96 protein-coding genes and 6 pseudogenes (2 of these 102 only partly in view) are annotated in these 115,343 nt (G+C 61.0%); 53 read left to right on the top strand and 49 right to left on the bottom strand.

Annotated features, from left to right (window positions below):
- Together Q7C20_RS09705 and putP are read right to left on the bottom strand one after the other, a co-directional pair.
- Nucleotides 1-1,038, bottom strand: the 5' portion of a protein-coding gene (locus Q7C20_RS09705) for a type VI secretion system tip protein VgrG (protein ID WP_375066952.1). Its footprint begins 1,014 nt before the window's first position; 1,038 of the gene's 2,052 nt are visible here — the first part of the coding sequence; its start codon is at nucleotides 1,036-1,038; its stop codon lies beyond the left edge, outside the window.
- 204 nt (nucleotides 1,039-1,242) lie between these two features.
- Nucleotides 1,243-2,727 (bottom strand): sodium/proline symporter PutP, encoded by a 1,485-nt coding sequence (gene putP / locus Q7C20_RS09700; protein WP_375066951.1) that lies wholly within the window; start codon nucleotides 2,725-2,727, stop codon nucleotides 1,243-1,245.
- Between the two features lie 461 nt (nucleotides 2,728-3,188).
- Here putP and putA point away from each other — a divergent pair, with 461 nt between their 5' ends.
- Entirely contained in the window at nucleotides 3,189-7,142 is a 3,954-nt protein-coding gene (gene putA / locus Q7C20_RS09695) for a trifunctional transcriptional regulator/proline dehydrogenase/L-glutamate gamma-semialdehyde dehydrogenase (RefSeq protein ID WP_375066950.1), read from the top strand.
- A gap of 213 nt (nucleotides 7,143-7,355) precedes the next feature.
- Entirely contained in the window at nucleotides 7,356-9,158 is a 1,803-nt protein-coding gene (locus Q7C20_RS09690; protein WP_375066949.1) for an acyl-CoA dehydrogenase, read from the top strand.
- Between the two features lie 3 nt (nucleotides 9,159-9,161).
- On the opposite strand, the gene Q7C20_RS09685 is transcribed toward Q7C20_RS09690, so the two are convergent.
- A complete protein-coding gene (locus tag Q7C20_RS09685; RefSeq protein WP_348058095.1) occupies nucleotides 9,162-9,455 on the bottom strand; it encodes a cell division protein ZapA in 294 nt (97 codons plus the stop codon).
- On the bottom strand, nucleotides 9,452-9,682 hold the full coding sequence (locus Q7C20_RS09680) for a hypothetical protein (RefSeq protein ID WP_348058093.1): 231 nt from the start codon (nucleotides 9,680-9,682) through the stop codon (nucleotides 9,452-9,454). Before Q7C20_RS09680 ends, Q7C20_RS09685 begins: the two co-directional genes overlap by 4 nt.
- Before the next feature lie 277 nt (nucleotides 9,683-9,959).
- Here Q7C20_RS09680 and Q7C20_RS09675 point away from each other — a divergent pair.
- From Q7C20_RS09675 to selO, 5 genes and pseudogenes are all read left to right on the top strand, one after another.
- Nucleotides 9,960-10,682, top strand: a pseudogene (locus Q7C20_RS09675) (MCP four helix bundle domain-containing protein); the annotation flags it as partial.
- A gap of 30 nt (nucleotides 10,683-10,712) precedes the next feature.
- Nucleotides 10,713-11,585: a methyl-accepting chemotaxis protein gene (locus Q7C20_RS09670; RefSeq protein WP_375066982.1), complete on the top strand. Its 873-nt coding sequence runs from the start codon at nucleotides 10,713-10,715 to the stop codon at nucleotides 11,583-11,585.
- Nucleotides 11,586-11,817: 232 nt separating this feature from the next.
- A complete protein-coding gene (locus Q7C20_RS09665) occupies nucleotides 11,818-13,560 on the top strand; it encodes a potassium/proton antiporter (protein WP_348058089.1) in 1,743 nt (580 codons plus the stop codon).
- A 57-nt stretch (nucleotides 13,561-13,617) separates the two neighbouring features.
- A complete protein-coding gene (gene mscK, locus Q7C20_RS09660) occupies nucleotides 13,618-17,001 on the top strand; it encodes a mechanosensitive channel MscK (RefSeq protein WP_375066948.1) in 3,384 nt (1,127 codons plus the stop codon).
- Between the two features lie 48 nt (nucleotides 17,002-17,049).
- Nucleotides 17,050-18,513: a protein adenylyltransferase SelO gene (selO, locus tag Q7C20_RS09655; protein WP_375066947.1), complete on the top strand. Its 1,464-nt coding sequence runs from the start codon at nucleotides 17,050-17,052 to the stop codon at nucleotides 18,511-18,513.
- A gap of 3 nt (nucleotides 18,514-18,516) precedes the next feature.
- Here the strand turns inward: selO and Q7C20_RS09650 are convergent, their stop codons facing one another.
- Both Q7C20_RS09650 and Q7C20_RS09645 read right to left on the bottom strand, forming a co-directional pair.
- Nucleotides 18,517-18,918, bottom strand: coding sequence for a transcriptional regulator (locus Q7C20_RS09650; RefSeq protein ID WP_348058083.1), 402 nt, complete (start codon nucleotides 18,916-18,918; stop codon nucleotides 18,517-18,519).
- A complete protein-coding gene (locus Q7C20_RS09645) occupies nucleotides 18,915-19,211 on the bottom strand; it encodes a type II toxin-antitoxin system HigB family toxin (RefSeq protein WP_375066946.1) in 297 nt (98 codons plus the stop codon). Before Q7C20_RS09645 ends, Q7C20_RS09650 begins: the two co-directional genes overlap by 4 nt.
- Nucleotides 19,212-19,436: 225 nt before the next feature.
- On the opposite strand from Q7C20_RS09645, the gene trxC reads away from it, so the two are divergent.
- The gene (gene trxC, locus Q7C20_RS09640; RefSeq protein WP_375066945.1) at nucleotides 19,437-19,871 is read left to right on the top strand and encodes a thioredoxin TrxC; all 435 of its coding nucleotides are present in this window, start codon (nucleotides 19,437-19,439) and stop codon (nucleotides 19,869-19,871) included.
- Between the two features lie 130 nt (nucleotides 19,872-20,001).
- Here the strand turns inward: trxC and Q7C20_RS09635 are convergent, their stop codons facing one another.
- Nucleotides 20,002-20,217: a DUF6124 family protein gene (locus tag Q7C20_RS09635; protein ID WP_375066943.1), complete on the bottom strand. Its 216-nt coding sequence runs from the start codon at nucleotides 20,215-20,217 to the stop codon at nucleotides 20,002-20,004.
- 484 nt (nucleotides 20,218-20,701) lie between these two features.
- A complete protein-coding gene (locus Q7C20_RS09630) occupies nucleotides 20,702-21,472 on the bottom strand; it encodes a ParA family protein (RefSeq protein WP_375066941.1) in 771 nt (256 codons plus the stop codon).
- A 350-nt stretch (nucleotides 21,473-21,822) separates the two neighbouring features.
- Here Q7C20_RS09630 and Q7C20_RS09625 point away from each other — a divergent pair, with 350 nt between their 5' ends.
- From Q7C20_RS09625 to Q7C20_RS09530, 20 genes are all read left to right on the top strand, one after another.
- A complete protein-coding gene (locus Q7C20_RS09625; RefSeq protein WP_375066939.1) occupies nucleotides 21,823-22,542 on the top strand; it encodes a beta-ketoacyl synthase chain length factor in 720 nt (239 codons plus the stop codon).
- Nucleotides 22,518-23,330 (top strand): lysophospholipid acyltransferase family protein, encoded by an 813-nt coding sequence (locus tag Q7C20_RS09620; RefSeq protein WP_375066938.1) that lies wholly within the window; start codon nucleotides 22,518-22,520, stop codon nucleotides 23,328-23,330. Before Q7C20_RS09625 ends, Q7C20_RS09620 begins: the two co-directional genes overlap by 25 nt.
- Nucleotides 23,308-23,577: a phosphopantetheine-binding protein gene (locus tag Q7C20_RS09615; protein ID WP_375066936.1), complete on the top strand. Its 270-nt coding sequence runs from the start codon at nucleotides 23,308-23,310 to the stop codon at nucleotides 23,575-23,577. The genes Q7C20_RS09620 and Q7C20_RS09615 overlap by 23 nt, the downstream gene beginning before the upstream one ends.
- A 9-nt stretch (nucleotides 23,578-23,586) precedes the next feature.
- Entirely contained in the window at nucleotides 23,587-23,841 is a 255-nt protein-coding gene (locus Q7C20_RS09610) for an acyl carrier protein (protein WP_348062209.1), read from the top strand.
- Entirely contained in the window at nucleotides 23,838-24,392 is a 555-nt protein-coding gene (locus Q7C20_RS09605; protein ID WP_375066934.1) for a hypothetical protein, read from the top strand. The genes Q7C20_RS09610 and Q7C20_RS09605 overlap by 4 nt, the downstream gene beginning before the upstream one ends.
- Nucleotides 24,380-26,050 (top strand): AMP-binding protein, encoded by a 1,671-nt coding sequence (locus Q7C20_RS09600; RefSeq protein ID WP_375066932.1) that lies wholly within the window; start codon nucleotides 24,380-24,382, stop codon nucleotides 26,048-26,050. Before Q7C20_RS09605 ends, Q7C20_RS09600 begins: the two co-directional genes overlap by 13 nt.
- Nucleotides 26,051-26,289: 239 nt before the next feature.
- Complete coding sequence (locus Q7C20_RS09595) at nucleotides 26,290-27,024, top strand: glycosyltransferase family 2 protein (protein ID WP_375066930.1); 735 nt, start codon at nucleotides 26,290-26,292, stop codon at nucleotides 27,022-27,024.
- Complete coding sequence (locus Q7C20_RS09590) at nucleotides 27,021-27,956, top strand: glycosyl transferase (RefSeq protein ID WP_375066928.1); 936 nt, start codon at nucleotides 27,021-27,023, stop codon at nucleotides 27,954-27,956. The genes Q7C20_RS09595 and Q7C20_RS09590 overlap by 4 nt, the downstream gene beginning before the upstream one ends.
- Nucleotides 27,940-29,481 carry a histidine ammonia-lyase gene (gene hutH / locus Q7C20_RS09585; RefSeq protein WP_375066926.1) on the top strand — a complete coding sequence of 514 codons (1,542 nt, stop codon included), beginning with the start codon at nucleotides 27,940-27,942 and terminating at the stop codon, nucleotides 29,479-29,481. Before Q7C20_RS09590 ends, hutH (Q7C20_RS09585) begins: the two co-directional genes overlap by 17 nt.
- Nucleotides 29,474-29,899 carry an acyl-CoA thioesterase gene (locus Q7C20_RS09580; protein ID WP_375066924.1) on the top strand — a complete coding sequence of 142 codons (426 nt, stop codon included), beginning with the start codon at nucleotides 29,474-29,476 and terminating at the stop codon, nucleotides 29,897-29,899. The genes hutH (Q7C20_RS09585) and Q7C20_RS09580 overlap by 8 nt, the downstream gene beginning before the upstream one ends.
- Nucleotides 29,896-30,591: an outer membrane lipoprotein carrier protein LolA gene (locus Q7C20_RS09575; RefSeq protein WP_375066922.1), complete on the top strand. Its 696-nt coding sequence runs from the start codon at nucleotides 29,896-29,898 to the stop codon at nucleotides 30,589-30,591. Before Q7C20_RS09580 ends, Q7C20_RS09575 begins: the two co-directional genes overlap by 4 nt.
- Nucleotides 30,581-32,893, top strand: coding sequence for an MMPL family transporter (locus Q7C20_RS09570; RefSeq protein WP_375066920.1), 2,313 nt, complete (start codon nucleotides 30,581-30,583; stop codon nucleotides 32,891-32,893). Before Q7C20_RS09575 ends, Q7C20_RS09570 begins: the two co-directional genes overlap by 11 nt.
- A 33-nt stretch (nucleotides 32,894-32,926) precedes the next feature.
- A complete protein-coding gene (locus Q7C20_RS09565; RefSeq protein WP_375066918.1) occupies nucleotides 32,927-34,174 on the top strand; it encodes an NAD(P)/FAD-dependent oxidoreductase in 1,248 nt (415 codons plus the stop codon).
- Nucleotides 34,171-34,905 carry a methyltransferase domain-containing protein gene (locus Q7C20_RS09560; RefSeq protein ID WP_348061793.1) on the top strand — a complete coding sequence of 245 codons (735 nt, stop codon included), beginning with the start codon at nucleotides 34,171-34,173 and terminating at the stop codon, nucleotides 34,903-34,905. The genes Q7C20_RS09565 and Q7C20_RS09560 overlap by 4 nt, the downstream gene beginning before the upstream one ends.
- Complete coding sequence (locus Q7C20_RS09555; RefSeq protein WP_375066917.1) at nucleotides 34,902-35,384, top strand: hypothetical protein; 483 nt, start codon at nucleotides 34,902-34,904, stop codon at nucleotides 35,382-35,384. The genes Q7C20_RS09560 and Q7C20_RS09555 overlap by 4 nt, the downstream gene beginning before the upstream one ends.
- On the top strand, nucleotides 35,381-36,547 hold the full coding sequence (locus Q7C20_RS09550; protein WP_375066915.1) for a beta-ketoacyl-[acyl-carrier-protein] synthase family protein: 1,167 nt from the start codon (nucleotides 35,381-35,383) through the stop codon (nucleotides 36,545-36,547). Before Q7C20_RS09555 ends, Q7C20_RS09550 begins: the two co-directional genes overlap by 4 nt.
- On the top strand, nucleotides 36,544-37,005 hold the full coding sequence (locus tag Q7C20_RS09545) for a hotdog family protein (RefSeq protein WP_375066913.1): 462 nt from the start codon (nucleotides 36,544-36,546) through the stop codon (nucleotides 37,003-37,005). Before Q7C20_RS09550 ends, Q7C20_RS09545 begins: the two co-directional genes overlap by 4 nt.
- The gene (gene fabG, locus Q7C20_RS09540) at nucleotides 37,002-37,730 is read left to right on the top strand and encodes a 3-oxoacyl-ACP reductase FabG (RefSeq protein ID WP_348062522.1); all 729 of its coding nucleotides are present in this window, start codon (nucleotides 37,002-37,004) and stop codon (nucleotides 37,728-37,730) included. Before Q7C20_RS09545 ends, fabG begins: the two co-directional genes overlap by 4 nt.
- Nucleotides 37,730-38,956, top strand: coding sequence for a beta-ketoacyl-ACP synthase (locus tag Q7C20_RS09535; RefSeq protein WP_375066911.1), 1,227 nt, complete (start codon nucleotides 37,730-37,732; stop codon nucleotides 38,954-38,956). The genes fabG and Q7C20_RS09535 overlap by 1 nt, the downstream gene beginning before the upstream one ends.
- 26 nt (nucleotides 38,957-38,982) lie before the next feature.
- The gene (locus tag Q7C20_RS09530) at nucleotides 38,983-39,387 is read left to right on the top strand and encodes a hypothetical protein (RefSeq protein WP_375066909.1); all 405 of its coding nucleotides are present in this window, start codon (nucleotides 38,983-38,985) and stop codon (nucleotides 39,385-39,387) included.
- Nucleotides 39,388-39,757: 370 nt separating this feature from the next.
- Here Q7C20_RS09530 and Q7C20_RS09525 read toward each other — a convergent pair whose 3' ends face one another.
- Together Q7C20_RS09525 and Q7C20_RS09520 are read right to left on the bottom strand one after the other, a co-directional pair.
- The gene (locus tag Q7C20_RS09525; RefSeq protein WP_375066907.1) at nucleotides 39,758-40,144 is read right to left on the bottom strand and encodes a type II toxin-antitoxin system PemK/MazF family toxin; all 387 of its coding nucleotides are present in this window, start codon (nucleotides 40,142-40,144) and stop codon (nucleotides 39,758-39,760) included.
- Nucleotides 40,145-40,231: 87 nt separating this feature from the next.
- A pseudogene (locus Q7C20_RS09520) lies at nucleotides 40,232-41,125 on the bottom strand (LysR substrate-binding domain-containing protein).
- A gap of 124 nt (nucleotides 41,126-41,249) precedes the next feature.
- On the opposite strand from Q7C20_RS09520, the gene Q7C20_RS09515 reads away from it, so the two are divergent.
- Nucleotides 41,250-42,524: an MFS transporter gene (locus Q7C20_RS09515; RefSeq protein ID WP_375066905.1), complete on the top strand. Its 1,275-nt coding sequence runs from the start codon at nucleotides 41,250-41,252 to the stop codon at nucleotides 42,522-42,524.
- A gap of 142 nt (nucleotides 42,525-42,666) precedes the next feature.
- Here Q7C20_RS09515 and hemE read toward each other — a convergent pair whose 3' ends face one another.
- The 10 genes and pseudogenes from hemE to pilM all read right to left on the bottom strand — a co-directional run bounded on the left by hemE (nucleotide 42,667) and on the right by pilM (nucleotide 57,113).
- Nucleotides 42,667-43,734, bottom strand: coding sequence for a uroporphyrinogen decarboxylase (gene hemE / locus Q7C20_RS09510; protein ID WP_375066903.1), 1,068 nt, complete (start codon nucleotides 43,732-43,734; stop codon nucleotides 42,667-42,669).
- Nucleotides 43,735-43,977: 243 nt separating this feature from the next.
- Nucleotides 43,978-45,396 carry an FAD-dependent oxidoreductase gene (locus Q7C20_RS09505; protein WP_375066901.1) on the bottom strand — a complete coding sequence of 473 codons (1,419 nt, stop codon included), beginning with the start codon at nucleotides 45,394-45,396 and terminating at the stop codon, nucleotides 43,978-43,980.
- A 32-nt stretch (nucleotides 45,397-45,428) separates the two neighbouring features.
- On the bottom strand, nucleotides 45,429-49,874 hold the full coding sequence (gene gltB / locus Q7C20_RS09500) for a glutamate synthase large subunit (protein WP_375066899.1): 4,446 nt from the start codon (nucleotides 49,872-49,874) through the stop codon (nucleotides 45,429-45,431).
- 349 nt (nucleotides 49,875-50,223) lie between these two features.
- Complete coding sequence (locus Q7C20_RS09495) at nucleotides 50,224-51,795, bottom strand: SPOR domain-containing protein (RefSeq protein WP_375066897.1); 1,572 nt, start codon at nucleotides 51,793-51,795, stop codon at nucleotides 50,224-50,226.
- Nucleotides 51,796-51,805: 10 nt separating this feature from the next.
- On the bottom strand, nucleotides 51,806-52,906 hold the full coding sequence (aroB, locus tag Q7C20_RS09490) for a 3-dehydroquinate synthase (protein ID WP_348056053.1): 1,101 nt from the start codon (nucleotides 52,904-52,906) through the stop codon (nucleotides 51,806-51,808).
- 124 nt (nucleotides 52,907-53,030) lie between these two features.
- Nucleotides 53,031-53,549: a shikimate kinase AroK gene (gene aroK / locus Q7C20_RS09485; RefSeq protein WP_017138567.1), complete on the bottom strand. Its 519-nt coding sequence runs from the start codon at nucleotides 53,547-53,549 to the stop codon at nucleotides 53,031-53,033.
- Nucleotides 53,550-53,553: 4 nt separating this feature from the next.
- A pseudogene (locus tag Q7C20_RS09480) lies at nucleotides 53,554-54,810 on the bottom strand (type IV pilus secretin PilQ); the annotation flags it as partial.
- A gap of 139 nt (nucleotides 54,811-54,949) precedes the next feature.
- Entirely contained in the window at nucleotides 54,950-55,912 is a 963-nt protein-coding gene (locus Q7C20_RS09475) for a pilus assembly protein PilP (protein ID WP_375066894.1), read from the bottom strand.
- Nucleotides 55,909-56,460 carry a PilN domain-containing protein gene (locus Q7C20_RS09470; RefSeq protein WP_348056059.1) on the bottom strand — a complete coding sequence of 184 codons (552 nt, stop codon included), beginning with the start codon at nucleotides 56,458-56,460 and terminating at the stop codon, nucleotides 55,909-55,911. The genes Q7C20_RS09475 and Q7C20_RS09470 overlap by 4 nt, the downstream gene beginning before the upstream one ends.
- The gene (pilM, locus tag Q7C20_RS09465; protein ID WP_375066892.1) at nucleotides 56,460-57,113 is read right to left on the bottom strand and encodes a type IV pilus assembly protein PilM; all 654 of its coding nucleotides are present in this window, start codon (nucleotides 57,111-57,113) and stop codon (nucleotides 56,460-56,462) included. The genes Q7C20_RS09470 and pilM overlap by 1 nt, the downstream gene beginning before the upstream one ends.
- A 218-nt stretch (nucleotides 57,114-57,331) precedes the next feature.
- On the opposite strand from pilM, the gene Q7C20_RS09460 reads away from it, so the two are divergent.
- Entirely contained in the window at nucleotides 57,332-59,800 is a 2,469-nt protein-coding gene (locus tag Q7C20_RS09460) for a penicillin-binding protein 1A (protein ID WP_375066980.1), read from the top strand.
- A gap of 212 nt (nucleotides 59,801-60,012) precedes the next feature.
- On the opposite strand, the gene Q7C20_RS09455 is transcribed toward Q7C20_RS09460, so the two are convergent.
- Nucleotides 60,013-61,281 carry a malic enzyme-like NAD(P)-binding protein gene (locus Q7C20_RS09455; RefSeq protein ID WP_375066890.1) on the bottom strand — a complete coding sequence of 423 codons (1,269 nt, stop codon included), beginning with the start codon at nucleotides 61,279-61,281 and terminating at the stop codon, nucleotides 60,013-60,015.
- A gap of 288 nt (nucleotides 61,282-61,569) precedes the next feature.
- Nucleotides 61,570-61,806 (bottom strand): 50S ribosomal protein L31, encoded by a 237-nt coding sequence (gene rpmE / locus Q7C20_RS09450; protein ID WP_348056067.1) that lies wholly within the window; start codon nucleotides 61,804-61,806, stop codon nucleotides 61,570-61,572.
- Between the two features lie 376 nt (nucleotides 61,807-62,182).
- Between rpmE and Q7C20_RS09445 the strand changes: the two genes are divergently transcribed.
- From Q7C20_RS09445 to Q7C20_RS09400, 10 genes are all read left to right on the top strand, one after another.
- Complete coding sequence (locus Q7C20_RS09445) at nucleotides 62,183-64,402, top strand: primosomal protein N' (protein WP_348056069.1); 2,220 nt, start codon at nucleotides 62,183-62,185, stop codon at nucleotides 64,400-64,402.
- Between the two features lie 204 nt (nucleotides 64,403-64,606).
- Nucleotides 64,607-66,343 (top strand): arginine--tRNA ligase, encoded by a 1,737-nt coding sequence (argS, locus tag Q7C20_RS09440; protein WP_375066887.1) that lies wholly within the window; start codon nucleotides 64,607-64,609, stop codon nucleotides 66,341-66,343.
- A gap of 1 nt (nucleotide 66,344) precedes the next feature.
- Nucleotides 66,345-67,046: an SPOR domain-containing protein gene (locus tag Q7C20_RS09435; protein ID WP_348056073.1), complete on the top strand. Its 702-nt coding sequence runs from the start codon at nucleotides 66,345-66,347 to the stop codon at nucleotides 67,044-67,046.
- A 257-nt stretch (nucleotides 67,047-67,303) separates the two neighbouring features.
- The gene (gene hslV, locus Q7C20_RS09430) at nucleotides 67,304-67,834 is read left to right on the top strand and encodes an ATP-dependent protease subunit HslV (protein ID WP_017738857.1); all 531 of its coding nucleotides are present in this window, start codon (nucleotides 67,304-67,306) and stop codon (nucleotides 67,832-67,834) included.
- 36 nt (nucleotides 67,835-67,870) lie between these two features.
- Nucleotides 67,871-69,208 carry an ATP-dependent protease ATPase subunit HslU gene (hslU, locus tag Q7C20_RS09425; RefSeq protein WP_348056076.1) on the top strand — a complete coding sequence of 446 codons (1,338 nt, stop codon included), beginning with the start codon at nucleotides 67,871-67,873 and terminating at the stop codon, nucleotides 69,206-69,208.
- Nucleotides 69,209-69,369: 161 nt separating this feature from the next.
- A complete protein-coding gene (locus Q7C20_RS09420) occupies nucleotides 69,370-69,747 on the top strand; it encodes a DUF971 domain-containing protein (protein ID WP_348056078.1) in 378 nt (125 codons plus the stop codon).
- Nucleotides 69,748-69,998: 251 nt separating this feature from the next.
- Nucleotides 69,999-71,678: a class II poly(R)-hydroxyalkanoic acid synthase gene (gene phaC, locus Q7C20_RS09415; protein ID WP_375066882.1), complete on the top strand. Its 1,680-nt coding sequence runs from the start codon at nucleotides 69,999-70,001 to the stop codon at nucleotides 71,676-71,678.
- Nucleotides 71,679-71,835: 157 nt separating this feature from the next.
- On the top strand, nucleotides 71,836-72,681 hold the full coding sequence (phaZ, locus tag Q7C20_RS09410; RefSeq protein ID WP_348056081.1) for a poly(3-hydroxyalkanoate) depolymerase: 846 nt from the start codon (nucleotides 71,836-71,838) through the stop codon (nucleotides 72,679-72,681).
- A gap of 100 nt (nucleotides 72,682-72,781) precedes the next feature.
- Nucleotides 72,782-74,464, top strand: coding sequence for a class II poly(R)-hydroxyalkanoic acid synthase (gene phaC / locus Q7C20_RS09405; protein ID WP_375066880.1), 1,683 nt, complete (start codon nucleotides 72,782-72,784; stop codon nucleotides 74,462-74,464).
- Nucleotides 74,465-74,491: 27 nt separating this feature from the next.
- Nucleotides 74,492-75,112: a TetR/AcrR family transcriptional regulator gene (locus tag Q7C20_RS09400; protein ID WP_348056083.1), complete on the top strand. Its 621-nt coding sequence runs from the start codon at nucleotides 74,492-74,494 to the stop codon at nucleotides 75,110-75,112.
- 210 nt (nucleotides 75,113-75,322) lie between these two features.
- Here Q7C20_RS09400 and Q7C20_RS09395 read toward each other — a convergent pair whose 3' ends face one another.
- The 3 genes from Q7C20_RS09395 to Q7C20_RS09385 form a co-directional block, all read right to left on the bottom strand.
- The gene (locus tag Q7C20_RS09395) at nucleotides 75,323-76,204 is read right to left on the bottom strand and encodes a phasin family protein (protein ID WP_375066877.1); all 882 of its coding nucleotides are present in this window, start codon (nucleotides 76,202-76,204) and stop codon (nucleotides 75,323-75,325) included.
- Between the two features lie 12 nt (nucleotides 76,205-76,216).
- Nucleotides 76,217-76,639 (bottom strand): phasin family protein, encoded by a 423-nt coding sequence (locus Q7C20_RS09390; RefSeq protein ID WP_375066875.1) that lies wholly within the window; start codon nucleotides 76,637-76,639, stop codon nucleotides 76,217-76,219.
- Nucleotides 76,640-76,743: 104 nt separating this feature from the next.
- On the bottom strand, nucleotides 76,744-77,019 hold the full coding sequence (locus Q7C20_RS09385; RefSeq protein ID WP_348056089.1) for a polyhydroxyalkanoic acid system family protein: 276 nt from the start codon (nucleotides 77,017-77,019) through the stop codon (nucleotides 76,744-76,746).
- A gap of 144 nt (nucleotides 77,020-77,163) precedes the next feature.
- Between Q7C20_RS09385 and ubiE the strand changes: the two genes are divergently transcribed.
- From ubiE to Q7C20_RS09325, 12 genes and pseudogenes are all read left to right on the top strand, one after another.
- Nucleotides 77,164-77,934 carry a bifunctional demethylmenaquinone methyltransferase/2-methoxy-6-polyprenyl-1,4-benzoquinol methylase UbiE gene (ubiE, locus tag Q7C20_RS09380; protein WP_106577513.1) on the top strand — a complete coding sequence of 257 codons (771 nt, stop codon included), beginning with the start codon at nucleotides 77,164-77,166 and terminating at the stop codon, nucleotides 77,932-77,934.
- The gene (locus Q7C20_RS09375) at nucleotides 77,934-78,557 is read left to right on the top strand and encodes an SCP2 domain-containing protein (protein ID WP_375066872.1); all 624 of its coding nucleotides are present in this window, start codon (nucleotides 77,934-77,936) and stop codon (nucleotides 78,555-78,557) included. The genes ubiE and Q7C20_RS09375 overlap by 1 nt, the downstream gene beginning before the upstream one ends.
- Complete coding sequence (ubiB, locus tag Q7C20_RS09370) at nucleotides 78,554-80,158, top strand: ubiquinone biosynthesis regulatory protein kinase UbiB (protein ID WP_375066870.1); 1,605 nt, start codon at nucleotides 78,554-78,556, stop codon at nucleotides 80,156-80,158. Before Q7C20_RS09375 ends, ubiB begins: the two co-directional genes overlap by 4 nt.
- Before the next feature lie 41 nt (nucleotides 80,159-80,199).
- Entirely contained in the window at nucleotides 80,200-80,592 is a 393-nt protein-coding gene (gene hisI / locus Q7C20_RS09365; protein ID WP_348056095.1) for a phosphoribosyl-AMP cyclohydrolase, read from the top strand.
- Nucleotide 80,593: 1 nt separating this feature from the next.
- On the top strand, nucleotides 80,594-80,926 hold the full coding sequence (locus tag Q7C20_RS09360; protein ID WP_003209299.1) for a phosphoribosyl-ATP diphosphatase: 333 nt from the start codon (nucleotides 80,594-80,596) through the stop codon (nucleotides 80,924-80,926).
- A gap of 25 nt (nucleotides 80,927-80,951) precedes the next feature.
- On the top strand, nucleotides 80,952-81,230 hold the full coding sequence (locus Q7C20_RS09355) for a twin-arginine translocase TatA/TatE family subunit (protein WP_348056098.1): 279 nt from the start codon (nucleotides 80,952-80,954) through the stop codon (nucleotides 81,228-81,230).
- 10 nt (nucleotides 81,231-81,240) lie between these two features.
- A complete protein-coding gene (tatB, locus tag Q7C20_RS09350) occupies nucleotides 81,241-81,681 on the top strand; it encodes a Sec-independent protein translocase protein TatB (RefSeq protein WP_348056100.1) in 441 nt (146 codons plus the stop codon).
- Nucleotides 81,678-82,469 (top strand): twin-arginine translocase subunit TatC, encoded by a 792-nt coding sequence (gene tatC / locus Q7C20_RS09345; RefSeq protein WP_375066867.1) that lies wholly within the window; start codon nucleotides 81,678-81,680, stop codon nucleotides 82,467-82,469. The genes tatB and tatC overlap by 4 nt, the downstream gene beginning before the upstream one ends.
- Nucleotides 82,466-83,173: a 16S rRNA (uracil(1498)-N(3))-methyltransferase gene (locus tag Q7C20_RS09340; protein WP_375066866.1), complete on the top strand. Its 708-nt coding sequence runs from the start codon at nucleotides 82,466-82,468 to the stop codon at nucleotides 83,171-83,173. Before tatC ends, Q7C20_RS09340 begins: the two co-directional genes overlap by 4 nt.
- Before the next feature lie 121 nt (nucleotides 83,174-83,294).
- Nucleotides 83,295-84,353, top strand: a pseudogene (locus tag Q7C20_RS09335) (methyl-accepting chemotaxis protein); the annotation flags it as partial.
- A complete protein-coding gene (locus Q7C20_RS09330; protein WP_375066979.1) occupies nucleotides 84,339-85,211 on the top strand; it encodes a methyl-accepting chemotaxis protein in 873 nt (290 codons plus the stop codon). The pseudogene Q7C20_RS09335 and the gene Q7C20_RS09330, both read left to right, overlap by 15 nt.
- Nucleotides 85,212-85,346: 135 nt before the next feature.
- Nucleotides 85,347-87,254: a methyl-accepting chemotaxis protein gene (locus Q7C20_RS09325; RefSeq protein ID WP_375066865.1), complete on the top strand. Its 1,908-nt coding sequence runs from the start codon at nucleotides 85,347-85,349 to the stop codon at nucleotides 87,252-87,254.
- A 227-nt stretch (nucleotides 87,255-87,481) separates the two neighbouring features.
- Here Q7C20_RS09325 and Q7C20_RS09320 read toward each other — a convergent pair whose 3' ends face one another.
- From Q7C20_RS09320 to hutC, 21 genes and pseudogenes are all read right to left on the bottom strand, one after another.
- Nucleotides 87,482-88,216: an amino acid ABC transporter ATP-binding protein gene (locus Q7C20_RS09320; protein WP_017849892.1), complete on the bottom strand. Its 735-nt coding sequence runs from the start codon at nucleotides 88,214-88,216 to the stop codon at nucleotides 87,482-87,484.
- A complete protein-coding gene (locus Q7C20_RS09315) occupies nucleotides 88,209-89,168 on the bottom strand; it encodes an amino acid ABC transporter permease (RefSeq protein WP_375066864.1) in 960 nt (319 codons plus the stop codon). The genes Q7C20_RS09320 and Q7C20_RS09315 overlap by 8 nt, the downstream gene beginning before the upstream one ends.
- Nucleotides 89,169-89,343: 175 nt before the next feature.
- On the bottom strand, nucleotides 89,344-90,141 hold the full coding sequence (locus tag Q7C20_RS09310) for a transporter substrate-binding domain-containing protein (RefSeq protein ID WP_375066863.1): 798 nt from the start codon (nucleotides 90,139-90,141) through the stop codon (nucleotides 89,344-89,346).
- A gap of 220 nt (nucleotides 90,142-90,361) precedes the next feature.
- Entirely contained in the window at nucleotides 90,362-91,162 is an 801-nt protein-coding gene (locus Q7C20_RS09305; RefSeq protein WP_375066862.1) for a transporter substrate-binding domain-containing protein, read from the bottom strand.
- A gap of 183 nt (nucleotides 91,163-91,345) precedes the next feature.
- Nucleotides 91,346-93,918, bottom strand: a pseudogene (gene mdoH, locus Q7C20_RS09300) (glucans biosynthesis glucosyltransferase MdoH); the annotation flags it as partial.
- A complete protein-coding gene (locus Q7C20_RS09295) occupies nucleotides 93,911-95,695 on the bottom strand; it encodes a glucan biosynthesis protein (protein WP_375066861.1) in 1,785 nt (594 codons plus the stop codon). The pseudogene mdoH and the gene Q7C20_RS09295, both read right to left, overlap by 8 nt.
- A 266-nt stretch (nucleotides 95,696-95,961) precedes the next feature.
- Nucleotides 95,962-96,399, bottom strand: a complete 438-nt coding sequence (dtd, locus tag Q7C20_RS09290) for a D-aminoacyl-tRNA deacylase (protein ID WP_375066860.1) — start codon at nucleotides 96,397-96,399, stop codon at nucleotides 95,962-95,964.
- A complete protein-coding gene (pip, locus tag Q7C20_RS09285) occupies nucleotides 96,396-97,367 on the bottom strand; it encodes a prolyl aminopeptidase (RefSeq protein ID WP_375066859.1) in 972 nt (323 codons plus the stop codon). Before pip ends, dtd begins: the two co-directional genes overlap by 4 nt.
- Before the next feature lie 103 nt (nucleotides 97,368-97,470).
- Nucleotides 97,471-97,611: pseudogene (locus tag Q7C20_RS09280) on the bottom strand (alpha/beta hydrolase); the annotation flags it as partial.
- A 226-nt stretch (nucleotides 97,612-97,837) separates the two neighbouring features.
- Nucleotides 97,838-98,638, bottom strand: coding sequence for an N-formylglutamate deformylase (hutG, locus tag Q7C20_RS09275; RefSeq protein WP_375066858.1), 801 nt, complete (start codon nucleotides 98,636-98,638; stop codon nucleotides 97,838-97,840).
- 11 nt (nucleotides 98,639-98,649) lie between these two features.
- Nucleotides 98,650-99,855, bottom strand: coding sequence for an imidazolonepropionase (gene hutI / locus Q7C20_RS09270; RefSeq protein ID WP_375066857.1), 1,206 nt, complete (start codon nucleotides 99,853-99,855; stop codon nucleotides 98,650-98,652).
- Nucleotides 99,856-99,870: 15 nt separating this feature from the next.
- Nucleotides 99,871-101,280 carry an amino acid permease gene (locus tag Q7C20_RS09265; protein WP_375066856.1) on the bottom strand — a complete coding sequence of 470 codons (1,410 nt, stop codon included), beginning with the start codon at nucleotides 101,278-101,280 and terminating at the stop codon, nucleotides 99,871-99,873.
- Between the two features lie 180 nt (nucleotides 101,281-101,460).
- A complete protein-coding gene (gene hutH / locus Q7C20_RS09260) occupies nucleotides 101,461-102,993 on the bottom strand; it encodes a histidine ammonia-lyase (RefSeq protein ID WP_375066855.1) in 1,533 nt (510 codons plus the stop codon).
- Between the two features lie 34 nt (nucleotides 102,994-103,027).
- On the bottom strand, nucleotides 103,028-104,551 hold the full coding sequence (hutH, locus tag Q7C20_RS09255) for a histidine ammonia-lyase (protein ID WP_375066854.1): 1,524 nt from the start codon (nucleotides 104,549-104,551) through the stop codon (nucleotides 103,028-103,030).
- 206 nt (nucleotides 104,552-104,757) lie between these two features.
- The gene (locus tag Q7C20_RS09250) at nucleotides 104,758-105,582 is read right to left on the bottom strand and encodes a glycine betaine/L-proline ABC transporter ATP-binding protein (protein ID WP_375066853.1); all 825 of its coding nucleotides are present in this window, start codon (nucleotides 105,580-105,582) and stop codon (nucleotides 104,758-104,760) included.
- Nucleotides 105,579-106,430, bottom strand: a complete 852-nt coding sequence (locus Q7C20_RS09245) for an ABC transporter permease (RefSeq protein WP_375066852.1) — start codon at nucleotides 106,428-106,430, stop codon at nucleotides 105,579-105,581. Before Q7C20_RS09245 ends, Q7C20_RS09250 begins: the two co-directional genes overlap by 4 nt.
- A gap of 71 nt (nucleotides 106,431-106,501) precedes the next feature.
- Nucleotides 106,502-107,467, bottom strand: a complete 966-nt coding sequence (locus tag Q7C20_RS09240; RefSeq protein ID WP_375066851.1) for an ABC transporter substrate-binding protein — start codon at nucleotides 107,465-107,467, stop codon at nucleotides 106,502-106,504.
- 69 nt (nucleotides 107,468-107,536) lie between these two features.
- A complete protein-coding gene (locus Q7C20_RS09235) occupies nucleotides 107,537-108,985 on the bottom strand; it encodes a purine-cytosine permease family protein (protein ID WP_375066850.1) in 1,449 nt (482 codons plus the stop codon).
- A gap of 159 nt (nucleotides 108,986-109,144) precedes the next feature.
- Nucleotides 109,145-110,815: a urocanate hydratase gene (gene hutU, locus Q7C20_RS09230; RefSeq protein WP_375066849.1), complete on the bottom strand. Its 1,671-nt coding sequence runs from the start codon at nucleotides 110,813-110,815 to the stop codon at nucleotides 109,145-109,147.
- A 403-nt stretch (nucleotides 110,816-111,218) separates the two neighbouring features.
- Nucleotides 111,219-111,779: a HutD family protein gene (locus Q7C20_RS09225; protein WP_375066848.1), complete on the bottom strand. Its 561-nt coding sequence runs from the start codon at nucleotides 111,777-111,779 to the stop codon at nucleotides 111,219-111,221.
- A complete protein-coding gene (gene hutC, locus Q7C20_RS09220; RefSeq protein WP_375066978.1) occupies nucleotides 111,776-112,486 on the bottom strand; it encodes a histidine utilization repressor in 711 nt (236 codons plus the stop codon). The genes Q7C20_RS09225 and hutC overlap by 4 nt, the downstream gene beginning before the upstream one ends.
- A 147-nt stretch (nucleotides 112,487-112,633) precedes the next feature.
- Here hutC and Q7C20_RS09215 point away from each other — a divergent pair, with 147 nt between their 5' ends.
- Nucleotides 112,634-113,998, top strand: coding sequence for a formimidoylglutamate deiminase (locus tag Q7C20_RS09215; RefSeq protein WP_375066847.1), 1,365 nt, complete (start codon nucleotides 112,634-112,636; stop codon nucleotides 113,996-113,998).
- A 115-nt stretch (nucleotides 113,999-114,113) separates the two neighbouring features.
- Here the strand turns inward: Q7C20_RS09215 and Q7C20_RS09210 are convergent, their stop codons facing one another.
- From Q7C20_RS09210 to Q7C20_RS09200, 3 genes are all read right to left on the bottom strand, one after another.
- Entirely contained in the window at nucleotides 114,114-114,683 is a 570-nt protein-coding gene (locus tag Q7C20_RS09210; RefSeq protein ID WP_348062223.1) for a lipocalin family protein, read from the bottom strand.
- Between the two features lie 30 nt (nucleotides 114,684-114,713).
- The gene (locus tag Q7C20_RS09205) at nucleotides 114,714-114,968 is read right to left on the bottom strand and encodes a hypothetical protein (protein WP_348062224.1); all 255 of its coding nucleotides are present in this window, start codon (nucleotides 114,966-114,968) and stop codon (nucleotides 114,714-114,716) included.
- A 144-nt stretch (nucleotides 114,969-115,112) separates the two neighbouring features.
- Nucleotides 115,113-115,343, bottom strand: partial view of a class 1 fructose-bisphosphatase gene (locus Q7C20_RS09200; RefSeq protein ID WP_003237460.1) — the end only. It continues 780 nt past the right edge of the window; only the last 231 of its 1,011 coding nucleotides appear in the window; its start codon lies beyond the right edge, outside the window; the stop codon is at nucleotides 115,113-115,115.

Below are 115,343 nucleotides of genomic sequence, written 5' to 3'. Positions count from 1 at the left end.
CTTGTTTTGATAGCCCTGACGAAAATCTCCGCCTGAGACCTCGGTGACGGCCTCCTCCAACACTTGGGGTTGCGTGCCTTCGTGGGTGACTTCTGTCACCAGCCATAAGTCATTCCAGTCTTCACGCGAATGCCCGCTGAGCTTGAGGAACCGACCAGTGACAAGGGCCGGATCGTCGCCCTCGCCACTGGCAATTCGGTAGTCACTGCGGCGGCGCTCCAACCCACGCTGGGCGAGGTATTTGCCATGGGGCCGGTCACTGAAGCGGCCGGGGTAATCCTGCTCTTCGAGGTTCGGCAGTTTCTCGCCGGCCACTGCACTTTCCAGCCCCAGGCGCGGCTTGCGAAAATCATAATCGCGCAGGTTTACCGCCGTGGTGCGAGTCTGCACTTGCACGGCAAAACGCTTGATCGCCGGATTATCCGCCACCATCCCTGAGCCAGGGGTGTAAGGGGTCGGCTGCTCGGGCTGGGCGAATACTGTCTGGTCATCGCCAAACATCAGCTGGTGACCTTCGGGCGAATGCTGAAAGTGGTAGTGAATGCCCAACTCGGCACACAGCCGCTGAATGAACGCCAGATCGGTCTCACCGAACTGCACGCAGTATTCGCGTACGGGATACGTACCGCTGAGGCGAAATTCAAATCGGTTGCTCTGAATCCCCTGCCCCACCAGTACCTGCGCGACAATCTGCGGCACCGTTTTGTGCTGGAAAATGCGCTGGTGGCTGCTGTGTGCCAAATACTGCAATTGCGGCACAACACTCACCTGATAACGCGTCAGGCGCCGCCCGGAATCGCCCTGCGCGACCTTGTAGACCAAGCCGTGCACGCCATGCCCTTGGTCGTCGAAGCCCAGGTAGACCTGACGATGCAGCAAACTCTCCAGGTCGAGATCAGGCTGCTCGCTGACCAGTTGGAGGTCAAAACAATAGGGCTGGCTGATGGTTTCGACGCCCTTGAACTCGAACACCTTGAGTTCACTGGGTTCCCCATCGAGGGTCAGGGTAAAGGCAGTTTGATTGGCAGGAGCGAACATCCGGTGTTTCTCTGCGAGGAGTAGGCGGCCGATTCTGCACCACTGTTCCACCCTCCTGGGCATGCCCAGAGCAAATCAGTAATTCCCTACAAATAAGCGTCGGAATTTTCTTCAGACCGCCTCAAATCCCACGCAAAAAAAGACCCGCCATCCGTAGGACGCGGGCCTTTTTTCAACTCAACGGGCGCTCAGCACCCGAAGACATTACTTGTTGAGGTTGTAGTCTGCTTCCGCCGCGTCAAAACGCTCGACCATACCGGCAGTCGGTGCGCCCAGCTTGCTCACGCAGTAGATCGCCAGGCTGGCAAAGATAAAGCCCGGGATAATTTCGTACAGGCCCAGCAGCGAGAAGTGCTTCCACACGATCACGGTGATCGCGCCGACCAGGATGCCGGCGAGTGCGCCGTTGCGGGTCATGCCTTTCCACATCACCGAGATCAGCACCACAGGGCCGAACGCTGCGCCGAAACCGGCCCAGGCGTAGCTGACCAGACCGAGTACGCGGTTTTCCGGGTTGGCGGCCATGGCGATAGCGATCAGCGCCACCAGCAACACCATCAAGCGACCGACCCATACCAGTTCAACCTGGGAGGCATTCTTGCGCAGGAAGGTTTTGTAGAAGTCTTCGGTCAACGCGCTGGAGCACACCAGCAGTTGGCAGCTCAGGGTGCTCATCACGGCGGCGAGAATGGCCGACAGCAATACGCCAGCAATCCAGGGGTTGAACAGCAGCTTGGCCAGCTCGATAAACACACGCTCGTGGTTTTCGGTAACCGGGCCGGCCACTTCCGGGTGCGCCGAGAAGTAGGCAATACCGAAGAAGCCCACAGCCACGGTGCCGCCCAGGCACAGGATCATCCAGGTCATGGAGATGCGGCGCGCCTTGGCAATCGACTTCACCGAATCCGCCGCCATGAAGCGCGCGAGGATGTGCGGCTGGCCGAAGTAACCCAGCCCCCAGCCCATCAGCGAGATGATGCCGATGAAAGAGGTGTTTTTCAGCATGTTGAAGTTGTCAGGGTTCTTGGCTTCGATCGCCAGGAAGGTGGTGTCGATGCCACCGGTGGCCAGCAGCACGATGATCGGCGTGAGGATCAGCGCGAAAATCATCAGCGTGGCTTGTACGGTATCTGTCCAGCTAACTGCCAGGAAACCACCGACGAAGGTGTAGGCAATCGTCGCTGCAGCACCGGCCCACAGCGCGGCCTCGTAGGACATGCCGAAGGTGCTTTCAAACAGACGGGCACCGGCGACAATACCGGAAGCGCAATAGATGGTGAAGAACACCAGGATCACCACCGCAGAGATGATCCGCAGCAGGCCGCTTTTATCTTCGAAACGGCTGGAGAAGTAATCCGGCAGCGTCAGGGCGTCGCCGTTGTGCTCGGTCTGCACGCGCAGGCGGCCAGCCACGAACAACCAGTTCAGGTAAGCGCCGACGATAAGGCCGATGGCGATCCAGCTTTCCGACAGGCCCGACATGTAGATTGCGCCGGGCAAGCCCATCAGCAACCAGCCGCTCATGTCCGAAGCACCCGCCGACAAGGCAGTTACCACGCTGCCGAGGCTGCGACCGCCCAGGATGTAATCGGAAAGGTTGTTGGTGGAGCGATAGGCCATGAAGCCGATCAGCACCATTGCTGCGATGTAGATCACAAACGTGATCAGGGTTGGATTACTAACGCTCATAAGAGTGACGCCCTGGCTTTGTTTTTATGTAGCGACGGTCTGTCAGACGGCCATCCACTGCTACGTGGGAAGACGAAACTGCGTGCCGCGCATTTATGACTGGCGTTTCCCCAGGAAAGCCGCCAGCCGATGAACCGAACCGCTAGGGTGGTTGCACCTTTGGCGCGAATGCTATTCAACAAAGCAAATAAGGTGCAACCAGTTTCTCGAGAATAAGTTGCACCCGGAGGCGAATTTGGGAAAACGCCCCGTTTTTGCTCCTTTTCGGAGCAAGCCCGGCGCAATACCGAACTATTTGCACCGTTGTGTCACCGGTTTCGCTGTACTAATCATCCCGTCAAATCACCATCAAAAATTATCATGGATAAAAAGGTTGCACCCGGTTGCACCTCTTCATGCGCAAAGCTAATCTTGCTGCCAGCAGATGCCACTCGGTAGTGGCACCCATGAGGATAAGAAAGATGGCAACGACCACCCTTGGGGTCAAACTTGACGACCCGACCCGCGAGCGCCTCAAGGCGGCCGCGTCCTCCATTGATCGCACGCCGCACTGGCTGATCAAGCAGGCGATTTTCAATTACCTGGAGAAACTGGAGGGTGGTGCAACCCTGACTGAGCTCAATGGCTTGAGCACCAAGGAGGCTGAAGACGCAGGCGAGGTGCAGAACGACCACGCCCACCAGTGCTTCCTGGAGTTTGCCGAGAGCATCCTGCCGCAATCGGTACTGCGCGCCGCGATCACTGCCGCTTATCGTCGCCCGGAGCCGGAAGTGGTGCCGATGCTGATCGAGCAGGCTCGCTTGCCTGCCGCAATGGCCGAAGCGACCAACAAGCTCGCCTCTTCGATCGCCGAAAAACTGCGCAATCAGAAAAGCGCCGGCGGCCGTGCAGGCATCGTCCAGGGCCTGCTGCAGGAATTTTCGCTGTCGTCCCAGGAAGGTGTAGCGCTGATGTGCCTGGCCGAAGCGCTGCTGCGCATCCCGGACAAAGGCACCCGTGACGCGCTGATCCGCGACAAGATCAGTACCGGCAACTGGCACCCGCACTTGGGCAACAGCCCGTCGCTGTTCGTCAATGCCGCCACCTGGGGCCTGCTGCTGACCGGCAAACTGGTCGCTACCCATAACGAAGCCGGCTTGACCTCATCCCTGAGCCGTATCATCGGCAAGAGCGGCGAGCCGATGATCCGTAAGGGCGTCGACATGGCCATGCGCCTGATGGGCGAGCAGTTCGTCACCGGCGAAACCATCGCCGAAGCCCTCGCCAATGCGAGCAAGTTCGAAGCCAAGGGCTTCCGTTATTCCTACGACATGCTCGGGGAAGCCGCACTCACCGAACACGACGCCCAGAAGTACCTGGCCTCGTACGAACAAGCCATTCACTCCATCGGCAAAGCCTCCCACGGCCGTGGGATTTATGAAGGCCCGGGCATTTCCATCAAGCTGTCGGCACTGCACCCGCGTTACAGCCGTGCGCAATACGAGCGCGTAATGGATGAGCTGTACCCGCGCCTGCTGTCTTTGACCCTGCTGGCCAAGCACTACGACATCGGCTTGAACATCGACGCCGAAGAAGCCGACCGCCTGGAGCTGTCGCTCGACCTGCTGGAGCGCCTGTGCTTCGAGCCGCAACTGACCGGCTGGAACGGCATCGGTTTCGTGATTCAGGCTTACCAGAAGCGTTGCCCGTATGTGATCGACTACGTAATCGATCTGGCCCGCCGCAGCCGCCACCGCCTGATGATCCGCCTGGTAAAAGGCGCGTACTGGGACAGCGAAATCAAACGCGCCCAGGTCGAAGGCCTGGAAGGCTACCCGGTGTATACGCGCAAGGTGTACACCGACGTTTCCTACATCGCCTGTGCACGCAAACTGCTGTCGGTACCGGAAGTCATCTACCCGCAGTTCGCCACGCACAACGCCCACACCTTGTCGGCCATCTACCATATCGCCGGTCAGAACTATTACCCCGGCCAGTACGAATTCCAATGCCTGCACGGCATGGGTGAACCGCTGTACGAGCAAGTTGTAGGCAAGGTCTCCGAAGGCAAGCTGAACCGTCCGTGCCGCGTGTACGCCCCAGTCGGCACTCACGAAACATTGCTGGCTTATCTGGTGCGTCGCCTGCTGGAAAACGGCGCGAACACCTCGTTCGTCAACCGGATTGCCGACCAGTCCATCTCGATTCAGGAATTGGTGGCCGACCCAGTGGCCAGCATCGAGCAGATGGCGACGCTGGAAGGCGGCTTTGGCCTGCCGCACCCGCGTATCCCTCTGCCCCGCGACCTGTATGGCAGCGACCGCGCCAACTCGGCGGGCATCGACTTGGCCAACGAACACCGTCTGGCGTCGCTGTCCTGCGCCCTGCTGGCGACCGCGCACAACAACTGGAAAGCCGCGCCGATGCTCGGTTGCGCCTCCAGCAATGAAGCCGCCGCACCGGTGCTCAACCCGTCCGATTTGCGTGACGTGGTGGGCCACGTGCAGGAAGCCACGGTTGAAGACGTCGACAACGCCATCCAGTGCGCTATTAATGCTGGCCCGATCTGGCAGGCCACCCCGCCCGCCGAGCGCGCCGCGATTCTGGAACGCGCCGCCGATTTGATGGAAAGCGAAATCCAGCCGCTGATGGGCTTGCTCGCCCGCGAAGCCGGCAAAACCTTCGCCAACGCCATCGCCGAAGTGCGTGAAGCCGTGGATTTCCTGCGCTACTACGCGGTGCAGGCGCGCAACGATTTCACCAACGACGCCCACCGCCCACTGGGCCCGGTGGTGTGCATCAGCCCGTGGAACTTCCCGCTGGCCATTTTCAGCGGTCAAGTCGCTGCAGCACTGGCCGCCGGTAACCCGGTTCTGGCCAAGCCTGCCGAGCAGACCCCACTGGTCGCCGCTCAAGCCGTGCGCATCCTGCTGGAAGCCGGTATTCCGCAAGGCGTGCTGCAACTGCTGCCCGGCCAGGGCGAAAGCGTCGGCGCGCGTTTAGTCGGCGATGATCGCGTCAAAGGCGTGATGTTTACCGGCTCCACCGAAGTCGCGCGCTTGCTGCAACGCAACGTCGCCGGCCGCCTGGATGCCCAGGGCCGTCCGATACCGCTGATCGCCGAAACCGGCGGCCAGAACGCGATGATCGTCGACTCCTCGGCGCTGACCGAACAAGTGGTCATTGACGTGGTGTCGTCGGCCTTCGACAGCGCCGGTCAGCGTTGCTCGGCATTGCGCGTACTGTGCCTGCAGGAAGATTCGGCAGACCGTGTCATCGAAATGCTCAAGGGCGCCATGGCTGAGTGCCGTTTGGGCAACCCGGAGCGCTTGTCGGTAGACATCGGCCCGGTGATCGACGCCGAAGCCAAGGCTGGCATCGAGAAACACATCCAGGCCATGCGCGACAAAGGTCGCAACGTGTATCAGGTGGCAATTGCCGATGGCGAAGAGATCAAGCGCGGCACCTTCGTGATGCCCACCCTGATCGAACTGGAAAGCTTTGACGAGCTGCAACGCGAGATCTTCGGTCCGGTGCTGCACGTGGTGCGCTACAAGCGTAAAGAGATCGATCAGTTGATCGGCCAGATCAATGCGTCGGGCTACGGCCTGACCCTGGGCGTGCATACCCGTATCGACGAGACCATCGCCAAGGTGATCGACAACGTCAATGCCGGTAACGTCTACGTGAACCGCAACATTGTGGGTGCTGTGGTGGGCGTGCAACCGTTTGGCGGCGAAGGGTTGTCGGGCACAGGCCCGAAGGCCGGTGGCCCGCTGTACCTGTACCGCTTGCTGTCGACACGTCCTACGGATGCAATCGAGCAATCCTTCGTACGTGGCGACAAACTGACGGCACCGGACGTGCGCCTGCGCGACGCCATGAGCCAACCGCTGACCGCCCTGAAAACCTGGGCCGACAGCAATAAGTTCAGCGAACTGAGCGCCGTGTGCAGCCAATTCGCCGCGCAATCCCAAAGCGGTATCACCCGCCAATTGGCTGGCCCGACCGGCGAGCGCAACAGCTATGCCATCCTGCCCCGCGAGCACGTGTTGTGCCTGGCGGACGTGGAAGGCGATTTGCTAACGCAGTTGGCAGCAGTGTTGGCGGTCGGCGGTTCGGCGGTATGGCCGGAAACTGACCTGACCAAAGCCTTGTTCTCACGCTTGCCGAAGGACATTCAGGCGAAGATCAAACGCGTGGCGGACTGGACCAAGGACGACGTGGTGTTTGACGCGGTTCTGCACCACGGCGATTCCGACCAACTGCGTGCGGTGTGCCAGCAAGTGGCGCAGCGTGGGGGTGCGATTGTCGGGGTGCATGGCTTGTCGCAGGGTGAGACAGCGATTGCGCTGGAGCGGTTGGTGATTGAGCGGGCGTTGAGTGTTAATACGGCTGCTGCGGGTGGCAACGCCAGCCTGATGACCATCGGCTAACTCATGTGGGAGCGGGCTTGCTCGCGAATGCGGAGTGTCAGTTACAGATGTGCTGACTGATCCACCGCATTCGCGAGCAAGCCCGCTCCCACATTTGGCCGCATTTCAATTCTTATGCCCGCGTTTTGCCCTTCCATCACGCAAATCAATCTTGCTATCCAGCCTCTATTCGCGCATTTAGACTCAGGCCTATCCCCACTCAGGTAAGCCGCCATGTCCGAGACGCTGCTCAGTTCCCGCAATCTGGCTTTCGAGCTGTACGAAGTCCTCGATGCCGAGGGCCTGACTCAGCGCGAGCGGTTTGCCGAACATAATCGCGAAACCTTCGATGCCGCCATCAGCACCGCGCGCAGCATTGCCGAGAAGTACTTCGCGCCGCACAACCGCAAAAACGACGAAAACGAGCCGCGCTACGAAGATGGCAAGGCCATCCTCATTCCGGAAGTCAAACCTGCCGTCGACGCCTTTCTCGAAGCCGGCTTTCTGAATGCTGCCCGCAGCTTTGAAGCGGGCGGCATGCAATTGCCGACGTTGCTGTCCCAAGCCTGCTTCGCACACTTTCAGTCTGCCAACGCCGCGTCAACGTCGTATCCGTTCCTGACCATGGGCGCCGCCAACCTGATTGAAAGCTTCGGCACCGAGGAGCAGAAACAGCGCTTCCTGCAACCGATGATCGACGGCCGTTTCTTCGGCACCATGGCGCTGACCGAGCCGCATGCGGGCTCGTCTCTGTCGGATATTCGTACACGCGCAGAGCCGGCGGCTGACGGTTCTTATCGCCTCAAGGGCAACAAGATCTTCATTTCCGGCGGCGACCATTCGCTGTCGGAAAACATCGTGCACATGGTGCTGGCCAAACTGCCGGACGCGCCGCCCGGGGTGAAGGGCATCTCGCTGTTTATCGTGCCCAAGTTCCTGGTCAACGACGACGGCAGCCTCGGCGAACGCAACGACGTGCTGTTGGCGGGCCTGTTTCACAAGATGGGCTGGCGTGGCACCACGTCCACGGCGCTGAATTTCGGCGATAACGGTCACTGCGTCGGCTATCTGGTAGGCAAACCGCATCAAGGCCTGAGCTGCATGTTTCAGATGATGAACGAAGCGCGCATCGGCGTCGGCATGGGCGCGGTGATGCTCGGTTACGCCGGCTACCTGTACTCGCTGGAGTACGCCCGCGAACGCCCGCAAGGCCGCCTGCCCGACAGCAAAGACCCGAGCACCGCGCCGGTGTCGATCATTCAGCACGCCGATATCAAGCGCATGCTGCTCACCCAGAAAGCTTATGTCGAAGGTTCATTTGATCTCGGGCTGTACGCCGCGCGCTTGTTCGACGACACCACCACACTGGAAAGTGAAGCAGAGCGCAAGCAAGCCCACGAACTGCTGGACTTGCTCACGCCCATCGTCAAATCCTGGCCCTCGGAGTTTTGCCTCAAGGCCAACGAACTGGCGATCCAGATTCTCGGCGGCCACGGCTACACCCGTGAATACCCGGTGGAACAGTATTACCGCGACAACCGTTTGAACCCGATTCATGAAGGCACCCACGGCATTCAGTCCCTGGATTTGCTGGGGCGCAAGCTCGCGCAAAACGGCGGTGCCGGGCTGAAACAACTGATTCGCCTGATCGCCGAAACCGGCGCACGGGCACAGCTATACCCAAGCCTGAGCGCATTAAGAGAGCCGCTGGAGCAACTGGTGAACCGCGTGCAAAGCGTGACGATCGGCCTGCTGACGGATCTCGCCGACGGCAAGGTCAACAGCAGCCTGGCGAATTCGGCGCTGTACCTGAAAGTATTCGGGCACACGGTGATTGGCTGGCGCTGGCTGGAACAGGCAGTACGCGCCGAAGAGGGCCTGGCCAAGGGGAATGCGGCGGATGTGGCCTTTTATAAAGGCAAGCTGCAGGCCGCCCGGTACTTCCTGACCTGGGAAGTACCGAGCTGCCATCACGAACTGGCGATTCTTGAAGCACGCGATGACACGTGCCTCGGTATGCAGGATGAGTGGTTCTAACCCCTAAGGCGCTCCGATCGCCTTGGAAATTACGTCGACCGTGGCGCTGACTTGCTCTTGGTAACGGTCGAGTTCCTGCTGGTGGTGCTTTTTCATTTCGATCTGCTCGGCGCACAGGTTCAGCGCGGCCAGTACCAATAATTTGTCACCGATCAGGGTCGGGTACTTTTTCTTGGTGGTGGCCAGGGAGGCCTTGAGCATGGTCACCGCGTGCAGCAGGGTTTGATCTTCCCCTTCCGGCGCCTTGATTGAGTAATCCTCACCGAGAATCGAAACGACCTTTATCCCTTCATTCATGCGCTGACAGGCCCTGCGCTCACGCGCTCAACCAATGCTTGAATACGCGCAGCGGTGGCGCCGTGCTTTTCTTCCTGCTCCATCAGGTTCAGTTGCAGGCTGTCGTTTTCATCCCTGGCGCGGGCCAGTTCTGCCTTAAGGGATTCGTTGCTGCTCAACAGGTCGTGATTGTGCTGTACGAGGTCAGTAACAAGCTGTTCAAGCTGGCTGAGGGATGCTTCTAACATTTTGAATTCTCGGGCTTTTTCAAAGGGCGGTGACGATAAAGAATATTCACCTCGGATGCCAGGGTTATCCCTGGCGTACAGCCCGTTTTTTAAGGGCCGGGCCGCACTTTCGAGCCTTAGTGACTGCATTTACCCCATCTGGTTCCTGAATCGGCCAAACCCCTCGTCAGATGCGACAAAAGCGCGCACGGGTTTAAGACTTTAGTCGCATCGCCGATAGAAATTACACACTCTCATTTGAAGCCCGCACGGATCGCGGTCCTTGCAGGATCTCAGCATGTCCCTACGTAATATGAATATCGCTCCGCGGGCGTTCCTCGGCTTTGCTTTTATAGGCGCACTGATGCTGTTTCTCGGTGTGTTTGCCTTGAATCAGATGAGCAAGATTCGCGCGGCCACCGACGACATCACCCTGAGCAGCGTGCCGAGCATTCGCGCCCTGGACGAATTCACTCAGCTGACCCTGCGTCTGCGCGTGCTGTCCTACCGCCTGCTGACCAACCGCGAGCCGGACGTACAGCAAAAAACCCTGCAATCGTTTGAAACACGTAACCAGCAGATTCGTGCGGCCCAAGTGGTGTACGAAAAGCTGATTGAGGGCGATGAAGAACGCGCCGCCTATAACGAATACCTGCCATTGCTCGCCCAGTACCGCCAGATTGAAGAGCGCATGAAGACGCTGTCGAGCGCCAACCAACTGGATGAGCTGCGCACGCTGCTCAATACCGAATTGCTGGCCAACTCCGAAAAGATCAACGCCGTATTGGACCGTTTGTTGGAGATCAACAGCAAAATGGCCCTGGCCACCAATCAGGCGGCCAAGGATCAATACGATTCCGCCTTCAGCCTTGTCGTGGGCCTGCTCATTGTCGCCACGGCGCTGACCATGCTGTTTGCCTGGTTGCTGACCCGCAGCATCACCGTGCCGATTTCCCTGGCACTGGAAGCGGCTGAAGAAGTCGCCGAAGGCAACCTCACGCGCCCGATCAAGGTAGAAGGCAACGACGAAGCTGGCCGCTTGCTGGCCGCCATGGCCAAGATGCAGGACAAGCTGCGCGACACCCTGCAACGCATCGCCGGCTCGGCTACCCAGTTGGCGTCCGCCGCCGAAGAGCTGAACGCTGTCACCGACGAAAGCGCCCGTGGCCTGACCCAGCAAAACAACGAAATCGAACAAGCCGCCACCGCCGTCAACGAGATGACCAGCGCCGTCGAAGAAGTCGCGCGCAATGCGGTGAGCACCTCCGAAGCGTCGCGCAACGCCACCACCTCGGCCGGCGATGGCCGTGACCTGGTGCAGGAAACCGTCAGCGCCATCGAACGCATGAGCGGCGACGTGCAGGCCACGGCCACCTTGATTGGCGAACTGGCCAATGAGTCCCGCGATATCGGCAAGGTGCTGGACGTGATTCGCGGCCTCGCCGACCAGACCAACCTGCTGGCCTTGAACGCGGCGATTGAAGCAGCGCGGGCGGGTGAAGCAGGCCGCGGGTTTGCCGTGGTGGCTGATGAAGTGCGCGCGCTGGCCCATCGCACCCAGCAATCGACCAGCGAGATCGAGCGGATGATCGGCAGTATTCAGGCCGGTACCGAACACGCTGTGGATTCGATGCGCAACAGCACCGAACGCGCGGAATCGACGCTGAATATCGCCAAAGGCGCAGGGATTTCGCTGGAAACCATCAACACCGCGATTGTTGAGATCAATGAACGCAACCTGGTCATCGCCAGCGCGGCGGAAGAGCAGGCGCAGGTAGCGCGCGAAGTGGACCGCAACCTGGTGAATATCCGTGATCTGTCGGTGCAATCGGCCACGGGCGCCAGCCAGACCAGCGCGGCGAGCAGCGAGCTGTCGCGCCTGGCGGTGGACCTGAACGGGATGGTAGGACGCTTCCGCCTCTAACTGACACAACGCGGTAAAAATGTGGGAGCGGGCTTGCTCGCGAAGGCGGCGTATCAGATACACATCCAGTGACTGACACACCGCCTTCGCGAGCAAGCCCGCTCCCACATTGGATCTAAGCCAACCCACAAAAGCTTTTTGACAGCGCAGCAATTCAACAGGTTAGAATCGCTGGCACGCAGACTGCATGGTCAGTTTGTGCCTCGTCTTCCCTGCTTCCGGAGTACTGCCTTTGAATGCGACGACCATCAACAGCCTGTTCTTGATCGGCGCGTTGCTGGTGAGTGCGAGCATTCTGGTGAGTTCCCTTTCGTCCCGGCTGGGCATCCCGATTCTGGTGATCATCCTCGCCGTGGGCATGATCGCTGGCGTCGACGGCGGCGGCATCATCTTTGATAACTACCCGACCGCCTACCTGGTGGGCAACCTCGCCCTGGCCGTAATCCTGCTCGACGGCGGCTTGCGCACGCGGGTGTCGAGTTTCCGCGTGGCGCTCTGGCCCGCGTTATCGCTGGCCACGGTCGGGGTGTTGATCACCACCGGCCTCACCGGCATGGCGGCGGCGTGGCTGTTCAACCTCAATATTATTCAAGGCTTGCTGATTGGCGCGATTGTCGGCTCCACAGACGCCGCGGCGGTGTTCTCGCTGCTCGGCGGCAAGGGCCTGAACGAACGGGTGTCCGCCAGCCTGGAAATCGAATCCGGCAGCAACGACCCGATGGCGGTGTTCCTCACCGTCACCCTGATCGACATGCTCGCCAGCGGCCAAACCGGCTTGCACTGGAGCCTGCTGACTCACCTGCTGCGCGAGTTCGGCATCGGCGGCATCATCGGTCTGGGTGGCGGCTGGCTGATGCTGCAAATGGTCAACCGCATCAACCTCGCCGCCGGCCTCTACTCGATCCTGGTGATCGCCGGCGGCCTGTTCGTGTTCGCCCTGACCAACGCCCTGCACGGCAGCGGCTTCCTCGCCGTGTACTTATGTGGCCTGGTCATCGGCAACCGCCCGGTGCGCAGCCGTCATGGCATTTTGCATATGCTCGATGGCATGGCCTGGCTGGCGCAAATCGGCATGTTCCTGGTGCTGGGCTTGCTGGTCACCCCTCACGACTTATTGCCCATTGCACTGCCAGCATTGGGCCTCGCCCTGTGGATGATTCTGTTCGCGCGGCCGCTTTCAGTGATGGTCGGCCTGCTGCCATTCAAGGCGTTCCACGGTCGCGAAAAAGCCTTTATCGCCTGGGTCGGTCTGCGCGGCGCGGTCCCGATCATTCTGGCGGTGTTCCCGCTGATGGCCGGCCTGCCCCATGCGCAGCTGTACTTCAACCTGGCGTTCTTTATCGTGCTGGTTTCGCTGCTGGTGCAGGGCACGAGCCTGCCGTGGGTGGCCAAACTGCTGAAAGTGACGGTACCGCCGGACCCAGCGCCCATTTCCCGCGCGGCGCTGGAAGTGCACGTCACCAGCGAGTGGGAGCTGTTTGTCTACCGCCTGGGCGCCGAGAAATGGTGCATCGGCGCCGCCCTGCGCGAGCTGAAAATGCCCGAAGGCACGCGGATCGCCGCGCTGTTCCGGGGCCAGCAACTGCTCCATCCGTCGGGTAGTACGGTATTGGAAGTCGGCGATTTGCTCTGCGTGATCGGCCATGAACACAACCTGCCGGCCCTGGGCAAACTGTTCAGCCAGGCACCGCAACGCGGCCTCGATTTACGCTTCTTCGGCGACTTCGTACTCGAAGGCGACGCCCAGCTGGGCGCGGTTTCCGCCCTGTATGGCCTCAAGCTCGAGGGCATCGACCCGGACATGCCATTGAGCCGCTTCATCACCCAGAAGGTCGGCGGCGCACCCGTTGTCGGCGACCAGGTGGAGTGGAACAACACCCTGTGGACCGTTGCGGTCATGGACGGGAACAAGATCGGAAAAGTCGGCGTCAAATTCCCCGAAGGAAGTCGCCCGGGCCCCGGACTCTTCCTCTAAACTGCGGGGCTGTGGCGCCACGCCCCCCACCTTCTTCACCTTGCTCGACCGGTACCCATGACAATTCTGCGCACCTTTTTAGCCACTGCCCTGCTGGGCCTGACTCTCTGCGTCGGCAACGTATACGCCGCCGACCCGCCCAGCGCCGACGCTATCCAGCAAACCCTGGACAAGTTGCCCGACCGCAAGCTACCCGACGCCGACATGAAGGCGCTGCAAGCGATCCTGCAGCAAACCCTGACCTACCTGGGTAACCAGCAGGATTACGAGCAGCGCCTCGTCGACCTCAAGCATCAGCTCGAAGAGGCCCCGCGCCAAACCGCCGAGAACCAGCGCGAACTGGTACGGCTCAAGGCCACCAAAATCGTCCCGGTGGCCCAACGCTACGCCACTCTGCCGGTGCCGCAGCTTGAGCAATTACTGGTGCAACGCAGTACCCAGCAAGGCGACCTGCAAAAGGAACTGGCCGAAGCCAACAGCCTGACCATCGCCGCGCAAACCCGCCCCGAGCGCGCCCAGACCGAAATCAGCAGCAGCCAGACGCGCATCCAGCAGATCAACTCGATCCTCAAGGCCGGCAAAGACAACGGCAAGGCCCTGAGCGCTGACCAGCGCAACCAGTTGAACGCCGAGCTTGCCGCCCTCAACGCGCTGATCCCCCTGCGCCGCCAGGAACTGGCCGGCAACAGCCAACTGCAAGACCTGGGCAACAGCCAGCACGACCTGGTGGTGGAGAAAACCGCGCGCCTGGAACAAGAAATTCAGGACCTGCAAACCCTGATCAACCAGAAACGCCTGGCGCAGTCCCAGCAAACCGTCACTCAGCAGTCCATCGAAGCGCAAAAATCCGGTGGCAGCAGCCTTTTGGCCACAGAAAGCGCGGCCAACCTGAAGCTGTCCGATTACCTGCTCAAAAGCACTGACCGCCTCAATGACCTGACCCAGAAAAACCTGCAGACCAAGCAACAACTGGACACCGTAACCCAGAGCGACTCGGCCCTGGACGAGCAAATCAACGTGCTGCGGGGCAGCCTGCTGCTCTCCAAGATTCTCTATAAACAGAAACAGGCCCTGCCGCGCCTCACCGTGGACCGCGACCTGGCGGACGACATCGCCAACATTCGCCTGTACCAGTTCGAGATCAATCAGCAGCGCGAGTTGATCAGCTCGCCCAGCGCTTATGTGGATAACTTGCTGGCCAACCAGCCGCCGGAAGACGTCACCCCACAGCTGCGCCGCACCCTGCTGGAGCTGGCGATCACCCGCAGCGACCTGCTGGAACGCCTGAGCCGTGAACTGAGCGCGCTGCTCAACGAATCCATCACCCTGCAACTGAACCAGAAACAACTGCTCAGCACCGCGACCACCTTGCGCGCGACGCTGGATGAACAGATGTTCTGGATCCCGAGCAACAAGCCGCTGGACACCGAGTGGCTGGAAACCGTCCCCTCGCATTTGAGCAAGCAAGTCACCACGCTGCCGTGGGCTTCCAGCGTCAGCGAACTGTATGACGGCCTGACCCAGCGCCCGCTGCTGTTCCTGCCATTGCTGTTGTTGATCGGCGCATTGCTATGGCGCCGTAAAGCGCTGTACCAGCGTCTGAACAAGGTCCACCTGGACATCGGTCACTTCAAGCGCGACAGCCAGTGGCACACGCCGCAAGCCATCCTGATCAATATCCTGCTGGCAATGCCGGTGTCCCTCGGCCTGGCGCTGTGCGGCTATGCGCTGCAGATCGACGCCCGTGGGCAAAACGCCAACCTGGGCTCGGCGCTGCTGTTGATTGCCCAAGCGTGGCTGGTGTTCTACACCGCCTACCGGATTCTCGCTCCGGGCGGCGTGGCGGAATTGCATTTCCGCTGGGAACGCCCACAAGTGGCCTTTCTCCAGGGCTGGATACGCAAGCTCGGGCTGGTGGTGCTGGCTCTGGTGGCGGTTGTAGCCATCGCCGAACACCAACCGGCGGCGCTGGCCGACGACGTGCTGGGTATCGGCGTTGTGCTGACTTGCTACGCACTGATGGCCTGGCTGCTCGGCCGCCTGCTGCTGAACAGCCCGACCCACGAAAAAGCCTCGCTGTTCCGAAAGTTTGTGGGGCTGTTGTTTACCGCCCTGCCCGTCGCGCTGTTTATCGCCGTGTGTTTTGGCTACTACTACACCGCGCTCAAGCTCAGCGACCGATTGATCAACACCCTGTACCTGCTGATGTTCTGGCTGGTGATCGAAGCCACCTTCGTACGCGGCCTGGGCGTTGCCGCGCGGCGCCTGGCTTACGCGCGCGCCCTGGCCAAACGCCAGGCTGCCAAGGAAGCCGGTGACGGCGAAGCGGTAATTGAAGAGCCGACCCTGGACATCGAACAGGTCAACGAACAGTCGATGCGCCTGATCCGCCTGGCACTGCTCGGCGGCTTCATCGCGGCGCTGTACTGGGTGTGGAAAGACCTGATCACCGTGTTCTCCTACCTGGACAACGTGACCCTGTACGAATACACCAGCGGCACCGGCGCCAACATCAGCATGGTGCCGATCAGCATCGGCGATTTGCTCGGCGCCTCGATCATCGTCGGCATCACCTTCGCCCTGGCGCGCAACTTGCCCGGCTTGCTGGAAGTGCTGGTGTTGTCCAAGCTGGACCTGGCTCAGGGCAGTGCCTACGCCACCACCACGTTGTTGTCTTACGTGATTGCCGGCGTGGGCTTTGTGTCGACGCTTTCGACCCTCGGCGTGAGCTGGGACAAGCTGCAATGGCTGGTGGCAGCGCTGTCGGTGGGGTTGGGCTTCGGGATGCAGGAGATCTTTGCCAACTTCATCTCCGGCATCATGATCCTGTTCGAACGCCCGGTGCGCATCGGCGACACCATCACCATCGGCAACTTGTCGGGCACCGTGAGCAAGATTCGTATCCGCGCCACGACGATCACCGACTTTGACCGCAAGGACATCATTGTTCCGAACAAGACGTTCATTACCGGGCAACTGATCAACTGGTCGCTGACCGACACCATCACCCGCGTCACGCTCAAACTCGGCGTGGACTACGGCTCTGACCTGGACCTGGTGAAGGAACTGTTACTCAAGGCCGCGCGAGAAAACCCACGGGTGCTGAAAGACCCGGAACCCCACGTGTACTTCCTCAACTTCGGCGAAAGCACCCTCGACCACGAACTGCGCATGCATGTGCGCGACCTGGGTGACCGCAACCCGGTGCTGGATGAGGTCAACCGCTATATCAATAGTGAGTTCAAGAAACAGCACATCAACATCTCCTTCCGGCAGATGGAGGTGTACCTCAAGAACATGAATGGGCAGGAATACAAATTGGTGCCTGCCGAGGATGACCGCAAGACCATCATCGGGCCTGCTCCGCAACCTGACGCGCCTGAGCCGCCAGCCGGCAAAGTCGAGGACGCGCCGGAACCGCCGCCGAGCAAACTCGACTAACGCGCCTATCCCCAGCAGAATGCTCGGACATTCTGCTGGAGATGGCCGGTGAAAGCCCTCGACGAACTGACCTTCGACAACCGCTTCGCACGCCTGGGCGACGCGTTCTCAACCCACGTACTGCCAGAACCCCTCGACGAACCGCGCCTGGTGGTGGCGAGCAACGCCGCCATGGCCCTGCTCGACCTCGACCCCGCCGTGGCCGAAACGCCAGTGTTCGCCGAACTGTTCAGCGGGCACACGCTGTGGGCCGAGGCGGAGCCGCGGGCGATGGTCTATTCCGGGCATCAGTTCGGCGGCTACACACCGCAATTGGGGGATGGCCGAGGGTTGTTGCTCGGCGAGGTGTACAACGCGGCGGGCGAGCATTGGGACCTGCACCTCAAGGGTGCCGGGATGACGCCGTACTCACGCATGGGCGACGGCCGCGCGGTGCTGCGTTCATCGATTCGTGAGTTTCTCGCCTCCGAAGCCCTGCACGCGCTGGGCATCCCCAGCAGCCGCGCCTTGTGCGTGATCGGCTCCAGCACGCCGGTGTGGCGCGAAAAACAGGAACGCGGCGCGATGGTCCTGCGCCTGGCGCCCAGCCATATCCGCTTCGGGCATTTCGAGTATTTCTACTACACCAAAAAGCCCGAGCAGCAGGCCGAGCTGGCCGAACACGTGTTGAACCTGCACTACCCCGAATGTCGCGAACAGCCCGAACCCTACCTGGCGATGTTCCGCGAAATTGTCGAGCGCAATGCCGAAATGATCGCCAAATGGCAGGCTTACGGCTTCTGCCATGGCGTGATGAACACCGACAACATGTCGATCCTCGGCATGACCTTCGACTTCGGGCCGTTTGCGTTCCTCGATGATTTTGACGCGCACTTCATCTGCAACCATTCCGATCATGAAGGGCGTTACTCGTTTAGCAATCAAGTGCCGATCGGCCAGTGGAACCTCAGCGCGCTGGCGCAGGCGCTGACGCCGTTTATCAGCGTGGATGCGCTGAAAGAGGCGCTGGGCCTGTATCTGCCGCTGTATCAGGCGCATTACCTGGACCTGATGCGTCGGCGCCTGGGGCTGACCACCGCTGAAGACGATGACCAGAAACTGGTCGAGCAGTTATTGAAGCTGATGCAGAACAGTGGCGTGGATTACACGCTGTTCTTCCGGCGCCTGGGTGATGAGTCGGCGGCACTGGCCGTGGCGCGCTTGCGTGATGACTTCGTCGACCTTGCCGGGTTTGATGCCTGGGCTGAACTGTACAAGGCCCGTGTTGCGCGAGATGGCGACTACAGCGAAGAACAACGCCGCACGCGGATGCACGCGGTGAACCCGCTGTACATCCTGCGTAACTATCTGGCGCAAAACGCCATCGCTGCTGCCGAGTCAGGCGATTACAGCGAAGTACGGCGGCTGCATGAGGTGCTGAGCAAGCCGTTTGAAGAACAGCCGGGTATGGAGCAATACGCCCAGCGGCCACCGGATTGGGGCAAGCATTTAGAGATCAGCTGTTCGTCGTAAACCTCAAATAAAGGTTTCAACCGACACCCCAAACCGCTCCGCCAGCCACCGAATTTGCCGCAGGTTGAGCTGGCGCTTACCACTCAAAATTTCCGAAACAACCGACTGTGTGCCTACACCTGGCAGATCACTCTGGTTCAAGCCGTGCTCGCGCATCATTGCGCGCAGCACGTCGGCACCACTGGCAACGGGCATCGGGCGGTGCTCATGATCGTAGGCTTCAATCCAATCACTGAGAATATCCACCAGACTCATCAGCGGGTTTGACTCGTCCTCCCCGATCAGATCCAGCAGTTCGTCGAGAGCAGTTACCAGCACGTCGTAATCCGCCTCGTTTTTAGGCTTGCGCAGCAAAGGTGAAACAAATTGCCAATGTTCAGCAGCGAGCCGAATGAGTGCGCTCATCTGATTTTCTCCTTCCAGTTGTCCCGTTCATAGCCGCGGTGATCTAACAGATACTTGATGTAAATTCGTTGCTGTTGGTACCGCACGAAAGCTATTAGCCTCAGCTTGTTTCCCCCAATGTCGAATACATGGAGCTGCCCGACTTTATCCGTTGCGGGAAAAATGCATTTCATAGAAGCGAAGTCAGCCGGACTGTTGCGCTTTATCCGTCGGTACCATTCATCTAAAGCACTTGCTGAACGCGGCCACTTTTCCTTTGCTTCCCAAATCCTTTTCTCGCTGATCACTCGCATGCAACATCCTTATCGCATCTTGCTATGAAGGTTAAACCCGAATTCTGAATATCGCAATTTGCTATACCCATGAACAGACCAATGGCTCAAAACGGAACAGCCTCAGACAGCCTAGATACGCGACCCTGGATCAGCACGGGCGAAACTGTGAGTGGATAAGTCGCCTTGATAAACCCTGAGTCCGGCTCCAGATAGAGTCCATTGGCCACATCATAGGATCCCACCATGCCCGAACCTTTTGTAATCCCCTGCCCGCATTGCAACGGCCTAAACCGCATCCCCGGCGAGCGCCTGGGTGATGCGCCGAAATGCGGGCGCTGCAAACAACCCGTTTTGCTGAACAAGCCTTTTGAGTTGAAACAGGGCGACTACGCCAGCCAGATCAAAGGCGATTTGCCGTTGCTGGTGGATGTGTGGGCGGGCTGGTGCGGGCCGTGCAAGTCGTTTGCGCCGGTGTTTGAGCAGGCGGCTGGGCAGTTGGAGGGCAAGTGCCGGTTGGCCAAGCTGGACAGTGAGGCGAATCAGCAGTTGTCGGCGCAGTTGGGGATTCGCTCGATTCCCAGTTTGATTCTGTTCAAGAACGGGCGTGAGGTGGCGCGCCAGAGTGGGGCGTTTCCGTTGCCGCAGTTGATGAGCTGGTTGCGAAGCCAGGGCGTTTAACACACATTTCAAGATCACTGTTGACCCGTGTGGGAGCGGGCTTGCTCGCGAAAGCGGCGGGTCAGCCAATACATGTGTAGCTGACACACCGCCTTCGCGAGCAAGCCCGCTCCCACATTTGGACCGCGTTTTAACTTGAAGACAGCGGGGCTTCGCGGTCCATCATTTGGCCGACCAGCATTACGCCGAGTTCACTTAGTTGATGGATGGCCAGCGCCACGTCGCGGTGTTCGCCGGTGAGGTCGTTGGACAGGTTGAGTAATAAGGTGCGCACGGACGAGAAGGTCTCGTAGCTGTTGAGTACGAGGGTTTCGGTGGGGAGGTTGGGGCTAACGGTGAATAACATGCTTTTCGTTCTCTGATAGGGCCTCCACCTTTTTCGCTACTAAACGAAGGGTGGCGGCTATACGCAGGTTAGTAGACCGGGAACGAAAGCAATACCGGCGCACCCGAAGGTGCCCTGCGCACAGCCACCATCAGATAGGCGATAAAGCGCCAAGCTTTTGGAACGGTGCACATACTCTCGTCTGATTGGGCTACTAAACCCGATCACTGAACATTCAGCGACCGGAGAACCTTAGAGACGCCCATCCAGACGCACAAGCCGGGCGATTCTGGCTTATCTGTAGGCAACGAGACAAGGCATGGCCCCGCTTGCCAGACCCTTCCTACAGCCTCTGTGGGACAAATCCAAATCCCCCTGGAGAAATGCAAAACAAATGTGGGAGCTGGCTTGCCTGCGATGGCATCACCTCGGTCTGCCAGTTAGACCGAGGTGATGCCATCGCAGGCAAGCCAGCTCCCACAGGGGATTTGTGTGGCTATTGAGCTCAGGCGTTTTCCAGCAAGTTATGCAACTCTACAAACTGCTGTGTCAGCTTATGCCGTGGGTCCAAGTGGATCAGCGGCTTGTTCTCCTGGTGCGACTCGCGCATGCGCACCGAGCTGGCCAGGTACACCGGCAGCACCGGCAACCCTTCTGCAATCAACTCATCGAGCATCTGCTGCGGCAGTGTTGCCCGGGCCTGGAACTGGTTGACCACAATGCCTTCCACTTCCAGGCCTTCGTTGTGGTCTTCCTTCAACTCTTCGATTTCCGCCAACAGGCCGTACAGCGCCTGGCGCGAGAAGCTGTCGCAATCAAACGGGATCAACACACGATCCGCCGCAATCAGCGCCGAAACCGCGTAAAAATTCAATGCTGGCGGGGTATCCAGGTAAATCCGGTCGTAATCCTCGCTCAACTCATCCAGCAGCTTTCGCAGCTTGTTGATCTTATGTTTGGCCTCAAGCTTGGGCTGCAGGTCGGCAAGCTCCGCAGTCGCGGTGATCACGTGCAGGTTGTCGAACGGTGTTTCGTAGATATCCACCCGGTTTTTCTTCGAAAAACGCTCGGAAGACAGGGTTTGCTTGAAAAATTCGGCGATACCCATCGGGATATCGTTGCCCGTCAGCCCGGTGAGGTACTGGGTTGAGTTGGCTTGTGCATCGAGGTCCACCAACAGGGTTCGATAGCCTTCACTGGCGCTGACCGCCGCCAGGTTGCAGGCGATGCTGGACTTGCCAACGCCGCCTTTCTGATTGAACACCACACGCCGCATGGGGAAAAACCTCCGTGTATCAAAGATGCTCCGAGTGTAGAGGGCAAAAGCGCCTGTTAGCTACCTCGTTCATTGATGCATTGGCGCATCACGGGGCATCTGCGCGCTGACTGCCTTCCATTCCCGACACATCAACAGAACAGTCCGACAACCCAATCGGCCCCCTTGGTAAAGAACAATCTGCAAATGCTCCCAACAAAATTGTAATCAGCCGTGAACAATTCTTTACCAAAGTTTGCTAGAACCCCGCAGCACCGGGATAATGCGCGCCATTCGGCTATTGCTCCCTGTCCCGGTATTCGGGGCCATTGGCCGCACATGGAAGCCCGCAGGGGCGGGATAACTTCTCAGTGATCACTTTTAACATCGCCCAATGGCGCGCCTGGGCCCCTGGCCTGGAGAGTGTGCACGACTGGCACGCCTGGGGCCGGGACCCCGTGTTGCTGCCTGTCAGCGATGCCGCCCCTGACGTGTCATTCCTGCCCGCCATGCAGCGCCGCCGCTTGAGCCGTTTGGCGCGCATGGCGTTCAGTGTGGGCTGGCCGTTGGCCGAAGGCCTGCAAGACCTGCCGCTGGTGTTTATTTCCCGTCACGGCGAAACCCCGCGCACCCTCGACATCCTCAGCGACCTGGCTAACGACGAACCGTTGTCGCCGACCCAGTTCAGCCTGTCAGTGCACAACGCGGTGATTGGCCTGTGGTCGATCCTGCGTAATGAAACCAGCGAAATGACCGCCCTCGCCGCCGCCGGTGATGGCCTGGAACACGGCATGCTCGAAGCCGCTGCGCTGCTCAACGAAGGCGCCCCGGCGGTATTGCTGGTGATCACCGAAGAACAGCCGCCCGATGCTTACGCCGGCTGGATCCAGGATGTGCCGTTCCCCTACGCCCTCGGGCTGCTGCTGACACCCGGCGACGAGTGGCAGCTGGAACTAAAAGGCGGCGCTGTCCAACTCAGTCAAACCCAGTGGCCCCATGCCCTGAACCTGCTGCGCACCCTGCTTACCGAGCAGACCACCTGCCAACATGCCTGGAAGAACCGTGTATGGAACTGGCAACGCAAGCCCTGACCGACAAACCACGGGACGCCTATTACTGGCGCCTGTTCGCTACCGCCGCGAGCTTCTTTATGTTCGGCGTGGGCGGGCTGTGCCTGCGGTTGCTGGTGTTCCCGTTGCTCAGCCTTCTGCCGGGCAGCGCAGAAAAGCACCGCCGACGCGCGCGCCACACCATCAGCCGGTTGTTCTGGCTGTTTATTCGCATGATGCAGCGCGGCGGCGTGCTGACCTACAGCGTTGAGGGCGCCGAAAAGCTCGGCCGGCCGGGCCAGATGATCATCGCCAACCACCCGTCGCTGATCGATGTGGTGTTCCTGATCGGCCTGATGCGCCAGACCAATTGCGTGGTCAAGCAGAGCCTGTTCCAAAACCCGTTCACCCGTGGCCCGGTGCGCGACGCGGGCTACATCAGCAATGACGGCAGCTCAGACATGCTCGATGCCGCCGCCAGTGCCCTGCGCGAAGGCCAAACCCTGATCATCTTCCCCGAGGGCACCCGCACCACACCCGGCGCCGCGCCCGCCTTTCATCGCGGGGGCGCCGCCATTGCGCTGCGCGGTGCGACAATCATCACCCCGGTGGTGATCAAGGTCAGCCCCACCACCCTGACCAAGGCCGAACCCTGGTATCGCATCCCCAAACGCCGATTTCATTTCAGTTTGCGCGTGGGTGCCGATATAGAACCACAGGCGTTCGCCTCGCTCGGGCCCGCGCCCCAGGCTTCACGCAAGCTCAACGACTACCTGCACCACTATTTCATTAAGGAGCTCGCCGAAGATGAGCGACAGACACAGCCTTGAGCACGACATAAAGGCGCTGATCATCGAGGCCCTGGGCCTTGAAGACATCAGCCCCGACGACATCGGCAGCGAACTAAACCTGTTCGGCGAAGGCCTGGGCCTGGATTCGGTCGACGCCCTGGAATTGGGCCTGGCGATTCAGAAAAAGTACGGCATCAAGATCGATGCCGACGCCAAGGACACCCGCAATCACTTCACCAACGTGGCCAGCCTTGCGGCGTTCGTCACGGCCAGACAGGCAGCTTGAGACCGTACCATGCAAACTCGTGACGATATTTTCAACACCCTGCGCGAAGCCTTGGTGGAACTGTTTGAACTGGAACCTGCACGCGTCACGCTGGATGCCAACCTGTATCAGGACCTGGAAATCGACAGCATCGATGCGGTGGATTTGATCGACCATATCAAGCGCCAGACCGGCAAGAAGATCGCCGCCGAAGAGTTCAAGGCCGTGCGCACCGTGAATGACGTGGTTGAGGCGGTTTACCGTCTGGTCCAACCGGCCGCATGAGCCGTTTGATCGGCCTTGGCCTGTTGCTGGCGGGGCTGCTGTACCCCTTTGCGGTGTATTACGGCACCGAACATTTTGCGCCATGGCAATTCGGTTTGCTGCTCGGCAGCTTGTGGCTGTTGCGCGCACTTACCGGCGCGCGGCGCCCCGGCAGTCGCTGGATGGCGGTGGCGGTTATTCTGTTTTGCCTGTTGCTGGCCTGGTTCGACAACCCGCAACTGCTGCGCTGGTACCCGAGCCTGGTCAATGCGTTCATGCTGGCGCTGTTCGGCTTGAGCCTGAAATACGGCCCGCCGATGGTCGAACGCCTGGCGCGCATGACCCAGCCCGATCTGCCGCCGAAGGGCATTGTGTATACGCGCCAGGTCACCGTGGTGTGGAGCGTGTTTTTTCTGTGTAATGGCCTGCTCGCCGCCGCCCTCACGTTGTGGGCGCCGCTGAGCTGGTGGACGTTGTACAACGGCCTGATCGCCTACGGGCTGATGGGGCTGTTGTTTGCCGTGGAATGGCTGGTACGACAAAGGGTTCGAGGCCGCGTATGGAAGGGTTGAAACTTGAGCACCTGCTGCTTGAGCCGCTGCAACTGCGTTCGGTGACCACCGAGCCTGCGATGAACCATGCCCAGTTGTGGGAGCAGTCACTGAGCCTTGCGGGCGGACTGCACGCGCGCGGCATTCAGCGTTTGGCGGTACACCTGGAAGACGCCGGGCTGCTGGCGATTGCCCTGCTGGGTGCCTGGCGTGCCGGGGCCAGCGTACTGCTGCCCGCCGACCTGCAACCGCAAACCCGCCAGCGCTGGCACGACTCGGTTGACGCCTGGCTGGTCGAAGCGGCTGACCTCGACGCGCTGTATCAAGCGCCCTTGGCGCCCGCCGCGCTGGACCTGGACACCTGCCAACTGAGCCTGTGCACCTCCGGCTCCAGCGGCGAGCCCAAGCGCATCCACAAGTCCCTGCGCCAACTGGCCAATGAAGTCGAGGCTCTGGAAACGCTGTGGGGCGCAGACCTCAAGGACGCCTGCATCATCGGCAGCGTCGCCACCCAACACATCTACGGTTTGTTGTTTCGCGTGTTGTGGCCGTTGTGCGCCGGTCGCACCTTTGTGCGTAAGCAACTGGCGTTCCCTGAAGACCTGCAACGCGCCAGCCGCGAACACCCGCAATTTGCCTGGGTCGCCAGCCCGGCGCTGCTCAAGCGCATGGGTGACAACCTCGACTGGCCCGCGCTGAGCCAGGTGTTGCGGGTATTTTCGTCGGGCGGCGCGCTGCCCATCGAGGCCGCGGGCGACCTTTATGACCGCTTGCAGCAATGGCCGACAGAAATCCTCGGCAGCTCGGAAACCGGCGGCATCGCCTGGCGTCAGGGCGCGCAACCCTGGCAGCCGTTTGCCGATGTGCAATTAAGCCAGGACGCCGACGGCGCACTGCGCATTGCATCAACGTATTTGCCTGCCGGGCATATCGAACAGACCGCCGACGCTGCGCGCATCCATGCCGATGGCCGTTTTGAACTGCTCGGGCGCCTGGACCGCATCGTGAAGCTGGAAGAAAAACGCATCTCCCTGCCCATGCTCGAACAGGCGCTGATGACCCACCCGTGGGTCGCCGAAACCCGCCTGGGCGTGGTGCAGGAAAACCGCGCATCGCTTGGCGCGCTGGTGGTGTTGAGCGCTGATGGCCTGCATGCTCTGCGCAACGAAGGCCGGCGCGCCGTCACCCGAACTCTGCGTGAGCACCTGAGCGAACATTGCGAAGCCCTGGCCCTGCCCCGCCGCTGGCGGTTCTTGCGCCAGCTGCCTCTGACCAGCCAAGGCAAATTGCCCCAAGCCGACGTCGAAGCCTTGCTGTTGGCGCCTCGACCGAAAGCGCCGCACGTGCTGGAACAGGTTGAAGCCGACGGCGAATGGACCCTGCAACTGAGCGTGCCGCCGGACCTCGCTTATTTCAGCGGCCACTTCCCGGTCACACCGGTACTGCCGGGCGTGGTGCAAGTGGAATGGGCGTTCAACCTGGGCCAGCAACTGCTCGACCTGCCGCCCACCTTTGCCGGGATGGAAGTGCTCAAATTCCAGCAACTGTTGCGCCCCGGCGACACCGTCGAACTGCACCTGCGCTTCGACCCCGAACGCCGCAAGCTGTACTTCGCCTACCGTAACGGCGTAGCGGCCTGCTCCAGCGGCCGCATTCAACTGGAGAAGCCCAGTGAATAGGTTTTTCAGACTGTCGGGCTTGTTGTGGCCAGTGTGCTTGTTGTGGCGAGCGGGCTTGCCCCGCGTTGGGCTGCGAAGCAGCCCCAGAAAGGTAACCCCGGTGTGCCAGACGGAACTCCATTACAGGTTTTGGGGCCGCTTCGCAGCCCAACGCGGGGCAAGCCCGCTCGCCACAGCAATCACACTGGCCACAGAAAGCCCGCTGGCCACAGTCGGTTTTCCAGCCAAAGACGTGCGCCATGCATAACCCCTGCGCCCTGATCCCGGTCTACAACCATGAAGCCGCCGTGCCAGCCGTGGTTCACAGCCTGTTGAACAACGGCCTGCCGTGCCTGTTGGTGGACGATGGCAGCAGCCCAAGCTGCGCGGCGGTGCTTGCACAGTTGGCCACGCTGGAAAATGTCACCCTGCTGACCCTGCCAAATAATCAAGGCAAAGGTGGCGCCGTCATGGCGGGCTTTCGCGAAGCCGCGCGCCTGGGCTACAGCCACGCGCTGCAAGTCGACGCCGACGGCCAGCACGACCTGCGTGAAGTCGAAACCTTTATCGACACCTCGCGCAGGCACCCCGATGCGGTGATCTGCGGCTACCCCGAATACGACGACAGCGTGCCCAAAGGCCGCCTGTACGCGCGCTACCTGACCCACGTGTGGGTGTGGATCAACACCCTTTCGCTGCAAATCCGCGATTCGATGTGCGGCTTTCGCGTGTACCCGCTGGCACCCACGCTGGCACTGATGAACTCGGCCTACATCGGCACGCGCATGGATTTCGACTCCGACATCCTCGTGCGCCTGGCCTGGCGCAACCAGCCGATGCGCTGGCTGCCGACCCAAGTGCATTACCCCGCCGACGGCCTGTCGCACTTCCGTTTGTTCCACGACAACGTACGCATCTCGGCCATGCACACCCGGCTGTTTTTCGGCATGGTGGTGCGCGCACCGATGATTTTGTGGCGGCGGTGGCAGGCATGAACGACAGCACCAAGCACTGGGCCGACCGTGAGGAGCGCGGCAGTTTCTGGCTGATGAAACTCACCGCCGTCGCCGCCAAGGTGCTTGGCCGTCGCCTGCTGAGCCCGGTGCTGTACGGCATCGTCTTGTACTTCTTCCTGTTCGGCCGCACCGCGCGCCAGAGTGCCTGGGAATACCAGCAACGCCTGGCCGACTGGAGTGGCCGCGATGAGCTGCGCCCCAGCCTTAAATCAGTCTTCGGCCAGTTCATGGCCTTCGCCGATTCCTTGCTCGACAAGCTCGACGTGTGGAACGGCAAGCTGCGCATAGAACAGATCGAAATAGACGACCCGGCGCAATTGCGCGGCCAACTGCGCGGCGAGCGCGGGCAGATGCTGGTGGGCGCACACCTGGGCAACCTCGAAGTGTGCCGCGCCCTCGCCGAGATCGGCGAGCAAGTCACCATGAACGTGTTGGTGCACACCAAGCACGCCGAGCAATTCAACCGACTGCTGGGCGAAGCCGGGGCCACACATTTGCGCCTGATTCAGGTCAGCGAGCTGGACCCGGCCACCATGCTGCTGCTCAGCCAGCGACTGGACGAAGGCGAGTGGCTGGCCATCGCCGGCGACCGCGTGCCGTTGCATGGCGGGCGCAAGGTGCGGGTGGATTTTCTCGGCGTTGACGCGGCGTTCCCCCAAGGCCCGTGGCTGCTGGCCGGCCTGCTGAAATGCCCGGTCAATTTGCTGATGTGCCTTAAACATAATGGTCGCTACCGCCTGACCATCGAGCCGTTCGCCGACTTAATCGAGTGGAAGCGCAGCACCCGCGAGCAGGTGATCGCCCAGTGGACCGCACGCTACGCCGCGCGCCTGGGCCAGTTCTGCCTGGCAGCGCCCCGACAATGGTTCAACTTTTACCCTTTCTGGAAGACCGATGACGACGCATCTTGAGCCGGTAACCTTTGGCGAGCGCCCATTGCGCATTGAAGACGTGCTGGCCCTGGCCAACCGTCAGGCGCCTACGCAGCTGCAAAACGACGCCGCGTACCGCCAGCGCATCGCCAAGGGCGCGCAGTTTCTCGACTCGCTGCTGGACAAGGAAGGCGTGATCTACGGTGTAACCACCGGCTACGGCGACTCGTGCGTGGTGGCGGTGCCGTTGCAACACGTCGAAGCATTGCCGCGTCACCTCTACACCTTCCACGGTTGTGGCCTGGGCAAGTTGCTTGATGCACAGGCCACCCGCGCGGTGCTGGCCGCGCGTTTGCAGTCGCTGTGCCACGGCGTGTCCGGCGTGCGCGCGGAACTGCTGGAGCGCCTGCACGCGTTCCTCGAATATGACGTGCTGCCGCTGATCCCGGAAGAAGGCTCGGTGGGCGCCAGCGGCGATTTGACCCCGCTGTCTTACGTCGCCGCGACCCTGTCCGGTGAGCGCGAAGTGACGTTGCGTGGCGAACGCCGCCAGGCTGCCGACGTGCACCGCGAACTGGGCTGGGAGCCGCTGGTACTGCGCCCCAAGGAAGCCCTGGCATTGATGAACGGCACCGCCGTAATGACTGGCCTGGCGTGCCTGGCCTTCGCCCGCGCCGACTACCTGCTGCAACTGGCCACGCGCATCACCGCGCTGAACGTGGTGGCGCTGCAAGGCAACCCGGAACACTTCGACGAGCGCCTGTTCGCCGCCAAGCCGCACCCTGGGCAGATGCAAGTTGCCGCCTGGCTGCGCAAAGACTTGGCGATTGATGCGCCAACGGCGCCGCTGCATCGCCTGCAGGACCGCTACTCGCTGCGCTGCGCGCCCCACGTGCTGGGCGTGTTGGCCGACAGCTTGAATTGGCTGCGCGCGTTTATCGAAATCGAGCTGAACAGCGCCAACGACAACCCGATTATCGACGCCGAAGAAGAACGCGTGCTGCACGGCGGGCACTTCTACGGCGGCCACATTGCCTTCGCCATGGACAGCCTGAAAACGCTGGTGGCCAACGTCGCCGACCTGCTCGACCGCCAACTCGCGTTGCTGGTGGACGTGCGCTATAACCACGGCCTGCCGAGCAACCTGTCGGGTGCGCCAGCGGATCGCGCGATGATCAACCATGGCTTCAAGGCCGTGCAGATCGGCACCAGCGCCTGGACCGCCGAAGCCTTGAAAAACACCATGCCGGCCAGCGTGTTCTCGCGCTCCACCGAGTGCCATAACCAGGACAAGGTGAGCATGGGCACCATCGCCGCTCGCGATGCGATCCGGGTGCTGGAGCTGACCGAACAGGTCGCTGCTGCCACTTTGCTCGCCGCCAACCAGGGCGTGTGGCTGCGCGCCCAGGCCGCGGATGCGCGGGCGCTGCCACCGGCGTTGGCAGCGATGCACATTGAACTGGCCAAAGATTTCCCGCCGGTCATCGAAGACCGCGCGCTGGAAGGCGAACTGCGCCTGTGCCTGAAACGCATCGCCGAGCAACACTGGAGGCTGCATGCGTAGCCAGGGCGTATTGCATTGCGACACTGAAATCCTCGTGCCGTTTTTCGACGTCGACACCATGAACGTCGTCTGGCACGGGCATTACGTGAAGTACCTGGAAGTGGCGCGTTGCGCGCTGCTCGACAAGATCGGCCACAACTACACGGCGATGCTTGAATCCGGCTACGCCTGGCCGGTGATCGACCTGCAACTGCGCTACGTACGCGGCGCGGTGTTCGGCCAAACCATCAATGTGCGCGCCAGCCTGGTGGAGTGGGAAAACCGCTTGAAGGTCAACTACCTGATCACCGACCTTGCCAGCGGCGAGCGTTTAACCCGCGCCAGCACCGTGCAAGTCGCCGTAGAAATCGCCAGCCGCGAAATGCAGCTGGCCTCCCCAAAAATATTCACAGACGACGTAGAGAGAGCCTTGAAATGAGATCCCCTGTGGGAGCGGGCTTGCTCGCGAAGATCCTGAGAGCCCTGAGTAGTGTCAGGCAACCCGCGTCATCGTTAACGTCCTTCGCGAGCAAGCCCGCTCCCACATGGACGGTGTTTATTCTGTTGTTCAGCATTCCAGGTTTCGCCCACGCTTTCGACCTGCAACAACTCAGCGAGCAACTGGCCAAACCATCCGTCATCCACGGAGCCTTCACCCAGGAAAAACACCTGCGTGCCCTGCCCCAACCCTTGGTCAGCAAAGGCACCTTCGTGCTCGCCAAAGACCACGGCCTGCTGTGGCTGCTGAAAACCCCGCTGCAACAGGACTACCGCATCAGCGCCCAAGGCATCGCCCGACGCGACGCCAACGGCTGGCAATTGCTGCCTAACAAAAGCGCCGGCGCCGAGCAGAATCGGTTGTTCCTGGCGGTACTCCAGGGCGATAGCAGTGGCTTGCAGCGTGACTTCGAACTGCACCTGCAAGGCGAAGCCAGCGGCTGGAAGCTGACGCTGGTGCCGCGCTCGCTGTTGCTCAAGCAGGTGTTCACCCAAATCAATATCGATGGCGGTGAGCTGGTGCAAAAAATCGAACTGCTGGAAACCCAAGGCGACAGCACTGTATTGCGCATGCAGGACAGCACCGCCAGCCAACCGTTGAGCGATTCGGAGAAGCACGACTTTGCCCAGTGAGCGCCTGATGCCGCGCCTGTTCCTGACTCTGCTGGTGGCCGTGCTGGCCCTGGCCGGCTGGCAGTGGCGCCATGGTGCGCCGCTGTCGGCCAACCTGATGGAACTGGTGCCCGGCGACACGCCGGATGCCTTGGAACAGCAAGCCGAACAGCGCATGCAGGAACCGCTGAACCGCGAAATGCTGGTGCTGGTCGGGCATAGCGACCGCCAGCAAGCGGTGACCGTGGCGCAGCAATTGGGCGAACGCTGGCAGGCCAGCGGGCTGTTCGAAAAAGTGCAGTGGAACCTGCAAGCCGACTTGCCGGCACTGCGTGAGCAACTGCTGCGCGGGCGCCTGGCGATGCTCTCGGCCAAGGACCGCGAGCAACTCATCGATCACCCCGACGCCTTCATCCAACAGCGCGTGCAAGCGCTGTTCGACCCCTTCACCGGCTTCAGCCTGGTGCCGAGCCAGGATGACTGGCTGGGCCTCACCGGGCGCATCCAGAACAGCCAGCCGCAACACGGCTCGGTGCAGCTGGATATCGGCAGCGGCGCGTTGATCGCCGAGGCCGACGGCAAAAGCTGGGTGCTGCTGCGCGCGCGCACCACCGGCAATGCCTTCGACATGAAACTGCCGCTGCAAGTGGCGGATTTGCTCAAGGCCAGCCGTGAGCAGGCAAGCGGGCAAGGCGCGCAATTGCTCGCCGCCAGTGGCTTGCTCTACGCCGCCAATGGTCAGCAGCAAGCCACGCGGGAAATCACCTGGGTCGGCGGCGGCGCCACCCTTGGCATCCTGTTACTGCTGTTGCTCGCCTTCCGTCGCTGGCGCGTGTTGCTGGCGTTTGTACCGGTGCTGGTGGGCATGCTGTTTGGCGCGGTGGCCTGTGTGGCGCTGTTCGGCCATATGCATGTGATGACCCTGGTGCTGGGCTCCAGCCTCATCGGCGTGGCGGTGGATTACCCGCTGCACTATCTGTCGAAAAGCTGGAGCCTGCAGCCGTGGCGCAGCTGGCCGGCCTTGCGCCTGACGTTGCCGGGGCTGAGCCTGAGCCTGGCCACCAGCTGCATCGGCTACCTGGCGCTGGCCTGGACACCGTTTCCGGCGCTGACGCAAATCGCGGTGTTCTCTGCCGCCGGCCTGGTCGGCGCCTACCTGTCCGCCGTGTGCCTGTTGCCCGCACTGCTCAGGGGCGTTGAGCTGCGCCCGGCGCAATGGCCGCTGCGCATCGCCGAATGCCTGTGGCTGCTGCGTGCCGCGTTGCTCAAGCGCGTGCCGAGCCCGGTGTTGTTGGCGTTGCTGTTGCTGTTCTGCGCCGGCGGCCTGTGGCACTTGAGCAGCAAAAACGATATTCGCCAATGGATCGGCGCGCCGCCGCAACTGCTGCAAGAAGCCCAGGCCGTGGCGCGCATTACCGGCTTCCAGCCCACCAGCCAGTTCTTTCTGGTGCGCGCCGACAACCAGCAACAGTTGCTGGAGCGTCAGGCCGCGCTGGGCCAGCGTCTGGACCAACTGGTGAACATGAACAAGCTGCAGGGTTACCTGGCGCTCAACCAATTGGTCAGCCTGCCCGCCGAGCAACAGCAACTGCGCGATGCGCTGAATAAACTGCCGCAATTCTGGCAACCGCTGCTGGACCTCGGCGTGCCCGCCAGCGCGTTGCAGGCCGAAGTGGCGCAACTGCAAGCGCTGCCCACCGAAGACATCGACGCGGCGCTGGTCGGCCCACTTGCCGAACCCTGGCGCACACTGTGGCTGGGCCCGGTGAACGGCGGCGTGGCGGCGATGGTCAGCCTGCAAGGTTTGAACAACCCGGCGCTGTTGCGGGTGCAGGCGCTGGATTTGCCCGGCGTGCAATTGGTCGATCGCCTTGGCGATTTGAACCGGGTGTTCGCTGACACGCAGATCAGCGCGGCGGAATTGAAGTTGATGTCGTGCGTGCTGATCGTGCTGCTGTTGATCCTGCCGTTCGGTGTCGGCGGCGCGTTGCGCATCGTCGCCCTGCCCCTGCTCGCCGCGCTGTGCAGTTTGGCGAGCCTCGGTTGGCTGGGCCAGCCACTCACGCTGTTCAGCCTGTTCGGCCTGCTGCTGGTCACGGCGATCAGCGTGGATTACGCGATACTGATGCGCGAGCAGATCGGCGGCCCCGCCGTCAGCCTTTTAGGAACGCTGCTGGCGGCGCTGACGACCTGGTTGTCGTTTGGCCTGCTGGCGGTGTCGAGTACACCGGCCGTGAGTAATTTCGGCCTGTCGGTCAGCCTGGGCCTGGCTTTCAGCTTTATGCTGGCGCCGTGGGCCGGGCAACAGAAGCACGCCTTATGAATGTGATTATCGCCAAAGTGGCAAGGAGCCCTCGTGCCCATAGTTGAAATGGAACGTCGCCAAGTAGTCGTGATCGGTGCCGGACCATCCGGTGCCATCGCGGCCGCGCTGTTAAAGCGCAATGGGCATGATGTATTGATTATCGAGCGCCAGCATTTCCCGCGTTTCTCGATTGGCGAAAGCCTGCTCTCGCACTGCATCGACTTTATCGAAGAAGCCGGCATGCTCGACGCCGTGCAAGCCGCCGGTTTCCAGGTGAAAACCGGCGCCGCGTTCGCCTGGGGCGAGCGCTACAGCGCGTTTGATTTCGGCGACACCTTCAGCAACGGCAAGCCGACCACCTTCCAGGTGCAGCGCGGCGAGTTCGACAAGTTGCTGGCTGACCAGGCCACGTTGCAAGGCGTAGAGATTCGCTACGGCGAAACCATCATCGGCGTGGATTTGAGCGGCGAAAGCCGCTACCTGCATGTGCGCCGCGAGAACGGCAGCGAGTACCACCTCAAAGCCAAATTCGTACTCGACGCCAGCGGTTACGGCCGCGTGTTGCCGCGCTTGCTGGACCTGGACTTGCCATCGAATTTTCCGGTGCGCCAGGCGGTGTTCACGCATGTCGAAGATCACATCGAACACCCAGGCTTCGACCGCACCAAGATTCTCGTTACCACCCACCCGACGAAGCGCGATATCTGGTTCTGGACCATCCCGTTCAGTAACGGGCGCTGCTCGGTAGGTGTGGTCGCGGCCAAGGAGCATTTTGACGGCCGCGATGCAGACCTCGACGCCTGCCTGCGCGGTTTTATCGCGCAAACCCCAAGCCTGTCTCGCGTGCTGAAAAACGCCGTGTGGGATACCCCGGCGCGCACCATCGGCGGCTACGCAGCAAACGTCAAAACCCTGCACGGGCCGGGCTTTGCGCTGCTGGGCAATGCAGCGGAATTCCTTGACCCGGTGTTTTCCTCGGGCGTGACCATTGCCATGCGCTCAGCAAGCATGGCCGCCGGTCTGCTGCATCGTCAGCTCAAGGGTGAAACCGTGGACTGGCAAACCGAGTTTGCCGAGCCGCTGAAGCGTGGCGTCGACACCTTCCGTTGTTACGTGGAAGGCTGGTATGCCGGCACCTTCCAGGATGTGATTTTCCATCCGGGCAGCGCGCCGGAGATTCGCCGGATGATCAGTTCGATCCTCGCCGGTTACGCGTGGGATGAGCGCAACCCGTTTGTCAGCGAGCCGAAACGGCGGTTGCGCATGCTGTCGGAAATTTGTGCGGGTGAGCCGGTATGAGCAGTCAGTACCTGAGCAAAAACTACGTGGAAGAAACCAGATTCGGCCTCTGGTTTCTGCGCAGCCACACTTGGCAGCATCACGTGTTGCGCGTGGCGATCAACGACCTGCGCAGCCTGTTCACCGAGCCTTTGCCGGCAGCGCCGGTGCTGCTGGACGCAGGGTGCGGCCAGGGCAAATCGTTCCAGCTGTTGCAGCAGGTGTTTGCCCCAGCGCGCCTGATTGGCCTGGATGCCGACCCTCACAGCCTGGTGTTGAGCAAAGCTGAAGCCGAGCGTCAGGGCCTCGCCATTGAGCTGATCGGCAGCGACTGCGCCACCCTCGACGTGCCGGACGCCAGCGTCGATATCCTGTTCTGCCATCAGACGTTCCACCATCTGGTGGAACAGCACCGCGCGCTGCAAGAGTTCTACCGCGTGCTCAAGCCGGGCGGCTATTTGCTGTTTGCCGAATCCACCGAAGCCTACATCGACACCTGGGTGATTCGCTGGCTGTTCCGTCACCCGATGCACGTGCAAAAAAGCGCCGAGCAATACCTGGACATGCTCCGCGAGCAGGGCTTTGAGTTCGGCCCGCAGAACGTCTCGTATCCCTACTTGTGGTGGAGCCGCTCCAGCGATTTTGGCCTGCTTGAACGCTTGGGCTTGCGCAACCCGCCGCCGGTGGGCCAGCGCGAAGAAACCCTGGTGAACTGCGTGGCACGCAAGCCTTTAACGAGCGCGGCGCCATGATGCGCCTGCTGCTGATGGGCTGCCTGTTGCTGTTGAGCGCCTGCGCCAGTTCGCCACCGTTGCCCGAGAAAACCCCAAGCCTGGCCTTGCCGATGCAACTGCACGTGCAGCGCCGCGCAGACGGCCAGAGCCAGGACTGGCTGCTGGTGATCCAGCGCGAAGGCGGCGGCATTCGCTGGTCAATGATGGACCCGCTGGGCATTCCCCAGGCCCGGCAAAAGCTGATCAATGGGCAGTGGCAGGCCGACGGTTTGCTGCCGCCCAACCCGCAGGCGCGGGAATTGTTTGCCGCGCTGCTGTTCGCCCTGACGTCGGCGGATGACGTGCGCGCGTTGTACCCGAGCGCCCAAGCCAGGGACCTTACGCGCACGCTGCCGGGCCATTGGCAGATTGTGTATCAGTCCTCAGAAGTGTTCAGCGTGAACATGGCCGGGCAACCGTTGAGCTACCGCATCACGCCGCTGGGGGCCGCCCAATGACAGCCTATCTGAATGCACTCGGCGTGATTTGCGCACTGGGCCGAGGCCAGGCCGAGGTCAGCCGCAGCCTGTTTGCCGGCGACTGTTCGGGCATGCGCGCCGAAAGCGGCTGGGTGCCGGAGCGCGTGTTGCCGGTGGCGGGTGTACACGGCGAGCTGGCAACTATTCCTGGCGAGCTGAACCAGCAAAGTAGCCGCAACAACCAGTTGTTGCTTGAAGCCGCGTTGCAGATAGAGGCCCAGTTGCGCCAGGCGATCCACACCTACGGCGCGTCGCGGGTTGGCGTGGTGTTGGGCACCAGCACGTCGGGCATCGACGAAGCCAGCCGTGGCATCGCGCATTACCTGCGCGACAGCTGCTTCCCCGGCGACTACGACTACCAGCAACAGGAACTCAGCGCCCCGGCGAATTTCCTCGCCGACTGGCTGCAACTGAGCGGCCCGGCCTATGTGATTTCCACCGCTTGCACCTCCAGCGCGCGGGCACTGATGAGTGCCCAGCGCCTGCTGGACCTGGGCGTGTGCGATGCGGTGATCTGCGGCGGCGTCGACAGCTTGTGCAGGCTGACCCTCAACGGTTTCACCTCGCTGGAAGCCGTGTCGAGCGAGCGCTGCAACCCGTTTTCAGTGAACCGCAACGGCATCAATATCGGCGAAGCCGCTGTGCTGTTTCTGATGACCCAGACACCTGCGCCGATTGCCCTGCTGGGCAGCGGCGCCAGTTGCGATGCGCACCATATTTCTGCGCCAGAGCCGACGGGCAAAGGCGCGCTGCTGGCGATGCGCAAGGCCCTGGCCAGCGCGAAGCTTGCGCCCGAGCAGATCGGTTACCTGAACCTGCACGGCACCGCGACCCAGCACAACGACGCGATGGAAAGCCTGGCCGTGGCCGACCTGTTCCCCCACGGCGTGGCCTGTTCGTCGACCAAGCCCATGAGCGGCCATACCCTGGGCGCCGCTGGCGCACTGGAAGCGGCATTCTGCTGGCTGAGCCTGGCCCACGGCGTGGTGCCGCCGCACGTGTGGGACGGCGAGGCCGACCCGGCGCTGCCGGCTTTGCAATGGGCACACGCGGGTGACACCTTGAAAAAACCCTGCCTGATGAGCAACTCGTTTGCCTTCGGCGGCAATAACGTCAGCCTGATTATCGGAGAGGCCCCATGATTGCTTGGCCACTCGCCGAACTGCTGCCCCATGCCGGCGACATGATCCTGATTGATCAGGTGCTGTCGTTTGATGAAGAGCAGGTTCATACCCGCGCCACCATCAAGCCCGGCGGCCTGTTCAGCCGCGCCGACGGCGGCCTGCCAGCCTGGGTCGGCATTGAATTGATGGCGCAAAGCGTCGCCGCCTACGCCGGTTGCCGCGCACGGCAGAAAGGCGAAGCGGTGGAACTGGGTTTCCTGTTGGGCACACGTAAGTTCGAGTGCAACGTGGAACACTTCCCGGCCGGCGCCGAGCTGACGATCCACGGCCTGCGCTCCCTGGAAGACGACAACGGCATGGGTGTGTTCGAATGCCACATCACCGGCGACGGTATCCAGGCCAGCGCCCGCTTGAACGTATTTCGACCGCCCCAGGCGGCCAACTATTTAGATGAATCGAAGGACCAAACGCCATGACTGAATCCGTACTGGTCACCGGCTCCAGCCGGGGCATCGGCCGCGCCATTGCCCTGCGCCTGGCTCAGGCCGGGCATGACATCGTGCTGCATTGCCGCAACGGTCGCAGCGAAGCCGACGCGGTGCAGGTCGAGATTGAAGCGCTCGGCCGTCAGGCGCGGGTGCTGCAGTTCGACGTGGCGGATCGCGCGGCGTGCAAGGAAATCCTGGAAGCCGATGTTGAGGCGCACGGCGCTTACTACGGCGTGGTGCTCAACGCGGGCCTGACCCGTGACGGTGCCTTCCCGGCCTTGTCGGAAGATGATTGGGATGTGGTGATGCGCACCAACCTCGACGGTTTTTACAACGTGCTGCACCCGGTGATGATGCCGATGATCCGGCGTCGCGCCGCCGGGCGCATTGTGTGCATTACGTCGGTTTCCGGATTGATCGGCAACCGTGGGCAGGTCAACTACAGCGCCTCGAAGGCCGGTTTGATAGGCGCGGCCAAGGCGCTGGCGATCGAGCTGGGCAAGCGCAAGATCACCGTCAACTGCGTCGCGCCGGGCTTGATCGACACGGCAATGCTGGATGAAAACGTGCCGGTGGAAGAGCTGATGAAGATGATTCCCGCGCAACGCATGGGCACGCCGGAAGAAGTGGCGGGCGCGGTGAATTTCCTGATGTCGGCTGAAGCGGGCTATATCACCCGCCAGGTCCTGGCCGTGAACGGAGGCCTGTGCTGATGAAACGCGTCGTCGTTACCGGCATGGCCGGCATGACCTCATTGGGCAGCGACTGGGCGACCATTTCGGCCAACTTTCGCGCCAACCGCAGCGGCATTCGGCGCATGGACGAGTGGGACCGTTTTACCGAATTGAACACGCGCCTGGCCGGGCCTATCGACGACTTCGTGGTGCCTTCGCACTGGACGCGCAAGCAATTGCGCAGCATGGGCCGCGTCTCGCGCCTGGCAGTGTGGGCCGCGGAGCAAGCGCTGAAAGATGCAGGTTTGCTCGGTGACGAGTCGATCAAGGACGGGCGAATGGGCGTGGCCTGTGGCTCATCCACCGGCAGTACGGACGAGATCAAGGCGTTCGGCAATATGCTGCTGAACTCGGTGGCCGAGGGGCTGAATGCCAACTCCTATGTGCGCATGATGCCGCACACCACGGCGGCGAATATCAGCATCTTTTTTGGCCTGACCGGGCGGCTGATCCCGACGTCCAGCGCTTGCACCAGCGGTAGCCAGGGCATCGGTTATGCCTACGAGGCAATCAAGTTCGGGCGCCTGCCGTTGATGCTCGCCGGCGGCGCCGAAGAGCTGTGCCCCACCGAAGCCATGGTGTTCGACGCGCTCTACGCCACCAGCCTGAAAAATGACGCGCCACAGACCAGCCCACGCCCGTACGACAGTGGCCGCGATGGCCTGGTGATCGGCGAAGGCGGCGGCATGCTGGTGCTCGAAGAGTTGGAACACGCCTTGGCGCGCGGTGCGCATATCCACGCCGAGCTGGTCGGTTTCGGCAGCAATGCCGACGGCCAGCACACCACCCGCCCGGAACAGAAAACCATGCGCCGCGCGATGGAACTGGCCCTGGAAGACGCCGGGCTTGAGCCTTGCGCCATCGGTTACGTCAACGGCCATGGCACCGCCACCGACCAGGGCGACATCGCGGAGACGCTGGCCACCAGTAGCCTGTTTGGTAGTCGCATGCCACTAAGTTCGCAGAAAAGCTTTCTGGGCCACACCCTCGGTGCCTGCGGCGCGCTGGAGTCGTGGTTCAGCATCGAGATGATGAACAGCGACAGCTACGTGCACACCTTCAACCTTGATTCAGTCGACCCGCAGTGCGGCGAGCTGGATTACCTGCAAGGTGGCTTTCGCGAGATGCACAACGATTACGTGATGAACAACAATTTTGCCTTTGGCGGCGTCAACACGTCGCTGATTTTCCGCCGCTGGTCCTGAACGTTTAATTGATTGGAGAAAACGGAATGTCTTCCTTGCTACGCGCCACCCTGATCACCCTGGCCCTGCTGACCACCGCCGGTTGCACCAGCAAACCGGTACTCAATACCCAGCACGAGCTGGCGGCAAACACCCAGGCCAGCGAAGAGCAAATGAAACAGGTCATCGTCACCACCCTGCAAAAACGCGAGTGGGCCGTGCAACGCCTGAGCCCGCAGTTGGTGCAAGCCGATATCACCGTGCGCGGCCAGTTCTACGCCGCCATCGACATCCGCTACACCCGCAACAGCTACGCCATCACTTACCGCGACAGCCGCGACCTGGGCTACAAGGACGGCAAAATCCACCGCAACTACAACCGCTGGATCAGCATGCTGGATCGCGACATCCTCGCAGCGCTGCGCAGCAGTGGCTCAGCGGCGCAGAACTGAAGCGCGCCGCTCTGTGGCGAGCGGGCTTGTTGTGGCGAGCGGGCTTGCCCCGCGTTGGGCTGCGAAGCGGCCCCAGAATCCTTAGATCGTAAACGGTCTGCAAGAACGCAGAGATATTATTGGGGCTGCTGCGCAGCCCAACGCGGGGCAAGCCCGCTCGCCACGACAAGCCTGCTCGCCACAGAAACGACAAAGGGCGCCTTTCGGCGCCCTCTCACAAACAGGTTGGCTTGTCATCGCCGCTTCCTGCCTGGCTCTGCGATGGCTGGTTGCCCAGGATCCTCAGAGTCTCACAAGCCCCTCTCGGGAACCTATGCAGTATGCCCGAAAACAACTGGCATGCAATCAGTGGCAAAGCGCCGCTTGTTCTTTAGTGCAGCCCTAAGGCGCTGCGCACCGCCGCTTTTATCGCTAGAAATTGATCAGCAGTGAGCTCAGCGATTTTGTAAGTTCGTTTGCCATGACGGTCTTTGCTTTTGATTCGGTCTAGACGGCCCAGGCAAACGGTCGCCACGATGTCGCACTTCGCCCAGCAAATCGGGCTAGCGCCCTGAAGATGACTGTCGAGTTGCAAATGATGATCCAATATCGTCTGCGGGGCAGTTGTGCTCAGCGGTACAACTGTCACCAGGAGCTTATTCGTTCGGTGCTTACGTATCACAATAACGGGCCGAATCTTGATAATTTCCGGAACCTCATAGCCTCGAAAATCACAAATCAACACGCTGCCCTCCTTGGGCTGATAGAGAAGTGCCATCCATATCACTCGCTTGCAAAAGAGTGATTCTGCGTAACTTTCTAGCGAATCACTAAGGAGGATCAGTTACCTGATATGTGAGGTGAGCTACAGGAGCACCTTACGCGTCAACAGCTCCACAAATGCCTTTGCCATCAGGGTTTGCGCGCCCTTGCGCTGCACCAGCCAGACCGAGGTCACCGCCTCTTGATCGAGCAAGGTGCGATAGACCACGCCGTCGATGCGGATGCGTTGGTACGACGCCGGCAATACCGACACGCCGAGCCCCGCCGCCACCAGGCCGATGATGGTCATCGCCTCGCCGGCTTCCTGGGCGAAGTGCGGGCTGAAGCCGGCGTCGCGGGCTAGGTTGATCAATTGGGCATAGAGGCCGCTGCCGTAGGAGCGTGGGAAAAACACAAACGGCTCCTCGGCCAATTGCGCCAGGTGCAAACCGCGTTCGGTGCCTTCGACCATTGGGTGGCCCGCGCTTAATACGGCAACCAAGGGCTCGCGCATCAGTTCAACAACGCTCAGCGAGTCCGGCAATGGCAACGGACGCATCAGGCCGACCTGGATCGACTCATCCACCAGCGATTCGGCCACTTCGGTGCTGCTCATTTCCTGCAAATTCAGGTGCACCGCCGGGAAGGCCTGGCGAAAGGCGAAAATCGCCTGGGGGATGCTGGCGTTGAACGGCGCCGACGAGGTGAAGCCAATCTTCAGCTAGCCCAACTCTCCCAACTGCGCGCGGCGCGCTACGTCCGCCGCCTTGTCGACCTGGGCCAGCACCAACCGCGCCTCATGCAGGAACAACCGCCCCGCCTCGCTCAGCTCAACCCGACGATTGGTGCGCTCAAACAAACGCGCGCCCACGTGTTGCTCAAGGGCCTGAATCTGCTGACTCAACGGCGGTTGCGAGATGCCCAGCACTTGGGCGGCGCGACCGAAGTGCAGTTCTTCGGCGACGGCGATGAAGTAGCGCAAGTGACGTAATTCCATGCAAGCCTCATTAGGTCGTAAAACCTATCAAACAGGTCGAACAATATATTGGAAAGAATCATTAGCCAGCTATATTCTTTTTTGCAGTGCCAGTCCTGGCCGGCTTTTCATCGCCGAGGTCCCCGTGAAATCTGCTGTCGCGCCATTCGCTCAAGAAGTCCCGCCCACCGCCCTGGATGAGGTGGTGGCCCAGCTCAACGAGCAGTACATCGAAAAAGGCACGCCGATGTTCATGCGCACGGTGCTGGCGCTGTTTTCCGGCGGCTTTGCCACGTTCGCTTTGCTGTATTGCGTGCAGCCAATGATGCCGGCGCTGTCCCACGAGTTTTCCATCAACGCCGCGCAGAGCAGCCTGATTTTGTCGGTGTCCACGGCGATGCTGGCGCTGGGCTTGCTGATCACCGGGCCGATTTCCGACCGCCTGGGGCGCAAGCCGGTGATGGTCTGCGCGCTGTTCTGCGCGGCGCTCGCCACCATCGCCAGCGGCCTGATGCCAACCTGGGAAGGCATTCTGTTCATGCGCGCGCTGGTGGGCCTGTCGCTGAGCGGGCTGGCCGCCGTGGCGATGACGTACCTGAGTGAAGAGATCCACCCGCAACACATCGGCCTGGCCATGGGCCTGTATATCGGCGGCAACGCGATCGGCGGCATGAGCGGGCGCTTGATCATCGGTGTGTTGATCGACTTCGTCAGCTGGCACACCGCGATGCTGATCATCGGCGCGCTGGCGCTGATCGCCGCCACGGTGTTCTGGAAGATCCTGCCCGAATCGCGCAACTTCCGCGCCAGCAGCCTCAAACCGCGCAACCTGGTGGATGGGTTTGTCATGCACTTCAAGGACGCGGGCCTGCCGTGGTTATTCCTCGAAGCCTTCCTGTTGATGGGCGCGTTCGTCACGATGTTCAACTACATCGGCTACCGGCTGCTGGCAAAACCTTACGGGCTGAGCCAAGCGGTGGTGGGCCTGCTCTCTCTGGTGTATCTGACCGGCATCTACAGCTCAGCCAAGATCGGCTCGCTGGCCGACCGCCTCGGCCGCCGCCGTGTGTTGTGGTGCACCATTGTGCTCATGCTCGCCGGCATGAGCCTGACCCTGTTCACGCCGCTGTGGCTGGTGGTGCCGGGCATGCTGATCTTCACCTTCGGCTTCTTCGGCGCTCACTCGGTGGCGAGTAGCTGGATCGGCAGGCGCGCGGTGAAGGCCAAGGGGCAGGCGTCGTCGTTGTACTTGTTCTGCTATTACGCGGGGTCGAGTGTTGCGGGGACGGCGGGCGGGTTCTTCTGGCACTTCGCGGGCTGGAACGGGATTGGTGGGTTTATCGTAGCGTTGTTGATTGGCGCTTTGTTGGTGGCGTTGAGGTTGGCGAAGTTGGCGCCGTTGGGGAATGTGAAGGCCTGAGACGGTCCTGCTTTTAATGTGGGAGCTGGCTTGCCTGCGATGGCTGTAGTGAATTCACTACTGTCATCGCAGGCAAGCCAGCTCCCACATTTTATTTTGTGTTCATCCATTAAAAAGCCCGGCGTCTGCCGGGCTTTTTTAATTACTCGTGGTACTGCGCAGACAGCTCATGCACTGCCTGCAGGAACGCACCGGCATGCTCCGGGTTCACTTCCGGGGTGATGCCATGGCCGAGGTTGAACACGTGGCCGGTGCCTTTGCCGTAGCTGGCGAGGATGCGGCCGACTTCGGTGCGGATCGCTTCGGGCTTGGCGTACAGCACGGTCGGGTCCATGTTGCCTTGCAGCGCGACGCGGTTGCCCACGCGCTGGCGGGCTTCGCCCAGGTCGCAGGTCCAGTCCAGGCCGAGTGCGTCAGCGCCAGCGTCGGCGATGGTTTCCAGCCACAGGCCGCCACCCTTGGTGAACATGATGACCGGCACTTTGCGGCCTTCATGCTCGCGGATCAGGCCGCTGACGATTTTGCGCATGTAGGCCAGGGAAAATTCCTGATACGCTGCCGACGACAGGTTGCCGCCCCAGGTATCGAAGATCTGCACCGCTTGCGCACCGGCCATAATCTGGCCGTTGAGGTAGCTGGTGACCGACTGCGCCAGTTTATCCAGCAGCAGGTGCATGGCCTGCGGGTTGTCGTAGAGCATGGCCTTGGTCTTGCGGAAGTCTTTCGACGAGCCGCCTTCGACCATGTAGGTGGCCAGGGTCCATGGGCTGCCGGAGAAGCCGATCAGCGGCACGCGGCCATTGAGTTCGCGACGGATGGTGCTGACGGCGTCCATCACGTAGCCCAGGTCTTTATGCGGATCGGGGATCGGCAGGGCTTCGATGTCGGCCAGGGTGCTGACGACCTTCTTGAAACGCGGGCCTTCGCCGGTTTCAAAGTACAGCCCTTGGCCCATGGCGTCAGGGATGGTCAGGATGTCGGAAAAAAGGATGGCCGCGTCCAGTTGCGGGTAGCGGTCCAGCGGCTGCATCGTGACTTCGCAGGCGAACTCCGGGTTCATGCACAGGCTCATGAAGTCACCGGCGTTGGCGCGACTGGCGCGGTATTCCGGCAGATAGCGACCGGCTTGGCGCATCATCCACACGGGGGTGACGTCCACAGGTTGCTTGAGCAGGGCACGAAGGAAACGGTCGTTCTTGAGGGCAGTCATGTCGGCATCCGCAAAAAAAGTGCGGGCATTTTCTCAGAGCGCGACGCAAAAGGCACGGAATGCACCGTGCCTTTTGTCTATCGGGTTGATTTGCAGCAATGTCTTGAATGTACTGGAACCAAATGTGGGAGCGGGCTTGCTCGCGAAAGCGGTGGGTCAGTCGACACATCTGGTGACTGATAAACCGCATTCGCGAGCAAGCCCGCTCCCACATTTTGATCCCATTTCAATCAGAGATCAGGACTAGACCTGCAGGTAATCCAGGATCCCTTCGGCGGCATTACGGCCTTCGAAGATCGCCGTCACTACCAGGTCAGAACCGCGAACCATATCGCCACCGGCGAAGATTTTCGGGTTGCTGGTCTGGTGTTTGTACTGGCCCTGTTCCGGGGCTACGACGCGGCCCTGGCTGTCGGTCTGGATTTTGAACTGCTCGAACCACGGCGCCGGGCTTGGGCGGAAACCGAAGGCGATCACCACGGCGTCGGCCGGGATGATTTCTTCAGAACCCGGGATCGGCTCGGGGCTGCGACGGCCACGGGCGTCCGGTTCGCCGAGACGGGTCTCAACGACTTTCACACCTTCAACGCGGTCTTCACCGACGATGGCGATCGGCTGGCGGTTGTAGAGGAATCGCACGCCTTCTTCCTTGGCGTTCTTTACCTCTTTGCGCGAGCCGGGCATGTTCGCTTCGTCACGACGATAGGCACAGATCACCGACTTGGCGCCCTGGCGAATCGAGGTGCGGTTGCAGTCCATCGCGGTGTCGCCACCGCCCAGAACCACGACCTTTTTGCCTTTCATGTCGACGAAATCTTCCGGCGACTTTTCAAAGCCCAGGTTGCGGTTGACGTTGGCGATCAGGAAATCCAGGGCATCGTAAACGCCCGGCAAGTCCTCACCGGCAAAGCCGCCCTTCATGTAGGTGTAGGTGCCCATGCCCATGAACACGGCATCGTATTCGGCGAGCAGTTGCTCCATGGTGATGTCTTTGCCGATCTCGGTATTGAGGCGGAACTCGATACCCATGCCGGTGAACACTTCACGACGGTTGCTCAGTACGGTTTTTTCCAGCTTGAACTCGGGGATACCGAAGGTCAGCAGGCCGCCGATTTCCGGGTTCTTGTCGAACACCACCGGGGTCACGCCGCCACGCACCAGCACGTCGGCGCAGCCCAGGCCAGCCGGGCCGGCGCCGATGATCGCGACGCGCTTGCCGGTCGGCTTGACCTTGGACATGTCCGGGCGCCAGCCCATGGCGAACGCGGTGTCGGTGATGTACTTCTCCACCGAACCGATGGTCACCGCACCGAAGCCATCGTTGAGGGTGCACGCACCTTCACACAGACGGTCTTGCGGGCACACCCGGCCGCAGACTTCCGGCAGGGTGTTGGTCTGGTGCGACAGCTCGGCGGCGGCGAGGATGTTGCCCTCGGCCACCAACTTGAGCCAGTTGGGAATGAAGTTGTGCACCGGGCACTTCCATTCACAATACGGGTTACCGCACCCCAGGCAGCGGTGGGCCTGGTCGGCCGAGTGCTGGGGTTTGAAGGGTTCGTAGATTTCCACGAACTCTTTCTTGCGTTGACGCAACAGTTTCTTCTTCGGATCTTTGCGCCCGACATCGATGAACTGGAAGTCGTTATTCAGACGTTCAGCCATGTTAAAACCTCATCAAACTGTTCAGGCGCCTATCACTGCGGATTGGCACGGATGCTGGAAAGCAACGATTTCAGGTTGGCAGCCTTGGGCTTGACCAGCCAGAAACGGCGCAGGTAATCGTCGAGGTTTTCAGCGAGGTTACGGCCCCATTCGCTGTTTGTTTCCTCGACGTACTCGTCCAGCACGTGCTGCAGGTGGTTGCGGTAGGATTCCATGGCTTCGCCGCTGATCCGCTGGATCTCGACCAACTCGTGGTTGACCTTGTCGACGAAGGTGTTGTCCTGGTCGAGCACATAGGCGAAACCGCCGGTCATGCCAGAACCGAAGTTGTAACCGGTCTTGCCCAATACCGCGACAAAGCCACCGGTCATGTACTCGCAGCAGTGATCGCCAGTGCCTTCCACAACGGTGTGAGCACCGGAGTTACGCACGGCGAACCGCTCACCGGCAGTGCCGGCGGCGAACAACTTGCCACCGGTGGCGCCGTACAAGCAGGTGTTGCCGATGATGGCGCTGTCCTGGGTCTTGTACACGCTGCCGACCGGCGGAACGATCACCAGCTTGCCGCCGGTCATGCCCTTGCCCACGTAGTCGTTGGCGTCGCCTTCGAGGTACATGTGCAGGCCGCCGGCGTTCCACACGCCAAAGCTCTGGCCCGCAGTGCCTTTGAAGCGGAAGGTGACTGGCGCTTTCGCCATGCCCTGGTTGCCGTGCTTGCGCGCGATTTCGCCGGAGACGCGTGCGCCGATGGAACGGTCGCAGTTACAGATATCCAGAGCGAATTCGCCACCGCTGGCCTCAAAGATCGAAGAGCCGGCCATGTCGACCATCTTCTCGGCCAACAGGCCTTTGTCGAACGGCGGGTTGCGATCAACCTGGCAGAATTGAGGCTTGTCTGCCGGGATGTGATCGCTGCCGAGCAGCGGCGTCAGGTCCAGGTGCTGTTGCTTGGCGGTCTGGCCTTCGAGAATGTCGAGCAGGTCAGTACGGCCGATCAGTTCTTCCAGCGAACGCACGCCCAGCTTGGCCAGCCACTCACGGGTTTCTTCGGCGACGTAGGTGAAGAAATTCACCACCATGTCGACGGTGCCGATGTAGTGATCCTTGCGCAGTTTTTCGTTCTGCGTCGCGACGCCGGTGGCGCAGTTGTTCAGGTGGCAGATGCGCAGGTATTTGCAGCCCAGCGCGATCATTGGCGCGGTGCCGAAGCCGAAGCTTTCGGCGCCGAGGATCGCGGCCTTGATCACGTCGAGGCCGGTTTTCAGGCCGCCGTCGGTTTGTACCCGAACCTTGCCGCGCAGGTCGTTGCCGCGCAGGGTCTGGTGGGTTTCGGCCAGGCCGAGTTCCCACGGTGCGCCAGCGTACTTGATGGAGGTCAGCGGCGAAGCGCCGGTGCCGCCGTCGTAGCCGGAGATGGTGATCAGGTCGGCATAGGCCTTGGCCACACCGGCGGCGATGGTGCCCACACCGGCTTCCGCGACCAGTTTCACCGAGACCAGCGCCTGCGGGTTGACTTGTTTCAAGTCGAAAATCAGCTGCGACAAATCTTCAATCGAATAGATGTCGTGGTGCGGCGGTGGCGAAATCAGTGTCACGCCCGGCACTGCGTAACGCAGCTTGGCGATCAAACCGTTGACCTTGCCGCCTGGCAGCTGGCCGCCCTCACCGGGCTTGGCGCCTTGGGCAACCTTGATCTGCAGCACTTCGGCGTTGACCAGGTATTCCGGGGTCACACCAAAACGGCCAGTGGCGACCTGCTTGATTTTCGAGCTTTTGATGGTGCCGTAGCGCGCCGGGTCTTCGCCGCCTTCGCCGGAGTTGGAACGCGCGCCCAGGCGGTTCATGGCTTCGGCCAGGGCTTCGTGCGCCTCAGGCGACAAGGCGCCGAGGGAAATACCGGCGGAGTCGAAGCGCTTGAGGATCGATTCCAGCGGCTCGATTTCGCTGATGGCCAGCGGCGTGTCCAGGGTCTTCACCTTGAACAGGTCGCGAATCATCGACACCGGGCGGTTATCCACCAGCGCGGTGTATTCCTTGAACTTGGCGTAGTCGCCCTGCTGCACGGCGGCTTGCAGGGTGTTGACCACGTCCGGGTTGTACGCGTGGTATTCGCCACCGTGCACGAACTTCAGCAGGCCACCTTGCTGGATCGGCTTGCGCGCGCTCCAGGCTTCGGCCGCCAGGGCTTTTTGCTCGGCTTCGATGTCGACGAAACGCGCGCCCTTGATGCGGCTCGGCACGCCACGGAAGCTCAGGTCGCAGACTTCTTCGGACAGGCCGATGGCTTCGAACAATTGCGCGCCACGGTACGAGGTGACCGTAGAGATGCCCATCTTCGACAGGATCTTCAACAGGCCCTTGGTGATGCCTTTGCGGTAGTTCTTGAACACCTCATAGAGGTCGCCCAGCACTTCACCGGTGCGGATCAGGTCACCCAACACTTCGTATGCGAGGAACGGATACACCGCCGAGGCGCCGAAACCGATCAACACCGCGAAGTGGTGCGGGTCGCGGGCGGTGGCGGTTTCCACGAGGATGTTGGAGTCGCAGCGCAGGCCTTTTTCGGTCAGGCGGTGGTGCACTGCGCCGGTCGCCAGCGAGGCGTGGATCGGCAGCTTGCCCGGAGCGATATGGCGGTCGGTCAATACGATCTGGGTACGACCGGCGCGCACAGCTTCTTCGGCCTGGTCGGCGACGTTGCGCACAGCGGCTTCAAGGCCGAGGCTCTCGTCGTAGTTCAGGTCGATGATCTGGCGCTCGAAGCCTGGACGCTCCAGGGTCATCAACGAGCGCCACTTGGCCGGTGAAACCACCGGCGAGCTGAGGATCACGCGGGAAGCGTGCTCCGGCGATTCCTGGAAAATGTTGCGCTCGGCACCGAGGCACACTTCCAGCGACATCACGATAGCTTCACGCAGCGGGTCGATCGGTGGGTTAGTCACCTGGGCGAACTGCTGGCGGAAATAGTCATACGGAGTGCGCACGCGCTGGGACAGCACGGCCATTGGCGTGTCATCGCCCATGGAGCCGACGGCCTCATAGCCTTGCTCGCCGAGCGGACGCAGCACCTGGTCGCGCTCCTCGAACGTGACCTGATACATCTTCATGTATTGCTTGAGCTGTTCGACGTCGTAGAACGCCGAACCGTGGTCATTGTCTTCCATGGTCGCCTGGATGCGCAGGGCGTTCTTGCGCAGCCATTGCTTGTACGGGTGACGGGACTTCAAGCGGTTGTCGATGGCGTCGGTGTCGAGGATCTGACCGGTTTCGGTGTCCACGGCGAGGATCTGGCCAGGGCCTACGCGGCCTTTGGCGATGACGTCTTCGGGCTTGTAGTCCCACACGCCGATTTCCGAGGCCAGGGTGATGAAACCGTTAGTGGTAGTAACCCAACGCGCCGGGCGCAGACCGTTACGGTCGAGCAGGCACACCGCGTAGCGGCCGTCAGTCATGACCACGCCGGCCGGGCCGTCCCACGGCTCCATGTGCATCGAGTTGTACTCGTAGAACGCACGCAGGTCCGGGTCCATGGTTTCGACGTTCTGCCACGCTGGCGGAATGATCATGCGCACGCCACGGAACAGGTCGATGCCGCCGGTGACCATCAGCTCGAGCATGTTGTCCATGCTGGAGGAGTCGGAACCCACGCGGTTAACCAGCGGGCCGAGTTCTTCCAGGTCCATCAAGTCGTTGGCGAACTTGGTGCGACGGGCCACGGCCCAGTTGCGGTTGCCAGTGATGGTGTTGATCTCGCCGTTGTGGGCGAGGAAGCGGAATGGCTGAGCCAGCGGCCATTTCGGCAGGGTGTTGGTGGAGAAGCGCTGGTGGAACACGCAGATTGCGGTTTGCAGGCGCTCGTCTTTAAGGTCTGGATAGAAGGCGGTCAAATCCGCCGGCATCATCAGGCCTTTATAAATGATGGTTTTGTGCGAAAAGCTGCAGATGTAGTGGTCGGTGTCGGCGGCGTTGGACACAGACGAGCGACGACGCGAGGTGAACAGCTTGATCGCCATGTCCTGATCGCTCAGGCCGTCGCCGGCGATGAACACTTGTTCGATCTGCGGCAGGCGCTCCAGGGCCAGGCGGCCGAGCACGCTGGTGTCGATCGGCACTTTGCGCCAGCCAACCAATTGCAGGCCGGCAGCCTCGATTTCGCGGTTCATGTTTTCGCGAGCGGCTTCAGCTTTTACCGGGTCCTGGTTGAAGAACACCATGCCCACGGCGTACTGCTTGGGCAGGTCGGCAGCAAAATGCTCTTTGGCAATAGCGCGCAGGAACTGGTCGGGCTTTTGAATCAGCAAGCCACAACCGTCACCGGTCTTGCCGTCGGCGTTGATCCCACCGCGGTGGGTCATGCAGGTCAGGGCCTCAATGGCCGTTTGCAAAAGGGTATGGCTGGGCTCGCCCTGCATGTGGGCTATCAGGCCAAAACCGCAGTTATCCTTGAATTCATCGGGTTGATACAGACCTGCTTTCATAGACACTTTCTCACCAGGCTGCCTCTTATAACGAGGCAAATTTCTTTTCAATTCAACCGGTTACCTTCCACGCCGAACGTACGCCGGCTTAGCGGGGGCAAAAGGGAGGTCATTGTACACACCGACACAGACGCTCACAAATTTAGCGACGAAATGTCGCAAATCTATGTCGCATTTATGAAAGGTTTAAATCGATATGCTGTGCTAGTCAAAACTTTTTTAGTTCGGACCGCTACGACTCAAAGGCGACATGCGCAGACACCACAAAGCGCGCGGCCTTCAGGGCTGCACGCTGTTGTAGTTTTTTTGAGGTGCCGGGAGAGGCGGCCTGGGTAAGGCCGCCGAATCTTCAGCGAGTTGCTGCCAGTTCCTGTTGGACGCTGGCGACAGTGCGAGGCCAAGGTTTACCAGCCTGAACCTTCGCTGGCAAGGCCTTGATGGCGGAATCGGCTGCTGCACGGCTGGAGAAGTTGCCGTAGGTGATCACGTAGAGAGGCTTGCCGTTGAGCACTTTCTTGAAATAACGGTACTCGCCGCCCTGCTCTTTCACGAAGGCTTGAGCGTTGGCTTCGGAGCTGGTGCCGAGGATCTGCACCACGAAGTTGCCAGTCGGTTGGCTGGCGTACCAGCCACTGCCGGTGGCGCCGGCTTTGGCGACGGTGGCGGCTGGCTTCTCGGCAGGCTTGGCGGCCGGAGCGGGTTTGGCCGCAGGCGCAGGTGCAACAGGCTTGGCGACTGGCGCTGGCTTGGCGGCGGCGACAGTCGGCGCAGGCACCGGCTTGGCAACCGGAGCAACTGGCGCTGCTGGCTGACCCGCTGGAACGCCCGCAGGCGGCGCGGTGGTGGTCACGGTCGGCGGGGTGGCGCTGGAGCCTTCCACCGGCACGCCGTCGTCGCCTTCGGAGATGCCACCGGCTTCTTCGGCCAGCGGGCCACGCATCACCGGTTGGCCGACCATCGGCAGGTTGGTCGGTTGGCCGGAATTGGCAAATTCGACATTTGGCGTGGGCTTGCCCAGTGGCAACTGCGCCTGTTCCGTTGGCGCGCCAGCAGTCGTCGGCGCCTTGCTGCGACCCGGGATCAACCAGGCGGCGGCTACAGCAACCACGACAACGGCGGAAATCGCCAATACGTGCTTCTTAGGCATAGTAAACCCCATCTTTGGACGCTTAACCGCAGAACGGCTGGCAATCATGGCTTCGATCAAGGCATCACGGGCAACCTGGTTGATGGTGCCAGGCCAGCCGCCTGCGCTTTCGTGAATATCAGAGATCTGTGCAGCGGAGAAAAGTTCGATACCCGCCCCGGCGCCTTCAAGGCGTTGAGCCAGGTATTCGCGGGTTTCTTCCTCTTCGTACGGCTGCAATTCGATGACGTGAAACAGCTCCTGTTCACCGCTGATCTGCTCCAGATCGGCGATCAACGACGACTCACCAAACAGGAACACGTGCGGGCGACCTTCGGGCGTACCCGCCGCCAGCGCAAGCAGTGCTTCCAGGGCGGATTCGTCGAGCTGCTCGGCGTCATCCACCAGCAGGTAGACTTCCTGGCCGGTCAGGCCAAGCTGAACCACTTGCTTGAGGATCGCGTTCGGCTCGGCATTGGAAACGTTCAGGGCTTGTGCCACTTGGCGCAGCACACCTGCCGCATCACCGGCACCACGGGCTGACACCACCACGCTCTGTACCGATTGCTTGTTGGTGCTGGCGACCAGCGCCTGACGCAACAAGGTCTTGCCGCTGCCCAATGGGCCGGTGACCACCAGCAACAGCTGGCTGTAGCGCGCCAGGTGGTGCAGTTGGCCAAGCACCGGCTTGCGCTGGGCAGGGAAAAATTTGAAGCCAGGCACCCGTGGAGCGAAAGGGTCATGGCTTAACTGGTAATGGCCGAGGAACGCCTCGTCGGCATGCAAACTAGTCATCGGGATCTTATTAACCTTTAAGCTGGGCCAGGGCGCGGTAATCCGCTCCCAGCGTGGCCTGTAAAATCTCTTTCGGATAATCGTCGGTCACTACCGCTTCGCCGATGTGGCGCAGCAGTACCAGTCGCAGGCGACCGTCGATCACTTTCTTGTCGATTGCCATATGTTCGAGGAAATCCGCCTCGGTCATCTCTTCCGGCGGAATAACCGGCAAACCGGCGCGCTGGAACAGCTGAATGCCGCGATCCCGCTCCTGGGCGCTGATCCAGCCCAGGCGCTGCGACATTTCCAATGCCATCACGGTGCCCGCTGCGACAGCTTCCCCATGCAACCACACACCATAGCCCATGTGCGTTTCAATCGCATGGCCGAAGGTGTGGCCCAGGTTCAACGTGGCCCGCACACCGGACTCCCGTTCGTCAGCATTGACCACCAGCGCCTTGGCAGCGCAGGAGCGGGAAATTGCTTCGGTCAGGGCGACTTGGTCGAGGCCGCGCAGGGCGTCTACATGCTCTTCAAGCCAGGTGAGGAACGGCTCGTCGCAGATCAACCCGTACTTGATGACTTCCGCCAGGCCCGCCGACAGCTCGCGCGGTGGCAGGGTGTTGAGTGTCGCGGTGTCGATCAGCACGGCTTGGGGCTGATAGAACGCGCCAACCATGTTTTTGCCGAGCGGGTGATTGATGCCGGTCTTGCCGCCTACCGACGAATCAACCTGGGACAACAAGGTGGTCGGCACCTGGATAAAATCCACGCCGCGCTGGTAGCAGGCCGCCGCAAAGCCGGCCATGTCGCCGATCACACCGCCGCCGAGGGCGATCACGGTGGTTCGACGGTCATGGCGGGCAGTCAGCAGGCCATCAAAGATCAGTTGCAGGGTTTCCCAGTTTTTATGGGCCTCGCCGTCGGGCAGGATCACCGAAATCACCGAGTAGGCTGCCAGGCTGCGGCTAAGACGCTCAAGGTACAGCGGCGCGACCGTTTCATTGGAGATGATCGCCACTTGCCGACCGGCTATATGCGGCGCGAGCAACTCGGGCTTGTCCAACAAACCTTCACCAATATGGATTGGGTAGCTGCGCTCGCCTAGATCGACCTTAAGTGTCTGCATGTGTCCCCGCGTGAAGATGTATTGACGATCGGCAACGCTCAGATCTGTCGTCGCCTGATGGCTCAGCGCCACACCTCAAAAGGTAATGGCGCGCCGCCGAGAATAGCGCATTTCGGGCCGGGCTTTAACGGGGTGGCAACTGCTGCAAGCGCTCAAGAATGTCGAGAACGACCATTCGAGGCGGCCGCTCATCGGTTTCCACCACCAGATCGGCAATTTCCCGGTACAGCGGATCACGCAGCGTGAGCAAGTCTCGCAAGGTTTTTGCAGGGTCTGCGGTGCGCAGCAACGGGCGATTGCGATCACGGGCGGTGCGGCCAACCTGCTGCTCCACCGACGCATGCAGATACACCACGCGCCCACCGGCGTGCAGCGCCCGGCGGTTCTCATCGCGCATCACTGCGCCACCGCCGGTGGCCAATACCACGCCATCGCAGCCGCACAGCTCGGCAATCATCGCCTGCTCGCGGTCGCGAAAGCCCAATTCGCCTTCTTTATCAAAGATCCACGGGATATTGGCGCCCGTGCGCAATTCAATTTCCTTATCGGAGTCTTTGAATGGCAGGCGCAGCTCTTTGGCCAGCAAACGGCCGATGGTGCTTTTTCCAGCCCCCATCGGTCCTACAAGAATCAAATTTCGCACAGAATCAACGACTCACAGCAATCGCCTGGTTATTCATAATACGCGGAGTCAGGAATACCAGCAGCTCGGATTTTTTCTCCGCCAGCACATCGCGCCGGAAAAGGCGGCCAAGATACGGCACATCGCCCAAAAATGGCACTTTATCTACCACTTTGCTTTGGGTATTGGAGAAAACTCCGCCGATGACGATGGTCTCGCCATCCTTGACCAGCACCTTGGCGTTGACCTCGTTTTTCTTGATCGGCGGCACGTCGTTGAGCTTGTTCAAGTAGTCAGGCTCATCCTTGGTGACCTTGACCTCCATGATCACCCAATTGTCCGGGGTGATTTGCGGGGTAACTTCCAGCGACAGCGAGGCCTCCTTGAATGACACCGAGGTGGCGCCCTGGGAAGTGGATTCCTGGTAGGGAATTTCGGTGCCCTTGAGGATGCGCGCGGTTTCCTTGTCGGACGTGACCACCTTGGGCTGCGAGACGATTTCGCCATTGCCGGATTTCTCCATGGCGGTCAGCTCCAGGTCGAGCAGCAGGTTGTCGGTGATAAACGCCAGGCCCAGGCCAGACGTCCCGGTGAGTGAACCCATGTCCACGAACGGCGAACCGGGTGGGTTGGCGGAGGGTTCGACGCCCTCGGGCAAAGGCTTGCCAGGCCCACCCGCGCCCCAGTTACCCCGGTTAAGCCGCCCGCCCCAGCGCACGCCCAGGCTTTTGTCATAGTCGACATTGGCCTCCACGATGCGCGCTTCGATCATCACCTGGCGCACTGGAATATCCAGCTGCGCCACGATCCGCCGCAGTTCTTCGAGGCGCTCGCCGGTCTGGTAGGCAATGATGTTGTTGGTACGGTCATCCACCGCCACCGAGCCGCGCTCATCGGTGACACCTTCAAGCCCCGTCACCGACTGGAACAGCTTGGCCAGGTCTGACGCCTTGGCGTAATTGACCTGCAGCAGCTCACGGCGCAACGGTGCAAGCTCGGCCATTTGCTTGCGTGCTTCCAGCGTCAGCAATTCGCGCGCAGCCAGTTCGTCGGCGGGCGCTACCAGCAACACGCCGGCCTTCACCCGCTTATCCAGCCCTTTGGTTTGCAACACCAGATCCAGCGCCTGATCCCATGGCACATCCTTGAGCCGCAGGGTGATTGAACCCTGTACGTCATCACTGGCCACAAGGTTGAGCCCCGCCACGTCGGCGATTTGCTGCAGCACCGCACGCAGCTCGATGTTCTGGAAGTTGAGGTTCAGTTTGTCGCCGGTATAAGCGCCTGACGCTGCATTGCCGGGGGGCGGCAGCTGGATCAGGTCCACACGATTGGGCACAGCCAAAGCCATCGGTGCCGTGAACGCTATCCATAGCGCCACACCGAAGGACAAAAAAGTCCTTTTCATTTGTTTTATTCCGTTATGAGTTGACGTTCAGTACAAGGATTCGCGAGCGCTCCAGCCATGCGCCGGCTTCATCGGGAAACAACTCGGCCAGTTCGACGTGGCCGTCATGAATGGCCGTGACCCGACCGTGGTTCGGCCCCAGGTAGTCACCTACCGCGAGCCGATGCACCGTTGCGGCTGCGCGCAGCAAAGCAAAACGCTGCGCGCCACGGGATAACGTCCCGACCATTTCGAATTGATCGACGGCCAGGCCCTCCAGCAACGCCTTGGGCCGGGCGAGGTCGGGCGCCGAGGCTGGCCGGCCAGAAACCGGCTCTGCCTGCAGTGCCAGCGGTTGAAACGGGTCGCGCGGGTGAGACGACGAGTCGACAATGTGCGCGCCCTGCTCGACGGGCTTGTCGCCCTGGTCGGTGCTGCGGTAGGTCTTTACCAACAGTTCAAGGCGCAACAATGCCCCATCAGGGCGCAGCGCCACATCATGCACCGTCACAATCCGCGATAACCCGCCCAACGCACTCACGAATGCCGCCAGGTCGTGAAACACACCGGTAGCGCCAATCTGCAGGGGTTGCTCGAGATAAAACGGTTGGGACAGCTCGTCCAAGACGGTGATGTGTTCGACCACCAAACCATTGGCAACCGCCAAGCGGGCGAGGTCGTCCAGCAAGCCGGGCATCTGCACCTCGCCAGGCATCTGCCGCACCAGCTCGGCAACCTTTGCCTGACGAACTTCGAACTGACGAGCCCGCTCATCAAGGCCGGCGGACACAGCAGTTTTCTCCAGCAGCTGCTGTTGCAAGGCCACTTCCTGCACCTCAAGCGCCTGCAATCGTTCGCGGGCCGGGCTCAGCAGCACACTATCGCCCACCAACACCACGAGACCCGCCAGCGCGCACCCCATCAGGGCTTTGCCCGGCAGGGGCCATTTTGCAGCGTTGTGAGAGAGCGCGGAGAAGTCGAGCCTGCCAGGGCTCATGGTTGGGCCTCGGTGGACTCACCCTGGCGCACCATCAATTGAAATTCGTTGCCGCCCTGGCTGGCGTCGGCGCGCACATGTTGCAACTGCGTGGCGCGAGTGCCGTGGGTGGCCTCCAGGCGGCGCATCAGTTGGGCGATGTCCTGGCTGGATTCAGCGCTGCCGCTGACGCTGATCGTATCGCCCTTCGCCACCACCTCATGCAGGTGGACCCCTTCAGGCACCGCGCCGGCCAATTGGTCGAACAGCTTGGCGCTGGAAGAGCGCGCATCGTGCAGGTCTTGCACGACTTTCATGCGCTCGGCCAATTGCTGGCTTTGCTCCTGCAAGTCGTCGATGGTCTTGATGCGCGAATCGACAATGGTCACTTCCTTGCCCACGTGACTATTGCGCGACACTTGCCGGTCGATCGCCCGGTCGATTACGTGGTCTGCCAGCCATACCGCCGCGATCGCCGCACAGGCGAACGCCAGCAAAAACAGCAGAAAATATTTGCGCCGCCGTTGCGCCAGCGCCTGGCGCCAGGGCAAAAGGTTGATTCGTGTCATCAAGCGAAACTCCTCAGGGCCAACCCGCAAGCAATTCCCATCCCGTGGGCATCCACGGCCCAGTGTGCGCCATCGACTCGATGACCCGGCGTGAAGCTGGCGAAATCCTGACGGCAAGCGCGCTCCAATGCAAACCCTTCGACGTCCACCACCTTTGCAACCAGCCCCGCCAGGCTCAAAACCGCTTCACGTGCTTCGACCTGCTCCTTCAAACATGCGGCCAGCAACACATCGACCCGGGCCGCAGACCCCGCCGACGGGCCGCGCACCTGAAAGTCGATGGCGACGTCGTCCAAAGGGTAAGGAATGTACTGGTCGGCTTCCATCTGAATCATCCAGGCCATTTCGTCGTCACTGAGCCCTGCTTCCATTTCGATTACCCGCGTGATGACTGAAGGCCCCGCCACGGCGACCGCCGCCAGCCGGGAGGAGGTGCGCAAACGCGATAACGCCTGGTGAAGCACCTGCCCGATGCCTTCAAGGTCCACAAGCGTGCCGTCGACGACCGCCTGGGCCGGCAGGCCCTGCACGGCAAAGCTTTCGACGGTATACACGCCGCCCGAGTGGCTGAGTTCTATCAGCTTGATCCCGGTTTCATTGATGTCGACGCCAAGGACGCTGTCGACTTTTCGCCTGAAAATTCCCTTTCTCATAAAACTCCCCAAAACTTTGTCTGTCATACCGCCTGACTGACGCTGGCGATGTGCATTTGGTCGACTCTTTTGAGCCTCGCGAATGACGCCTCAGGCCGAAAATGCTTTAATGCCCAGCGTTTTTTCCCGCTTTTATCTGCCGCTCGGGTCGATCCATCGTTTGCCATGCATGCCCCGACGCCTAACTCATTCTTTTCTCTGGAAATCCAAAAGCCTTGATTCGTCTGCTGAAGTTTTTCGGGTACTCCATTGTCGCGATCGTGTGCGGGCTGCTGCTCGTGCTCAGCGGTGCATACCTCTACCTTAGTCCGGGTTTGCCGTCCGTAGAGGCACTCAGAAGTATCCAGTTGCAGATTCCTTTGCGGGTCTACAGCAGCGACGAAAAACTCATCGCGGAGTTCGGCGAAATGCGCCGCACCCCGATTCATTTCGCCGATATTCCGCCCAACTTCATCAATGCCCTGCTCTCGGCTGAAGACGATAATTTTGCCAATCACTATGGCGTTGACCCGAGCAGCCTGGTGCGTGCGGCCACTCAGTTGGTAAAAAGCGGACACATTCAATCCGGCGGCAGCACCATCACCATGCAGGTGGCGAAGAACTTCTTCCTCACCAGCGAGCGCAGTTTTTCGCGTAAAGCCACCGAGATCCTGCTGGCGCTGCAAATTGAACGCCAGCTGACCAAGGACGAAATCCTTGAGCTGTACGTGAACAAAATCTACCTGGGCAACCGTGCCTACGGGATTGAAGCGGCGTCCCAGGTTTACTACGGCAAGTCGATTCGTGACGCGAGCCTGGCGCAGATGGCAATGATTGCCGGCCTGCCCAAGGCGCCTTCGCGTTTCAACCCGCTGGCCAACCCGGCGCGCAGCAAAGAGCGTCGCGACTGGATCCTGGGCCGCATGTTCAAGCTGGGTAAAATCGACCAGGCCGCCTATGAAGCCGCCGTGGCTGAGCCGTTGAACGCCAGCTACCACGTACAAACACCGGAAGTGAACGCGCCGTACATTGCTGAAATGGCCCGCGCCGAGATGGTCGGCCGTTATGGCAGCGAGGCCTACACCGAAGGCTTCCGCGTGACGACTACCGTTCCAAGCAATCTGCAGGACATCGCCAATAACGCGGTGCATTCCGGCCTTATCGCCTACGACCAGCGCCACGGTTATCGCGGCCCTGAATCCCGCTTGCCGGGCAAGACCATGAGCGCCTGGACCACCGAGCTGGGCAAACAGCGCCCGATCAGCGGCCTGGAGCCGGCCATCGTCACCCAGGTGAAGAAAGACGGCGTGCAGGTGCTCACCCGTACCGGCGAAGCGCTTGTGCCGTGGGACAGCATGAAGTGGGCACGCCCTTTCCTGAACACCAACAGCATGGGCGCGATGCCCAAGCAGCCGTCGGACGTGGCGCAGGTGGGCGATTTGATCCGCGTGCAACGCCAGAAAGACGACAGCCTGAAATTCAGCCAGGTACCCCTGGCCCAAGGCGCGCTGGTGTCGCTTGACCCGCAAAATGGTGCGATTCGCGCGCTGGTCGGCGGCTTTGCCTTCGAGCAGAGCAACTACAACCGCGCCACCCAGGCCAAGCGCCAGCCGGGTTCGAGCTTCAAGCCATTCGTCTACAGCGCCGCCCTGGACAACGGCTACACCGCCGCAAGCCTGGTCAACGACGCCCCAATCGTGTTTGTCGACGAGTACCTGGACAAGGTCTGGCGCCCGAAGAACGACACCAACACGTTCCTAGGCCCGATCCGTATCCGCGAGGCGCTGTACAAGTCGCGTAACCTGGTGTCGATCCGCCTGCTGCAGGCGATGGGCGTAGGCAAGACCATCGACTACATGACGCGCTTCGGCTTCGCCAAGTCGGACCTGCCGCCGAACCTGTCGCTGGCCCTTGGCACCGCGACCCTCACGCCAATGGAAATCGCCACGGGCTGGAGCACCTTTGCCAACGGCGGTTACAAGATTTCGCCGTACTTGATCGACAAAATCGAAAGCCGCAACGGCGACACGCTGTTCACCGCCAACCCGCCACGTGTGCCGGGCGACGTGGTCAACGGCCAGGCAGCGCCTGATGGCATTGCGGCACCGACCAACGGCGGCATCACCATTGAGCCGACGCCGGGCACAGTGCCAGCCACCAACGCCAATCCCACTGCACCCGCCGAGCCACAGGCGCCTGCGGTGGCTGAACGGATTGTGGATGGTCGCACCACGTATATCCTCAACAGCATTCTTGAAGACGTGATCAAGAAAGGCACCGGCCGTCGCGCACTGGCGCTGGGCCGCGCGGATATCGCGGGTAAAACCGGTACAACCAACGAGTCCAAGGACGCCTGGTTTTCCGGTTACAACGGCGACTACGTGACCACCGTGTGGACCGGCTACGACCAGCCGGAAAGCCTCGGCCGCCGCGAGTTTGGTGGCACCGTCGCGTTGCCGATCTGGATGAGCTACATGGGCGCAGCCTTGAAAGACAAGCCGCTGCACACCCAGCCGGAGCCAGAAGGCATCCTCAGCCTGCGCATCGACCCGGTGAGTGGCCGTGCGGCGTCACCTAGCACGCCGAATGCGTACTTTGAGCTGTTCAAGAGCGAAGACACGCCGCCGTCTGTCAACGAGCTGGGCAATGGCGTCGCACCGGGCAGCCCGCTGCCAGCAGATGAGGCCGCGCCGATCGACCTCTTCTAACCCAGGATCTTTGATCTGATAAAGATCCAATGTGGGAGCGGGCTTGCTCGCGAAAGCGGCAGATCAGTCAATATTTCCGGTGACTGACACACCGCTTTCGCGAGCAAGCCCGCTCCCACATTTGGATCTGCGCAAGCCTTAAGCTTTGCGCCACACAACAAAAAGCCCCGACTCGTGAGAGCCGGGGCTTTTTGTTGGTGCGCTACAACGGCTTAGCCGTTGAACACATCATCCACGCTTTGCAGCGGGTAGTGCTTTGGATACGGCAGGGTGGCCACGCCGGTCTCGATGGCGGCTTTGGCCACGGCATCGGAGATCAGGGTGATCAGGCGCTTATCCATTGGTTTCGGGATGATGTACTCACGACCGAATTCCAGCTTGCCGCCACCGTAGGCATCGCACACGTCCTGAGGCACTGGCAGTTTGGCCAGTTCACGCAGGGCGTTGGCGGCAGCCACTTTCATCTCTTCGTTGATGCGCTTGGCGCGAACGTCCAGGGCGCCACGGAAGATGAACGGGAAGCCCAGCACGTTGTTGACCTGGTTCGGGTAGTCCGAACGGCCGGTGGCCATGATCACGTCGCTACGGGTGGCGTGGGCCAGTTCCGGAGAGATTTCTGGATCAGGGTTGGAGCAGGCGAACACGATCGGGTTGGCCGCCATGGTTTTCAGGCCTTCGGCGCTCAGCAGGTTCGGGCCGGACAGGCCGACGAACACGTCTGCACCGTCAAGGGCGTCAGCCAGGGTGCGCTTGGAAGACGGATGGGCAAACATCGCCTTGTACTGGTTCAGGTCGGTACGCTCGGACTGGATCACGCCCTTGCTGTCGACCATGTAGATGTTTTCAAGCCGGGCGCCCATGCTCACGATCAGCTTCATGCAGGAGATGGCCGCAGCGCCAGCGCCCAGGCAGACGATCTTGGCTTCAGCCAGGGTTTTGCCAGCGATTTCCAGGGCGTTGATCATGCCGGCCGCAGTCACGATTGCGGTGCCGTGCTGGTCATCGTGGAATACCGGGATGTCGCACTGCTCGATCAGGGCCTTTTCGATCTCAAAGCACTCAGGTGCCTTGATGTCTTCCAGGTTGATGCCACCGAAGGTGATGGAAATGCGTTTGACGGTATCGATGAAAGCTTGCGGGCTCTCGGAATCGACTTCGATGTCGAAAACGTCGATGCCGGCAAAGCGCTTGAACAACACGCCCTTACCTTCCATGACGGGCTTGGACGCCAATGGGCCGAGGTTGCCCAGGCCGAGAATCGCGGTGCCATCGGAAATCACTGCAACCAGGTTGCCCTTGCCGGTGTACTTGTACGCCAGTTCAGGGTCGCGGGCGATTTCACGTACGGGCTCGGCAACGCCAGGGCTGTAGGCCAGCGACAGGTCGCGAGCGGTGGCAGTGGCTTTGGTGAGCTCTACGCTCAGCTTTCCTGGACGAGGATGGGCATGATATTCGAGAGCGGCAGTTTTCAAATCAGACATATCGGCATTCCGCTTTTACTGTTGGTCGACGGACCGCCGAGGATACGCGTGTCGCAAAGTCCCTACAAGACTGGGCAGTCACAGGTGTCAAGGGCCCTGCGCTACGACTTTTGGTGCAGAGCCACGGGATACAAGGGCTCAACTGTTCACAATTGCCTTAAAAAATGTCTACAATTTTTTATTGAAAAGCGGCTTTTTTGATTTGCGACCAAATCGCAGGTACAAAAAAGGCGTCCACAAGGGACGCCTTTTTCATCAGCTTGCAAAAGCCCGGAGGGCTTTTGAGCCTTACTCTGCTGCAGTAGGTGCAGCAGGTTTTTTGCCGAAAGTACCGAAACGATCAGCAAAGCGCTGCACACGGCCGCCGGTGTCCAGAGTTTTCTGCTTACCGGTGTAGAACGGGTGGCACTCGTTGCATACGTCAGTACCCAGTGGCTTGCACAGGTTCGAACGGGTCTGGAACTTGTTGCCGCAGCTGCAAGTGACGTCGATGACTTCGTACGCTGGATGGATATCGGCTTTCATGGCACTTCCTCAGGCTAGCGTGCCGCCACTCGACACTATTGTCGAATACCGCACGTAATTAGGCCGCGGATTCTACCAGACCTTTGCAATCACGCAAGCGGCGCTTCCAGCTGTTTTCCCACATATAAGCCCCTTTCATCAGAAAAACCTCTGACACACTACATATCCCCTGTGGGAGCGGGCTTGCTCGCGAAAGCAGTGTTTCAGTCGCCGAAAATAGTGACTGATTGACCGTATTCGCGAGCAAGCCCGCTCCCACAGGGGATAGCATTGATCTGAGAATCTGATTCCAACACCACAGACGGGACACCTCCACCGCAGGTCTGCTAGGCTCCCGCCCCTGCACCATCGCCCGCCTTTATAGATGAGACCCCGCGTGCCCGACGCCATTTTGCGCCTAGCCCTGCCCTCGCCCCTGCGCCGCTTGTTCGATTACCGTGCCCCGGCGGGCGTGTTGCGCGAGCAGTTGCAGCCCGGCATGCGTGTGCGCGTGCCGTTCGGCCGTCGGGAAATGATCGGCATTTTGGTCGAAGTCGCCGATCACAGCGAAGTCCCGGCGGAAAAGCTCAAGCCGGCGCTGGCGATCCTCGACGCGACGCCGCCGCTGCCGCCCCCACTGTTCAAGCTGTGCCTGTGGACCGCCCAGTATTACCAGCACAGCCTGGGCGACACCCTGAGTTGGGCGCTGCCGGTGCTGCTGCGCCAGGGCGAGCTGGCCGAGGCGCGCCAGGAACGGTTCTGGTCCGCCGTGCCGGGCTTTCGCCTCGACGACCCGCGCATCGCCCGCGCCCCGCGCCAGCGTGAGGCCCTGGCAACTCTGGCCCAGCACCCCCATGGCGTGGCCCATCAGCTATTGAGCAAGCTGATGCTGAGCAAAGACAGCCTCGACCTGTTACTCGCCAAAGGCCTGGTGCAGGTGGAAATCCGCAAGCACGCACCGGACCCACGCCACGAACACTGGCTGGCCCAGCCCGAATTGCCGCTGAACCCCGAGCAACGCGCGGCTTACGAGGCCATTCGCGCCGGTTTCGACAGTTTCCACGCGTTCCTGCTGGCGGGCGTCACCGGCAGTGGCAAGACCGAAGTTTATTTACAACTGATTCGCGAAACCCTGCAGGCCGGTAAACAGGCGCTGGTGCTGATCCCCGAGATCAACCTCGGCCCGCAAACCCTGGCGCGTTTCGAACAGCGCTTTAACGCGCGCATCGCCTTGGTGCATTCGGCGGTCAATGACCGTGAACGCCTGGAATCCTGGCTGGCGGCGCGCGATGGCGAGGCCGACATTATTATCGGCACCCGTTCGGCGCTGTTCACCCCGATGAAAAATCCCGGGCTGATCATCATCGACGAAGAGCACGACGGCTCGTATAAACAGCAGGAAGGCCTGCGCTATCACGCCCGCGACCTGGCGCTGGTGCGCGCGCGCCAGGAAGACATCCCGATTGTGCTGGGGTCGGCCACGCCCTCACTGGAAAGCCTGCATAACGCCTACACCGGGCGCTATGGCCTGCTGCGCCTGAACGAGCGTGCCGGCGGCGCCAAACAACCGCGTTTCCTGCGCCTGGATGTAAAAAGCCGTCCGCTGGACAGCGGTATTTCCGGGCCGATGCAACAGGCCATCGGCCAAACCCTCGCCGCCGGCCAGCAAGTGCTGGTGTTTCTCAACCGCCGGGGTTTTGCGCCGACGCTGCTGTGCCATGACTGCGGCTGGATGTCGGAGTGCGAGCGCTGCGATGCGCGCATGACCGTGCACCAGCGCCACGGCGAGTTGCGCTGCCACCATTGCGGCCATGTGGAGCGGGTGCCGCGCCATTGCCCGCAATGCGGCAAGGTCGATTTGCGCCCCGTAGGCGCGGGCACCGAGCGCGCCGAAGAACGCCTGGGTATCTTGTTCCCGGATTACCCGGTGCTGCGGGTCGATCGCGACAGCACCTCGCGCAAAGACGCGATGAACCAGTTGTTCGCCACCATCCAGAAAGGCCAGCCGTGCATTCTGGTGGGCACGCAGATGCTTGCCAAAGGGCACCATTTTCCACGGGTGACGCTGGTGTCGATTCTGGATGCCGACGGCGGCTTGTTTTCCGGTGATTTCCGCGCCAGTGAGCGCATGGCGCAGCTGATCGTGCAGGTCGCAGGCCGCGCCGGGCGTGCCGAAGAGCCGGGCCGAGTGATTATCCAGACGCACCTGGCCGACCACCCGCTGCTGATTCAGCTCACAGAGCAAGGTTACTTTGCCTTCGCCGAACAAGCCTTGAGCGAACGTCGCTCTGCTGGTTTGCCGCCCTTTTCCCACTTGGCACTGCTGCGCGCCGAAGCCCATAAACCCGGGCAGGCCGAAGGTTTTCTGGATGAGGCATGCAGCGCCGCCGAACGTTTATTGGGTGAACTGGGCCTGACCGGCATCGAATTGCTCGGCCCGGTGCCTGCACCCATGGAGCGCCGCGCCGGGCGTTATCGCGCTCAGCTACTCTTGCAGGCCACCTCCCGCGCGCCGCTGCACCGGCTATTAAGTAGCTGGTTGCTTGCGCTGGAGCAAATGCCGGGCGGGCGACAAGTGCGATGGTCACTGGATGTGGACCCGGTGGATTTGTACTGATCATTAAATTGCCATCGCAGGCAAGCCAGCGCCCACATTTTGAAATGTAAACACCCTTAAATGTGGGAGCGGGCTTGCCCGCGATGAGGCCCGCAGGTCCGCCATCTGGTCTGAACGGTTGGCAAGCCCGCCCTCCCCACGGATAATGCCCAGTTTTTCCACCTGCGCATCGCGCGCCGCCGCTTGCGGTCGAAAGAGAACACCATGAAAGACACCATTCGCCAGCTGATCCAACAAGCCATCACCCAACTCGTCAACGAAGGTGTGTTGCCTGAAGGCCTGACGCCGGCGATCCAGGTGGAAAACACTCGCGACAAGACTCACGGCGACTTCGCCAGCAACATCGCGATGATGCTGTCCAAGCCTGCTGGCATGAAACCACGCGACCTGGCGGAAAAAATCATCGCCGCGCTGCCTGCCGACGAGAGCGTTACCAAAGCCGAAATCGCCGGCCCGGGGTTTATCAACTTCTTCCAGAACACCCAGGCCCTTGCGTCGCGCCTGGACGCCGCCCTGGCCGATGCCAGGATCGGCGCACGCAAGTCGGGTGACGCACAACGGGTGGTCGTCGACCTGTCGGCGCCCAACCTGGCCAAAGAAATGCACGTGGGCCACCTGCGTTCGACCATCATTGGCGATGGCGTGGCCCGCGTGCTGGAATTCCTCGGCGACACCGTCATCCGTCAGAACCACGTGGGCGACTGGGGCACCCAGTTCGGCATGCTGATGGCCTACCTGCAAGAAAACCCGATCACCAGCAACGAGCTGGCGGACCTGGAAAACTTCTACCGCGCCGCGAAGAAGCGCTTCGACGAATCCGAAGAATTTGCCGACCGCGCCCGTGGCCTGGTGGTCAAGCTGCAAGCCGGCGACGAGGAATGCCTGGAGCTGTGGGGTCGCTTCCGCGAAATATCCCTGTCTCACTGCCAGGAAATCTACGAACTGCTCAACGTTAAATTGACCATGGCCGACGTAATGGGCGAAAGCGCCTACAACGACGACCTGGTCAACGTGGTCAACGACCTCAAGGCCAAGGGCCTGCTGGTGGAGAGCAACGGCGCGCAGTGCGTGTTCCTCGAAGAATTCAAGACTGCCGACGGCGAGCCGCTGCCGGTGATCATCGTCAAGGCCGATGGCGGCTACCTCTACGCCACCACTGACCTGGCGGCCGTGCGCTACCGCAGTGGCGTGCTGAAGGCGGACCGTGCGCTGTATTTCGTCGATCAGCGCCAGGCCTTGCACTTCCAGCAAGTGTTCGAAGTGGCGCGCCGCGCCGGTTTCGTCACTCACCCGATGCACATGGAACACATGGGCTTTGGCACCATGAACGGCGCCGATGGCCGCCCGTTCAAAACCCGCGACGGCGGCACCGTGAAGCTGATCGACCTGCTGACCGAAGCCCAGGACCGCGCCTACAGCCTGGTGAAGGAAAAGAACCCGGAGCTGGCCGAGGCCGACCTGCGTAACATCGCTCGCGTGGTGGGGATTGGCGCGGTGAAATACGCTGACCTGTCCAAGCACCGCACCAGCGACTACAGCTTCAACTTCGATCTGATGCTCAACTTTGAAGGCAACACCGCGCCGTACCTGTTGTATGCCTACACCCGCGTGGCCGGTGTGTTCCGCAAGCTGGGCAAGGACTTCAGCGAAGTTGAAGGCCAGATCAACCTGCAAGCCCCGCATGAACAGGAACTGGCGGCCAAACTGGCGCAGTTCGGCGAAGTGCTGAACAGCGTCAGCGAGAAAGGCACGCCGCATATCCTCTGCACCTATTTGTACGAAGTCGCGGGCCTGTTCTCCAGCTTCTACGAGAACTGCCCGATCCTCACTGCCGACGACGAAGCTCAAAAGCACAGTCGTCTGCGCCTCGCCGCACTGGCTGGACGGACCCTCAAGCAAGGCCTGGAATTGTTAGGCCTGGAAACCCTGGAGCGTATGTAAGTTGGCTGCCAAGAAAAAACCTGCACCTAAGCGCGGCGCCAGCCGCTACCAGGCCCCGGCGAAAAAACCGATTCCGGGCTGGTTGTGGATGGCCATCGGCCTGGCGGTCGGTGCGTTTGTCGTGATCCTGATGAAGCTGGAGCCGGGCAAAGGCGATGACGTCAAACGCGTCAAGCAAGAGCAGCAGAAAGCCACGAAAATGGCTGAAGCCAACAAGACGCCGCCAAGCCCGACCGCCCCCGTGAAGCCGAAATACGACTTCTACACGCTGCTGCCGGAATCGGAAGTGATCGTGCCGCCTGACGCCGTGCCGGAGAAAACCCTGCCGACGCCACAAGTGCCGACCACCCCGGTGACGCCAGCGGAAGCGGCGAAAATCGACACCGCGCGTGCGCAAGCGGCTTTGGCCGGGATCACCCCGCCGCCACCGCCGCCGGTAGCCACTACCAAGGCAGCGCCGGTGACCAAGTTCTTCCTGCAGGCGGGCTCGTTCCCGAAACAGGCGGACGCGGACCGTGTGCGTGCGCAGATCATTTTGCTGGGCCAGGCGGTGACGGTTGAGTCTGGCACGGTGAAAGATGCGACCTGGTATCGCGTGTTGGTGGGGCCGTTCAGCAACCGTGAACAGCTGACCGTGGCGCAGAAGCAATTGGCGGGTGCAGGGTTTAGCAACCTGTTATTACAACAACGCCAGAGCCGCTGATTCACAGTCAACAGTGATCAAAATGTGGGAGCGGGCGTGCTCGCGAATGCGGTAGATCAGTCAGTATTTTCGGCGACTGACACACCGCATTCGCGAGCAAGCCCGCTCCCACATTTGATTTCCAGCGCTCTCAGGACCGAGTCTGATGCACAAACGCCACTCGTCCCCCCTACTGTCCTACAGTTGAAATCCCCCCCACCACCCCCATATCTGTTTCCATCAGGGCATTTTCGCCCCGCTGCGTGGAGACTCTCCCCTTGACCACCATCGTTTCAGTACGTCGCCACGGCAAAGTCGTCATGGGCGGCGACGGCCAGGTTTCTCTTGGCAACACCGTGATGAAAGGCAACGCGAAAAAAGTTCGTCGCCTGTACCACGGCCAGGTTCTCGCGGGTTTTGCCGGCGCTACCGCCGACGCCTTCACCCTCTTTGAGCGTTTCGAGGGCCAGCTGGAAAAACACCAGGGCCACCTTGTACGCGCCGCGGTCGAACTCGCCAAAGAATGGCGCACCGACCGTTCCCTCAGCCGTCTGGAAGCTATGCTTGCAGTGGCCAACAAAGACGCTTCCCTGATCATTACCGGCAACGGCGATGTGGTTGAACCGGAAAACGGCTTGATCGCCATGGGTTCCGGCGGTGGTTATGCACAAGCAGCCGCCAGCGCACTGTTGAAGAAAACCGACCTGTCGGCCCGGGAAATCGTTGAGACTGCCCTTGGCATCGCTGGCGATATTTGCGTGTTCACCAACCACAATCTGACCATTGAGGAGCAGGACCTCGCCGAGTAAGCCGTAGGCTTATTCCGCTTGAGGCCGCCAAAAACTATGTCCATGACTCCCCGCGAAATCGTCCATGAACTTAATCGCCATATCATCGGCCAGGACGATGCCAAGCGTGCCGTTGCCATTGCGCTGCGTAACCGCTGGCGCCGGATGCAACTGCCGGAAGAACTGCGCGTTGAAGTAACGCCCAAGAACATCCTGATGATCGGCCCGACCGGTGTCGGTAAAACCGAAATCGCCCGGCGCCTGGCCAAATTGGCCAACGCACCGTTCATCAAAGTCGAAGCCACCAAGTTCACCGAAGTGGGCTACGTGGGCCGCGACGTCGAGTCGATCATTCGCGACCTCGCCGACGCTGCCTTGAAACTGCTGCGCGAACAGGAAATGACCAAGGTCAGCCACCGCGCTGAAGACGCCGCCGAAGACCGCATCCTCGACGCCCTGCTGCCACCGGCGCGCATGGGTTTCAACGAAGACGCCGCACCGGCCTCGGATTCCAACACCCGCCAGCTGTTCCGCAAGCGCCTGCGCGAAGGCCAGCTGGATGACAAGGAAATCGAGATCGAAGTGGCCGAGGTGTCCGGCGTCGATATCTCCGCGCCGCCTGGCATGGAAGAAATGACCAGCCAGTTGCAGAACCTGTTCGCCAACATGGGCAAGGGCAAGAAGAAAAGCCGCAAGCTCAAGGTCAAGGAAGCGCTGAAACTGGTGCGCGACGAAGAAGCCGGGCGCCTGGTGAATGAGGAAGAACTCAAGGCCAAGGCCCTGGAAGCAGTTGAGCAGCATGGCATCGTGTTTATCGATGAGATCGACAAAGTGGCCAAGCGCGGCAATTCCGGCGGCGTTGATGTGTCCCGCGAAGGCGTGCAGCGCGACCTGCTGCCGCTGATCGAAGGCTGCACCGTGAACACCAAGCTGGGCATGGTCAAGACCGACCACATCCTGTTTATCGCCTCCGGTGCGTTCCACCTGAGCAAGCCAAGCGACCTGGTGCCGGAGCTGCAAGGCCGTCTGCCGATTCGCGTGGAACTCAAGGCGCTGACCCCGGGCGACTTCGAGCGCATCCTCAGCGAGCCGCACGCCTCGCTCACCGAACAGTACCGTGAGCTGTTGAAAACCGAAGGCCTGGCCATCGAGTTTTTGCCGGACGGTATCAAACGTCTGGCGGAGATTGCCTGGCAGGTCAACGAGAAGACCGAGAACATCGGTGCGCGTCGTCTGCACACGCTGCTTGAGCGCTTGCTCGAGGAAGTGTCCTTCAGCGCTGGCGACATGGCCGGCGCGCAGAATGGCGAAGCGATCAAGATCGATGCTGAGTACGTGAACGGCCACCTGGGCGAATTGGCGCAGAACGAAGATCTGTCTCGTTATATCCTGTAGGTCTCACGCAGGACCGCTTTGCTTTAAATGTGGGAGCGGGCTTGCTCGCGAATGCGGTGTATCAGTCAGCCCATCTGATACTGACACACCGCATTCGCGAGCAAGCCCGCTCCCACAGTTTTAAGCCGGTTCCTTCAGGATCATTTTCGGGCGGGTCTCCCATGTCGAAATTTCCCACAGCCGTAAACCTGCACAAAACCTCCAACACCCTCGGCCTCACCTACGGGCCCGATGAAACCTACCAGCTCCCCGCCGAACTGCTGCGCACCCACTCCCCTTCCGCCGAGGTCCAGGGCCACGGCAAACCGATCCTGCAATTCGGCAAGCTCAACGTCCGCTTGACCAAGATAGAACCGGCCGGTCAGTACGCACTGAAATTGACCTTCGACGACGGGCATGACAGCGGCCTGTTCACCTGGGACTACCTCTACCAATTGGCCGTGCGTCAGGACGCGCTGTGGGCCGACTACCTGGCCGAACTCAAGGCCGCCGGTAAAACCCGCGACCCGAGCCAGTCGGTCGTGCGGCTGATGCTCTAGTCAGGGCTTCTCGCTCTTTAGAGGGCATTTTCTAATTTCATCTGCTTGAATGCCCCTTGCCGTGGCCAACGATTGGCCCGCTTGCGAAAAAAATTAAACTCGGGTAACCAATGGAACTGGCAAGTTCCCTGCATTTGACGATGCGGTATTAACGGTCACCCGAGTTGCAGTACCTGGCTTGTGTTGTGTATCGAAATTAGGGGTGCACAGCGGTACCCGGTACTCGTCTTTCGGACAATGGAGCGTCGTAGATGAGTAACAAGAATAACGATGACTTGAAACGCCAGGCCTCGGAAAACACCCTGGGGCTGAACCCGATCATCGCGTTACGAAAAAAGGATTTGCTCGCTTCGGCGAAGATGGTGCTGACCCAAGCCATCAAACAACCGCTGCACAGCGTCAAGCACGTCGCCCACTTTGGCGTCGAGTTGAAGAATGTGATGTTCGGCAAATCACAGCTGGTGCCCGAGGGCGACGACCGTCGCTTCCAGGACCCGGCGTGGAGCCAGAACCCGCTCTACAAACGCTATTTGCAAACCTATCTGGCGTGGCGCAAGGAACTGCACGACTGGATCGGCGACAGCAACCTGTCGGCACAGGACATCAGCCGCGGCCACTTCGTGATCAACCTGATGACCGAAGCCATGGCCCCCACCAACAGCGCGGCCAACCCGGCGGCGGTCAAACGCTTCTTTGAAACCGGCGGCAAAAGTTTGCTCGACGGCCTCTCTCATCTGGCCAAGGACATGGTGCACAACGGCGGCATGCCGAGCCAGGTCAACATGGGCGCCTTTGAAGTCGGCAAAAGCCTGGGCACCACCGAAGGCGCCGTGGTGTTTCGCAACGACGTGCTGGAGCTGATCCAGTACAAGCCGATCACCGAGCAAGTGCACGAGCGCCCCTTGCTGGTGGTGCCGCCGCAGATCAACAAATTCTATGTATTCGACCTGAGCCCGGAAAAGAGCCTGGCGCGCTTTTGCCTGCGCAATGGCCAGCAAACGTTCATCGTCAGTTGGCGCAACCCGACCAAGGCCCAGCGCGAGTGGGGCCTGTCGACCTATATCGAGGCGCTGAAAGAAGCGGTGGATGTGGTCACGGCGATTACCGGCAGCAAAGACATCAACATGCTCGGCGCCTGCTCCGGCGGTATCACCTGTACCGCACTGCTGGGGCACTACGCGGCAATCGGCGAGAAAAAGGTCAACGCCCTGACCCTGCTGGTGAGCGTGCTGGACACGACGCTGGACACTCAGGTGGCGCTGTTCGTCGACGAGCAGACCCTGGAAGCCGCCAAGCGCCATTCTTACCAGGCGGGCGTACTCGAAGGCCGCGACATGGCGAAGGTGTTCGCCTGGATGCGCCCCAATGACTTGATCTGGAACTACTGGGTCAACAACTACCTGCTGGGCAACGAGCCGCCGGTGTTTGACATCCTGTTCTGGAACAACGACACCACGCGCCTTCCGGCCGCGTTCCATGGCGACCTGATCGAGCTGTTCAAGAACAACCCGCTGGTACGCGCCAACGCGCTGGAAGTGTGCGGCACGCCGATCGATCTCAAGCAGGTCACGGCCGATATCTATTCACTGGCCGGCACCAACGACCACATCACGCCCTGGCAGTCTTGCTACAAATCGGCGCAATTGTTTGGCGGCAAGGTGGAGTTTGTGTTGTCCAGCAGCGGGCATATCCAGAGCATCCTCAACCCGCCGGGCAACCCCAAGGCACGTTATCAGACCAGCGACAGCCTGGCGGCGAAGCCGTTGGACTGGCAGGAGAATGCCACCAAGCACACCGACTCGTGGTGGCTGCACTGGCAAGTGTGGCAGGCGGAGCGAGCGGGCAAGTTGAAGAAAGCACCTACGAGCTTGGGTAATAAAACCTATACCGCCGGTGAGGCGGCGCCGGGTACATACGTTCACGAAAGGTAGGCTGGAATGAGATCAAATGTGGGAGCTGGCTTGCCTGCGATTGCGGTGGGTCAGCTGGAAAATGAGCTAACTGACAGATTGCTATCGCAGGCAAGCCAGCTCCCACATAAACCGTGTTCCCGCAGGGAAATAGTGCGCCATTTCGCAGGGTAAGCCCATGCCGCAACCGTTCATCTTCCGTACCATCGACCTGGATGGCCAGACCCTCCGCACGGCGGTACGCCCGGGCAAGCCTCATTTAACGCCGCTGCTGATCTTCAATGGCATCGGCGCCAACCTTGAGCTGGTGTTTCCGTTCGTCCAGGCACTGGACCCGGACCTGGAAGTGATCGCCTTCGATGTGCCGGGCGTGGGCGGTTCCTCGACGCCCAACCGACCCTATCGATTCCCCGGTCTGGCCAAACTCACCGCGCGCATGCTCGATTACCTGGACTACGGCCAGGTGAATGCGGTGGGCGTGTCGTGGGGCGGCGCGCTGGCGCAGCAGTTTGCCTACGACTACCCGGAACGCTGCAAAAAACTCATCCTGGCGGCCACGGCGGCCGGTGCGGTGATGGTGCCGGGCAAGCCGAAAGTGCTGTGGCTGATGGCGAGCCCCCGCCGCTACATCCAGCCGTCCCACGTGGTGCGCATTGCGCCGATGATTTATGGCGGCTCGTTCCGCCGTGACTCGAAACTTGCCGCCGAACACGCCAGCAAAGTGCGCTCGGCGGGCAAGCTGGGTTACTACTGGCAGCTGTTCGCCGGGCTGGGCTGGACCAGCATCCACTGGCTGCACAAGATCCGTCAGCCAACCCTGGTGCTGGCCGGGGACGACGACCCGCTGATCCCGCTGATCAACATGCGCATGCTCGCCTGGCGCATTCCCAACGCGCAGTTGCACATCATCGATGACGGCCACCTGTTCCTGATCACTCGGGCCGAGGCTGTGGCGCCGATCATCATGAAGTTTCTCGAGGAGGAGCGCCTGCGCGCGGTGATTCACCCGCGACCCGCGTTGTAGAGGTTCAGGGTCAGGATGACCCACCGCGCAACTCTGGCAAAACCGACTATGGTTCTGGATTGGCGTGCCCGTTGATGGCTTGACGAAGGAGTGTTGGCTCATGCGAGAAAGACCCGTGACGAACCCGGCGCCCACCCCTGCCGCGTTCATCAATGCGCAAAACGCGATCACCGGCCTGCGGGGTCGGGACTTGCTGTCGACCCTGCGCAGCGTCGCCGCCCACAGCCTGCGCAACCCGGTGCACACTGCCCGTCACGCCTTGGCGCTCGGCGGCCAATTGGGCCGCGTACTGCTGGGCGAAACCGTGCATGAACCCAACCCCAGCGACGGCCGCTTCAGAGACCCGACGTGGGCACTCAACCCGCTGTACCGCCGCAGTCTGCAGGCGTATTTAAGCTGGCAGAAACAAACGCGGCACTGGATCGACGACAGCACCCTCAACGCGGATGACCGGGCCCGCGCGCAGTTTGCTTTCTCGTTGCTCAACGATGCGGTGTCGCCGTCCAATACCCTGCTCAACCCGCTGGCGATCAAGGAACTGCTCAACTCGGGCGGCAACAGCGTGGTGCGCGGCGTCAGCAACTTGTTTGATGACCTGCTGCACAACAACGGCCTGCCACGCCAGGTCAGCAAGCACGCGTTTGAAGTCGGCAAGACGGTGGCGACTACGCCAGGCTCGGTGGTGTTTCGCAACGAGTTGCTGGAACTGATCCAGTACAAGCCCATGAGCGAAAAACAGTACGCCAAGCCACTGCTGATCGTGCCGCCGCAAATCAACAAGTACTACATTTTTGACCTGAGCCCGGCCAACAGCTTTGTGCAGTACGCACTCAAGAATGGCCTGCAGACGTTTATGGTCAGCTGGCGCAACCCGGACGTGCGTCACCGCGAATGGGGCCTGTCCACTTATGTGGCAGCGCTGGAAGAAGCGCTCAACGTGTGCCGGGCAATTACCGGAGCCCGTGAGGTCAACCTGATGGGCGCCTGCGCCGGCGGCCTGACCATCGCCGCGCTGCAGGGTCATTTGCAGGCCAAGCGCCAACTGCGGCGCGTCTCCAGCGCCAGCTATCTGGTAAGCCTGCTGGACAGCCAGATCGACAGCCCGGCCACGCTGTTCGCCGATGAGCAAACCCTCGAATCCGCCAAGCGCCGGTCTTATCAGCAAGGCGTGCTGGACGGTCGCGACATGGCCAAGGTGTTCGCCTGGATGCGCCCCAATGACCTGATCTGGAATTACTGGATCAACAACTACCTGCTGGGCAAGGAGCCGCCGGCCTTCGACATCCTGTACTGGAACAACGACAACACGCGCCTGCCCGCCGCACTGCATGGCGACTTGCTGGACTTCTTCAAGCACAACCCGCTGAGCCATCCCGGCGGCCTGGAGGTGTGCGGCACGCCTATCGATTTGCAGAAGGTCACGGTGGACAGCTTCAGCGTGGCCGGGATCAACGACCACATCACGCCGTGGGACGCGGTGTATCGCTCCACCCAACTGCTGGGCGGTGAGAAGCGCTTCGTGCTGTCCAACAGCGGCCATGTGCAGAGCATTCTCAACCCGCCGGGCAACCCCAAGGCCAACTACGTCGAAAACCCCAGGCTGAGCAGCGACCCGCGCGCCTGGTATTACGACGCCAGCCACGTCGAGGGCAGTTGGTGGCCGCAATGGCTGGCGTGGATTCAACAGCGCTCGGGCACGCAACGCGAAACCCTCACCGCACTGGGCAACCAGAACTACCCACCGATGGAAGCGGCGCCGGGCACGTATGTGCGGGTGCGCTGAGCTCAACGATCACATTAAGAAGACTGGATGAAGACCCGCGACCGAATCCTTGAATGTGCCCTGCAGTTGTTCAACCACAAGGGCGAACCGAACGTGTCGACCATGGAGGTGGCCAATGAAATGGGGATCAGCCCCGGCAACCTTTACTACCACTTCCATGGCAAGGAGCCGCTGGTGCTCGGCTTGTTCGAGCGCTTTCAGTGTGAACTGGCGCCGCTGCTCGACCCGCCGGCGGATGCGCAGTTGAAGCCTGAGGATTACTGGCTGTTCCTGCACCTGATCGTCGAGCGCATGGCCCATTACCGCTTTCTGTTTCAGGACCTGTCGAACCTGGCGGGGCGCCTGCCGAAGCTGGCCAAGGGCATTCGCCACCTGCTGACGGCGCTCAAGCGTACGCTCGCCTCGTTGCTCGCGCGGTTGAAAGCCTCGGGGCAATTGGTCAGTGGCACTCAGGCGTTGGGGCAATTGGTGGAGCAAATCACCCTGACGTTGCTGTTTTCCCTGGACTATCAGCGGGTTCTGGACCGTGAGGGCGAAGTGCGGGTAGTGGTGTACCAGATCATGATGCTGGTGGCGCCGCATTTGTTGTTGCCGGCGAGACTGGCGACCGAGAAGTTCGCGCTGAAATATCTGGATGACGCGGATTAAAAATGTGGGAGGGCTGTTGTGGCGAGCAAGCTTGCTTGCGCTGGGGTGCGAAGCGCCCCCAAAAAGCTGGCGACCGCTACGCGCTCGAGCGGGAGCAAGCTCCCTCGCCACAACAAGCCCGCTCCCACATTGGAAGTGCGGTGTTTATGAGACCTCCATAAAAAATGCCCGACCTTCGCAGGCCGGGCATTTTTTTACGCCCTGAAAAAATCAGGACTGACTGGAGGACGTCGGGGTTACCGGCGTTGCAGTCGGGGTTGAAGCAGCGTGCGTCGGTGCGGACACCGAGTTGGCTGTCGAAGCGCTTGGCGCAGGGGTTGCAGGCTTGGCCGCAACAGCTGGCTTTGGAGCCGCCGGCTTCTTGGCTACCGCAGGCTTTTTCGCCGCAGCCGGTTTGGCGGCTGGCTTGGCAGCAGGTTTCGCGGCAGCGGTTTTGGCCGCTGGTTTTGCAGCAGGCTTGGCAGCAGTTTTAGCGGCCACGGGTTTCGCGGCAGGCTTGGCGGCTGGTTTTGCCGCTGCAGTTTTCGCAGCAGGCTTGGCGGCAGGTTTTGCAGCCGCTTTGGCTGGAGCTTTGGCAGCGGGTTTGGCGGCGGCTTTTACCAGAGGCTTGGCTGCGGTTTTGGCAGCCGGTTTGGCAGCAGCGGTTTTAGCGGCTGGCTTGGCAGCAGGTTTGGCCGCTGCTGTTTTAGCCGGGGCCACTTTAGCGCCGGTGAGCTTTTCGATCTGCTTGGTCAGCGTATCGACCTTGCTGTGCAGCGTCTTCAGCTCTGCCTTGCTTGGCACGCCCAGTCGCGAGATGGCACTGTTAAGGCGTTTGTCGAAAGTTTCTTCCAACTTGCCCCAGGTGTCAGAAATGCTCGACTTGGCGGAACCGGCAGTTGCCTTGGCCGCTTCAACTTTTTTACCAACCGTGGTTTTGGTCAACTTCTCGGCTTTTTCACCGTCCTTGACCAGGGTCTCGAAGTATTTGCCGCCGTCACTGCTAACCTTCGAGTACACGCCTAAACCAGCAAGCCAGATCTTACGGGAATATTTTTCAACTTCCCCGACCCACGAGCTGCCTTCTTTCTGAGTAGTCTTTTTAACAGCCATCCCGATGTCTCCTTAGTGTTTACGCGCGACACGTTCTAGCAATGTCGTCAGCTCTTCGAGCTTAGCAGAGAGTGTCTCAACGTCATGTTTAGACGCAATGCCGATCCGATTCAAGGCACTGGCAATACGCGCGTCAAAAGCGTTTTCAACTTTATCCAGTTGAACTTCAACCACACCTTTGACGCTCGAGACATTACTCTTTACTTGGTCAATCTGACTGTTGGCAGCATCAAGTTGTTCAACCACAACTTTTTTGCCTTTGCTTTCAATATGTTGACCACTCTTCACAAGCTCTTTGAAGTACTCGCTGCCTTCACTGCCGACCTTGGCATAGGCGCCAAGCCCTGCCAGCCAGATCTTGCGGGCATAGCTTCTAACGTCACTCAGGGCGGTGGACTGAACGTCGATTTTTTTCTTCAAAATAACTTTGGCCATGGTGCACCTCACGCAAAACAGGGTGGGGGAACGGCCCGCAGAGTTGAGGGCATGGGCACAAAGTAGGGTGAAAAATTAGAATCGGCACCCTAATAACTCGCGAATCAGGCGAGCGCCTTATCCAGGGCTTTCTCGATTTCGGATTTGATGGTGCCACTCATGGCCGACATCAACAGGCCGAGCTCCACATCAATGCGCAGTGAATCATCGGCGACTAATACAGTGCCTTTTACCCCCGAACGCTTGAGGTTCAAGGTATCGCCGGACCACGACGGCTCCAGGCCATATTGCTCCTTGAGTTTGCTCGCCAACTTCTCGGCCTTCGCCCGCGCGCCTTCTTTACCCAGGGAATGTGCACGTTCAACGGTAATACGGGCCATTGCTATGACTCCTTTTTATAACGACTGGAACACCCGCCATGCGGCAAAAGGTCTCGGTGACCACCTATCTTACCTTCAGCCTTGCCAAGACAAAGAGGGTCGTGGGGATTATCATGTCCCGCATTCTCTTTTGGTGACAGCGATATGACTGATCAGCGCAAAGGCAGCGATGCCGAACCCACCACTCACTTCGGCTTCAAGAACGTTCCGGAAAGCCAGAAAGCGGAAAAAGTCGCTGAGGTGTTCCACTCCGTCGCCGCCAAGTACGACTTGATGAACGACGTACTTTCAGGCGGCATGCACCGCCTGTGGAAGCGTTTCACCATCGAGTTGTCGGGCGTACGCACCGGCAACCGCGTGCTCGACATCGCCGGCGGCACGGGCGACCTGGCAGCCAAGTTCTCCAAGCTCGTTGGCCCTACCGGCCAAGTGGTGCTGGCTGATATCAATGGCTCGATGCTCAAGGTCGGCCGCGACCGCCTGCTGGATAAAGGCGTGGCCGGCAATATCGAATTCGTCCAGGCCGACGCTGAAAAGCTACCGTTTCCGGATAACCATTTCGACTGCGTGACCATCGCCTTCGGCTTGCGCAACGTAACCCACAAGGAAGACGCGATCCGCTCGATGCTGCGCGTGCTCAAGCCGGGTGGCCGCTTGTTGGTGCTGGAGTTTTCCAAGCCGACCAACGCGCTGATGTCAAAGGTCTACGACACCTACTCGTTCGCCTTCATGCCGTTGATGGGCAAGCTGATCACCAATGATGCCGAGAGCTATCGCTACCTGGCCGAATCGATCCGCATGCACCCCGACCAGGAAACCCTGAAGTCGATGATGGTAGACGCCGGTTTCGACCGCGTGACCTACCACAACATGACCTCCGGTATCGTCGCCCTGCACCGTGGCATCAAGCCCTGATGCTGCTCAAGGGTCTTCTCGCCAGCGTTGAACACGGCCTCAACCGTGTACTGCGCCTGGACAGCACCGCCCTGGCGCGGCTCGCGCACTTGAACGGCAAGGTGATTGCCGTCGACTGCCGCAGCCCTGCCTTGCAGCTGTTTATCCTGCCGAGCGACGAAGGCCTGCTGCTCGCCACCGACTGGGCGGCCGACGCCGACTGCACTCTGCGTGCGCCGGCTTCGAGCCTGCTGCACCTGGCGGTGAGCCGTAACAAGACCGCCATCCTGCACAGCGCCGACGTGGAGCTGGAAGGCGACAGCGCGGCGCTGATGGACCTGGCCGCCGTGCTGCAAGACCTGGAGCTGGACTGGGAATACGAGCTGTCGCGCTGGATCGGCCCCGTGGCCACCCAGTTGATCAGCGGGCACCTGCGCAGCCGCTCGCGCTGGTACCAGCAGGGGTTTGCCAGCCTCAACCAGAACCTCGCCGAATACCTGAGCGAAGAATCGCGCACCCTGGTCGGAGAACGCGAAGCGCAAGCGCGCTTTCGTGAACTCGACAAGGCCAAAATCGACCTGGAACGCCTTGAGGCACGCTTCGAGCGCCTGAGCCGTTCCCTTGATCCAAGCGATAACGCATGAAGCTGCTCGCCGTCCGCCGTTTGTTTCGTATCCAGCGCGTGGTAATCCGCTACCGCCTCGATGACCTGCTGTTCGCCCTGCCGCTGCCGTGGTTCCTGCTGGCGGTGCGCTACGTGCTGCCGTGGCGCTGGTTCCCGCGCAAACAGCTGGAACTCACCCGTGGCGCGCGCCTGCGTCTGGCGTTGCAGGATCTGGGGCCGATCTTTATCAAGTTCGGGCAAATCCTCTCCACGCGCCGCGACTTGCTGCCGGAAGACATTGCCGACGAGCTGATGCTGTTGCAGGACCGCGTACCGCCGTTCGACTCGCAGCAGTCGATGAAGCTGATCGAAGAGCAACTGGGCAAGAAGATCAGCGAAGTGTTCAGCCGCTTCGACGTCGACCCGCTGGCCTCGGCCTCGGTCGCACAGGTGCACGCGGCGCAGTTGAAGACCGGCGAAGAAGTGGTGGTGAAAGTGATTCGCCCCGGCCTCAAGCCGATCATCGGCCAGGACCTGGCGTGGCTGTTCATCCTTGCCCGCGCCGCCGAACGCTTCAGCGCCGATGCGCGCCTGCTGCACCCGGTTGATGTGGTCGCCGATTACGAAAAAACCATCTACGACGAACTCGACCTGCTGCGCGAAGCCGCCAACTCCAGCCAGCTCAAGCGCAACTTCGAAGGCTCGCAGCTGCTGTACGTGCCGCAAGTTTATTGGGACTGGTGCCGCCCGAAAGTGTTGGTGATGGAGCGCATCTACGGCGTGCAGGTCACTGACCTCGCGACCCTGGCCGACCAGCGCACCGACATGAAGATGCTGGCCGAGCGCGGCGTGGAGATTTTCTTCACCCAGGTGTTCCGCGACAGCTTCTTCCACGCCGACATGCACCCGGGCAACATCTTCGTCAGCACCGTCAACCCGTGGAGCCCGCAGTACATCGCGATCGACTGCGGCATCGTCGGCAGCCTGACCCCGGAAGACCAGGACTACCTGGCGCGCAACCTGTTTGCCTTTTTCAAGCGCGACTACCGCCGCGTGGCGCAATTGCACATCGATTCGGGCTGGGTGCCGGCGGAAACCAAGCTGAATGAATTCGAAGCAGCGATCCGCACCGTGTGCGAGCCGATCTTTGAAAAACCGTTAAAGGATATTTCATTTGGCCAAGTGCTGATGCGCCTGTTCCAGACCGCGCGCCGCTTCAATATGGAAGTGCAGCCGCAACTGGTATTGCTGCAAAAAACCCTGCTGAACATTGAAGGTCTGGGCCGCCAGTTGTACCCGGACCTGGACCTGTGGAACACCGCCCAGCCGTTCCTGGAACGCTGGATGCGCGAGCGGATGAGCCCGAAAACCATGCTGGGCAACCTGCACAGCCAAATGGAACAGTTGCCGCACCTGGCCAACATGACCCGCGACCTGCTGGAGCGCATGTCCCAGCCCCACGCCAAAGACCCCGCGCCGCCGTGGCAAAAGCGCAAGGACGATTGGTTCCTGCGCCTGCTGGGCGCCGCGCACCTGGTGGGCGGCGTAATGCTGGCCATCGGCGGGCCGTTGAATCACCTGGGCCACTGGCCGGCCGGTGTCATGGTCGCGGTGGGCGTTTATCTGATCGTGCGTCGATAGCCAATCCGGTTATACACTGTCGCAAATTGCCGGAGCGGAACATGAAAGACTGGCTGGACGAGATCAAGTGGGACAGTGACGGCCTGGTGCCGGCCATTGCCCAGGACTACAAGACCGGGCGTGTGCTGATGATGGCCTGGATGAACCGCGAGGCCTTGAGCCTGACTGCCGCTGAGCAGCGCGCCATCTACTGGTCACGCTCGCGTGGCAAACTGTGGCGCAAGGGCGAAGAGTCCGGGCACGTGCAAACCCTGCACGAGATGCGCATCGACTGCGACGCCGACGTGGTGATTCTGATGGTCGAGCAAATCGGCGACATCGCCTGCCACACTGGCCGTCACAGCTGCTTCTATCGCGTATTCGAGAACGGCGCATGGAAAGTCGTCGAGCCGGTGCTCAAAGACCCGCACGCCATCTACTCGGCAGGACACTGATATGAGCGATACCCTGAACCGTGTGGCCCAGGTGCTGGAAGACCGCAAAGGCGCGGACGCCGACAGCTCGTATGTCGCCAGCCTGTACCACAAGGGCTTGAACAAGATTCTGGAAAAACTCGGCGAAGAATCCGTCGAGACCATCATCGCCGCCAAGGACGCGCAGATCAGCGGCGACTGCAGCGATGTTATCTACGAAACCGCCGATTTGTGGTTCCACAGTCTGGTCATGCTCGCCCAACTGGGGCAGCATCCACAGGCAGTGCTGGATGAACTGGACCGTCGCTTCGGCTTGTCCGGGCATGCCGAAAAGGCCTCGCGCCCGTCCGCCTGAATAACTTTCACAGAGGAATTGCAGCATGGGCATTTTTGACTGGAAACACTGGATCGTCATTCTGGTGGTGGTAGTACTGGTATTCGGCACCAAGAAACTCAAAAACCTGGGCACCGATGTGGGCGAGTCGATCAAGGGCTTTCGCAAAGCCATGAACGACGATGACAAGCCTGCCGACCCAGTGGTCAATCCGGTGCCGCCGGTCCAGCCTGTGCATCCACAGGCCACTCAGCCAATCACCGAACGTCGTACCTTCGACGTGCAGGCTGAAAAAGTCGAAGAGCCGACCCGCAAAGACTTGTGAGCACTGACTAATGTTTGGTATCAGCTTTTCTGAACTGCTCCTCGTCGGCCTTGTTGCCTTACTGGTGCTGGGGCCGGAACGCCTGCCCGGTGCCGCACGCACCGCCGGCCTATGGATCGGGCGCCTGAAACGCAGTTTCAACGCCATCAAACAGGAAGTTGAACGGGAAATCGGCGCTGACGAGATCCGCCGGCAACTGCACAACGAACATATTTTGTCGTTGGAGCAGGAAGCGCGGAACATTCTCACCCCGGTAAATGAGTCGGCCAAACCGGTCCAGCCGGTCCAGCCGGTGGCTGAACACAGCATTGCGCCAACCCCCGTGGCCGAAGCCGCACCGGCGGTGGAACACACCCCGGCAGCACCCGCTCCGACACCGACAGAGCATGCGCCGACGCCCGTTGCGTCGCCCGCGCCCCATGACCCTACATTGCCGCCGCGAGCCCCATGAGCGCTGATAAACCGGAAACCGACCAGCACATGCCGCTGGTCTCGCACCTCACCGAGCTGCGTACCCGCCTGCTGCGCTGCGTAGCGGCAATCTTCATCATCTTTGCCGGGTTGTTCGCCTTTACCCAGCAGATCTACACCTTCGTCTCTACGCCCCTGCGCCAGTATTTGCCGGCGGGCGCGACGATGATCGCCACCGATGTGTCGTCACCGTTCCTCACGCCGTTGAAACTGACCATGATGGTCTCGTTGTTCCTGGCGATCCCGGTGATCCTGCATCAGATCTGGGGCTTTATCGCACCGGGCCTGTACAAGCATGAGAAGCGCATCGCCGTGCCATTGCTGGTGTCGAGCATCCTGCTGTTCTACACCGGTATGGCGTTCGCCTACTTCCTGGTGTTCCCGTTGATCTTCAAGTTCTTCGCTGCCGCCACACCGGCCGGCGTGGAAATGATGACCGACATCACCAGTTACCTCGACTTCGTGATGACGCTGTTTTTTGCCTTCGGCGTGGCCTTCGAAATTCCGGTGGCCGTGGTGCTGCTGGTCTGGATCGGCGTGGTCGACGTCAAATACCTGAAGAAAATACGCCCGTACGTCATCATCGGTTGCTTTGTGGTCGGCATGATTCTGACGCCGCCGGACATTTTCTCCCAGACGCTGCTGGCCGTGCCGATGTGGATGCTGTTCGAGATCGGCATTCTGTTCAGCGGTTTGATCAGCAAGCGTGGCGAACACCCGGACGACCAAACCGCCGACGACGACCAGCCGCCTGCGACCCAGCCGTGAACCTGCTGCTGCTTGAAGAGGCCGATTTTATCGCGCCCGACCGGGTGATCCTGCGTGATCGGCGCCTGGTGCACATGCAGGACGTCCACCGCGCGGCCGTCGGCGACAGCCTGCGCGTCGGGCGGGTCGGCGGGCTGATGGGCACGGCGCACCTGCTGCGTCTGGAACCCGGTGAAGCCGAACTGCAGGTCGGCTTCGACCAGCCACCGCCAGCCAAATTGCCCCTGACCCTGTTGCTGGCCCTGCCGCGCCCGAAAATGCTGCGCCGGGTGCTGCAAACCGTGGCGGCCATGGGCGTGCCGAAAGTGGTGCTGCTCAACAGTTACCGGGTGGAAAAAAGCTTCTGGCAAACGCCATTCCTGGAACCTGAAGCCGTGCGCGAGCAATTGATCCTCGGCCTGGAACAGGCGCGCGACACCGTGCTGCCCGAGATCATCATCGAGAAGCGCTTCAAGCCCTTCGTCGAAGACCGCCTGCCGGCCATGACCGAAGGCACCCTGGGTTTGATCGGCCACCCCGGCGATTACCCGCCCTGCCCGCGCGGGCTGCAGACGCCGGTGACCCTGGCCATCGGCCCGGAAGGTGGCTGGATTCCCTACGAAGTGGATTTGCTGACAAAGGCCGGCCTGCAACCGGTACAGCTGGGCGCACGAATTCTGCGCGTCGAAACCGCCGTCACCGCCCTGCTCGCCCGCCTGTTCTGAACCTCCCTTGATCGCTCCCACACAAGCCCCTTCCTCAGAAGATGTGCCTGGCTACAGAATCTTCCTGTGTTGCCGATAGCCTTTGAATAAGTCCAAGCCTTGTTCCAAGGGAGATTGCAGCATGAGTCGTCTGTTAGCCGAAAAACTGGGGAATGTGAGCGTCAATCGCAAGCTGAGCATTGGCTTTGGCCTGGTATTGATCCTGACGCTATTGATCACCTTCACTGGTTGGAAGGGGCTCGACGACGTGACCAGTCGCGGCGATAAGCTCGGCTTTATCTCCAGCCTCAACGGCCTGACCAAAGACCTGCGCCTGGCGCGCCTGGATTTCGAAATGCGCCGGGGTGAACAAGGCACGGGCGCGGTCAACGACTTGGTCGCGAAACTCGAAAACGGCCTGAAAACCGCCGGCAACCTCATTGAGCAACCCAACGACAAGGCCCTGGTTGAACAGCAGGTCGACGCTTTAAACCAATACAAAAAGGCTTTCGGCGCCATGGTTCTGGCCGGCCTGAAACGTGAAGGCGCACGCGGCAAGCTTGGCGAAACCGCCGACAACGCGGTGGCCAAGATAAGCCAAATCGAAAAAACGCTGCTGCAAGGTGAGAGCGTCACCCAGTTCAACAGCGTGGTCGACCTGAGCAAGCTGATTCAGCAAGCGCGCTTCCAGGTGCGCGGCTACACCTACAGCGGCAAGCCTGAAGCCGAGCAGCCCGCCCTGGATGCCATCGACAATGCGCTGAAGAAAATCACCGAACTGCAAGGCCAACTGCCAGAGCAGTACCAAGCCAACCTGCAAGAGGCCAGCACCTCGCTGCAAGCCTACCGCGAGGCTGTGAGCCAGTATCGCGATTCGCAAGTGGCTATGGCGGCGGCCCTGAAAGACACCGCTGCACAGGGCGACATCCTGCTGGGCCACAGCGACAAATTGACGATATCCCAGACGGTGGTGCGCGATCACGAAGCGGCACAGGCCAGGCAGCTGTTGTTGCTCGCGGCTGCGCTGGCGCTGATCTTCGGCATCTTTGCCGCCTGGGCCATCACTCGCCAGATCGTCATCCCGATGAATCAGGCCCTCAAAGTCGCCGAGCGTGTGGCTTCCGGTGACCTGAGCCAGAACCTCGTTTCCACGCGCAAAGACGAGTTGGGCCAACTGCAACGCGCCATGCAAAGCATGACCGTGGGCCTGCGCGAGCTGATCGGCGGCATCAGCGACGGCGTCACCCAAATCGCCAGCGCCGCCGAGCAACTGTCGGCCGTGACCGAACAGACCAGCGCCGGGGTCAACAACCAGAAGGTCGAGACCGACCAGGTGGCCACCGCCATGAATGAAATGGCCGCCACCGTGCAAGAAGTGGCGCGCAACGCCGAGGAAGCTTCTGAAGCCGCTGCGGCCGCTGACCAGCAGGCCCGCGAAGGCGACAAGGTCGTCGGCGAAGCCATCGCCCACATCGAACGCCTGGCCACCGAGGTCGGCAACTCCACCGAAGCCATGGGCCACCTCAAGCGTGAAAGCGACAAGATTGGCAGTGTGCTCGACGTAATCAAGTCCGTGGCCCAGCAAACCAACCTGTTGGCGCTTAACGCGGCCATCGAAGCGGCACGCGCCGGTGAAGCCGGGCGAGGTTTTGCGGTGGTGGCCGATGAAGTGCGCAGCCTGGCCCAGCGCACCCAGAAGTCCACCGAAGAGATCGAAGAGCTGATCGTCGGCCTGCAAAGCGGCACCCAGCAGGTGGCGACCATCATGGACAACAGCCGTGGCCTCACCGAGAGCAGTGTCGAACTGACCCGCCGCGCAGGTACAGCGCTGGGCAACATCACCCGTACGGTCTCGACCATCCAGGCGATGAACTCGCAGATCGCCACCGCCGCCGAGCAACAAAGCGCCGTGGCCGAAGAGATCAACCGCAGCGTCCTGAATGTACGTGATGTGTCGGAACAGACCTCCTCGGCCACTGAGGAAACCGCCGCCTCCAGTGCGGAGCTGGCACGTCTGGGGGTTTATTTGCAAACCCTGGTCGGGCGTTTCCGCGTCTGAACCACCTCTATACGGCGGCCTATCGAGGCCGCCGCGCACCGCAATTTGTGAAACTTCCTACGCAATTACCAGCCCACTACGACTCCAAATCGATCTAGCGTCTTACCACGTGTTTATCTGATTTGGAGTTCCAACATGTTTTCCCGGCTGCCCTGTTTGCTGGCCAATGCCAGCGTCCGCGTCAAGCTCGCCCTGGGTTTCGGCCAAGTGCTGATCCTCAGTCTCATCATTGCGGTGACCGGCTGGCAGGCTTTAAATACCGCCCTGTTCCGCTCAAGCAACTTGACCGTCCTCGGCGATCTGACGGCTGTTGCCGAAGCAATGCGTGCCGACCGCATCGTGTATCGCACCCTGACCGACACGGCCAGCCTGGGCAAAATGGAGCTGCAGATCGAGAAACTCGACGGCCACCTCAGCTACTTGTCCAGCCACGTGATCGACCCGATTGACCTGCAACGCCTGAGCGATGCACAGCAACTGGTGGTGGAGTTCAAGGCCGCTCTCGTGGCATTGCCGCCCTTGACCGAGCAGCGCGAGAGCATCCGCCCTGTCCTGCATGACGCCGCCCTGCAGGCCAGCGACACCCTCGCGCAACTGGCCAGTACCCTGCCGGACCGACAGGACCCGCGCGCACTCGACGCCATCAAGAACCTGCGCCAGGCCATGAAGCAGTCCGAGGATCGCGCCCAAAGCCCCGCGTGGGCCGCCGAGTCGTTGCAAGCCTATGCCGAGACGATCGGCAAAACGCTCGACGCCCTGGACATCGCCGAAGCCGCCGTGACGACCTTGCCCGCAGACTCCACCAAGCTCCAAAACGACCTGGCGGACTATCGCGCGCTGGTGATCAAGCTCAAAGAAGCTCAGGTCACCACTGAAACCGCGCAGAACCGCTTTGAGCAGCAGCTCAACACCTTGCTCGATCACAGTGAACGGGTGAGCCAGGCCCAGAACTTCAAACTCGACAGAGGGGCCGAGCACACCCGCACGCTGCTGATCAGCGTCACAGGCATCGCATTGTTGCTGGGCTCTCTGGCAGCGTGGTGGCTGGCCAGGCAGATCGCCACGCCGTTGCGCCAAGCGCTGGTGGCCGCCAACCGCATCGCTGAGGGTGATCTAAGTGAAAGCCCGACGGTGGACCGTCACGATGAACTGGGCCAACTGCAGCAAAGCATCGGAAAAATGACCCGAAACCTGCGAGGCCTGATCGGCGGCATTGGCAACAGTGCCCGGCAAATCGCCAGCGCCGCGACGCAGTTATCGGCCGTTACCGAGCAGAACCGCGCCGGGTTCAATAATCAGAAAGACGAAACCGACCAGGTCGCCACGGCCATGAATGAAATGCTCGCGACCGCGCAAGAGGTGGCGCGTCACGCGGAACAGGCGTCCGTGGCCGCCAACGAGGCGGACCAACAGGCGAGCATGGGTGAACAGGTAGTCACACGGGCGGTTGAGCACATTGGCCATCTGGCCCATGAGATGGGGCGCTCCAGCCAGGCCATGTTTGCGTTGCAGCACCAGAGCCAAAAGATCGGCAGCGTACTGGACGTGATCAAATCAGTGTCCGAGCAGACCAACCTGTTGGCGCTCAACGCCGCCATCGAAGCCGCGCGTGCGGGCAGCGCCGGCCGAGGTTTTGCCGTCGTCGCCGATGAGGTGCGCAGCCTGGCCCAGCGTACGCAGGCCTCGGCAGAAGAAATCGAAGAGCTGATTCTCAGCCTGCACACAGGCACCCAACAGGTGGCAGACATCGTGGACAGCAGCCGCAACCAGACCCACACCAGCGTGGAACTGACCCGTGATGCCGGTGAAGCACTGGCGGCGATTACCCGCACGGTGTCGATCATCCAGGAACTGAACCCGCAGATTGCTGCCGCTGCCGAGGAGCAAAGCGCCGTGGCGGAGGAGATCAATCGCAGTGTGTTGAAGGTACGCGATGTGACGGAGCAGACAGCGGCCGCCAGCGAGGAAACCGCAGCGGCCAGCGTGCAGTTGACCAAGTTGAGCCTGGATTTGCAGGGGCTGGTGGGCAAGTTCAGGCTTTGAGTCTGACAGGACGTGAGCCTGGCGAGCTTGTTGTGACAGGCGAGCCTTTTGTGGCGAGCGAGCTTGCTCGCGCTGGGGCGCGAAGCGGCCCCAAAACCTGCCACCGCATTTTGTCAGGAAAAATGCGGTGAATGTGTTGGGGCCGCTACGCAGCCCAGCGCGAGCAAGCTCGCTCGCCACAACAAGCGCGCCTTTCACAACAGGCGCGCTAGCCACAACAAGCGGGTTTACAGCACCTGACGCAGGAAGGCTTGGGCTCGCGGGTCTTTGGGCGCGTCGAAGAACTCGGCCGGGGAAGCGTCTTCGAGCAGCTTGCCGTGATCGAAGAACAGCACGCGGTCTGCCACTTCGCGGGCGAAGCCCATTTCGTGGGTGACGCAGACCATGGTCATGCCTTCCAGGGCCAGGGTCTTCATCACATCCAGCACTTCACCGACCATCTCCGGGTCGAGAGCCGAGGTGGGCTCATCAAACAACATCACCTTGGGTTCCATGGCCAACGCGCGGGCAATCGCCACCCGTTGTTGTTGACCACCAGAAAGTCGTGAGGGGAATTCATTGGCCTTTTGCGCAATACCAACCTTCTCCAACAGCGCCAGGGCCTTGGCCTCGCGCTCTTTCTTGCCGCGTTTGCGCACCACTTTTTGCGCCAGGCACAGGTTTTCCAGCACGGTCATGTGCGGGAACAGGTTGAAGTGCTGGAACACCATGCCCACTTCGCGCCGGTAGGCGTTCACGTCGGTCTTGGGGTCGGCCAGTTGCAGGCCGTCGATGCTCACCGAACCCGAATCGAATTCTTCCAGGCCGTTAAGGCAGCGCAGGAAGGTGGATTTACCGGAACCCGACGGACCGATCACCACCAGCACTTCGCCCTTGGCGACTTGCGTGGTCACGTGGTCCACCGCGCGCACGACGTGGCCACGGGTGTCGAAGACTTTTACCAGATCGCGGACTTCAATCACTTTGCGCGAGCCTCCGCTCAAGCCGGCTGGCCATTTTCGACAGCGGCAGGTTGATCAGCAGGTACAGGCCTGCCACACAGAACAGGATTTCAAACGGCGAGAACGAGGTGGTGATCACCTCGCGGCCGCTTTTGAGCAGCTCGGTGATCGCGATCACCGAGACCAGCGAGGTGTCTTTGACCAGGCTGATAAATTGCCCGGCCAACGGCGGCAGCACGCGCTTGAAAGCCTGCGGCAGCACCACGTGGCGCATTGACTGGCTGGCACTCAAACCCAAAGAGCGCGCCGCTTCGTTCTGGCCACGGGTGATTGACTGCACACCGGCGCGCACGATTTCCGCCACATACGCGCCGGTGAAGAGCGACAGCGCCGCAATACCGGCGAACTCCCGCGACAGGTTGAGCACCGTGCCGATGAAAAAGTAGAAGATGAAAATCTGCACCAGCAGCGGCGTACCGCGTACCAGCTCGACATAAATCGTCGACAAATCGCGCAGGGTCGGGTTGTTCGACAGCCGGCATAAACCCGTCGCCAAACCAATCGCCAGCCCCAGAACCCCCGAGATGACCGACAGCCACACGGTGGTCCACAACCCCCACATCAGCGGGCCGAGCGCCCAATGGCGAGTTACGCCGACCACGTCGCCTTCGGCCACATCATCACCGCGCGACACTTGCAGGCTATTGTCGGCAACGGTGAGTTTTTGCTCGGCGCCAGCGTCGTTGCGCAGGGTGACTTCGGCGATATCGCCCTTGCGCACCAGCTCCACCACGGTGGAAATATCGGCGGCGCGCTGAGACTCTTCAGCCTGATAGACGAAGTATTGCGGCACACGATTCCAGCGCCATTCGTAGGACATCAGCGAAGTGGCGTAGTACAACGCGCCGGCCAGGCCGACCAGCACGACTACGGTCAGCAAGTGCCAGGGCCATTGGGCTTTTTTCGGTTTCATCACTCAACATCCAAAAGGTGGGGCAAGCCCCTCTGTGGCGAGGGAGCTTGCTCCCGCTGGGCTGCGAAGCAGCCCCACTACTGGCGACCAGGAACTGGCAGAAAAACCGCAGTGCCTGGTTTGGGAGCGCTTCGCACTCCAGCGGGAGCAAGCTCCCTCGCCACAACAGCCAGCCTTATTCCATGTCCTTGAGCCACTCGGAGCTCTTGAACCACTTGTCATGGATGCGATCGTAGGTGCCGTCGTTGCGGATCTGGTGCAGGAAATTGTTGATGTAGTTGAGGCTGTCGTAATCGCCTTTTTTCAGGCCGAACGCCAAAGGCTCAAACGTGAAAGGTTGGTCGAGGAACACCAGCTTGCCGTTGCCGACTTTTTTCTCGGCGACCACGTTGTACGGCGCGTCATACACAAAGGCATCCGCCTTGCCATTGACCACGTCCAGCACGCCTTCCTGCTCGTTGTCATAGCCGTGGTACTTGGCTTTGGAGATCAGCTTTTTGGCGACCATCTCACCGGTGGTGCCGAGCTTGGAGGTCAGGTTGTACTTCTCATCGTTCAGGTCTTTGTAAGACTTGATGGTGCCTTCCAGGTCCTTGCGAATCAGCAGGGTCTGGCCCACCACGATGAAGGGTTCGCTGAAGTTCAGGCGCAGGTTGCGTTCCTGGGTCAGGGTCATGCCGCTGCCGATCATGTCGAACTTGCCAGTCAGGAAGGCCGGGATGATGCCGTCGTAGCCGGTGGATACCAGCTCCAGCTTGACGCCCATGGACTTGGCCAGCGCCTTGAGGATGTCGACTTCGAAACCGATGATTTCACCGCGTTTGTCTGTCATTTCGAACGGCATGTAAGTCGGGTCCATGCCGACTTTCAGCGAGCCGCGCTGGACCGCATCGTCGATGGCGCCGGCCTGGGCCGTAGTGGCGGCAACCAGCGCGCTGACGCCGAGCAGCAGCATCGAAAGATACTTTTTCATCATCAAGTCCCCTGAACGATTCTTGTAAAGTCGGCGCGCAAAAGGGCTGCACCAATTCGGGGAGCGATCCTACCCCACTCGCCTGCCGTCACAAAGGTTTCACGGGTAATTGTTATCGACGCATGTCGGAAAAGCCCCACAACGGTGCAATCAGGCACAGGCGGTAGACACGTCAGCGCGGACGTTTTCCAATCCATTGATGTGTAAGCAGTTATGACTTTCAGTCGATCTCGGCCATCCAGGCAGTGTCCTTGAACCACTTGTCGTGCAAGCGATCGTAGGTGCCATCCTGGGCGACTTGATTGAGAAAATGATTGATCCAGTTGAGGCTGTCGTAATCGCCTTTTTTCAGGCCGAACGCCAGGGGCTCGAACGTGAAAGGTTGCTCCAGCGCCAGCAACGTACTGTTCTGCGGCTTGGCCATCGCGATCAGGTTGTAGGGCGCATCATGAATAAAGGCGTCGGCCTTGCCTTCCACCACCTGGCGCACGGCTTCTTCGGAGGTGGCGAAACTGGTTAACCGCGCCGCACCCAGAAAGCGTTGCGCGGCGGCTTCCCCGGTGGTGCCCTCAGTGGCGACGATTCTGTAACCGGCTTCATTGAGGTCTTCGATACCTGACACCTTCCCGGCCAGGCTGGGATGCAGGAGTACGGTTTGGCCGACGACGATAAAGGAGTCGCTGAAATTCAGCTTGAGGTTGCGCTCCTGAGTGACCGTCATGCCGCTGCCGATCAAATCAAACCTCTTCGCCATCAACCCCGACAGCAACTCGGTATAAGGCACCGAGACCAGTTCAAGCTCCACGCCAAGGGCATGGCTCATCGCTTGAAGCAGGTCAATTTCGAAGCCGACGATGCGACCGTTTTTATCGGTCATCTCAAAGGGAACGTAGGTGGGCGTGGTGCCAACTTTGAGCACGCCACGGCGCACGGCATCGTCGAGGGCGCCCGCGCTGACCAAGCTTGTGTAAACCGATGCGACAGCGCCGAGCACCAGCGCCAAACAATACCTGTTGATCATGAATCCCCCGTGGCAAATCACATTTGGGGGGCGATGCTACCCCAGCCACAGGCACGGCAATACGCCTCGAACAAAGGTCTTTTGTTTCGAAATAACAAGGTGTTAGGGATAAAAGGAAGAGGCGTGAAACGCTGTAGGACCAGCGCTTCGAACACCCCCGAGGTGAGCCCTCGGGGGTGTCTGAATCAGGCCGGTTGGGCCTGGGACGACAGCGGTTGCAGCGGCAGCAATGGCGCGTGCGGATCAGCCTTGATCGATGCACGCCAAGCGCCGAGCCACTCGGCGTGGCCTTCGCTCCAGACCTGCTCATGCAGGCGAGCCAGGGCGACCGGGTCGCTGAGCAAGGCCACGCGTTCGCCGTTGTTGAGGCCGGCAGGGCCGACTTTCAACGCATGACGCACACGCTCAAGGCGCAGGTGCTCAATCGGCTCCGCCTCACGGTGACGCGAGGTCGCCAAGGCGCATGCCAGGGCGTTCTGCTGCGGGTCGACCACCGACCGCACAAACCCGTCATTCAGGGCATGCCAACGGTTTTCGTGGGTGTACTTCTCGGTCGACAGCAGCGCTTGCGGCGGATTGTATTCCTCAGGAATCAGGAACAGGCTCTCGTCGCGGGACTTGAGGCCCAGCTTGACCCGGCTGGAAATTACCGACACCGGAATCGACAGCATCAGCGAACCGACGATCGGGACCAACCACCACAGGAAGCTCGGGTTCAACCACACCACCAGCAAGGCCCACAGGAAGCCGAGCAGGGTTTGCGGACCGTGGCGTTTGACCGCCTCGCTCCATGGCGTGGAGTCGTCGTCACGTTGCGGCGAGTTCCAGGTCGCAGCCCAGCCGAGGAACGCAGCGAGTACGAAACGGGTGTGGAAAATCATCCGCACCGGCGCCAACAGCATGGAGAACAGCATCTCCAGCAGCATCGACAAGGTCACCTTGAACTTGCCGCCGAACTCTTTCGCGCCCTTGAACCAGATCAGAATAATACTGAGCAGTTTAGGCAGGAACAGCAGCACGATGGTGGTGGAGAACAGCGCCACCGCCTTGTCCGGATGCCATTGTGGCCACAACGGGTACAACTGGCGTGGCGCCATGAAGTACTGCGGCTCCATCAGCGTATTGACCGCCAGCAAGGCCGTCGACAGCACCAGGAACAGGAACCACAACGGGGCCGACAAGTACGACATCACGCCGGTCAGGAACACCGCGCGGTGCACCGGGTGCATGCCTTTAACGAGGAACAGGCGGAAGTTCATCAGGTTACCGTGGCACCAGCGACGGTCACGCTTGAGTTCGTCCAGCAGGTTCGGCGGCAGTTCTTCATAGCTGCCCGGCAGGTCGTAGGCAATCCACACGCCCCAGCCGGCACGGCGCATCAGCGCTGCTTCAACGAAGTCGTGGGACAGAATCGAACCGGCGAACGCGCCTTTACCGGGCAACGGCGCCAGGGCGCAGTGCTCGATGAACGGTTTCATACGGATGATCGCGTTGTGACCCCAGTAGTGGGATTCACCCAGCTGCCAGAAGTGCAGGCCGGCCGTAAACAGCGGGCCGTACACGCGAGTGGCGAACTGCTGCATGCGCGCATACAAGGTGTCCATGCCCGACGCACGCGGCGCGGTCTGGATAATCCCGGCATCCGGGGTGGCTTCCATCAAGCGCACCAGGCTGGTCAGGCATTCGCCGCTCATCACGCTGTCGGCGTCGAGCACCACCATGTACTTGTAGTCACCGCCCCAGCGACGGCAGAAGTCGTCGAGGTTGCCGCTTTTGCGTTTAACGCGACGGCGACGACGGCGATAGAAGATTTTGCCAAAGCCACCGGCTTCTCGGCACACGTCGAGCCAGGCTTGCTGTTCGGCGATGCAGATGTCGGCTTCGTTACTGTCGCTGAGCACGAAGAAATCGAAGCGGTCCAGGTCGCCCGTGGCCGCCACCGATTCAAAGGTAGCGCGCAGACCGGCAAATACCCGGGGCACGTCTTCGTTGCAGATCGGCATCACCAGCGCGGTGCGGGCATCTTTCGGAATCGGCTCGTCACCGGCACTTTTACCGGAGATCCGGTATTTATCGTGGCCGGTCAGCAGTTCCAGGAAGCCCATCAGCGCGGTCCAGAAACCCGCCGAGACCCAGCAAAACAAGATCCCGAACATGATCAGGATGCTGGTTTGCAGGGCGTAAGGCAGTACCTGCATAGCGGTTTGCAGCAGGGTCTGGTTGCGGATTTCGTCGAACGAAACCAGTGACCAGCCCTGGTACGGCATGATGCCTTTCATGTACCAGCCAGCCACAATGGTCTGGCCGAGCATCAGCACCAGCAAGATGTAACGACGGATCGAACCCACGGTACGCCAGCGGGCGGCCGGCAATACGCGTTCATCTTTCGGCGGGGCCGGAGGGTTGGAACGACCGGTCATCCGGCGCCAACCGCGCACCAGAATGTTGGTACGCCAAGGCTCTGGCACCACACGGGTACGGCGGATCGGCGGCGTGGCCTTCAGGCAAACCCGGCCGTTGGCGTCGAGCGCCAGCATTTCCGCGTCTTGCAGCTCTTCGGCGGAATTGAGAGTCAGCCGGCGGCCAACCGACGCTTGGGCAGCGTCGGTCGGTGCGTCGAAGGTTGCAGACGACAAACGCTGGTGCAGTTCGCTGAAGGACGTGCAGCCCGCCAGTTCGGCGCGCTGCTCGGCAGTCATCGGGAGATGCGCCAGATACTCGGACAGAGTCTCTGGCATGGCTTGAGAATTACTCATCGGCAGGCAACTGATAGCTCCAGGTCTCGGTCAGGACTTTTTCAGTCTTGGTCGGTTCCGGAGTAGAGAGTGGCGTAGCAGGAGCAGCTTCTGGCTGCTTGGCTTCCTTGTCTTTCGCATCTTTGGCGTCTTTAACGTCTTTCGCCTCTTTTGCGTCTTTCTTGGCCTGCTTCTCGTGTTGCTTGGCCAGCAGCTTGTCAGCCTTGAGCACCTGGGTCGAAGCCTTCTCAGGCTCAGCCTGGGGAATATCCTGGACCAGGGCCGCACGCATCTCGGTCGGCTTGCCTGCGTCTTTAATCTTCATGCGCAGGGTCAAACGCCAGCCTTGGGTGTGCTCGTTGTAACGCACGCTGTTTTCAACGATTTCGGCGTTGTCGCCAACACTGACTTCACTGCGTACCGGGGCATCTGGCGGCAGGGCTTTGAGGGACGGGCCTTCGAAGTCCACCAGGTAAGCCACGCTACCGTCCGGCGAACGGATCAGGTTGGATTGCTTCACGTCACCCGTGGAACGCAGGGTCTGCTTGACCCAGGCGCTGTCGGCCGGGTGCAGGGCTTTTTCGTCCATGGTCCAGTGCAGGCGGTAGGACACGTCCAGCGGCTTGCCGACTTCCGGCAGCTCGGCCGGGCTCCAGAACGCAACGATGTTGTCATTGGTTTCATCGGCGGTCGGGATCTCTACGAGGTCCACGGAACCCTTGCCCCAGTCGCCCTCAGGCTCGATCCAGGCGCTAGGGCGCTTGTCGTAGTTGTCGTCGAGGTCTTCGTAGTGGCTGAAATCGCGACCGCGTTGCAGCAGGCCGAAACCACGCGGGTTTTCGACGCTGAAGTTGCTGACCGACAGGTGTTTAGGGTTGTTCAGAGGGCGCCAGATCCACTCGCCATTGCCGGCATGGATCGACAGACCGCTGGAATCGTGCAGCTCACGACGGTAGTTGAGCACCTTCGACGGCTGGTTCGCGCCGAACAGGTACATGCTGGTCAGCGGAGCAACGCCCAGCTTGGTGACCTTGTCGCGCAGATACATCTGCGATTTGACGTCGACAATGGTGTCGGTGCCAGGGCGCAGGGTCAGGCGGTACGCGCCGGTGGCCCGTGGCGAATCCAGCAGGGCAAAGATCACCAGCTGTTTTTCACCCGGCTTCGGACGCTCGATCCAGAATTCGGTGAAACGCGGGAATTCTTCGCCGGACGGCAAGGCAGTGTCGATCGCCATGCCACGGGCGGACAAGCCATAAGCCTGGCCTTTGCCGACGACGCGGAAGTAGCTCGCGCCGAGCATGGTCATGATTTCGTCTTGCTTGTCGTCTTTGTTGATCGGGTACAGCACACGGAAACCGGCGTAACCCAGTTGTTCAGTGGCTTTGGGATCAAACTTGACGTCGCCGAAATCGAACCGCGTCGGGTCGTATTTGATTTCAGTGACAGTGTCGGCGGTCACTTCGTTGATTTTCACCGGTGTATCGAAGTGCATACCCTGGTGATAGAAGGACAGCTTGAATGGGGTGTTCAGGTCAGCCCACTCGGCTTTTTCGTTACGGAAACGAATCTTTTGATAGTCGGCGAATTTCATTTCACGAAATTCGTTCGGCAAATTGCTGCGCGGCGCTTCGTATTTCTGCCCGGCAAGCTCTTTAGCCTTGGCCGACACATCATCCAGACTGAATGCCCACAGTTGACTCGCGCCGAACAGGCAAAACAGGGCCGAGCCCGTTACCAGTGCGTTTCGTAACCGTTTGGCTGACAATTTTGCTGCATTACAGGGACTAACAATCACGAGCAACCCTCGCCGAAAACAGATCATAAAACCAACGGCCAGCTATCTATATGCCAGGTTGGCGAGCATTGTTCCGACTCCTTTGGGTCAAAATGATTCCCCAATGGACGTCAGACAAGTCTCTACCTAAGTCAAAAATGGACCAAACAACGCTGATCCCCATAGCGCGCGATTATCTAGTAGCCCGCGAAACAACGCATCAGGGGCAGCGAAGTATTTGTAGCGAAACCCTGCGTTTTTAGGCATTAAAGTCGTTTTTAATACATTCATGTCTGTAAGAGGAATGTCACAGGGCCATCATTGACCAGATGCACCTGCATATCCGCGCCAAAACGCCCTGAAGCTACCTTGCCATGCAATTGTTGCGCTTGTAACAGCAAGTGATCAAAAAGCGCTGCACCAAGGGCCGGAGGAGCCGCTTTGGAGAAGCTTGGCCGCAACCCGCTTTTGGTGTCCGCCGCCAGGGTGAACTGCGACACCAGCAGCAAACCGCCGCCGATGTCCTTCAAGGACAGGTTCATCTTGCCCTCGTCGTCGCTGAACACCCGATAGTTAAGCAGCTTGTGCAACAGTTTGTCGGCACTCTGCGGCGTATCCTCAGGTTCGACGGCCACCAGCACCAGCAAACCCTGATCGATTGCCCCGACAATTTCGCCGGCCACTTCCACCCGGGCGCCACTCACCCGTTGCAACAGGCCTTTCATGCTTCTTCAGGTGGCAGATCAAGCAGGCTCCGTGCCATCTCGCCGGTCGCACGTACCAGTGCGTCGGTGATACCCGGCTCGGACGCAGCATGGCCAGCCTCACGGATCACCTGCAGTTCACTGTTGGGCCACGCCTGATGCAGTTCCCAGGCGTTGTCCAGCGGGCAGATCATATCGTAGCGGCCATGAATGATTACGCCAGGCAGATGGGCGATCTTGTGCATGTCGCGAATCAGCTGGTCAGGTTCCAGGAAGGAGTTGTTGGTGAAGTAGTGGCACTCGATACGTGCGATGGACAGCGCACGCTGCGGCTCGGCGAAGCGCTCGATCTGCTGCGGGTTCGGGCACAGGCTCAACATGCGGCCTTCCCAGGTGGACCACGCTTTGGCGGCGTGCATCTGGGCAATCTGGTCGTTGCCGGTGAGGCGTTTGTGGTAGGCGGTGAGCAGGTCGTGGCGTTCGTCCTGAGGGATCGGCGCCAGGTAGTCCTGCCAGTAATCCGGAAACATACGGCTGGCGCCAGCCTGGTAGAACCACTGAATGTCCTGGGGGCGGGCCAGGAAAATGCCACGCACGATCAGGCCATGCACACGCTCGGGATGGGTTTGCGCGTAGGCCAGCGCCAGGGTCGAGCCCCAGGAACCGCCAAACAGCACCCATTTGTCGATGCCCAAGTGCTCGCGAATGCGCTCAAGGTCGGCGACCAAGTCCCAGGTGGTGTTGTTTTCCAGGTTGGCGCGCGGGGTAGAGCGGCCGCAGCCACGCTGATCAAAAGTAACAATGCGGTATAGATTCGGGTCGAAATAGCAGCGGCTGTTGGCGTCGCAACCGGCGCCCGGGCCTCCGTGGATGAAGACAACAGGCAAGCCTTCGGGGGAGCCACTTTCATCGACATACAGCGTATGGATGTCATCGACTGCCAGATCGTGCCGGGCGTAGGGTTTGATCTGCGGGTACCAAGTCTGCATTGCGCGCTCCGTAGGGTGTCGGGTTCATCCCTGAGGGGACATCTATTATTCTGCTGTTTGGCATCATAAACCCGAATTGTGCAATGAGCATGTCCTTGAGCACTTAGACCTGTGTCAGCCCGTCGCGCTTCAGGTAATCCAACACGGCGTCGAACAGCGCGTCCACTTCCCGCACCGGGCCGCGCGCGCGCAAACAGCCGTGGACGAGGCCTTTGCCCGGGTACAACATCATCTCCACACCGGCCAGCGACGAAGGCCGCAAGCTGCGAAGAAATCGGATACATGCGCAAATATCCATATCAATGCAGATCAACCTGTGGGAGCGGGCTTGCTCGCGAATACGGTGGGTCAGCTGCAGATGTATTGGCTGACCCGCCGCTTTCGCGAGCAAGCCCGCTCCCACATTTGCACCGCGTTCTCATGCTGGAACTCGGCCAAAGGTGGGAGCTGGCTTGCCTGCGATAGCGATTTCAGCCGTAACGCTTCTGCCCCCAAGCCAGCAACCCTTCCAGCAACTGCTTCAACACCACCTGCGTCGGCTCAGCCAGGTCCGGCCGGTAGCGGAACGGTTCAAACTCTTCCATATACGCGCTCTGGCACAACTCCAGCTGCACCGCATGAATATCCTGCGCCGGGTTGCCGTAGTGACGGGTGATATGCCCGCCCTTGAAACGCCCGTTCAGCACATGGGTGTACTGTGAATGCCTGGCGCAAATGGCTTCGAGCTGGCCTGCCAGCTCGGGATCACAGGCCGCACCGTTGAAGGTGCCCAGGTTGAAGTCCGGCAGCTTGCCGTCAAACAGGTGCGGGATCACCGAACGGATCGAGTGCGCGTCAAACAGCAGCACGTAGCCGAACTCGGCCTTGAGGCGTGCCAGTTCTTCCTGAAGCGTGCGGTGGTAAGGCCCCCATATCTTTTGCAGGTAGGTCGCGCGTTCTTCTTCAGACGGCGCCAAGCCTTCGCGGAACAATGGCACGCCGTCAAACAGCGTCGCCGGGTACAGCCCGGTCGTGGCGCCGACGTACAACGGTGTGTCGTCGGACGGCCGGTTCAGGTCGATGACAAACCGCGAGTATTGCGCCGACAAGGTGCTGGCACCCAGCTCTTCTGCAAAGTCATACAACCTGGGGATGTGCCAGTCGGTGTCCGGCAGGCTTTGCGCCTCGGGAATCAGCCCGGCCTCTACGGCTGGCGTCAGGCGCAGGCCCGCGTGGGGCATGCTGATCAGCAGCGGCACGCGGCCTTTCTTGAAGTTCAGAACCTTATCCACAACGGTACTCCTTAAACGGTGACATCGACGCCGTGGCGCACGACGCGTTTATCCAGTTCGCCGCCCAGCCAGTAGGCCAGGTCGGCGGGGCGATCAATCTGCCAGGCGACAAAGTCGGCGACCTTGCCCACTTCCAGCGAGCCGTGGGTGTCGCCCATGCCCAGCGCGGTGGCCGCGTGCTGCGTGGCGCCGGCCAGGGCTTCTTCCGGCGTCATGCGAAACAGGGTGCAGGCCATGTTCAACATCAGGCGCACCGACAACGCGGGTGACGTGCCGGGGTTGAGGTCGCTGGCAATGGCGATTTTCACGCCGTGTTTGCGCAGGGCCTCCATCGGCGGCAACTGGGTTTCACGCAGGAAGTAGAACGCCCCCGGCAACAACACCGCGACGGTGCCGGAGGCGGCCATGGCGATGGCGTCTTCTTCGGTCATGAATTCCAGGTGGTCCGCCGACAACGCGTGATAGCGCGCCGCCAGGCTGGAGCCGTGCAGCGACGACAACTGCTCGGCGTGCAGCTTCACCGGCAGGCCGAGTTGCTGGGCAACCTTGAACACGCGCTCGACCTGCTCGGTGGAAAACGCCAGGTATTCGCAGAATGCATCCACCGCGTCCACCAGCCCTTCCGCCGCCAACGCCGGCAACATTTCGCTGCAGATGTGCTCGATGTAGTCATCGGCGCGGTCCTTGTACTCCGGCGGCAACGCGTGCGCCGCCAGGCACGTGGCGCGCACGCTGACCGGCAGCGCTTCGCCGAGACGACGCGCAACCCGCAACATCTTGCGTTCGTTCGCCAGGTCCAGGCCGTAGCCGGATTTGATCTCCACCGTGGTCACGCCGTCGCGCAGCAAACTGCGCAGGCGCTTATGCGCGCTGGCAAACAACTCGTCTTCACTGGCGGCGCGAGTCGCCCGCACGGTGCTGGCAATGCCGCCACCCTTGGCGGCGATTTCGGCGTAGCTCACACCTTCAAGGCGCTGCTCGAATTCGCCGCTGCGATTGCCACCGAACACCGTGTGGGTGTGGCAGTCGATCAGCCCGGGGGTGACCCACGCGCCTTGCAGGTCGTGAACCTGCGCATAGTCCCCTTCGGGCAATTGCGCCAAAGGGCCGATCCACTCAATGAGCGAACCGGCGGTGACCATGGCGGCATCCTCGATGATCGAGTAGTTGCCCTGGGCCATGGTTGCGACGTGGCAGTGCTGCCAAAGGGTTTTCATCAACGCCTTCCTAAGTTATCGATGAGACAAAGCCGCGTCGTAATGGACCTTGGCCGCTTGCCCGGCGGCGGGTTTGACCCACAGCAGGTAGGCAACGACCAGCAGCACGATCCACACAGCGCCGACCAGCAAGGCCGCTTGGGTATCCGGGAAGTAACCCAGCACGCCAAACACAAACAGCATAAAAACGATGGCCGCTGCAGGCGCATACGGCCAGAACGGCACCGGGAATTTCAGCTCGGCCACCTGCTCCTTTGTCATTGAGCGGCGCATGGCGACCTGGGTGAATAGAATCATCAGCCACACCCACACGGTGGCGAAGGTGGCGATCGAAGCAATCACCAGGAATACGTTTTCCGGAATCAGGTAGTTCAGCACCACGCCGCCGAGCAGCGCCGCGCCCATCACCACCACGGTCATCCACGGCACACCGTGTTTCGACAGTTGGGCAAAGCCTTTGGGCGCCTGCCCTTGCTGGGCCAGGCCGTACATCATGCGGCCAGCGCCGAAGATGTCGCTGTTGATGGCCGAGACTGCCGCCGAGATCACCACGACATTGAGGATGGTCGCCGCCGAGCCGATGCCCAGGTTGCTGAAAATCTGCACGAACGGACTGCCCTGGCTGCCGATCTGCGGCCATGGGTAGATCGCCATCAGCACGAACAGGGTCAGCACGTAGAACAACAGGATGCGCAGCGGCACGGCGTTGATCGCTTTGGGGATCACGCGTTGCGGGTCTTTGGCTTCACCGGCGGTGATGCCGATGATCTCGATGCCGCCGAAGGCAAACATCACCACGGCAAACGAGGCGATCAAGCCGCCAATGCCGTTGGGCATGAAGCCGCCGTGTGCCCACAGGTTGCTGATACCGCTGGCCTGGGTTTCACCGGCCGAGTGGACACCGAACAGCATGATGCCGAAACCGCCGAGGATCATCGCCACGATGGCGCCGACCTTGAGCAACGACAGCCAGAACTCCATCTCGCCAAACACTTTGACGTTGCACAGGTTCAGGCCGCCGATCAAAAACACGATGCCGAGCACCCAGATCCAGCGCGCGACCTCGGGAAACCAGAAGCCCATGTAGATGCCGAAAGCCGTCACGTCGGCGAGGCAGACGATGATCATTTCAAAGGCATAGGTCCAGCCCAAGATAAACCCGGCCATGGGACCCAGGTAGGTGCTGGCGTACTGGCCGAAGGAGCCGGACACCGGGTTGTGCACCGCCATTTCACCGAGGGCGCGCATCACCATGAACACGGCGGCGCCACCGATCAGGTAGGCCAGCAGCACGGCGGGGCCGGCCATTTGGATGGCGGAGGCGGAGCCGTAGAAAAGCCCGGTGCCGATTGCCGACCCCAGTGCCATGAAGCGAATATGTCGGGCGTTTAGCCCGCGTTTCAAACCCTTTTCTTGCGTGTGCATTTCTCTTCCCTAGTTATTTTTATCCCGAGAAAAATTAACGTCTGCGGACGGCGGGCTTCTGTGGCGAGGGAGCTTGCTCCCGCTCGAGTGCGAAGCGCTCGCCGCTTTTTTGGGGCCGCTGCGCAGCCCAGCGCGAGCAAGCTCGCTCGCCACAGAGAACCAAGCCGTCTGCTGATTCGGTTACAGGCTTGGCAGCAACTTTGCCGGGACCAACTCGTTCAGGCAGCGGCTGGCGAGCAGTTCGCTGGCGGCGTTGATGTCCGGTGCGAAGAAGCGGTCTTTCTCATAGAACGCCACTTTTTCGCGCAGGATCGCGCGGGCTTTTTCAAGCACCGGCGAGGTCTTCAAACCGTCGCGCAGGTCCAGGCCCTGGCACGCGGCCAACCATTCAACGGCCAACACACCACGGGTGTTCTCGGCCATTTCCCACAAACGCTTGCCCGCAGCCGGGGCCATGGACACGTGGTCTTCCTGGTTCGCCGAGGTCGGCAGGCTGTCCACGCTGTGCGGATGCGCCAGCGCCTTGTTCTCGCTGGCCAGTGCCGCCGCCGTCACCTGGGCGATCATGAAGCCGGAGTTCACACCGCCATTGCCCACCAAAAACGGCGGCAGTTGCGACATGTGCTTGTCCATCATCAGCGAGATACGACGTTCGCTCAGGGAGCCAATCTCGGCAATCGCCAGCGCCATGTTATCAGCGGCCATGGCCACCGGTTCCGCGTGGAAGTTGCCACCGGAGATCACGTCGCCTTCGGCTGCAAACACCAGCGGGTTATCCGACACGGCGTTGGCTTCCACCACCAACACTTCGGCGGCCTGGCGGAACTGGGTCAGGCAGGCGCCCATGACTTGGGGCTGGCAACGCAGGGAATACGGGTCTTGCACCTTGTCGCAGTTCTCATGCGACTGGGACACCTGGCTGCTTTCGCCGAGCAGGGCGCGGTAGGCCGCCGCTGCATCGATCTGCCCACGCTGACCGCGCGCTGCATGAATGCGGGCGTCGAACGGCGAGCGCGAGCCCAGCACCGCTTCCACGGTGAGGGCGCCGCACGCCAGCGCGCCGGCGAACAGGTCCTCGCCTTCGAACAGGCCACGCAAGGCATAGGCGGTCGATACCTGGGTGCCGTTGAGCAGCGCCAGGCCTTCTTTGGCAGCGAGGGTCAGCGGCGTCAAACCGGCGATTTTCAGTGCTTCGGTCGCTTCCAGCCATTCGCCCTTGTAGCGCGCCTTGCCTTCGCCCAGCAGTACCAGCGACATGTGCGCCAACGGCGCGAGGTCGCCGGAGGCACCGACCGAACCTTTCAACGGAATGTGCGGGTACACCTCGGCGTTGATCAGCGCGATCAGCGCGTCGATTACCTGGCGGCGGATCCCGGAGAAGCCACGGCTCAGGCTGTTGACCTTGAGCACCATGACCAGCCGCACCAGCGCATCGCTGATCGGCTCACCGACGCCTGCGGCATGGGACAGCACCAGTGAACGCTGGAGGTTTTCCAGGTCTTCACTGGCGATGCGGGTCGAGGCCAGCAGGCCGAAACCGGTGTTGATGCCATAGGCCGTGCGGTTCTCGGCGAGAATCTGCTCCACGCAGGCCACACTGGCTTCGATCTGCGCCGAGGCGCTGTCATCCAGGCTGAGGGTTACCGGCTGCTGGTAGATGGCCCGCAGTTGGGCGAGGCTCAGTTGGCCTGGAATCAGAGTTAGCGCAGTCACATTCGTGCTCCTTTGAATTGTTCTTAAAAAGTGTTCAGTGCAAATGGGGTAATACGCGGTGCAGCAAAGCGGTGTCGTAGAGCAGCCCAGCGGCGGTCGCGATGTCCGGCGCCAGCCAGCGGTCCTGTTCATACGGCGGGATGTGTTCACGCAGCAAACGCCAGGCGCTGTCGGTGCCCGCGCCGAAGCGCTGCTCCTTCAAAAATTCGAAGGCCTGGGCCGCCAGCAAGTACTCGATGGCAAGAATCTGGGTGACGTTGGCCAACAGCTGATGCAGCTTGAGCGCAGCATTAGTGCCCATGCTCAAGTGGTCTTCCTGCAGGCCCGAGGTAACAAAGTTGTCGAGTACCGCCGGTTGCGCCAGCTGGCGGTTTTGCCCGCACAGGGAGGCGGCAACGTACTGCACGATCATCATCCCCGAGTTGACCCCGGGGTTGCTGACCAGAAAGGCCGGCAGGCCGCTGACATGCGGGTTGATCAGCCGGTCCAGACGGCGCTCGGCCACGGAGCCGATTTCGGCCATGGCAATGGCGAGCATGTCGGCGGCCAGTGCCACCGACTGCCCATGCGGGTTGGCCTGGGAGACCACGCGATAGCTGTCCGGGGTGCCGAGCAGCAGCGGGTTGTCGGTGGCGCTGTTGAGTTCGGTCTCGATCTGGCGGGTGGCATGTTCAACCTGATCGCGGGCCGCACCGTGAATCTGCGGGATCGAGCGCAGGCTCAGCGCGTCCTGGGTGCGAAGGCCTTTGCTGCTGGCGATCACTTCGCTGCCATCGAGCAAGGCGCGCAGGTTGATGCCGACGTGCTGCATGCCTGGGTGCGGCTTGAGGGCGATGATGGCTTCGTCGAAGGCGTCGATCTGGCCGCGCTGGGCTTCGAAACTCATGGCGCCGATCACGTCGGCCCATTGCAGCAAATGGTGCGCGTCGGCCAGGGCCAGGCAGCTCAGGCCGGTCATGCACGGCGTGCCGTTGACCAGGCACAGGCCGTCTTTGGCGCCAAGCACCACGGGCTGCAAACCTTCTGCGCTCAGGGCTTGTTGCGCCGGGACGACCTGGCCCTTGTAGCTCACGTTGCCGACGCCGAGCAAGGCCACGCCGACGTGGGCCATATGGGTCAGATAACCCACCGAACCCTGGGAGGGAACTTGCGGCGTGATGCCGTGGTTGAGCAGCGCCAGTAACGAATGCACCACTTGCGGGTGCAGGCCGGATTTGCCGTGGCTGTAGTTGATGATGGCGGCGCAGATGATTGCGCGGGTTTGTTCGTCGCTGAGCACTGGGCCGACGCCGCAGGCGTGGCTCAACAGGGTGTTGCGCGACAGCTGGCTGAGTTGTTCGCCCTTGAGCGACACATTACACAGCGCGCCCAGGCCGGTGTTCACGCCATAGGCGCGCTCGCCGCTGGCGACGATGCGCTGCACGATGGCCTGGGCATTGTCGATACGCGCCCAGGCCTGGCCCGAGAGTTCGAGTACGGCGCCGTGTCGTGCGACGGCGACCACGTCCTGCCAGCGCAAGGGGGTGTCGGCGATGATGATTTTTGCTGCCTGGGACATCTTCATACCTTCTTTAATTCTTGTGCAGCTTCACTGGCCTCTTCGGGAGCAAGCCCCCTCCCACAGTTGATCGGGTTTACACAGGGCCAGTGTGGTGAGGCTGCTGGCCCTATCTCAGGTAAGCCCGCTCCCACATTTGGAATGCATTCCCCTGTGGGAGCGGGCTTGCTCGCGAAGAGGCCAGCCGGCTCACCACAAGGTCCGGATCAAACCACCGCCGCCCGCCGCTGAACAAACCGGTCCACATACTCATCCGCCGGCGAATGCAAAATCTCGCGAGGCGTGCCGACCTGGATCAGTTTGCCGTCCTTGAGGATCGCAATGCGGTTGCCGATGCGCACGGCCTCGTCGAGGTCGTGGGTGATGAATACGATGGTTTTGTGCAGGGTCTTTTGCAGCTCGAGCAACTGGTCCTGCATCTCGGCGCGGATCAGCGGGTCGAGGGCGCTGAAGGCTTCGTCCATCAGGATGATGTCGGTGTCAGCCGCGAGTGCGCGGGCCAGGCCCACGCGCTGGCGCATGCCACCGGAAAGCTGGTGCGGGTATTTGTTTTCGTAGCCCTTGAGGCCCACGGTTTCGATCCAGTGCAGCGCGCGCTCGGCGCACACCTGCTTGGTTTCGCCGCGTACTTTCAGGCCGTAGGCGACGTTGTCGAGCACGCTCTTGTGGGGCAACAGGCCGAAGCTCTGAAACACCATGCTGATCTTGTGGCGACGGAATTGGCGCAGGGCTTCCATGTCCAGTTGCAGGATGTCTTCGCCGTCCACCAGGATCGCGCCGCTGGTAGGGTCGATCAGGCGGTTGAAGTGGCGCACCAACGTGGATTTGCCGGAACCCGACAGGCCCATGATCACGAAGATTTCGCCGGTGCCGATGCTCAGCGACAAGTCATTCACACCGATCACGCAGCCGGTCTCGGCCAGCACCTGGTCTTTGGTCTTGCCCTGGCCAATCATGGCCAAGGCGTCCTTGGAGCGGTTGCCAAAGATCTTGAAGACGTTTTTAACTTCAATTTTGCTGACAGTAGTCATTTGCTCGCCTCATGCCGTGGACGACCATAGGCCTGGGTAATGCGGTCGATGACCACGGCGAGAATCACAATCGCCAGCCCGGCTTCGAGGCCACGGCCAACGTTGAGGGTCTGGATGCCGACGAGCACGTCTTCACCCAGGCCTCGCGCGCCGATCATCGAGGCGATCACCACCATCGACAGCGCCATCATGGTGGTCTGGTTGATACCGGCCATGATGCTTGGCAAGGCCAGCGGCAGTTGCACGCCGAACAGTTGCTGCCAGCGGTTGGCGCCGAAGGCGTTGATGGCTTCCATGACTTCACCGTCCACCTGGCGAATGCCCAGGTCAGTGAGGCGAATCAGCGGCGGCGCGGCGTAGATCACGGTGGCGAAAATCGCCGGCACCTTGCCCAGGCCGAACAACATCAACACCGGAATCAGGTACACGAAGCTGGGCATGGTTTGCATGATGTCGAGCAGCGGCATCAACACCGAACGCAGGCGATTGCTGCGCGCCGACAGAATGCCCAGCGGAATGCCGATCAGCACCGAGATCACCGTGGCGACCATCATCAATGCCAGGGTCTGCATCAGCTTGTCCCACAGGCCAACGGCGCCCACCAGGAACAGCAAACCGACGATCACCGCCGTGGTCACCAGCTTGCGGGTAGCGTGCCAGGCAATGCCGCCGACGATGGCCAGCATCAGCCACCAGGGCGCCGCGCGCAGCATGCCTTCCAGGTTGACGATGGCCCATAGCAGGGTGTCGGAGATCTGCCGGAACACGTCGCCGTAGTTGGTGACCAATGAGTCCACCCAACCGTTGACCCAGTCGGCGATGGAAAACGTAAAACTCTCAGGGAACATAGCGTGCTCTCGATCCAGTGGGTTGTGGCCGGGCGCCCGGTTGTCGGTTGAGACAACCGGGAACGCTCAACCTACAAGGCCGCGTCGATTTTCTTGGCTGCGTCGTCGCTCACCCATGCGTGCCAGACCTCAGGATGTTCCTTGAGGAAAATTTTCGCCAGTTTTGGCGACTCAATTCGCTCCTTGGCCATGCGGCCCAGGTTCTGGTTCAACAGGTCGATGGGCAGGTTGACCTTCTCAAGCACCGCCACCAATTCCGGGGCTTGCTCGTGGAAAGTCTTGGACAGGCCGACCTTGATGCTCACGCTTTTATCCACGCCGGGTTTTTCTGCCAGCTTGACCAGGTCGACCTGGCCCATCAGCGGGGTCGGCGACCAGTAGTAGAACAGGATCGGCTCGCCACGCTTGTAGCTCGACAGCACCGCGGCATCCAGCGCCGGGCCGGTGCCTGGGCGGAAGTTGGTGTAGGTGCTTTCCAGGCCGTAGCTTTTCAGCATTTCGCTGTTGTCCAGCTCGCAGGTCCAGCCGGCCGGGCAGTTGTAGAAACGGCCCTTGGACGGCTCTTCCGGGTCCTTGAACACCGAGGCGTACTTGGCCAGGTCGGCGATGTTTTTCAGGTCCGGCGCCTTGGGTTCGAGCTTGCGCTTGGCGTCGCCTTCGATCACGTAACGCGGCACGTACCAGCCTTCGATGGCACCAACGATTGGCGCGCCGACGCCGACGACTTTGCCGGCCTTCTCGGCCTTGTTCCAGACTTCGCTGCGGCCCACCCACTCTTCGGCAAACACCTGGATGTCGTTGCTGCTCAGGGCGTTTTCCATGGTGATGGAGTTGCCCGGCAGGCTGTCGGTTTTGCAGTCGTAGCCTTTTTCCAGCACGGTTTGCAGGATGTCGGTGAGCAACATGCCGCTTTCCCAGTTCAGCCCGGCAAACTTCACCGGTTTGCCGGACTCGCACCAGCCGGCCGCCTGGGCGCCAGCACTTGCCAACACACTGGCTGAGAACAACGTGGCCAACAGGGTCTTATTCATGTTCATTGTTGTGACGCTCCCAATCTTGAAATGGATTACGGCAGTCAGTAGGCATCCTGCCCTGTCCACGTTCCCTCAGGCTTGTGCGGCCAGCCCGTTTGTCGTTATGGGTGTAGCGCCCTGCTCTACCGGCAGGATCAGGTGTTCAGGTACCGCGCCGTGCCATTTTTTCGCGCACACGTAATACAGGGCTGCGGGCAGGACCAGACCGATGATCCAGGAAATATCCACATCACCCAGTGCGGCCACCAAGGGGCCGGTGTAGAACTTGGTGGAGATGAACGGCAATTGCACCAGCACACCGAAGACATAGACGCTGATGCCGAGCGGGTTCCAACGGCCGTAGCGGCCCTTCGGATCGGCCAGCGCCGGCACGTCATAACGCTCACGGGTGATGCAGTAGTAATCCACCAGGTTGATCGCGCTCCAGGGCGTGAAAAACGCCAGCAGGAACAGGATGAACGACTTGAATGCACCGAGGAACGAGTGCTGCCCGAGCAGCGCAATCAGGGTCGCAGTGCCGACGATGACGAGCACGAACACCAGACGCTGCAGGCGCGTGACCTCAAGGCGACCACGAAAGCCGCTGATGATGGTCGCAATGCACATGAAGCTGCCGTAGGAGTTCAGCGTGGAGATGGTCACCTTGCCGAACGCGATGCTGAAATACAGCAGCGCAGCGGTGGCGCCCGTGCCGCCCAAGCCCACGATGTAGGCCACTTCGTGACCGGCGAACTGCCCGTTGGACATGGCCGCGGCAAACACGCCGAGGACCATCGCCACCTGCGCACCAATCACTGAACCGGCGCCAGCGGCGAAGAAGGTTTTCACCGAGGACGTGTTGCTCGGCAGGTAGCGCGAATAGTCCGCCACATAAGGGCCGAAAGCGATTTGCCAGGATGCCGCCAGCGACACCGCGAGCAGAAAACTGCTCCAGCTGAAATGGCGGATTTGCAGGAGCGCGCCGATGTCGGTCTGGCTCACCAGGCGACTGAACAGGTAGACAAAGGCGATCACGCCAATGACGCTGGCGACGCGGCCGATAAAATGGATCACTCGGTAACCGAGCACCGTGACCAGCACGATGACACTGGCGAAGATCAGAATGCCGACGCTGTCGCTGACCCCGAACAACTGGCCCAGCGCCTGACCGGAAAGCACGGTGCCGGTGGCGGTGAAACCGAGGTACATCAGGCACACCAACACAATCGGAATCGCCGCGCCATACACGCCGAACTGCACCCGGCTGGAAATCATCTGCGGCAGGCCCAGCTTCGGCCCTTGCGCCGCGTGCAACGCCATCACACCACCGCCAATCAGTTGGCCGATCAACAGACCGATCAACGACCAGAACACATCACCGCCCAGCACCACGGCCAGGGCCCCGGTGACAATCGCGGTGATTTGCAGGTTGGCACCCATCCATAGAGTGAACTGGCTGAACAGACGACCGTGTCTTTCCGCTTCCGGGATGTAGTCGATCGAACGCCTTTCGATCAACGGGGTGGTGTCATTTGCAGCCATGAGTGTTCAACCTCTGATGGATTGTTTACCTGTACACATTGCTCTTCTGTGGGAGCTGGCTTGCCTGCGATGCAAGCGACTCGGTCTGTCAGTAAAACCGAGGGGATGCCATCGCAGGCAAGCCAGCTCCCACACAAGCCTGGCTCCCAGAGCCCGTCGTTACTTGATCATCGGCAGATTGAGGCCCTGTTCCTTGGCGCAATCGATAGCGATCTGGTAGCCGGCATCCGCGTGACGCATCACACCGGTGGCCGGGTCGTTATGCAGCACGCGAGCAATGCGCTCAGCCGCTTCGTCGGTGCCGTCGCAGACGATCACCATGCCGGAGTGCTGCGAGAAGCCCATGCCCACGCCGCCGCCGTGGTGCAACGAGACCCAGGTCGCGCCGCTCGCGGTGTTAAGCAGGGCGTTCAGCAGTGGCCAGTCGGACACGGCGTCGGAGCCGTCCTGCATCGCTTCGGTTTCGCGGTTCGGGCTGGCGACCGAGCCGGAGTCGAGGTGGTCACGACCGATCACCACCGGTGCCGCCAGCTCGCCGCTGCGCACCATTTCGTTAAAGGCCAGGCCCAGCTTGGCGCGCTGGCCCAGGCCGACCCAGCAGATACGTGCCGGCAGGCCCTGGAAGCTGATGCGCTCGCGGGCCATGTCCAGCCAGTTGTGCAGGTGGGCGTCGTCCGGGATCAGTTCTTTGACTTTGGCGTCGGTCTTGTAGATGTCTTGCGGGTCGCCCGACAGTGCAGCCCAACGGAACGGGCCGATGCCACGGCAGAACAGCGGGCGAATGTACGCCGGCACGAAACCCGGGAAGTCGAAGGCGTTTTCCACACCGACTTCTTGCGCCATTTGGCGGATGTTATTGCCGTAGTCGAAGGTCGGGATGCCTTGTTTCTGGAAGTCCAGCATCGCCTGTACGTGCACCGCCATCGACTGCTTGGCAGCCTTGATCACTTCGGCCGGTTCGGTTTTGGCGCGGGCGCGGTACTCGTCCCAGCTCCAGCCGGCGGGCAGGTAGCCGTTGAGCGGGTCGTGGGCGCTGGTCTGGTCGGTGACCATGTCGGGGCGCACGCCGCGCTTGACCAGTTCCGGCAGGATTTCTGCCGCGTTACCCAGCAAGGCGATGGAGATGGCCTTGCCTTCCTTGGTGTACTTGGCGATGCGCGCCAGGGCGTCGTCGAGGTCGGTGGCTTGCTCGTCGACGTAACGGCTGGCCAGGCGGAAATCGATACTGACTTGCTGGCATTCAATGTTCAGCGAACAGGCTCCGGCCAGGGTTGCCGCCAGAGGCTGAGCGCCGCCCATGCCGCCGAGGCCGGCGGTGAGTACCCAACGGCCGGTCAGGTTGCTGTTGTAATGTTGGCGGCCGGCTTCGACGAAGGTTTCGTAGGTGCCTTGGACGATGCCCTGGCTGCCGATGTAGATCCAGCTGCCGGCGGTCATCTGGCCATACATGGCCAGGCCCTTGGCATCCAGTTCGTTGAAGTGTTCCCAGCTGGCCCAGTGCGGCACCAGGTTGGAGTTGGCGATCAATACGCGCGGCGCATTGCTGTGGGTTTTGAACACGCCGACCGGCTTGCCGGATTGCACCAGCAGGGTCTCGTCGTCGTTCAGGTGGGTGAGGCTCTCGACGATCTGGTCGTAGCACTCCCAGTTACGCGCCGCACGGCCGATGCCGCCATACACCACTAGCTCTTTCGGGTTCTCGGCCACTTGTGGGTCGAGGTTGTTCATCAACATGCGCAGCGGCGCTTCCGTCAGCCAGCTTTTGGCGGTGAGCTTGGTACCGTGGGCGGCGCGGATTTCTACGTCACGGTATTGAGTAGGCTTGGTCACAAAAAACTCCTCGGCGATCGATACGCATGCTGTGTTGGTGCGAAGACGACTCTTACGCACACATCTCTACTTGTACATACAAGCATATGCAATCAAGCGGCCAACTTTCCGAGGGAGCTGTTGATATTTTTTTGAAGGCGTGTGTGAGCCTTGGAAATTAAGGCTTAGAGAGTTGAAAAAATGTCTGACGGAGGCGTTTTGCAGCGAGGAAGGTTGGTCATAACAACGCGGCATTGCGCCACGCTGGGGCATTCGGTAACAAATTGGTGCGGGACTGGAAACAGGTTCCTTGAACTATACAGAACCAAATGTGGGAGCGGGCTTGCTCGCGAAGGCGGTGGGTCAGCCAGCCTATCTGGTACTGATACACCGCTTTCGCGAGCAAGCCCGCTCCCACATTTTTTTAACCGCGTGCGGTCAGTTCGATGATGCAGCAACGGCCAGTTACCGAGAGATCCAGCAGCCCAGTGTTACCGTCCACTTGCAGGCAGTCATGATGACCAAGCTTCTCGCCCAGCACTTTCACCTCATCCGCCACACTGAACACCATCACCGTGTGAGCCGTGCTGAAAAGCCGCTGCACGCCATCCATCCACTGCAAGCGTGCGTGGTAACGCTCTGGCGAGTAGATCAGGTTAAAGTCGCGGATCGGCCCGGTAATCAGGCGGCACGACATCTCGCTCTCACCCTTGAACGCGAACGGCTGCAGCGGTAACAACCCGCGCTGCTCCTCGCCATCCACCGTCAACACCATGCCCGCGCCCTTGATCACGGTGATCACGCGCTGGTAGCCCGCGAAGGTCGAGAAGCCGCCGGACTCGGCGATGTCGGCAATCGACAGGCGCCAGCCAAAACCATCCAGCCCTTCGCCTGCGTCACGGGTAATTTCTTCGGTGCTGCCGCCGCCGTTTTTCCATGGCATGCGCACGTAATCGGTGGCGCGCCAGATTGTTACTGCACTCATTTACTGAAACGTCCTTCCAGGCTGTGACGGGAACCAGGGTGGATCAATCGCGCGGCGGTCACCGGCTGGCGGCCAGACCAGGTACGCCGGCGAATCAACAGGCATGGCTCGCTCGGCTCGATCTGCAACAGCGTGCACTCGGCGGCGTCGGCGAGGATCGCTTCAACCACGTGCTCGCCTTCGGTCAATGGCGCGACCTGGTTCAAATACGCGTAGGGGGTTTGCAGGGTGAAATCCTGTTGCAGGTATTCTGGGGCGACCAGCGCGTTGACGAAGCGGTCTTCGATTTGCACCGGAATATCGTTTTCAAAGTGCACGATCAACGAATGAAACACCCGCCCGCCTTCGCGCATTTCCAGGGCAACGGCACGCTCGGAACCGGCGGCCTCTTCGCACAGGTGGATGACCTGGCAGGTATGCCGGTGGCCACGCGAGGCGATCTCGTCGGCAATGTTGTGCACTTCAAACAGCGCCGACTGGCTCTTGGGCTCGGCGACGAATGTGCCGACGCCTTGCATGCGCACCAGCAACCCTTCGGCAGTCAGCTCGCGCAGGGCGCGGTTGATAGTCATGCGGCTGAAGCCCAGTTGGCTGACCAGCTCGCTTTCGGACGGCACGCGGTAATGCGGCGGCCAGTTGCCGTTGAGGATCTGCTGGCTGATCATCTGTTTGACGCGGGCATACAAGGGCGCCGGACTTTCGTCCATGTGGGCAGCCAGCGAAGACTTGGCAGGCGGAGTCGGCACAGGGAATCCTTGCAGGGGAAAAAGATGCATAGATTGCCGGAGTTTACCGAGCAGGCAAACGTCTGTATATGTATATACAAATAAACACACGACCGGGGTGCCTTGATCATGTCCGCTTTCTTTGCCGAACGCGCGCTGCTGCCTAATGGATGGGCCAACGATGTACGTCTTGAAGTCAGCGCCGATGGCGTGCTGACACAGGTTGAGGCCAATGCCAGTGCAGACGGCGCCGAACGGCTGAGAGGCCCGCTGTTGGCGGGCATGCCCAACCTGCATTCCCACGCGTTCCAACGCGCCATGGCGGGCTTGGCCGAAGTGGCTGGCAACCCGAATGACAGCTTCTGGACATGGCGCGACTTGATGTACCGGATGGTCGGCAAGATCAGCCCGGAGCAACTGCAAGTCATCGCGCGTCAGCTTTATATCGAGATGCTCAAAGCGGGTTACACCTCGGTCGCCGAATTTCACTACGTGCACCATGACGTCAGCGGCCAGCCGTATGACGACCGCACCGAGCTGTCGCGGCAGATCAGCCAGGCAGCGGCCAGCAGCGGAATCGGCCTGACACTGGTGCCGGTGCTGTACACCCACTCCGGGTTTGGCGGCCAGGCACCGAACGAAGGCCAGCGCCGATTTATCAACAGCACTGAAAACTACCTGGACCTGCAAGCGCAGCTCAAACCCATCCTCGCCGCGCAACCGGCGCAGCAGTTGGGGTTGTGTTTCCACTCACTGCGCGCGGTTACGCCGCAACAGATCAATGAAGTGTTGGCGGCCAGCGACAAGGCGTGCCCGGTGCATATCCATATCGCCGAGCAGCAAAAGGAAGTCGATGATTGTTTGGCCTGGAGCGGCAAACGTCCGCTGCAATGGCTGTATGACAATGTTGAAGTGAATGAGCGCTGGTGCCTGGTGCACGCGACGCACGCCGACGCCGATGAAGTGGCGCGCATGGCCAAGAGCCGCGCGATTGCCGGTTTGTGCCTGACCACGGAAGCCAACCTGGGTGATGGGATTTTCCCGGCGGTGGATTTCCTCGCTCAGGGCGGGCGCATGGGCATCGGTTCCGACAGCCATGTGTCGCTCAGCGTGGTGGAAGAATTGCGCTGGCTGGAATACGGCCAGCGTCTGCGTGACCAGCGGCGCAACCGGTTGTATCGCAGTGATCAGCCGATGGTTGGGCGCACATTGTTTGATGCCGCACTGGACGGCGGCGCTCAGGCATTGGGGCAGCCGATTGGTCGGCTGGAAGTCGGTAAACGCGCAGATTGGCTGGTGCTGGACGGCAACGATCCGTACCTGGCGACAGCGAGCGAGGATGGGATTCTAAATCGCTGGTTGTTCGCAGGCGGCGACCGTCAAGTGCGCGATGTGCTGGTGAACGGCAAGTGGGTGGTGCGGGACGGGCACCATGCCGGCGAGGAAGACAGCAGCCGGGCGTTTACTCAAGTATTGAGAGACTTACTCGGTTAAACCTGTGGGAGGGGGCTTGCTCCCGATTGCGGTGTGTCAGTCCTAGATATATCGACTGTTCCACCGCGATCGGGAGCAAGCCCCCTCCCACAGTTTGATCGGCGGCGGTCTTGAGTTACTGCGAAGTTTTCGCCATCTGCTTGTCCGACGTGCGCCAGATCAACCGCGTGGTGTCATACCCTTGCTGACGCGCCCTGCTCAGCAGGTCTTCACGGGTGTCGGCATTCACCGTTGGCGTGCGCGACAGGATCCACATGTAACGCCGGCTTGGGCTGCCCACGAGTGCGGTCTTGTAGTCATCGCTGACATACAGCACCCAGTAATCGCCCTTGGCGACGCCCGGCAGCAACGCGGTGAACCAGTTATTGAATTCCACCCAGAGCTTGTCGGTCTTGCCAGGCACTTGCGGCGTGGCCGTGCCCTTGGCTTCTTCCCACTTCCAATCGGTCGTCAGGCAGCGGTTGAACACTGACATGTCGCCATCAGGCAGCAATGTGTAACGGGCTTCGGACTGCGCGCAGTTGCGCTGGAAATACATCGGCAATCGGGCCAATTCATACCAGGTGCCCTGGTAACGCTTGAGGTTGACGTTGCTCGCGGTCTTGGGTTGCAGATTATCGCCAGAATGGCTGGCGCAGCCCGCCAAAAACAGGCTGGCACAAAGAAACAAAACAAAACGCATCATTCTTCTTCTCCCGCAGGCTCGCGCCCCGGTTTACTTCAGGCCTTGCCCGGAAAACATCAAAACTTTGTCACCGGCGTATTGCACGCTGATAAAGCTGGTTTTATCGCCCCAGGTGCAGCTGGACATACCCAGTGCGCCGGAACAATCGGTTGGCTGACCCAGCAACGACTCAACATCGACCTTGGCCATGCCAGCCGACAGCTTCGCGTAGTTTTCTTGATTGACCTTGCTGCAAGCGGCCAACAGCACGCAAAAAGCCAGCAGGGCGAGACGGCGTAACGACATGGAAAAACTCCTGGAGGGACGAAGCAGTTGGGGTATCTGCCAGAAGCTTAGAAGGGAAAAGGGGTGTCTGGTTCCCGACGCGCGAAAACAAAAAAGCCCCGAAAACGCTGAAACGTTTCGGGGCTTCTTCAGTGACTGCAAGGCTTACTTTTTGTGATAAGCCGTCACACGCTCAACTTCTTCCTTCGACCCCAGGAACACCGCCACACGCTGGTGCAGGCCTTCCGGCTGGATGTCGAGGATGCGCTGGTGGCCGTCGGTGGATGCACCGCCCGCCTGCTCAACCAGGAACGACATCGGGTTGGCTTCGTACATCAAACGCAGCTTGCCTGGCTTGGACGGCTCGCGGCTGTCGCGCGGGTACATGAACAAGCC

Source organism: Pseudomonas sp. AMR01 (assembly GCF_041946035.1).
In the GTDB taxonomy this organism is placed as follows: Bacteria; Pseudomonadota; Gammaproteobacteria; order Pseudomonadales; family Pseudomonadaceae; genus Aquipseudomonas; species Aquipseudomonas antarctica_B.
This window is presented reverse-complemented; position numbering and strand designations above follow the sequence as displayed.

Excerpts from the sequence above, each read along its gene's own strand:
- mscK (WP_375066948.1), top strand. The coding sequence starts at position 13,618 with ATGACAATTCTGCGCACCTTTTTAGCCACTGCCCTGCTGGGCCTGACT.
- Q7C20_RS09690 (WP_375066949.1), top strand. The coding sequence starts at position 7,356 with ATGTCCGAGACGCTGCTCAGTTCCCGCAATCTGGCTTTCGAGCTGTAC.
- Q7C20_RS09530 (WP_375066909.1), top strand. The coding sequence starts at position 38,983 with ATGTCTTCCTTGCTACGCGCCACCCTGATCACCCTGGCCCTGCTGACC.
- ubiE (WP_106577513.1), top strand. The coding sequence starts at position 77,164 with ATGACTGATCAGCGCAAAGGCAGCGATGCCGAACCCACCACTCACTTC.
- Q7C20_RS09325 (WP_375066865.1), top strand. The coding sequence starts at position 85,347 with ATGTTTTCCCGGCTGCCCTGTTTGCTGGCCAATGCCAGCGTCCGCGTC.
- tatC (WP_375066867.1), top strand. The coding sequence starts at position 81,678 with ATGAGCGCTGATAAACCGGAAACCGACCAGCACATGCCGCTGGTCTCG.
- Q7C20_RS09210 (WP_348062223.1), bottom strand. The coding sequence starts at position 114,683 with ATGATGCGTTTTGTTTTGTTTCTTTGTGCCAGCCTGTTTTTGGCGGGC.
- gltB (WP_375066899.1), bottom strand. The coding sequence starts at position 49,874 with ATGAAAGCAGGTCTGTATCAACCCGATGAATTCAAGGATAACTGCGGT.
- tatB (WP_348056100.1), top strand. The coding sequence starts at position 81,241 with ATGTTTGGTATCAGCTTTTCTGAACTGCTCCTCGTCGGCCTTGTTGCC.
- hutH (WP_375066854.1), bottom strand. The coding sequence starts at position 104,551 with ATGTCCCAGGCAGCAAAAATCATCATCGCCGACACCCCCTTGCGCTGG.
- Q7C20_RS09680 (WP_348058093.1), bottom strand. The coding sequence starts at position 9,682 with ATGTTAGAAGCATCCCTCAGCCAGCTTGAACAGCTTGTTACTGACCTC.
- Q7C20_RS09360 (WP_003209299.1), top strand. The coding sequence starts at position 80,594 with ATGAGCGATACCCTGAACCGTGTGGCCCAGGTGCTGGAAGACCGCAAA.
- trxC (WP_375066945.1), top strand. The coding sequence starts at position 19,437 with ATGCCCGAACCTTTTGTAATCCCCTGCCCGCATTGCAACGGCCTAAAC.
- pip (WP_375066859.1), bottom strand. The coding sequence starts at position 97,367 with ATGCAGACTTGGTACCCGCAGATCAAACCCTACGCCCGGCACGATCTG.
- Q7C20_RS09525 (WP_375066907.1), bottom strand. The coding sequence starts at position 40,144 with ATGGCACTTCTCTATCAGCCCAAGGAGGGCAGCGTGTTGATTTGTGAT.
- Q7C20_RS09560 (WP_348061793.1), top strand. The coding sequence starts at position 34,171 with ATGAGCAGTCAGTACCTGAGCAAAAACTACGTGGAAGAAACCAGATTC.
- Q7C20_RS09545 (WP_375066913.1), top strand. The coding sequence starts at position 36,544 with ATGATTGCTTGGCCACTCGCCGAACTGCTGCCCCATGCCGGCGACATG.
- Q7C20_RS09630 (WP_375066941.1), bottom strand. The coding sequence starts at position 21,472 with ATGCGGCGTGTGGTGTTCAATCAGAAAGGCGGCGTTGGCAAGTCCAGC.
- Q7C20_RS09385 (WP_348056089.1), bottom strand. The coding sequence starts at position 77,019 with ATGGCCCGTATTACCGTTGAACGTGCACATTCCCTGGGTAAAGAAGGC.
- hslU (WP_348056076.1), top strand. The coding sequence starts at position 67,871 with ATGTCCATGACTCCCCGCGAAATCGTCCATGAACTTAATCGCCATATC.
- Q7C20_RS09580 (WP_375066924.1), top strand. The coding sequence starts at position 29,474 with ATGCGTAGCCAGGGCGTATTGCATTGCGACACTGAAATCCTCGTGCCG.
- Q7C20_RS09535 (WP_375066911.1), top strand. The coding sequence starts at position 37,730 with ATGAAACGCGTCGTCGTTACCGGCATGGCCGGCATGACCTCATTGGGC.
- Q7C20_RS09635 (WP_375066943.1), bottom strand. The coding sequence starts at position 20,217 with ATGTTATTCACCGTTAGCCCCAACCTCCCCACCGAAACCCTCGTACTC.
- phaC (WP_375066882.1), top strand. The coding sequence starts at position 69,999 with ATGAGTAACAAGAATAACGATGACTTGAAACGCCAGGCCTCGGAAAAC.
- putA (WP_375066950.1), top strand. The coding sequence starts at position 3,189 with ATGGCAACGACCACCCTTGGGGTCAAACTTGACGACCCGACCCGCGAG.
- Q7C20_RS09455 (WP_375066890.1), bottom strand. The coding sequence starts at position 61,281 with ATGTCTGATTTGAAAACTGCCGCTCTCGAATATCATGCCCATCCTCGT.
- Q7C20_RS09225 (WP_375066848.1), bottom strand. The coding sequence starts at position 111,779 with ATGAGTGCAGTAACAATCTGGCGCGCCACCGATTACGTGCGCATGCCA.
- Q7C20_RS09315 (WP_375066864.1), bottom strand. The coding sequence starts at position 89,168 with ATGAAACCGAAAAAAGCCCAATGGCCCTGGCACTTGCTGACCGTAGTC.
- hisI (WP_348056095.1), top strand. The coding sequence starts at position 80,200 with ATGAAAGACTGGCTGGACGAGATCAAGTGGGACAGTGACGGCCTGGTG.
- rpmE (WP_348056067.1), bottom strand. The coding sequence starts at position 61,806 with ATGAAAGCCGATATCCATCCAGCGTACGAAGTCATCGACGTCACTTGC.
- hutC (WP_375066978.1), bottom strand. The coding sequence starts at position 112,486 with ATGGACGAAAGTCCGGCGCCCTTGTATGCCCGCGTCAAACAGATGATC.
- Q7C20_RS09475 (WP_375066894.1), bottom strand. The coding sequence starts at position 55,912 with ATGAGCCCTGGCAGGCTCGACTTCTCCGCGCTCTCTCACAACGCTGCA.
- dtd (WP_375066860.1), bottom strand. The coding sequence starts at position 96,399 with ATGAAAGGCCTGTTGCAACGGGTGAGTGGCGCCCGGGTGGAAGTGGCC.
- Q7C20_RS09615 (WP_375066936.1), top strand. The coding sequence starts at position 23,308 with ATGAGCGACAGACACAGCCTTGAGCACGACATAAAGGCGCTGATCATC.
- Q7C20_RS09390 (WP_375066875.1), bottom strand. The coding sequence starts at position 76,639 with ATGGCCAAAGTTATTTTGAAGAAAAAAATCGACGTTCAGTCCACCGCC.
- Q7C20_RS09215 (WP_375066847.1), top strand. The coding sequence starts at position 112,634 with ATGTCCGCTTTCTTTGCCGAACGCGCGCTGCTGCCTAATGGATGGGCC.
- hutI (WP_375066857.1), bottom strand. The coding sequence starts at position 99,855 with ATGAAAACCCTTTGGCAGCACTGCCACGTCGCAACCATGGCCCAGGGC.
- putP (WP_375066951.1), bottom strand. The coding sequence starts at position 2,727 with ATGAGCGTTAGTAATCCAACCCTGATCACGTTTGTGATCTACATCGCA.
- Q7C20_RS09495 (WP_375066897.1), bottom strand. The coding sequence starts at position 51,795 with ATGACTAGTTTGCATGCCGACGAGGCGTTCCTCGGCCATTACCAGTTA.
- Q7C20_RS09420 (WP_348056078.1), top strand. The coding sequence starts at position 69,370 with ATGTCGAAATTTCCCACAGCCGTAAACCTGCACAAAACCTCCAACACC.
- Q7C20_RS09610 (WP_348062209.1), top strand. The coding sequence starts at position 23,587 with ATGCAAACTCGTGACGATATTTTCAACACCCTGCGCGAAGCCTTGGTG.
- Q7C20_RS09600 (WP_375066932.1), top strand. The coding sequence starts at position 24,380 with ATGGAAGGGTTGAAACTTGAGCACCTGCTGCTTGAGCCGCTGCAACTG.
- Q7C20_RS09470 (WP_348056059.1), bottom strand. The coding sequence starts at position 56,460 with ATGACACGAATCAACCTTTTGCCCTGGCGCCAGGCGCTGGCGCAACGG.
- Q7C20_RS09395 (WP_375066877.1), bottom strand. The coding sequence starts at position 76,204 with ATGGCTGTTAAAAAGACTACTCAGAAAGAAGGCAGCTCGTGGGTCGGG.
- Q7C20_RS09310 (WP_375066863.1), bottom strand. The coding sequence starts at position 90,141 with ATGAAAAAGTATCTTTCGATGCTGCTGCTCGGCGTCAGCGCGCTGGTT.
- Q7C20_RS09305 (WP_375066862.1), bottom strand. The coding sequence starts at position 91,162 with ATGATCAACAGGTATTGTTTGGCGCTGGTGCTCGGCGCTGTCGCATCG.
- Q7C20_RS09550 (WP_375066915.1), top strand. The coding sequence starts at position 35,381 with ATGACAGCCTATCTGAATGCACTCGGCGTGATTTGCGCACTGGGCCGA.
- Q7C20_RS09245 (WP_375066852.1), bottom strand. The coding sequence starts at position 106,430 with ATGTTCCCTGAGAGTTTTACGTTTTCCATCGCCGACTGGGTCAACGGT.
- phaZ (WP_348056081.1), top strand. The coding sequence starts at position 71,836 with ATGCCGCAACCGTTCATCTTCCGTACCATCGACCTGGATGGCCAGACC.
- ubiB (WP_375066870.1), top strand. The coding sequence starts at position 78,554 with ATGAAGCTGCTCGCCGTCCGCCGTTTGTTTCGTATCCAGCGCGTGGTA.
- hemE (WP_375066903.1), bottom strand. The coding sequence starts at position 43,734 with ATGACTGCCCTCAAGAACGACCGTTTCCTTCGTGCCCTGCTCAAGCAA.
- Q7C20_RS09575 (WP_375066922.1), top strand. The coding sequence starts at position 29,896 with ATGAGATCCCCTGTGGGAGCGGGCTTGCTCGCGAAGATCCTGAGAGCC.
- Q7C20_RS09240 (WP_375066851.1), bottom strand. The coding sequence starts at position 107,467 with ATGAACATGAATAAGACCCTGTTGGCCACGTTGTTCTCAGCCAGTGTG.
- Q7C20_RS09205 (WP_348062224.1), bottom strand. The coding sequence starts at position 114,968 with ATGTCGTTACGCCGTCTCGCCCTGCTGGCTTTTTGCGTGCTGTTGGCC.
- Q7C20_RS09355 (WP_348056098.1), top strand. The coding sequence starts at position 80,952 with ATGGGCATTTTTGACTGGAAACACTGGATCGTCATTCTGGTGGTGGTA.
- hutH (WP_375066926.1), top strand. The coding sequence starts at position 27,940 with ATGACGACGCATCTTGAGCCGGTAACCTTTGGCGAGCGCCCATTGCGC.
- pilM (WP_375066892.1), bottom strand. The coding sequence starts at position 57,113 with ATGAGAAAGGGAATTTTCAGGCGAAAAGTCGACAGCGTCCTTGGCGTC.
- Q7C20_RS09235 (WP_375066850.1), bottom strand. The coding sequence starts at position 108,985 with ATGGCTGCAAATGACACCACCCCGTTGATCGAAAGGCGTTCGATCGAC.
- Q7C20_RS09595 (WP_375066930.1), top strand. The coding sequence starts at position 26,290 with ATGCATAACCCCTGCGCCCTGATCCCGGTCTACAACCATGAAGCCGCC.
- Q7C20_RS09400 (WP_348056083.1), top strand. The coding sequence starts at position 74,492 with ATGAAGACCCGCGACCGAATCCTTGAATGTGCCCTGCAGTTGTTCAAC.
- Q7C20_RS09620 (WP_375066938.1), top strand. The coding sequence starts at position 22,518 with ATGGAACTGGCAACGCAAGCCCTGACCGACAAACCACGGGACGCCTAT.
- Q7C20_RS09590 (WP_375066928.1), top strand. The coding sequence starts at position 27,021 with ATGAACGACAGCACCAAGCACTGGGCCGACCGTGAGGAGCGCGGCAGT.
- Q7C20_RS09265 (WP_375066856.1), bottom strand. The coding sequence starts at position 101,280 with ATGCACACGCAAGAAAAGGGTTTGAAACGCGGGCTAAACGCCCGACAT.
- Q7C20_RS09330 (WP_375066979.1), top strand. The coding sequence starts at position 84,339 with ATGCAAAGCATGACCGTGGGCCTGCGCGAGCTGATCGGCGGCATCAGC.
- Q7C20_RS09650 (WP_348058083.1), bottom strand. The coding sequence starts at position 18,918 with ATGAGCGCACTCATTCGGCTCGCTGCTGAACATTGGCAATTTGTTTCA.
- phaC (WP_375066880.1), top strand. The coding sequence starts at position 72,782 with ATGCGAGAAAGACCCGTGACGAACCCGGCGCCCACCCCTGCCGCGTTC.
- Q7C20_RS09685 (WP_348058095.1), bottom strand. The coding sequence starts at position 9,455 with ATGAATGAAGGGATAAAGGTCGTTTCGATTCTCGGTGAGGATTACTCA.
- Q7C20_RS09645 (WP_375066946.1), bottom strand. The coding sequence starts at position 19,211 with ATGCGAGTGATCAGCGAGAAAAGGATTTGGGAAGCAAAGGAAAAGTGG.
- Q7C20_RS09375 (WP_375066872.1), top strand. The coding sequence starts at position 77,934 with ATGCTGCTCAAGGGTCTTCTCGCCAGCGTTGAACACGGCCTCAACCGT.
- Q7C20_RS09250 (WP_375066853.1), bottom strand. The coding sequence starts at position 105,582 with ATGACTACTGTCAGCAAAATTGAAGTTAAAAACGTCTTCAAGATCTTT.
- argS (WP_375066887.1), top strand. The coding sequence starts at position 64,607 with ATGAAAGACACCATTCGCCAGCTGATCCAACAAGCCATCACCCAACTC.
- Q7C20_RS09505 (WP_375066901.1), bottom strand. The coding sequence starts at position 45,396 with ATGGCTGAACGTCTGAATAACGACTTCCAGTTCATCGATGTCGGGCGC.
- aroB (WP_348056053.1), bottom strand. The coding sequence starts at position 52,906 with ATGCAGACACTTAAGGTCGATCTAGGCGAGCGCAGCTACCCAATCCAT.
- Q7C20_RS09555 (WP_375066917.1), top strand. The coding sequence starts at position 34,902 with ATGATGCGCCTGCTGCTGATGGGCTGCCTGTTGCTGTTGAGCGCCTGC.
- Q7C20_RS09605 (WP_375066934.1), top strand. The coding sequence starts at position 23,838 with ATGAGCCGTTTGATCGGCCTTGGCCTGTTGCTGGCGGGGCTGCTGTAC.
- Q7C20_RS09670 (WP_375066982.1), top strand. The coding sequence starts at position 10,713 with ATGGCCAAGATGCAGGACAAGCTGCGCGACACCCTGCAACGCATCGCC.
- fabG (WP_348062522.1), top strand. The coding sequence starts at position 37,002 with ATGACTGAATCCGTACTGGTCACCGGCTCCAGCCGGGGCATCGGCCGC.